104 protein-coding genes, 1 tRNA gene and 1 other RNA gene (1 of these 106 running past the window's edge) are annotated in these 115,343 nt (G+C 34.7%); 64 read left to right on the top strand and 42 right to left on the bottom strand.

Annotated elements, in window-relative coordinates:
* From GXW81_RS02820 to GXW81_RS02805, 4 genes are all read right to left on the bottom strand, one after another.
* Window positions 1–3,508, bottom strand: partial view of a translocation/assembly module TamB gene (locus GXW81_RS02820; protein ID WP_161531104.1) — the 5' portion only. The gene continues 1,472 nt to the left of window position 1, outside the view; 3,508 of the gene's 4,980 nt are visible here — the first part of the coding sequence; the start codon lies at window positions 3,506–3,508; its stop codon lies off the left edge, out of view.
* 98 nt (window positions 3,509–3,606) lie between these two features.
* Window positions 3,607–5,412 carry a DUF885 family protein gene (locus GXW81_RS02815; RefSeq protein WP_161531103.1) on the bottom strand — a complete coding sequence of 602 codons (1,806 nt, stop codon included), beginning with the start codon at window positions 5,410–5,412 and terminating at the stop codon, window positions 3,607–3,609.
* A gap of 40 nt (window positions 5,413–5,452) precedes the next feature.
* Window positions 5,453–5,983 (bottom strand): RNA methyltransferase, encoded by a 531-nt coding sequence (locus tag GXW81_RS02810; RefSeq protein WP_161531102.1) that lies wholly within the window; start codon window positions 5,981–5,983, stop codon window positions 5,453–5,455.
* An 84-nt stretch (window positions 5,984–6,067) separates the two neighbouring features.
* Window positions 6,068–7,690, bottom strand: a complete 1,623-nt coding sequence (locus GXW81_RS02805) for an ABC-F family ATP-binding cassette domain-containing protein (RefSeq protein ID WP_154137697.1) — start codon at window positions 7,688–7,690, stop codon at window positions 6,068–6,070.
* 98 nt (window positions 7,691–7,788) lie between these two features.
* Between GXW81_RS02805 and smpB the strand changes: the two genes are divergently transcribed.
* From smpB to GXW81_RS02790, 3 genes are all read left to right on the top strand, one after another.
* Window positions 7,789–8,247: an SsrA-binding protein SmpB gene (smpB, locus tag GXW81_RS02800; RefSeq protein ID WP_161531101.1), complete on the top strand. Its 459-nt coding sequence runs from the start codon at window positions 7,789–7,791 to the stop codon at window positions 8,245–8,247.
* A gap of 76 nt (window positions 8,248–8,323) precedes the next feature.
* A complete protein-coding gene (locus tag GXW81_RS02795) occupies window positions 8,324–9,796 on the top strand; it encodes an OmpA family protein (RefSeq protein WP_161531100.1) in 1,473 nt (490 codons plus the stop codon).
* 107 nt (window positions 9,797–9,903) lie between these two features.
* Window positions 9,904–10,644 (top strand): YebC/PmpR family DNA-binding transcriptional regulator, encoded by a 741-nt coding sequence (locus tag GXW81_RS02790; RefSeq protein ID WP_161531099.1) that lies wholly within the window; start codon window positions 9,904–9,906, stop codon window positions 10,642–10,644.
* 47 nt (window positions 10,645–10,691) lie between these two features.
* Here GXW81_RS02790 and GXW81_RS02785 read toward each other — a convergent pair whose 3' ends face one another.
* A complete protein-coding gene (locus GXW81_RS02785) occupies window positions 10,692–11,114 on the bottom strand; it encodes an OsmC family protein (protein WP_161531098.1) in 423 nt (140 codons plus the stop codon).
* 121 nt (window positions 11,115–11,235) lie between these two features.
* Here GXW81_RS02785 and prfA point away from each other — a divergent pair, with 121 nt between their 5' ends.
* The 5 genes from prfA to GXW81_RS02760 all read left to right on the top strand — a co-directional run bounded on the left by prfA (window position 11,236) and on the right by GXW81_RS02760 (window position 15,499).
* Window positions 11,236–12,324: a peptide chain release factor 1 gene (gene prfA, locus GXW81_RS02780; RefSeq protein ID WP_013446962.1), complete on the top strand. Its 1,089-nt coding sequence runs from the start codon at window positions 11,236–11,238 to the stop codon at window positions 12,322–12,324.
* Entirely contained in the window at window positions 12,324–12,737 is a 414-nt protein-coding gene (locus tag GXW81_RS02775; RefSeq protein WP_161531097.1) for an RNase adapter RapZ, read from the top strand. Before prfA ends, GXW81_RS02775 begins: the two co-directional genes overlap by 1 nt.
* Window positions 12,738–12,791: 54 nt before the next feature.
* A complete protein-coding gene (locus tag GXW81_RS02770; protein WP_161531096.1) occupies window positions 12,792–13,697 on the top strand; it encodes a DUF4835 family protein in 906 nt (301 codons plus the stop codon).
* A 35-nt stretch (window positions 13,698–13,732) separates the two neighbouring features.
* A complete protein-coding gene (gene lysA / locus GXW81_RS02765) occupies window positions 13,733–14,935 on the top strand; it encodes a diaminopimelate decarboxylase (RefSeq protein ID WP_161531095.1) in 1,203 nt (400 codons plus the stop codon).
* 69 nt (window positions 14,936–15,004) lie between these two features.
* Window positions 15,005–15,499: a hypothetical protein gene (locus GXW81_RS02760; protein ID WP_161531094.1), complete on the top strand. Its 495-nt coding sequence runs from the start codon at window positions 15,005–15,007 to the stop codon at window positions 15,497–15,499.
* A gap of 62 nt (window positions 15,500–15,561) precedes the next feature.
* On the opposite strand, the gene ctlX is transcribed toward GXW81_RS02760, so the two are convergent.
* Window positions 15,562–16,482: a citrulline utilization hydrolase CtlX gene (gene ctlX / locus GXW81_RS02755; RefSeq protein ID WP_154137705.1), complete on the bottom strand. Its 921-nt coding sequence runs from the start codon at window positions 16,480–16,482 to the stop codon at window positions 15,562–15,564.
* Window positions 16,483–16,613: 131 nt separating this feature from the next.
* Between ctlX and GXW81_RS02750 the strand changes: the two genes are divergently transcribed.
* The 4 genes from GXW81_RS02750 to GXW81_RS02735 all read left to right on the top strand — a co-directional run bounded on the left by GXW81_RS02750 (window position 16,614) and on the right by GXW81_RS02735 (window position 22,845).
* The gene (locus tag GXW81_RS02750; protein WP_161531093.1) at window positions 16,614–17,228 is read left to right on the top strand and encodes a TetR/AcrR family transcriptional regulator; all 615 of its coding nucleotides are present in this window, start codon (window positions 16,614–16,616) and stop codon (window positions 17,226–17,228) included.
* Window positions 17,218–18,564 carry a TolC family protein gene (locus GXW81_RS02745; protein ID WP_161531092.1) on the top strand — a complete coding sequence of 449 codons (1,347 nt, stop codon included), beginning with the start codon at window positions 17,218–17,220 and terminating at the stop codon, window positions 18,562–18,564. Before GXW81_RS02750 ends, GXW81_RS02745 begins: the two co-directional genes overlap by 11 nt.
* A gap of 6 nt (window positions 18,565–18,570) precedes the next feature.
* Window positions 18,571–19,626, top strand: a complete 1,056-nt coding sequence (locus GXW81_RS02740; protein ID WP_161531091.1) for an efflux RND transporter periplasmic adaptor subunit — start codon at window positions 18,571–18,573, stop codon at window positions 19,624–19,626.
* 63 nt (window positions 19,627–19,689) lie between these two features.
* A complete protein-coding gene (locus tag GXW81_RS02735; RefSeq protein WP_161531090.1) occupies window positions 19,690–22,845 on the top strand; it encodes an efflux RND transporter permease subunit in 3,156 nt (1,051 codons plus the stop codon).
* 61 nt (window positions 22,846–22,906) lie between these two features.
* Here the strand turns inward: GXW81_RS02735 and GXW81_RS02730 are convergent, their stop codons facing one another.
* Window positions 22,907–25,126, bottom strand: coding sequence for a TonB-dependent receptor domain-containing protein (locus GXW81_RS02730; protein ID WP_161531089.1), 2,220 nt, complete (start codon window positions 25,124–25,126; stop codon window positions 22,907–22,909).
* A gap of 232 nt (window positions 25,127–25,358) precedes the next feature.
* A complete protein-coding gene (locus GXW81_RS02725; RefSeq protein WP_185153010.1) occupies window positions 25,359–26,126 on the bottom strand; it encodes a carboxypeptidase-like regulatory domain-containing protein in 768 nt (255 codons plus the stop codon).
* Between the two features lie 176 nt (window positions 26,127–26,302).
* Between GXW81_RS02725 and ssrA the strand changes: the two genes are divergently transcribed.
* The 6 genes from ssrA (at window position 26,303) to GXW81_RS02695 (ending at window position 33,631) form a co-directional block, all read left to right on the top strand.
* Window positions 26,303–26,702: a transfer-messenger RNA gene (ssrA, locus tag GXW81_RS02720) on the top strand.
* 207 nt (window positions 26,703–26,909) lie between these two features.
* Window positions 26,910–27,614, top strand: a complete 705-nt coding sequence (locus tag GXW81_RS02715) for a hypothetical protein (RefSeq protein ID WP_161531088.1) — start codon at window positions 26,910–26,912, stop codon at window positions 27,612–27,614.
* A gap of 13 nt (window positions 27,615–27,627) precedes the next feature.
* Entirely contained in the window at window positions 27,628–31,212 is a 3,585-nt protein-coding gene (locus tag GXW81_RS02710) for a sialidase family protein (RefSeq protein ID WP_161531087.1), read from the top strand.
* Between the two features lie 41 nt (window positions 31,213–31,253).
* On the top strand, window positions 31,254–31,763 hold the full coding sequence (gene msrB / locus GXW81_RS02705) for a peptide-methionine (R)-S-oxide reductase MsrB (protein WP_161531126.1): 510 nt from the start codon (window positions 31,254–31,256) through the stop codon (window positions 31,761–31,763).
* A 168-nt stretch (window positions 31,764–31,931) separates the two neighbouring features.
* The gene (locus GXW81_RS02700; RefSeq protein ID WP_161531086.1) at window positions 31,932–32,561 is read left to right on the top strand and encodes a hypothetical protein; all 630 of its coding nucleotides are present in this window, start codon (window positions 31,932–31,934) and stop codon (window positions 32,559–32,561) included.
* A 5-nt stretch (window positions 32,562–32,566) separates the two neighbouring features.
* On the top strand, window positions 32,567–33,631 hold the full coding sequence (locus tag GXW81_RS02695; protein WP_161531085.1) for a hypothetical protein: 1,065 nt from the start codon (window positions 32,567–32,569) through the stop codon (window positions 33,629–33,631).
* 13 nt (window positions 33,632–33,644) lie between these two features.
* Here GXW81_RS02695 and GXW81_RS02690 read toward each other — a convergent pair whose 3' ends face one another.
* Both GXW81_RS02690 and GXW81_RS02685 read right to left on the bottom strand, forming a co-directional pair.
* The gene (locus GXW81_RS02690) at window positions 33,645–34,076 is read right to left on the bottom strand and encodes a nucleoside deaminase (protein ID WP_161531084.1); all 432 of its coding nucleotides are present in this window, start codon (window positions 34,074–34,076) and stop codon (window positions 33,645–33,647) included.
* Between the two features lie 67 nt (window positions 34,077–34,143).
* Window positions 34,144–34,644: a superoxide dismutase family protein gene (locus GXW81_RS02685; RefSeq protein WP_161531083.1), complete on the bottom strand. Its 501-nt coding sequence runs from the start codon at window positions 34,642–34,644 to the stop codon at window positions 34,144–34,146.
* 118 nt (window positions 34,645–34,762) lie between these two features.
* On the opposite strand from GXW81_RS02685, the gene menD reads away from it, so the two are divergent.
* Window positions 34,763–36,436, top strand: coding sequence for a 2-succinyl-5-enolpyruvyl-6-hydroxy-3-cyclohexene-1-carboxylic-acid synthase (gene menD, locus GXW81_RS02680; protein WP_161531082.1), 1,674 nt, complete (start codon window positions 34,763–34,765; stop codon window positions 36,434–36,436).
* Window positions 36,437–36,527: 91 nt separating this feature from the next.
* A complete protein-coding gene (locus GXW81_RS02675; RefSeq protein WP_161531081.1) occupies window positions 36,528–38,660 on the top strand; it encodes a S46 family peptidase in 2,133 nt (710 codons plus the stop codon).
* Window positions 38,661–38,734: 74 nt separating this feature from the next.
* Here GXW81_RS02675 and GXW81_RS02670 read toward each other — a convergent pair whose 3' ends face one another.
* Window positions 38,735–39,739: a bifunctional oligoribonuclease/PAP phosphatase NrnA gene (locus GXW81_RS02670; protein ID WP_161531080.1), complete on the bottom strand. Its 1,005-nt coding sequence runs from the start codon at window positions 39,737–39,739 to the stop codon at window positions 38,735–38,737.
* A gap of 172 nt (window positions 39,740–39,911) precedes the next feature.
* Between GXW81_RS02670 and rpmH the strand changes: the two genes are divergently transcribed.
* Together rpmH and GXW81_RS02660 are read left to right on the top strand one after the other, a co-directional pair.
* Window positions 39,912–40,067: a 50S ribosomal protein L34 gene (gene rpmH, locus GXW81_RS02665; protein WP_004917131.1), complete on the top strand. Its 156-nt coding sequence runs from the start codon at window positions 39,912–39,914 to the stop codon at window positions 40,065–40,067.
* A 171-nt stretch (window positions 40,068–40,238) separates the two neighbouring features.
* A complete protein-coding gene (locus GXW81_RS02660) occupies window positions 40,239–40,949 on the top strand; it encodes a cell division ATP-binding protein FtsE (protein WP_004917134.1) in 711 nt (236 codons plus the stop codon).
* 9 nt (window positions 40,950–40,958) lie between these two features.
* On the opposite strand, the gene GXW81_RS02655 is transcribed toward GXW81_RS02660, so the two are convergent.
* From GXW81_RS02655 to GXW81_RS02645, 3 genes are read right to left on the bottom strand one after another with little or no spacing between them, the layout of a single operon-like run.
* Window positions 40,959–41,666 carry a tRNA1(Val) (adenine(37)-N6)-methyltransferase gene (locus GXW81_RS02655; RefSeq protein ID WP_161531079.1) on the bottom strand — a complete coding sequence of 236 codons (708 nt, stop codon included), beginning with the start codon at window positions 41,664–41,666 and terminating at the stop codon, window positions 40,959–40,961.
* Window positions 41,667–41,670: 4 nt separating this feature from the next.
* Window positions 41,671–43,125 (bottom strand): PAS domain-containing sensor histidine kinase, encoded by a 1,455-nt coding sequence (locus GXW81_RS02650; RefSeq protein WP_161531078.1) that lies wholly within the window; start codon window positions 43,123–43,125, stop codon window positions 41,671–41,673.
* Window positions 43,126–43,707 (bottom strand): riboflavin synthase, encoded by a 582-nt coding sequence (locus GXW81_RS02645; RefSeq protein ID WP_154137720.1) that lies wholly within the window; start codon window positions 43,705–43,707, stop codon window positions 43,126–43,128. It abuts the gene before it with no gap.
* A 49-nt stretch (window positions 43,708–43,756) separates the two neighbouring features.
* On the opposite strand from GXW81_RS02645, the gene pdxA reads away from it, so the two are divergent.
* The 6 genes from pdxA (at window position 43,757) to rocD (ending at window position 49,115) form a co-directional block, all read left to right on the top strand.
* Window positions 43,757–44,842, top strand: a complete 1,086-nt coding sequence (gene pdxA / locus GXW81_RS02640; protein WP_154137721.1) for a 4-hydroxythreonine-4-phosphate dehydrogenase PdxA — start codon at window positions 43,757–43,759, stop codon at window positions 44,840–44,842.
* Window positions 44,843–44,931: 89 nt separating this feature from the next.
* Complete coding sequence (locus GXW81_RS02635) at window positions 44,932–45,471, top strand: DUF177 domain-containing protein (protein WP_161531077.1); 540 nt, start codon at window positions 44,932–44,934, stop codon at window positions 45,469–45,471.
* A gap of 43 nt (window positions 45,472–45,514) precedes the next feature.
* Entirely contained in the window at window positions 45,515–45,718 is a 204-nt protein-coding gene (gene rpmF / locus GXW81_RS02630; RefSeq protein ID WP_004917152.1) for a 50S ribosomal protein L32, read from the top strand.
* A gap of 94 nt (window positions 45,719–45,812) precedes the next feature.
* Entirely contained in the window at window positions 45,813–46,304 is a 492-nt protein-coding gene (gene accB, locus GXW81_RS02625; protein ID WP_161531076.1) for an acetyl-CoA carboxylase biotin carboxyl carrier protein, read from the top strand.
* An 86-nt stretch (window positions 46,305–46,390) separates the two neighbouring features.
* The gene (gene accC, locus GXW81_RS02620) at window positions 46,391–47,746 is read left to right on the top strand and encodes an acetyl-CoA carboxylase biotin carboxylase subunit (protein ID WP_161531075.1); all 1,356 of its coding nucleotides are present in this window, start codon (window positions 46,391–46,393) and stop codon (window positions 47,744–47,746) included.
* A gap of 118 nt (window positions 47,747–47,864) precedes the next feature.
* Window positions 47,865–49,115 (top strand): ornithine--oxo-acid transaminase, encoded by a 1,251-nt coding sequence (gene rocD / locus GXW81_RS02615; RefSeq protein ID WP_161531074.1) that lies wholly within the window; start codon window positions 47,865–47,867, stop codon window positions 49,113–49,115.
* A 40-nt stretch (window positions 49,116–49,155) separates the two neighbouring features.
* On the opposite strand, the gene GXW81_RS02610 is transcribed toward rocD, so the two are convergent.
* Entirely contained in the window at window positions 49,156–50,316 is a 1,161-nt protein-coding gene (locus GXW81_RS02610) for a glycosyltransferase (protein WP_161531073.1), read from the bottom strand.
* Between the two features lie 64 nt (window positions 50,317–50,380).
* Here GXW81_RS02610 and GXW81_RS02605 point away from each other — a divergent pair, with 64 nt between their 5' ends.
* The 4 genes from GXW81_RS02605 (at window position 50,381) to GXW81_RS02590 (ending at window position 54,202) form a co-directional block, all read left to right on the top strand.
* Entirely contained in the window at window positions 50,381–51,172 is a 792-nt protein-coding gene (locus GXW81_RS02605) for a glycosyltransferase family 2 protein (RefSeq protein ID WP_161531072.1), read from the top strand.
* Window positions 51,169–52,176, top strand: coding sequence for a hypothetical protein (locus tag GXW81_RS02600; RefSeq protein WP_161531071.1), 1,008 nt, complete (start codon window positions 51,169–51,171; stop codon window positions 52,174–52,176). The genes GXW81_RS02605 and GXW81_RS02600 overlap by 4 nt, the downstream gene beginning before the upstream one ends.
* A 194-nt stretch (window positions 52,177–52,370) precedes the next feature.
* A complete protein-coding gene (locus GXW81_RS02595) occupies window positions 52,371–53,372 on the top strand; it encodes a hypothetical protein (protein ID WP_161531070.1) in 1,002 nt (333 codons plus the stop codon).
* Window positions 53,369–54,202, top strand: a complete 834-nt coding sequence (locus GXW81_RS02590) for a glycosyltransferase (RefSeq protein ID WP_161531069.1) — start codon at window positions 53,369–53,371, stop codon at window positions 54,200–54,202. Before GXW81_RS02595 ends, GXW81_RS02590 begins: the two co-directional genes overlap by 4 nt.
* A 632-nt stretch (window positions 54,203–54,834) precedes the next feature.
* Here the strand turns inward: GXW81_RS02590 and GXW81_RS02585 are convergent.
* Window positions 54,835–55,176: a phosphomannose isomerase type II C-terminal cupin domain gene (locus GXW81_RS02585; protein WP_161531068.1), complete on the bottom strand. Its 342-nt coding sequence runs from the start codon at window positions 55,174–55,176 to the stop codon at window positions 54,835–54,837.
* 149 nt (window positions 55,177–55,325) lie between these two features.
* On the opposite strand from GXW81_RS02585, the gene GXW81_RS02580 reads away from it, so the two are divergent.
* The 5 genes from GXW81_RS02580 to GXW81_RS02560 all read left to right on the top strand — a co-directional run bounded on the left by GXW81_RS02580 (window position 55,326) and on the right by GXW81_RS02560 (window position 61,211).
* Window positions 55,326–57,452, top strand: coding sequence for a peptidylprolyl isomerase (locus tag GXW81_RS02580; protein WP_161531067.1), 2,127 nt, complete (start codon window positions 55,326–55,328; stop codon window positions 57,450–57,452).
* A 104-nt stretch (window positions 57,453–57,556) separates the two neighbouring features.
* Complete coding sequence (locus tag GXW81_RS02575) at window positions 57,557–58,495, top strand: MlaD family protein (protein ID WP_004917170.1); 939 nt, start codon at window positions 57,557–57,559, stop codon at window positions 58,493–58,495.
* A gap of 18 nt (window positions 58,496–58,513) precedes the next feature.
* Window positions 58,514–59,851 carry a (Fe-S)-binding protein gene (locus GXW81_RS02570; protein ID WP_161531066.1) on the top strand — a complete coding sequence of 446 codons (1,338 nt, stop codon included), beginning with the start codon at window positions 58,514–58,516 and terminating at the stop codon, window positions 59,849–59,851.
* A gap of 54 nt (window positions 59,852–59,905) precedes the next feature.
* Window positions 59,906–60,691 carry a (Fe-S)-binding protein gene (locus tag GXW81_RS02565; RefSeq protein WP_161531065.1) on the top strand — a complete coding sequence of 262 codons (786 nt, stop codon included), beginning with the start codon at window positions 59,906–59,908 and terminating at the stop codon, window positions 60,689–60,691.
* A gap of 25 nt (window positions 60,692–60,716) precedes the next feature.
* Complete coding sequence (locus tag GXW81_RS02560) at window positions 60,717–61,211, top strand: hypothetical protein (RefSeq protein WP_161531064.1); 495 nt, start codon at window positions 60,717–60,719, stop codon at window positions 61,209–61,211.
* On the opposite strand, the gene GXW81_RS02555 is transcribed toward GXW81_RS02560, so the two are convergent.
* Both GXW81_RS02555 and GXW81_RS02550 read right to left on the bottom strand, forming a co-directional pair.
* On the bottom strand, window positions 61,174–62,064 hold the full coding sequence (locus GXW81_RS02555; RefSeq protein WP_161531063.1) for a GTP cyclohydrolase: 891 nt from the start codon (window positions 62,062–62,064) through the stop codon (window positions 61,174–61,176). The two genes, GXW81_RS02560 and GXW81_RS02555, sit on opposite strands and share 38 nt — an antisense overlap.
* A complete protein-coding gene (locus tag GXW81_RS02550; protein ID WP_161531062.1) occupies window positions 62,033–62,530 on the bottom strand; it encodes a hypothetical protein in 498 nt (165 codons plus the stop codon). The genes GXW81_RS02555 and GXW81_RS02550 overlap by 32 nt, the downstream gene beginning before the upstream one ends.
* Between GXW81_RS02550 and GXW81_RS02545 the strand changes: the two genes are divergently transcribed.
* The 8 genes from GXW81_RS02545 (at window position 62,497) to pyk (ending at window position 69,769) form a co-directional block, all read left to right on the top strand.
* The gene (locus GXW81_RS02545) at window positions 62,497–63,825 is read left to right on the top strand and encodes an oligosaccharide flippase family protein (protein ID WP_161531061.1); all 1,329 of its coding nucleotides are present in this window, start codon (window positions 62,497–62,499) and stop codon (window positions 63,823–63,825) included. The two genes, GXW81_RS02550 and GXW81_RS02545, sit on opposite strands and share 34 nt — an antisense overlap.
* Window positions 63,826–64,060: 235 nt before the next feature.
* Window positions 64,061–64,564 carry a hypothetical protein gene (locus GXW81_RS02540; protein WP_052911358.1) on the top strand — a complete coding sequence of 168 codons (504 nt, stop codon included), beginning with the start codon at window positions 64,061–64,063 and terminating at the stop codon, window positions 64,562–64,564.
* A 381-nt stretch (window positions 64,565–64,945) separates the two neighbouring features.
* Window positions 64,946–65,461 (top strand): hypothetical protein, encoded by a 516-nt coding sequence (locus GXW81_RS02535; RefSeq protein ID WP_161531060.1) that lies wholly within the window; start codon window positions 64,946–64,948, stop codon window positions 65,459–65,461.
* Window positions 65,462–65,615: 154 nt separating this feature from the next.
* Window positions 65,616–65,855 carry an acyl carrier protein gene (locus tag GXW81_RS02530; RefSeq protein ID WP_004917181.1) on the top strand — a complete coding sequence of 80 codons (240 nt, stop codon included), beginning with the start codon at window positions 65,616–65,618 and terminating at the stop codon, window positions 65,853–65,855.
* 27 nt (window positions 65,856–65,882) lie between these two features.
* Window positions 65,883–67,127, top strand: coding sequence for a beta-ketoacyl-ACP synthase II (fabF, locus tag GXW81_RS02525; RefSeq protein ID WP_161531059.1), 1,245 nt, complete (start codon window positions 65,883–65,885; stop codon window positions 67,125–67,127).
* Between the two features lie 3 nt (window positions 67,128–67,130).
* A complete protein-coding gene (gene rnc, locus GXW81_RS02520) occupies window positions 67,131–67,874 on the top strand; it encodes a ribonuclease III (RefSeq protein WP_161531058.1) in 744 nt (247 codons plus the stop codon).
* Window positions 67,861–68,331 carry an IPExxxVDY family protein gene (locus tag GXW81_RS02515; protein ID WP_161531057.1) on the top strand — a complete coding sequence of 157 codons (471 nt, stop codon included), beginning with the start codon at window positions 67,861–67,863 and terminating at the stop codon, window positions 68,329–68,331. Before rnc ends, GXW81_RS02515 begins: the two co-directional genes overlap by 14 nt.
* Window positions 68,324–69,769: a pyruvate kinase gene (gene pyk / locus GXW81_RS02510; RefSeq protein WP_161531056.1), complete on the top strand. Its 1,446-nt coding sequence runs from the start codon at window positions 68,324–68,326 to the stop codon at window positions 69,767–69,769. Before GXW81_RS02515 ends, pyk begins: the two co-directional genes overlap by 8 nt.
* An 84-nt stretch (window positions 69,770–69,853) precedes the next feature.
* On the opposite strand, the gene GXW81_RS02505 is transcribed toward pyk, so the two are convergent.
* The 8 genes from GXW81_RS02505 to tilS form a co-directional block, all read right to left on the bottom strand.
* On the bottom strand, window positions 69,854–71,137 hold the full coding sequence (locus GXW81_RS02505; protein ID WP_161531055.1) for an NAD-dependent succinate-semialdehyde dehydrogenase: 1,284 nt from the start codon (window positions 71,135–71,137) through the stop codon (window positions 69,854–69,856).
* A 917-nt stretch (window positions 71,138–72,054) separates the two neighbouring features.
* Window positions 72,055–72,396: a hypothetical protein gene (locus GXW81_RS02495; protein ID WP_161531054.1), complete on the bottom strand. Its 342-nt coding sequence runs from the start codon at window positions 72,394–72,396 to the stop codon at window positions 72,055–72,057.
* A 118-nt stretch (window positions 72,397–72,514) separates the two neighbouring features.
* Window positions 72,515–72,892, bottom strand: coding sequence for an Imm40 family immunity protein (locus GXW81_RS02490; RefSeq protein ID WP_161531053.1), 378 nt, complete (start codon window positions 72,890–72,892; stop codon window positions 72,515–72,517).
* A gap of 3 nt (window positions 72,893–72,895) precedes the next feature.
* Window positions 72,896–73,222, bottom strand: a complete 327-nt coding sequence (locus tag GXW81_RS02485) for a hypothetical protein (RefSeq protein WP_161531052.1) — start codon at window positions 73,220–73,222, stop codon at window positions 72,896–72,898.
* Window positions 73,223–73,287: 65 nt separating this feature from the next.
* Complete coding sequence (locus GXW81_RS02480) at window positions 73,288–73,758, bottom strand: hypothetical protein (RefSeq protein WP_161531051.1); 471 nt, start codon at window positions 73,756–73,758, stop codon at window positions 73,288–73,290.
* A gap of 95 nt (window positions 73,759–73,853) precedes the next feature.
* Complete coding sequence (locus GXW81_RS02475; RefSeq protein WP_161531050.1) at window positions 73,854–74,612, bottom strand: alpha/beta fold hydrolase; 759 nt, start codon at window positions 74,610–74,612, stop codon at window positions 73,854–73,856.
* 223 nt (window positions 74,613–74,835) lie between these two features.
* The gene (locus GXW81_RS02470; RefSeq protein WP_161531049.1) at window positions 74,836–76,908 is read right to left on the bottom strand and encodes a thioredoxin family protein; all 2,073 of its coding nucleotides are present in this window, start codon (window positions 76,906–76,908) and stop codon (window positions 74,836–74,838) included.
* Window positions 76,909–76,918: 10 nt separating this feature from the next.
* Window positions 76,919–78,202 carry a tRNA lysidine(34) synthetase TilS gene (gene tilS, locus GXW81_RS02465; RefSeq protein ID WP_161531048.1) on the bottom strand — a complete coding sequence of 428 codons (1,284 nt, stop codon included), beginning with the start codon at window positions 78,200–78,202 and terminating at the stop codon, window positions 76,919–76,921.
* Here tilS and GXW81_RS02460 point away from each other — a divergent pair.
* Window positions 78,202–78,780, top strand: coding sequence for a hypothetical protein (locus GXW81_RS02460; RefSeq protein ID WP_161531047.1), 579 nt, complete (start codon window positions 78,202–78,204; stop codon window positions 78,778–78,780). The two genes, tilS and GXW81_RS02460, sit on opposite strands and share 1 nt — an antisense overlap.
* Window positions 78,781–78,828: 48 nt before the next feature.
* Window positions 78,829–80,097: a serine--tRNA ligase gene (serS, locus tag GXW81_RS02455; protein ID WP_161531046.1), complete on the top strand. Its 1,269-nt coding sequence runs from the start codon at window positions 78,829–78,831 to the stop codon at window positions 80,095–80,097.
* A 141-nt stretch (window positions 80,098–80,238) separates the two neighbouring features.
* On the opposite strand, the gene GXW81_RS02450 is transcribed toward serS, so the two are convergent.
* Entirely contained in the window at window positions 80,239–80,529 is a 291-nt protein-coding gene (locus tag GXW81_RS02450; RefSeq protein WP_185153009.1) for a hypothetical protein, read from the bottom strand.
* 183 nt (window positions 80,530–80,712) lie between these two features.
* Between GXW81_RS02450 and GXW81_RS02445 the strand changes: the two genes are divergently transcribed.
* Together GXW81_RS02445 and GXW81_RS02440 are read left to right on the top strand one after the other, a co-directional pair.
* Window positions 80,713–81,861 (top strand): hypothetical protein, encoded by a 1,149-nt coding sequence (locus tag GXW81_RS02445; RefSeq protein ID WP_161531044.1) that lies wholly within the window; start codon window positions 80,713–80,715, stop codon window positions 81,859–81,861.
* Between the two features lie 6 nt (window positions 81,862–81,867).
* Complete coding sequence (locus tag GXW81_RS02440; RefSeq protein WP_153928776.1) at window positions 81,868–82,440, top strand: hypothetical protein; 573 nt, start codon at window positions 81,868–81,870, stop codon at window positions 82,438–82,440.
* Here GXW81_RS02440 and GXW81_RS02435 read toward each other — a convergent pair.
* The 5 genes from GXW81_RS02435 to GXW81_RS02415 form a co-directional block, all read right to left on the bottom strand.
* A complete protein-coding gene (locus tag GXW81_RS02435) occupies window positions 82,404–82,964 on the bottom strand; it encodes a 5-formyltetrahydrofolate cyclo-ligase (protein ID WP_161531043.1) in 561 nt (186 codons plus the stop codon). The two genes, GXW81_RS02440 and GXW81_RS02435, sit on opposite strands and share 37 nt — an antisense overlap.
* Window positions 82,965–82,967: 3 nt before the next feature.
* On the bottom strand, window positions 82,968–83,198 hold the full coding sequence (locus tag GXW81_RS02430; protein ID WP_161531042.1) for a ferredoxin: 231 nt from the start codon (window positions 83,196–83,198) through the stop codon (window positions 82,968–82,970).
* 18 nt (window positions 83,199–83,216) lie between these two features.
* A complete protein-coding gene (locus tag GXW81_RS02425; protein WP_004917222.1) occupies window positions 83,217–84,461 on the bottom strand; it encodes a peptidase U32 family protein in 1,245 nt (414 codons plus the stop codon).
* 139 nt (window positions 84,462–84,600) lie between these two features.
* A complete protein-coding gene (locus GXW81_RS02420; RefSeq protein ID WP_161531041.1) occupies window positions 84,601–86,130 on the bottom strand; it encodes a Do family serine endopeptidase in 1,530 nt (509 codons plus the stop codon).
* 193 nt (window positions 86,131–86,323) lie between these two features.
* Window positions 86,324–87,076, bottom strand: coding sequence for a glycosyltransferase family 2 protein (locus tag GXW81_RS02415; RefSeq protein ID WP_161531040.1), 753 nt, complete (start codon window positions 87,074–87,076; stop codon window positions 86,324–86,326).
* A 173-nt stretch (window positions 87,077–87,249) separates the two neighbouring features.
* On the opposite strand from GXW81_RS02415, the gene leuS reads away from it, so the two are divergent.
* The 10 genes from leuS to GXW81_RS02365 all read left to right on the top strand — a co-directional run bounded on the left by leuS (window position 87,250) and on the right by GXW81_RS02365 (window position 97,146).
* A complete protein-coding gene (leuS, locus tag GXW81_RS02410) occupies window positions 87,250–90,081 on the top strand; it encodes a leucine--tRNA ligase (RefSeq protein WP_161531039.1) in 2,832 nt (943 codons plus the stop codon).
* 266 nt (window positions 90,082–90,347) lie between these two features.
* Window positions 90,348–91,214 (top strand): MotA/TolQ/ExbB proton channel family protein, encoded by an 867-nt coding sequence (locus tag GXW81_RS02405; protein WP_064970503.1) that lies wholly within the window; start codon window positions 90,348–90,350, stop codon window positions 91,212–91,214.
* 105 nt (window positions 91,215–91,319) lie between these two features.
* A complete protein-coding gene (locus GXW81_RS02400; RefSeq protein ID WP_004917229.1) occupies window positions 91,320–91,922 on the top strand; it encodes a biopolymer transporter ExbD in 603 nt (200 codons plus the stop codon).
* Window positions 91,923–91,931: 9 nt separating this feature from the next.
* The gene (locus GXW81_RS02395; RefSeq protein ID WP_161531038.1) at window positions 91,932–92,480 is read left to right on the top strand and encodes a biopolymer transporter ExbD; all 549 of its coding nucleotides are present in this window, start codon (window positions 91,932–91,934) and stop codon (window positions 92,478–92,480) included.
* A gap of 32 nt (window positions 92,481–92,512) precedes the next feature.
* Window positions 92,513–93,358, top strand: a complete 846-nt coding sequence (locus GXW81_RS02390; protein WP_161531037.1) for an energy transducer TonB — start codon at window positions 92,513–92,515, stop codon at window positions 93,356–93,358.
* A gap of 63 nt (window positions 93,359–93,421) precedes the next feature.
* Window positions 93,422–93,616 carry a C4-dicarboxylate ABC transporter gene (locus GXW81_RS02385; RefSeq protein ID WP_154137759.1) on the top strand — a complete coding sequence of 65 codons (195 nt, stop codon included), beginning with the start codon at window positions 93,422–93,424 and terminating at the stop codon, window positions 93,614–93,616.
* Window positions 93,609–94,478 (top strand): PstS family phosphate ABC transporter substrate-binding protein, encoded by an 870-nt coding sequence (locus GXW81_RS02380; RefSeq protein WP_161531036.1) that lies wholly within the window; start codon window positions 93,609–93,611, stop codon window positions 94,476–94,478. The genes GXW81_RS02385 and GXW81_RS02380 overlap by 8 nt, the downstream gene beginning before the upstream one ends.
* An 84-nt stretch (window positions 94,479–94,562) precedes the next feature.
* Window positions 94,563–96,221: a lipopolysaccharide assembly protein LapB gene (locus tag GXW81_RS02375; protein ID WP_161531035.1), complete on the top strand. Its 1,659-nt coding sequence runs from the start codon at window positions 94,563–94,565 to the stop codon at window positions 96,219–96,221.
* Between the two features lie 94 nt (window positions 96,222–96,315).
* Window positions 96,316–97,035: a bacillithiol biosynthesis deacetylase BshB1 gene (bshB1, locus tag GXW81_RS02370; RefSeq protein ID WP_064970509.1), complete on the top strand. Its 720-nt coding sequence runs from the start codon at window positions 96,316–96,318 to the stop codon at window positions 97,033–97,035.
* A gap of 37 nt (window positions 97,036–97,072) precedes the next feature.
* A tRNA-His gene (locus tag GXW81_RS02365) sits at window positions 97,073–97,146 on the top strand.
* A gap of 59 nt (window positions 97,147–97,205) precedes the next feature.
* Here the strand turns inward: GXW81_RS02365 and GXW81_RS02360 are convergent.
* Both GXW81_RS02360 and GXW81_RS02355 read right to left on the bottom strand, forming a co-directional pair.
* Window positions 97,206–97,544: a DUF3276 family protein gene (locus GXW81_RS02360; RefSeq protein WP_004917238.1), complete on the bottom strand. Its 339-nt coding sequence runs from the start codon at window positions 97,542–97,544 to the stop codon at window positions 97,206–97,208.
* A 190-nt stretch (window positions 97,545–97,734) separates the two neighbouring features.
* Window positions 97,735–99,399, bottom strand: a complete 1,665-nt coding sequence (locus GXW81_RS02355; RefSeq protein ID WP_161531034.1) for an ABC transporter ATP-binding protein — start codon at window positions 99,397–99,399, stop codon at window positions 97,735–97,737.
* Window positions 99,400–99,587: 188 nt separating this feature from the next.
* On the opposite strand from GXW81_RS02355, the gene GXW81_RS02350 reads away from it, so the two are divergent.
* Window positions 99,588–102,221, top strand: coding sequence for a S8 family serine peptidase (locus GXW81_RS02350; protein WP_161531033.1), 2,634 nt, complete (start codon window positions 99,588–99,590; stop codon window positions 102,219–102,221).
* Window positions 102,222–102,303: 82 nt separating this feature from the next.
* On the opposite strand, the gene GXW81_RS02345 is transcribed toward GXW81_RS02350, so the two are convergent.
* The gene (locus tag GXW81_RS02345) at window positions 102,304–103,626 is read right to left on the bottom strand and encodes an alginate export family protein (RefSeq protein WP_161531032.1); all 1,323 of its coding nucleotides are present in this window, start codon (window positions 103,624–103,626) and stop codon (window positions 102,304–102,306) included.
* 227 nt (window positions 103,627–103,853) lie between these two features.
* On the opposite strand from GXW81_RS02345, the gene nrfH reads away from it, so the two are divergent.
* The 4 genes from nrfH to ccsA all read left to right on the top strand — a co-directional run bounded on the left by nrfH (window position 103,854) and on the right by ccsA (window position 108,049).
* The gene (gene nrfH / locus GXW81_RS02340; RefSeq protein WP_064971004.1) at window positions 103,854–104,459 is read left to right on the top strand and encodes a cytochrome c nitrite reductase small subunit; all 606 of its coding nucleotides are present in this window, start codon (window positions 103,854–103,856) and stop codon (window positions 104,457–104,459) included.
* 22 nt (window positions 104,460–104,481) lie between these two features.
* Window positions 104,482–105,948, top strand: a complete 1,467-nt coding sequence (gene nrfA, locus GXW81_RS02335) for an ammonia-forming cytochrome c nitrite reductase (protein WP_161531031.1) — start codon at window positions 104,482–104,484, stop codon at window positions 105,946–105,948.
* Between the two features lie 77 nt (window positions 105,949–106,025).
* Window positions 106,026–107,252 (top strand): cytochrome c biogenesis protein ResB, encoded by a 1,227-nt coding sequence (locus tag GXW81_RS02330; RefSeq protein ID WP_161531030.1) that lies wholly within the window; start codon window positions 106,026–106,028, stop codon window positions 107,250–107,252.
* A 2-nt stretch (window positions 107,253–107,254) separates the two neighbouring features.
* The gene (gene ccsA / locus GXW81_RS02325; RefSeq protein WP_109475270.1) at window positions 107,255–108,049 is read left to right on the top strand and encodes a cytochrome c biogenesis protein CcsA; all 795 of its coding nucleotides are present in this window, start codon (window positions 107,255–107,257) and stop codon (window positions 108,047–108,049) included.
* Window positions 108,050–108,110: 61 nt separating this feature from the next.
* Here the strand turns inward: ccsA and GXW81_RS02320 are convergent, their stop codons facing one another.
* From GXW81_RS02320 to GXW81_RS02290, 7 genes are all read right to left on the bottom strand, one after another.
* The gene (locus GXW81_RS02320) at window positions 108,111–109,319 is read right to left on the bottom strand and encodes an NAD(P)/FAD-dependent oxidoreductase (protein WP_161531029.1); all 1,209 of its coding nucleotides are present in this window, start codon (window positions 109,317–109,319) and stop codon (window positions 108,111–108,113) included.
* Between the two features lie 41 nt (window positions 109,320–109,360).
* Window positions 109,361–110,221 (bottom strand): ferric siderophore ABC transporter substrate-binding protein, encoded by an 861-nt coding sequence (locus tag GXW81_RS02315; protein ID WP_161531028.1) that lies wholly within the window; start codon window positions 110,219–110,221, stop codon window positions 109,361–109,363.
* A gap of 4 nt (window positions 110,222–110,225) precedes the next feature.
* On the bottom strand, window positions 110,226–110,624 hold the full coding sequence (locus tag GXW81_RS02310; RefSeq protein ID WP_153938514.1) for a biopolymer transporter ExbD: 399 nt from the start codon (window positions 110,622–110,624) through the stop codon (window positions 110,226–110,228).
* Window positions 110,625–110,640: 16 nt separating this feature from the next.
* On the bottom strand, window positions 110,641–111,321 hold the full coding sequence (locus GXW81_RS02305) for a MotA/TolQ/ExbB proton channel family protein (RefSeq protein ID WP_013446946.1): 681 nt from the start codon (window positions 111,319–111,321) through the stop codon (window positions 110,641–110,643).
* 96 nt (window positions 111,322–111,417) lie between these two features.
* Window positions 111,418–111,873: a hypothetical protein gene (locus GXW81_RS02300; RefSeq protein WP_161531027.1), complete on the bottom strand. Its 456-nt coding sequence runs from the start codon at window positions 111,871–111,873 to the stop codon at window positions 111,418–111,420.
* A gap of 322 nt (window positions 111,874–112,195) precedes the next feature.
* Window positions 112,196–112,915, bottom strand: coding sequence for a DNA-binding domain-containing protein (locus GXW81_RS02295; protein WP_161531026.1), 720 nt, complete (start codon window positions 112,913–112,915; stop codon window positions 112,196–112,198).
* 59 nt (window positions 112,916–112,974) lie between these two features.
* On the bottom strand, window positions 112,975–114,873 hold the full coding sequence (locus GXW81_RS02290) for an FISUMP domain-containing protein (RefSeq protein ID WP_161531025.1): 1,899 nt from the start codon (window positions 114,871–114,873) through the stop codon (window positions 112,975–112,977).
* Window positions 114,874–115,343 lie beyond the last annotated feature (470 nt).

Genomic DNA, 115,343 nt, shown 5'->3' with positions numbered 1-115,343 from the left:
CATCTTCAATATTTTTAAAAACAGTTCCTGTTTTAGCAATCTCTAGCCCTACATTATTGAATTTTATTCCACCTCTTATTAGAGGTTTTTGAGCCGTACCATTGATGTTTAGTTCTCCACTAAAATAGCCCTCTCCATTTTTTATATTACCTAAGGCAAAAGCCTCTAAAGTTTTAGTAGGAAGATTATTAAGATTTAAAATAAACCCTAAATCTCCTTTTTTGAGGTGATAGTTACCTTCTAATTGTACATCATTGCCTTCCCCTGTAAGGGTAATTTTGGTATCAATTAAATCAACCACTTTAGTATTGGCTTGTATATCTAGATTTCCTACCTTGTTTCCTTTTAGTTTCAGATTAGATATATTTAGGTCTGCTTCCACTTTTAAATTGGGCTTAAAAGTAGAGACTAATGCATTACCATTAACAGAGCCACTAGCAATAAGACTGTCTTTTCTTACCATCTCTGTAATATCTTCTACTTTAAAATTAGAGATGGAGATATTTAATGGGCTACCTAATTTTTGTTCTTGGCTTTGTAACGAAATGGAAGAGTTTCCTTTGGTAAGATTAAAGTTATCAGCAAATATACCTTCCTTTCCAAAGCCGATAACATTTTGCTCTTCTACCTGCCATTTATCATAGTTGAGCATTAAACCTTGCGGAATAAAACTAAATTTATTGATGTTTTTTTCATTTCTAAATATACCAGCTAACGCATATTGCTCTGTCCCTTTGGAGTCTTTAGTGCTAAAGTTAATTCCGATATTATTATTGTTAATGGTTCCATTCAAATCGAGTTGATGTAAGGCTAAATTTTCATTAGTTACCTCTGTTAGACCGAGTCTATATCTTAGTTCTTCTTGACTGTTGTTTATGTTAAGTGATAGCCCACTAAGTTTATATTCTGCATATTCTACTACTGGGAAATCCGCCTGAAACTCTATCTTTTGTTGATTTGAATCAAAAGCACCTGTTATATCTCCTCCATCAAAATATTTTAAATCAGGTACAAATATTCTTAGAAGATTGTCATCTTTTACTTTAGCATTCAACGTGAAGTGCTGGTTAGGTTCTAAGTTCTTTTTGTACTTAGAGGCAGGGCTGAATTCATAGTAATTATTAAGTGTTTTTAGGAAAACATCAGAAATTTGGGTAAGTTTATATTTGCCTTGTATAGAGGCATCTATAACTTGAGATTTTAAATTTATTTTGTTCTCATTAGGGGTAGATAATGCTTCAAGTTTAATCTCTTGTAAAGGTAAAGTTTGGTCTTTGTGTGTGATTTTAAAATTCTCTAAAAGAATATAGCCGTTGAGAAAATCTGGGTTAATATTACTAAAATCACTATCTATTTTACCTGATATGGCTAGCGGTTCTTTATATAAATTTAGCTTATATGGATTTAGTAATTCAATATTTCCGTTGAGTTTTATATTCGAGGTTTTGTTGAGGTTGCCTGCTAGCTTAAGATCTAAATTAGCATTAGGGTCTTTAGACATAATATGAGCAGTTAATCTCCCTGTCATTAGACTACCTTTGAGATTAACACCTGTATAGCGATAGCCTTTAAAGTCAAATTTTTTAATATTTCCGTTGATTGATGTTTGGGCCGTTTTAGGGTTAAACCCTACTCCATTTGCTTTTATTTCTCCTGAAAATATTCCTAAATCTTTATTCCTTAATAATTTTCCTAGAACGATGTTGTCCGCATCCACTAGAATGGTGTACTTTTCTCTATTTTTGGGTTTAAGGTTAGCATAGGCATCTAGTCTAAGGTTTCCTAAACTGGTATTTATATTTAGATGGGATAGAATAGAGAAGGTATTACCTCTGGCATTACCTTTTAAAGAAATAGTTTGGGGTAGCTCAATGTTTGAGGGGATACTATTTCTAGGAGCTAAGTTTTGTATATCCTTTTTAGTTGTCTTTAACTCGTTAATGGCGATATTGTAATTTAGTAAATTAGGATTAGTTACATTTTTTATTTGTCCCGAAATATCCAATATTGTACTACCTAAACCACTAATGTGTAATGCGTTTATATTTAAATCATTTACTTTACCTCTTAAGCTGGCATCTATATTTAGTACTGATTTGGGATATTGTTTAAGTATCTCATTTTTCTTTAAATCAGGAGCAAATAAATACAAATCACTGAAGCCTATTTTAGAGTTTCTAAGGTTAATGGCTAGCCCAGCAGAGCCTATGTTACTAGACAGTTGTTGCGGAGAATTATAGGTAATTACAGCTTCGTCTCTAAGAATACTGTTGTTGGTTTCCAAAAGCAGATTTTTAAGGTATGCTATATTTTTCTTGTACGCGAAGTCGGTTTTGAAATTCTTTACTGCAAGCCCGCTCTTTTCGTAGAGTTCTACTTTTTTTACGGAACCAGTCAGCTCTTCATTCAACATTCTAAAATCTCTAATATTTACATTGAGTTTTTTGAAGTTTAAATGATTAGCATCAAATCCTTGTTGATGCTTTTTTGAATTATCATTATAGGATAACATTACATCATCTAAAGCGAACAAATTAAGTTTTACATTGGGAGTTTTACTCTTGACTTTTGCAGGGTTCTCTGGAAGCTCATCTTGTAAAGATTTGTTTTGAGAGGAACTTTTGAGGTCCACATTTATTTGGGCACCTAGAAGTTTAATTTGGTCTATATCATATTTGTTTTTAGGTAAATCTATATTATTAAAATCTCCTGATAATTCTCTGAATAAAACCTTGAAATAAGATTGAGTGGTATTATCTGCATAATCTACATCAAAATTGGTAAAACGCAGAAAATCTAGTTTTATCTGCATCGGTTTTTTGGCTGAAAGACTATCTATTGTTTTTGCAGTTTCTTTTATAGCTTCCTTTAATATCTCTTGTTTTAATTTTAGTTTGAGACCATCAGCAGTAAGCCCATTGAGGGCATAAATATTTTCTTCAAGATTAAAGTCTTTAACTTTTGTTTCGAAATTATTGAATTCTATTTTCAGATGGTTTCCTTGCTGAAAATCATTAAAATTGACATTAACGCGTTGTAATTTTATTTTATTTAGAGATAGAATGAAAGGCTTAGAATCTTGTTTTTCTTCGTCTTTGTTGCTAGCGAAAGCGTCCAGTATATAATCGAAATTAAAACGCCCTTGTTCGTCTCTTTTTACATTGGCTCTAAGTCCATCTAATTCAATAGATGTGAAGTCTGCTTTGTTTTGCAAAAGCTGAAAAATATCTAAACCAACATCTAACTTGTTGATATGTACTAGTGTATCCTTATTTTTTTCTTCTAAATAAAGTTCTTCTAGTCCTAACTTATTAGGGAAGCTAATGTAAACTCTTTTTAGACTTATAGGAGTTTTTATTTTAGTTTCAACATAACTTACAACACGGTCTTTAACGAAGTTCTGAACGACAGGAATATTAAGGCTAAGTACTAGTATACTTAATACTATAACAACGCTTCCTAAAATAATAGCTCCTATTCTAAGTGTGTTTTTTATACTATTTTTCAATGAATCAAATTTAATAAAGTTTCTAACTAAATTTTGTGTTAAAAATGATGGTTGTAAGAGTCTTTAAAAATACAAACCTCTATTTATACATTACACCTCTATTTTTGGTTTTTTGCCCAGACTTCCATTTTTCTTTCAAGAACTTGTAGAGGAAGACAACCTTGATTTAAGAGCTCATCATGGAATTTCGCTAAGTTGAATTTAGTGCCTAAATCTTTTTCATATTTAGCTCTTAGTGCTTGTATCTTTAATGCTCCAGTCTTATAGCTTAGTGCTTGTCCTGGCATAGACATATAGCGTTCTACCTCCGCTGTAGCTCCAGCTTCATCGTATGCTACATTGCTTAGGAAATATTTTATAGCTTCTTCTCTATTAAGTTTCCCTGTGTGTAGTCCAGTGTCTATAACGAGTCTAACGGCTCTCATCATTTCATCACTCAATGCTCCCATTTTTTGATATGGGTCGGTATAAAGTCCAAATTCTTTTCCTAAAGATTCACAGTATAGAGCCCAACCTTCGCCATAAGCACCTATCCAACCGAAACGCATAAATTTTGGCAAATTGAGATTTTCTTGCTGTAAAGCAATTTGATAATGATGCCCTGGAATAGCTTCGTGAAGGAAAAGAGATTCCATACCAGAAGTTACATTAAAGGCTTTAGGATTAGGAATTGGAATGTAGAAAATACCGTTTCTTTTTCCGTCTGGAGTACCAGGTTGATACTCTGCACTAGCAGATGCTTCTCTAAATTTTTCGGTTTGTCTAATTTCAAAACCTGTTTTTGGTACATTATTAAACATCGTTTTTAGCTTAGGTTCAATCTTTGATAAGATAGCATTAAACCCATCTAAAATTTCTTGAGATGTTTGGTAAGGCACTGCTTTAGGGTCGGATTTTAAATGCACCAAAAACCCCTCTAGAGTTCCGTTGAACTTTAGTTCTTCTTTTACCTTCTCCATTTCACCTCTTATTCTCGCAACTTCGCTTAATCCAATATTGTGGATTTCTTCAGGAGTTTGGTTGGTGGTTGTCCAGCGTTTTACATGATAGTTGTAGATTTCTTTACCTTTTGGTAGAGCATTGTAGCCGTCGGTAGTTCTTGCTTTTGGTAAATATTCCTTTTCAAGAAAATCTCCCATTTTTTGGTAAGCAGGAATAACTTTAGATACAATAACCTCTTGATAGTTTTTAGTAATACGATTTCTTTCGGCGTTACTAAAGCCTACAGGGAAATTTTTAAGAGGCTTATAAAATATGTTTTTGTTGGAGTCTTTAGAGATGATTTCTTCGGCTCTCATTTGAGGAATCATCTTTACCACTAGACTTTTGGGTAATACAATATCATTTTTGATGCCTAGTTTAAAGTTCTCCTGAGCTGTTTCCATCCATTTAGGAAATTCTTGCATTCTTTTTAGCCAGTTATCATAATCTTCCACTGTTTTGAATGGCTGATTTCCGCTCCCGCTTCCCAAAAGAGGAAAGTCTAACGGTAATCCCGAAAATTGTGTAAACGGGATATATTCTGGATGATAGGCATAGCCTTCTACTAAATCTTTTAATAAATAATCTAGTACATTGAAAACCGTTTTTTTATCATCAGGAAGAGATTCATAATCTACAGTTTCTAGCTTTTTAATCATATCACTGTAGAAAGCAATCTCTTCAGTAATTTTAGTTTTTTCTAAGCTAGGTAATTTATCGTTGTACCTTGGGTCGCCCTGTGCAGTAGCTTCTAATGGATGAAACTGAAGGTAACCTTCATAGTATTCCTCCGCTATGCTGTCTAAACTGGTTTTAGGTGTGGTATTTACAACAAAAGGTGTATCTCCTTTTTTACATGAAAATAAGGCTAGTACAACGGAGGATAATATGATAAACTTTGAAAAAAACTTTGTGGTATTCATATTCAATAAATTATATAGCAAGCAAAAGTAATTAAAAATTTTATACTAAGGCTTTAAAAAAAGACCATATTACGATACCACCACAAACACTTACATTAAGCGAATGTTTGGTGCCGAGCTGAGGTATTTCTATAAAGCTATCATATAAAGAAAGGGCTTCTTCGGATAGACCCTCAACCTCGTTTCCTAAAACTAAAGCGTACTTTTGGTTAGGATTGATTTCAAAATCGGATAAAGAAATACTATCTGTGGTTTGCTCTACTCCAATAATGTTGTAGCCTTGTGTTTTTAGTTCTTTTATAGCTTCTGAGATGTCTTTTTGATAAATCCAATCTACACTTTCGGTAGCACCCAATGCGGCTTTGTGTATTTCTCTGTGAGGTGGTTGTGGTGTGATGCCGCAGAGCACGATTTTCTCTATTAAGAACGCATCGGCAGTTCTAAACAAAGCACCAACATTGTGCATACTTCTAATATTGTCTAAAACAACCACGAGAGGTGTTTTAGAAGTTTTTTTAAAAGTTTCTATATCAATTCTGCCTAGTTCTTCTAGTTTTAATTTTTTTGTCATAGCCTTATTTTTAATATTGAAAAAGAGGACTGAAATCTACCAAATTACAGCCCTCTCTTCCTATTGTCATTATTCTTTTTACTCTTAAGAGTACATCTGTTGTCTTAGTTCTTTTACTTTTTTATCCTGAAGATATTCATCGTAAGTCATGTGTCTATCAATAATACCTTTAGGAGTTAATTCTATGATACGGTTACAAACAGTCTCTAGCATTTCGTGGTCATGAGACGCTAAAAGTAGAGTTCCTTTAAATGCTACCAAAGAGTTGTTAAGTGTAGTAATACTCTCTAGGTCTAGGTGGTTGGTAGGTTCATCTAATAGTAGAATGTTAGCTCTTTGAAGCATCATTCTACTGAACATACAACGCATCTTTTCTCCTCCAGAAAGAACTTTACAAGATTTAAGAGCTTCGTCTCCAGAGAAGAGCATTTTCCCTAAGAAGCCTCTCATATATTCTTCGTGTCTTTCTTCGTCGTTTTTGGTAAACTGTCTTAGCCAATCTACAAGGTTGATGTCTTCTTGGAAGAATTCAGTATTATCCAAAGGCATATAAGACTGTGAAGTGGTTACGCCCCATTGATAAGAACCTTTATCCGCTTCAGAATTTCCAGAAATAATTTGGAAAAATTCAGTAATAGCTAGAGAGTTTTTAGATAAAACAGCTACCTTATCTCCTTTCTTTAAGTTGAGGTCTATCCCTGAGAATAGTAGCTCTCCGTCTTTAGTCTTTTCTAAATCCTTAATTTCTAAGATTTGGTCCCCTGCTTCTCTTTCTTGTTCAAAAATAATGGCAGGGTATCTTCTAGAAGTAGGTTTTATATCTTCAATATTAAGTTTGTCTAGCATTTTCTTTCTAGCGGTAGCTTGTTTTGCTTTAGCCACATTAGAAGAGAATCTGGCAATAAACTCCTGAAGTTCTTTCTTCTTTTCCTCTGCTTTTTTATTAGCCTGTTGTCTTTGCTTAGTAGCTAATTGAGAGGCTTGATACCAGAATGAATAGTTACCTGTATAAAGATTAAGTTTAGAATAATCTAAATCTCCAATGTGAGTACAAACAGCATCTAAGAAGTGTCTGTCGTGAGATACTACGATTACTGTATTCTCATAATCAGCAAGGAAATCTTCTAGCCAAGATATAGTATCTATATCTAAGTCGTTGGTAGGCTCGTCTAAGATGAGTACATCGGGACTACCAAATAAAGCTTGAGCAAGTAATACCCTTACTTTATCTTTGTTTTCTAATTCACTCATCATTTGGTAGTGCATATCCTCTTTGATACCAACATTAGAAAGCATAGTTTGAGCGTCAGCCTCAGCGTTCCAACCACCCATCTCATCATAAATAACGCCTAGTTCTCCAGCTTTTATACCGTCTTCGTCAGAAAAGTCAGGTTTAGCATATAGAGCGTCCATTTCCTCTTTGATTTCAAAGAGTTTTTTATTACCTCTTAAAACGGTTTCTAGCACTGTGTATTGGTCGTATGCGAAGTGATCCTGTTCTAACACCGACATTCTCTTGCCTGGTTCTAAAGACACATTACCTGTAGTAGGGTCTTGTTTGCCACTAAGTATTTTTAGGAAAGTAGATTTTCCGGCACCATTAGCACCGATGATACCGTAGCAATTTCCTTTAGTGAATTTTATATTAACCTCGTCGAAAAGAACTCTTTTCCCGAATTGTAAAGATAGATTTGATACTGTTAACATATAGTTTTGTAAATTTGCACAAAAATAAGAAGAATTTTTAAAATACAACCTTTTGTTTTTAGTGTGTTGGTATGGTAATTGCATTTAATTAGGGCGAGATGAAGATTCAGAAGACTGTCAGTATTTCCAATAAGAGAGCTCGTTTTGAGTACGAAATTTTAGAACAAGTTGAAGCAGGAATTGTTTTAACAGGTACGGAGATTAAGGCCTTGAGGTCTTCTAAGGCATCTATCACAGAAAGTTTTTGTCAATTTATAGAAGGAGAACTTTATATTATCAATATGACAATAGATGAATACAAATTAGGGACTTTCTATAATCATAAAATAAAGCGAGAACGAAAGTTGCTCCTTCATAAAAGAGAGTTGGATAAGTGGGGTAAGAAGATGAAAGATGTAGGGAATACCATAGTGCCATTGAAGGTTTATATCAATGATAGAGGTAAAGCTAAAGTTTTGATTGCATTAGCAAGAGGTAAAAAACTTTACGATAAAAGAGAAGCGATTAAGGAGAGAGAAGCAAAAGTTAAATTGAATCGCGTATTCAAAAAAAAATAAAAAAATAGCTAAAATTTTGGCAGTAACAAAAAAATATATTTAATTTGCATTATCAATTATTTAATTATTTAATTCTATGAAAAATCTAAAATTAGGAATTTCAGCATTAGCACTTACTGTTGCTACTACTGTTTCTGCTCAGACTACTAGCAATCCTTGGTTAATAGGTGTTGGTGCTCACGGCGTGAACCATGTAGCTGCTGGAGGAGGTGCTGGAGATGTTTTAAAAACAGCATTTACAGGAGAAGGAAAGAGATTGTACAATATCAATAACTTTACAATCACTCCACCATTGTCTAAACTTACAGTTGCTAGAAACTTAAACAAGGCGTTAGTTCTTGACTGGCAAACTTCAGTAGGTAATGTTGACAACAAGAGAATTGGAATGGGTAAAGAATTTATGTTGATGACAGGTCTTGGTCTTCAGCTTAAATTTGCTGGTCTTCTTTTTGGAAACGAAGATTCTTGGTTTGACCCATATGTAAGAGTAGGTGCTAACTACTTGAGACATGACTATACAGGTGTTACTTTCCCTGTGACTGACTACTACAATGGTGTAACTTACGCAGGTTATAGCGAAAATAAGGCATACACTCAGAGAAGAGCTGATCATTTTGCTTTAGCAACTGGTTTAGGAACTAACATTTGGTTAACTAAGAACTTTGGTCTTGGTATCCAGGGAGATTATGTTTCTACTCCAACAGATAAGTCTGGATTAGCTAACTTTTGGCAAGCGTCAGCTTCATTAAACTTTAGATTTGGTAACAGAGATAGAGATAAAGATGGAGTGTTAGATAAAGATGATGCATGTCCAGATACACCAGGTTTACCTGAGTTAAAAGGATGTCCAGATACAGATGGAGATGGTATCGCTGATAAAGATGATAACTGTCCAGAAGTTGCAGGACCAGTTGAAAACAACGGTTGCCCTTGGCCAGATACAGATGGAGATGGCGTACTAGATAAGGATGATGCATGTCCAGAAGTTGCAGGACCAGCTGAAAATAACGGTTGTCCTTGGCCAGATACAGATAATGATGGTGTATTAGATAAAGATGATAAGTGTCCTACAGTTCCAGGTCTTCCACAGTACAATGGTTGTCCTAAGCCACAGTCTGAGTATGCTAAAGATGCTACTGGAGCATTGAATGGAATATTCTTTAACTTTAATAAAGCATCTATCAGAACTGAGTCTAACCCTAAGTTAGATCAAGCGGCTGAAGTAATTAAGTCTTCTAACGGAGGTACCTTCTTAGTGGTAGGTCACACAGATGTTAAAGGTAATGCTAACTATAACTTGAAACTTTCTAGAGAAAGAGCTGCATCTGTAGTAGTTGCTTTAGAGGCTAGAGGTGTTAATCCGTCTCAGTTGAAATCTAAAGGAGTTGGTTCTGCTGAAGCTACAGTACCTGCATCTGCTTCTAACGAAGAGAGAATGAAAGATAGAAAAGTGGTTGTAGAAGCTGTTGATGCAGCTGCTTGGGAAGCTCTTCAGAAGTCTGATCTTCCAGTAGTGAAGAAAAAAGTAGTAAAAAAGAAAAGAAAATAATTAGTATTTTCTAATCTTAGAAATAAAAGCGTCCTCTTCTTGTAAGAGGGCGTTTTTTTATTGTATTAAAATTAGTATTTTTGCACATCTAAATTGTTATTATAATTATGGGACGCGCATTTGAATATAGAAAAGCCTCTAAGATGGCTCGTTGGGATAAAATGGCAAAAACTTTTTCTAAAATAGGAAAAGATATTGCATTAGCTGTAAAGGCAGGAGGTCCAGATCCAGATTCTAACCCTGCGTTGAGAAGATGCATACAAAATGCTAAAGGGGCTAATATGCCTAAAGATAATGTAGAAAGAGCCATTAAAAAGGCAAGTGGTGCAGATGCTGAGAATTATGAAGAGATTACTTACGAAGGCTATGGACAAGGTGGAGTTGCATTTTTTGTAGAATGTACTACTAATAACTCAACTAGAACTGTGGCTAATGTAAGAGCTATCTTTAATAAATTTGATGGTAATCTTGGGAAGAATGGAGAGCTTTCTTTCCTATTCGATAGAAAAGGGATATTTACGCTAGAAAAATCTTTGATAAAGATGGATTGGGAAGAGTTTGAAATGGAAATGATAGATGGAGGTGCAGAAGATATAGACTCTGATGAAACGGAAGTTATGGTAACTACAGCATTTGAAGATTTTGGGTCTTTATCACATAAATTAGATGAGCTGGGGATAGAGGTTAAGAATGCAGAATTACAGAGGATACCTAATATTAGCAAATCTGTATCAGAAGAGCAATTTATTGCGAATATGAAAATGTTACAAAGGTTTGAGGAAGATGACGATGTACAGAATGTATATCATAATATGGAAATTACAGACGAGCTAATGCAGAAACTATAAAAAATAAAAAAGGCTACTTAGAATAGGTAGCCTTTTTTATTTCTTGTTTACGAAAGGATTGAGCCATTGAGATAAACTTCATAATCAATGCTGACATTGGGTTCTAAAGTTTTGGATACTGAACAATACTTTTCAAAAGAAAGCTGAGCAGCTTTCAAAGCTTTCTTTTCGTCGATTTCTCCTTCCAATAAAAATTTCACGGAGATTGCTTTAAAAGGCTTAGCATCATCAATAGGTACTCTTGTTCCTTCCACTTCAGCTTTAAAACTCGTTAAATTTTGTCTTTGTTTTTTTAGGATAGAAACCATATCTATTCCACTACAGCCTGCCACTGCCATTAACATGGTTTCCATAGGAGAAACGCCTTTGGGATTAGGTTGAGAGGTATTATCTAGAAGTATACTATTGCCCGCACTATTAGTACATTCAAATAAAAAATCGTCATTAATTCTGTTGAGAGTTATTTTCATTTTTCAAAATGATTAGTTATGCTTGTAAAGATAATTATTTTTCTTAGAAATGTAATAGTGTTTAGTATCTCTTACTACATAAAAAAATCCTTATCTTTGCTCACTAATAGTTTAGAGAACAATGTCAAAGAGTTTAATACCAAAATTAGAAGCCATAAAACAACGCTATAATGAAGTAGCGGATTTGATTATTCAGCCTGATGTAATTTCTGACCAAAAAAGATATTCCTCACTTAATAAAGAATATAGTGATTTGGGGAAAATAGTAAAGGTTTTTGATGAATATTCTACTGCACTCAATGCCATAAAAGAGGCAGATGAAATTATAGCAGACGGTTCTGATAAAGACTTGGTAGACCTTGCTAAAATGGAGAAGCAAGAGGCGATAGACCGTATTCCTTCAATAGAGGAAGAGTTAAAATATTTACTCATTCCAAAAGACCCAGCAGATGATAAAAATGTAATGGTAGAACTTCGTGCGGGAACAGGAGGAGATGAATCAGCTATCTTTGTTGAAGATGTTTACAGAATGTACACCATGTATTTTAAATCTAAGGGCTGGAAGCATGAAGTAACCGATTCTAACGAAGCATCAAAAGGATATAAAGAACTTATTATGCGAGTGGAGGGAGATGGCGTTTATGGAATTATGAAGTTTGAATCTGGTGTGCACCGTGTGCAAAGAGTTCCAGAGACAGAATCTCAAGGGCGAGTACATACTTCTGCAATTACGGTGGCGGTATTGCCTGAAGCTGAAGAGGTAGATGTGGAAATTAATCCTGCTGATATAGAAATGCAAACTTCTCGTTCTGGAGGTGCTGGAGGACAGAATGTAAACAAAGTAGAAACTAAGGTACAGCTTACGCACAAACCTACAGGTATTGTAGTGGTATGTCAGCAAGCTCGTTCTCAGTTAGCAAACAGAGAGTTAGCAATGGAAATGCTTAGAACAAAACTTTACGATATAGAGTTACAAAAAGTACAAGGAGATATTGCGGCTCAAAGAAAGACGATGGTTTCTACGGGAGACCGTTCGGCTAAAATTAGAACATACAACTATCCTCAGGGGCGAGTTACAGACCATAGGATTAACAAGTCTATTTACAACTTGGATAATTTTATGAATGGCGATATTCAAGAGATGCTAGATGCCTTAATCATGGCGGAAAATGCGGAGAAAATGAAAGGCGAGGAAGAAAATATAGGGTAATGGAACAGAACAAATTAAAGATAAAAGTATATAGCTTTTCTTATAAAAAAGGTGGCATTCCTAAAGATGATACAGATAATGGAGGCGGTTTTGTGTTTGACTGTAGAGGTATCTTAAACCCTGGTAGACAAGAAGAGTATAAGACCAAAACAGGAGCAGAACAGGAGGTGCAACTCTATCTAGAAGAAAAAACTAAAATGCCTCAGTTTTTGGATTTGGTACAAAAAATCATTTCTATAAACATAGAAGATTATTTAGCAAGAGGATTTGAAAGTTTACAAGTTTCCTTTGGTTGTACGGGAGGTCAACATCGTTCTGTGTATGCGGCAATTAAAACTGCGGATTTTATCAGAGAAAAATATCCTCAAGCGGAAGTATGTTTGAGGCATAACGAGCAACCTCACCTTAACTAAGAAAATATATTCTCTTTTTAAGCGTTAAAGATACTTGGTTTATAAGTTTTTGATATGAAAAAAATAATCGCTTTTTTTGGAATTCTTTTTGGGGCTTTGGCTTTTGGGCAAGAGCTTCAAGCTAATGTGCAGATTAATTTTGCACAGGTAGGAGGGAGCAATACACAAGTATTTAAGACGCTAGAAAAAAACTTAAGAGAGTTTATAAACAATACCAGCTGGACAGGAAAAAAACTTCAAAATTTTGAAAAAATAAAATGCAACTTTGCCATTATTATCTCGGAAAGAACGGGTAATAATTCGTTTAGAGGTAGTTTGGTGGTGCAATCTACTCGTCCCGTGTTTAATACACAATACGAAAGTCCACTTCTCAATATCAACGATACCAATTTTAGTTTTGAATATGCCGAAAACGAGAATTTAATTTTTAATGAAAGGCAATTCTCAGGCAAAAATTTAATAGATATGGTAAGCTTCTATGTTTACCTTATTTTGGGTTACGATGCAGATTCTTTCCAAAATAAAGGTGGCGAACCTTGGTTTGAAAAATCACAAAAAATTGCTCAAAACTCCCAAAATCAAAACTATAAAGGGTGGTCGCAGATGGAAGGGCAAAGGACACGTGGAGCATTGATAGATAATATTCTTAAACCAGACTTTTCAGCTTTTAGACAAGCGTTTTACCAATATCATCGCAATGGGTTAGACAATATGTACAATCTAAGTATCAATAATAATTCTAAAAAAGCTGTGGCTGACGCTTTGCTAAATCTTAGAACTTATGAAAATGGGTTTCAAATGAATTATCCTTTCAATATTTTTATTGATACAAAAAAGGACGAAATCTATAATATTTTCAATAACGGTAACAACGCTTCCGTAAATATGGCAGAGCTTAAGAGTCTTATGTCTGTATTTGCTCCCAAGGATATAGATGGTAAGTGGGACAAGTGGAAGTAAACCAAATACATTAACTTTACAATAATTATAATGTTATGATAACTAATCAGAATTTGCTAAGTGTAGCAGAAGAATTCGGTACACCTGTGTATGTGTATGATGCAGAGTCTATTAAGCAACAGTATGAAAAATTAACTTCTTCGTTTTCGGAGAAAACGAGATTTTTCTATGCAGCTAAGGCACTTACAAATATCAATATACTTAAATATGTAGAAAAGTTAGGGGCTTCTTTAGATTGTGTATCTATTAACGAAGTTAAACTAGGCTTGAGGGCAGGTTTTTCTAAAGATAGGATTTTGTTTACACCTAACTCTGTGGATATTTCGGAGGTAGAAGAAGCGGTAGAATTAGGCGTGCATATCAATATTGATAATATTTCTATCCTAGAACAGTTTGGGACTAAATTTGGCGGTTCTTATCCGATTTTTGTAAGGGTGAATCCGCATATTTTTGCAGGAGGCAATTATAAGATTTCTACGGGGCATATAGATTCCAAATTTGGAATTTCTATTCACCAGATGCGTCATATTGAGAGAGTGGCTAAGACCACAGGGCTTAATGTGGAGGGACTTCATATGCATACAGGAAGTGAGATTAAAGACCCTGATGTATTCTTACAAGGTCTGGAAATTATGTTTGAATTGGCGGAGCATTTCCCTAACCTTAAGTATATAGATATGGGGAGCGGTTTTAAAATTCCTTATCAAGAGGGAGATATGGAGACCGATGTTAAAAGTCTTGGTAAAAAAGTAGAAAAGGCTTTAGCTAAATTTAACGAAGAGCAAGGTAAAGAACTTCAACTTTGGTTTGAACCAGGTAAGTTTTTAGTAGGAAAATGTGGACATTTCTTAGTGAAATCTAATGTAATTAAGCAAACTACAGCAACTGTGTTTGTTGGTGTTAATTCTGGGTTTAACCATTTAATTCGCCCAATGTTCTATGATTCTTATCATAAAATAGAAAACTTGTCTAATCCTAACGGACCAGAAAGAATCTATACTGTGGTAGGAAATATTTGTGAAACAGATACATTTGCTTGGGATAGAAAAATAAATGAAGTGAGAGAAGGAGATGTTTTAGTATTTAGAAATGCAGGAGCTTACGGCTTTGAGATGAGTTCTAACTTTAATTCTAGACTTAAGCCTGCAGAAGTACTTTGGTTAGATGGTAAAGCTCATCTAATAAGGAAAAGAGATGAGTTCGAAGATTTGCTAAGAAACCAAATAGAAGTCATTTGATAATCAAAATGTCGTTGTAAAACGACATTTTTTTGTACCTTTACACTAAGAATATTGAAAAGGAGGGTTATGAAAAAGTTAGTTCTAGTGTTGTTTTGTTTTATTACAACCGTTGCATTTGGGCAGGATATAGAGGATATGCAAGAGGGGTATAATTTCTTTGGAGGAACCAATACACACATTCTTGTTAAAATAAGTAAGCCGATATTTGTAGCTGATAATAAATGCTTTTCAAACTATGAGCATGCTAGATTTGAAGGAGGAGATACACTTTTTTCTAAAGACTTAGCGAAGTATTTGGTAACTTATTTGGATAAAGATACTTACTATGCCAAAGGACTGTTCTCTATCAATTTGGAAATAGATGAAAAAGGAAGAGTTGGTAAAACAGAGGTTCTTCCGAGATTAAAGAATGATGACTATTTTCAGACAGATGTAAGATATGCAATAAAGCGTATTAAGAAAGCTTGGAAACCCGCAACTTGTAATGGGGTTCCTGTTAAATCTAATATAAAAATTAAGACTTTATTCAGTCCAGAATCTTACGATACTTACGGGTTATAAATAAATAAGGCGAAAATCAACTCTAGATTTTCGCCTTATTTATTTTAATAACCTTCTTGTTTTTATTTGGGTAAGAAAACTTCTGCCAACATACATCTTGCACTACCGCCACCGTTGGTTTCTATAGTATTAAGGTCAGAGTAAATAATTTCTGAGTATTTTTCTATACTTTCTATCTGATTAGGAGAAAGAGATTGATACGCACTTTGGCTCATTACCAAAAATTTCTTTCCTTCATCATTGTGTACCTGAAGCATGTTTCCAGCAAAATTTTGCATTTGCTCTTCAGATATTTCTATAATTTCTTTCCCTGATTTTTTTATTGTATCTATTACATTTTGGCGTTCCTGAAGGTCGTCAATACAATCTAGGCAGATAACTACAAAGCGGTCTGCAACACACATCATCACATTAGTGTGGTAGATAGGCAATCTCTCCGTACCAGCCGTTTGGTAAGAATGGAAAACTATAGGCGTATAACCGAACTTCTCACAAAACTCACGGAAAAGCTTTTCGTCTAACCTTAGCGAAACTGAGCCATAAGCCAATTTATTATCATGGTCAAAAATAATACTGCCGGTACCTTCTAGAAAAACATTGTCTTTTTCAGAAGAGGTTAAATCTACAACTTCATTTATTTTGAACCCTTGGTTTTTAAGGTTTTCTAAAATATCCATACGGCGTTCGTCTCTTCTGTTAGGAGCATACATAGGGTAGAGGGTTACTCTCCCATCTGCACCAAAGCTTACCCAGTTGTTTGGAAAAATAGAGTCAGGTGTGTGTGGCTCTAAAGTGTCTTGTATGCTTACAACAGTGATACCTTTAGAACGAAGTTTTTCCACAAAATTTTTAAACTCTTGTAAAGCTTTAGATTGAGTATCTGCATTTTCGGAATTAACTTGAAAATAATTATTTTCTGCGGTTTGTGCATTGTAGCCAAATGCCACAGGCTCTATCATTAAAACAGTATTGGTGGTTTGCATAAAATATTTTTCACAAAGATAATGTTTTTTCAGGACTGAAAAATCTATGTAATTAAAATGAGGCAGGTGAATAAACTTGGAAACTTTTTTTGTTTTCTAGTTTTTTATTCTATATTTGCAGCGTTAAAATTATGGAAGATAGAATTATTTTTTTGAAAAAAGTCTCAGAGCTTTTTGTTCAGAACGGAGCTAAATCCCTCACTATGGACGATATAGCTAAGGCATTTTCTATATCTAAAAAAACACTATACCAAAACTATAAGAACAAGGAAGTGTTGCTAGAAGAGGTGTTAGACTTTCTGTTGAAGCAACTTTTAGAGCAGCTTAAAGCAGAGGAAGAGAAAAGTCTAAACCCAATAGAAAAAATGCTTTTAAGAGAGACTAAGATAGAGCAGATTTCTGAGAATAACAGGACTGTTTTCGTAAGACAGCTCATCAAATATTACCCAGAAATCTACAATATACACATTGTGAATGTCTATAAAGGTATTTACGAGATACTTAAGCATAATGTTATTAAAGGCAGAGAACAAGGGCTTTATGAAAAAGACTTTGATATAGAAACCTATGCTAAGTATTTTTTAGAACTGATGTTTGCGTTTGATAGCTCTCCTCTTTTTGAAGAGGAACAAAGGATAGGTAGGAGTAACTATTGTCAGGGGGTGGTTAGGTTTTATCTCAACGCTATAGTAACTCCCAAAGGAAAAGAATTTTTAAATCAACTAACATATAACAATGAAAAATAGCATTAAAATTATAGGTCTTGTGGCTTTATTTTTTCAGGGTGCTTTTTCGGCTCAGGAGTCAAAAATGTTGTCTCTGTCCGAAGCTATAAATCACGCCATGGAGCATAAAGCAGATGCCGAAAAGGCTAGGCTAAACATAAAAAGAGGTGATGCTGAAATTGCTGAGGTTAAAGCTAATGCTTTTCCAAAAATAACTATCAATAATAATACAACCTATAACCCTTTGTTACAGGAGGTTATTATGCCTAATTTTATGAATCCTACTCAAAATATGAGGCTTACACTAGGGCAAAGATGGCAATCTACCCATATGGCTCAGCTTCAGCAGGTGCTTTTTAACCAAACGGTTTTTACGGGGTTAAAAGCGGCTAAATCTACTAAGGAGTTTTATCTCATCAATGCACAACTTACGGAGGAGCAGATTATAGAAAAGGTGGCTAATGCCTATTATCAAGTTTATCAGACGGAGCAAATGTTACAAAATCTGCAAGATAATCTAAAGATAGTAGAGCAAACAGTTAAGATTATTAAGGGATTATATGACGCTGGTTTAGCAAAGAAAATAGATTATGACCGAGCTCTAGTTTCTTTTAATAATGTAAAGGCAAATCAGCAGCAGCTTATCAATGCCGTACAGCTGAGTAAAAATGCACTTAAGTTTATGGTAGGAATGCCTATGGAGCAAGAGATAGAACTTCCAGAGCAGAGCTTTGAGCCGTCTATACTTATTTCGGAAAATTCTAACTCAGATTTTTCTGAAAGAACAGAACTTAAGGTGTTGAAGAAACAGCTAGAACTACTTAACTGGAAGAAAAAAGCTTCGGAATCTGAATATTATCCAACCGCAACTCTAATTGCCAATTATGGTTGGCTAGGGCAAGGTGCTAAAATGCCTTGGTGGCATGGGGAAAAGGATAAGGTCTATTGGTCGGATATAGCCTCAATAGGTCTCAATATTAGTATTCCTGTTTTTAATGGATTTTCTACTAAATCAAAAATAGAAAAAGACAAAATAGATATAGAAAAGGCACAAGCTGACCTAAGGGAAATTCAGTTAGGGTTAGATTTAGCTTATAAGAACGCAAAAACTCAATTAGAAAATAGTAGTATCACCATTAAAAACCAAGAGAATAATGTAAGGTTGGCAGAAGAGGTTATGGCGAATACAAGGTCTAATTATCAGTATGGTTTGGCTACGCTTAATGATATTTTGGGAGCAGAAAGAGATTTGGCTGATGCGAAAAATAACCTCACAAAATCTAAACTAGATTATAAATTAGCAGAAATAGAACTTCTAAAATCACAAGGTAAACTAAGAACTTTAACAGAAAAATAAATCATCATGAATAAAAAAACATTATTATCTATTATAGCGGTAGTAGGCGTAGCTGTAGGCTTTTTCTTTATTCTTCAAAAAAATAAAGCTAAGAACCAAGAGCAGGTAAATATCGTAGCAGAAAAAAATACCGAAATAGCGGTAAAAGCAGAAGCTGTAAAAAGAGAAGAAATCGGCGGTGCGTTTAGTGTTAATGGTACTTTTTTACCTAAAACACAGGCAAATATTTCTGCAGAGATGGGCGGACAGTTGGTGGCTCTTTATGTAAAGGAAGGTAGTTATGTGAGAGCGGGGCAAGTAATAGCTAAGCTCAAAGGAGATAAAATTAATGTGAATGTAGGTAACGCTCAAGCTAATTTAGACCAAGCTATTTCGGCACTTAATCGTTTTGAAGCCGCTTATAAAACAGGTGGAGTAACAGCATTACAACTAGACCAAGCGAGATTGCAGGTAAAAAATGCTAGAGCACAGGTACAATCGGCTCAGCTTATGTCTGGTGATACCAATGTAGTGTCCAAAGTAAGTGGTATTGTTAATCAAAAAATGGTAGAGCTGGGTAGTGTTGTGGGAGCAGGTATGCCTATTGTACAGGTGGTAGATATTTCATCACTTAAACTAAAAGTAGAGGTAGATGAGTCTCAAGTAACACAACTAGCAGTTGGTAATACGGTAAAAGTAAAACCTAGTGTGGTAGATACCGAGATAGATGGACAAGTATCCTTTATTGCACCTGCATCTAATGGAGCTCTTAAATTCCCTGTAGAGATTACAATCAATAATGCCTCTAATCTGCTTAAGGCAGGTATGTACGGAACAGCAACATTTGACAGAACTGGAGCTAAAGAAATTTTGAGTATTCCTAGAAACGCTTTCGTGGGCGGTGTGAGTGATAATTTGGTTTTTGTAGTGAGAAACGGTGTAGCTCATCTTACTAAAATCCAAAGTGGTGCTAACTATGGTGATAAAGTAGAGGTTACAGGAGGGCTTAATGCTGGAGATATGGTGGTAACTAGTGGGCAAATCAACTTAGTAGATGGTGCTAAAGTTAAAGTATTAAAATAATCATTTGGATTTAAGAAATCGATGTTTTTTTGATTTTTTAATGACTTAATAGAGAAATATAAGATGAAATTAGCAGAAGTATCCATAAAAAGACCCAGTTTAGTTATTGTAATCTTGGCGTTACTTCTCATAGGAGGGCTGTTTAGTTATAAACAACTTAATTATGAGCTAGTACCCAAGTTTGAAGTAAAGGTAGTTACTGTGGCTACCATATATCCAGGGGCATCTCCTACCGAGGTAGAGAACACCGTGTCCAAAAAAATAGAAGATGCGGTTTCTGCACTAGAAGGGGTGAAGAAAATACAAACTAAATCTTACGAAAGTCTTTCCATTGTTATCATTCAGTTTAATAATGATGTTAATACAGACTTCGCAATGAATGATACCCAAAGGAAAATCAATGCCATTAGGTCAAACCTTCCTGACGGGGTTAAAGAGCCTTCGTTATCGCAATTTTCACTTTCAGACTTACCTGTTGTAAGTATGGGGGTTACCGCCAACTTATCTGAAAATGAACTTTATGATTTGATAGACCAAAAAATTCAACCAGAATTTTCTAGAATCTCAGGTGTCGCTAAGGTAAATATTGTAGGAGGGCAAGAGCGAGAAATTCGTATCAATTTAGACCCTAGTAAATTACAAGGTTATGGGCTTAGCATTCCGCAGGTGGTTCAGATAATTACAGCATCTAACCTAGATTTTCCAACAGGAAATTTGCAGACTAGAGATAACTCTACACTTATCCGTCTTTCAGGGAAAATAGCTTCGGTAGAAGAGCTTAGAAACCTTACCATTGCCTCTATGAATGGTATTAACATTAAACTTTCTGATGTTGCCGAAGTACAAGACACTCAGAAAAAGGTAGAAAAAATTGCTCGTATCAATCAACAGAATACCTTGTTACTTCAAGTTCAGAAACAAACTGATGCCAACGCGGTTACAATGAGTGAGTTGGTTCAGAAGAAAATGAAAGTTATAGAAGAACAATATAAAGACCAAGGGCTTAAAATCAATTTAGCTAATGATACTTCCGTATTTACACTTGCGGCAGCAGATTCGGTGCTGAAGGATTTACTTATTGCGGTGGCGTTGGTGGCATTTGTGATGTTGTTTTTCTTGCACAGTTTTAGAAATGCTCTTATCGTAATGGTAGCTATTCCTACTTCTCTTATTGCAACATTTATAGGGATAGCGTTGTTTGGGTTCTCGCTCAACTTGATGAGTTTACTCGCGTTATCTTTGGTAGTAGGGATATTGGTGGATGATGCCATTGTGGTAATCGAGAATATCCACCGTCATATGGAGATGGGTAAAAATAAAGTTCGTGCGGCGTATGATGGGGCTAAAGAAATAGGCTTTACCGTTACTGCTATTACTTTGGTAATTGTGGTAGTATTTTTACCTATAGCTTTAAGTAGCGGTTTGGTATCCGATATTATTAGACAGTTTTGTGTAACGGTGGTTATAGCTACAATGTTGTCTTTATTAGTATCGTTTACCGTAGTACCTTGGCTGTTCTCTCGTTTTGGTAAACTTGAGCTGATTAGCAAAGATTCTATATTTGGTAAAGTAATTTACACTTTTGAAGATGGTTTAACTAAGTTCACTCATTTTGTAACAGATTTACTTAAATGGTGTCTAAATAATAAGATTAAAACCTTTGTTGTAACCTTCTTACTTTTTGTAAGTTCTATTGCATTGCTCGTAATGGGTTACATTGGCTCAGACTTTTTCCCTAGAACAGATAAAGGAGAGTTTTTGGTTCAAATAGAAATGCCAAAAGATGTTTCTATAGAGCAAACCAATTTTATGACCCAAAAGGCAGAAAACTATCTTGCTAAAAATTCTAATGTAGCTACAATGATTACCACGGTAGGGCAGTCTAGTGGTGGTATGGGAGCAGTACAGTCCACGCCGTATAAGTCAGAAATTAATGTTAAACTTATAGATAAATCTAAAAGAAGTGAGCCGAGTAATGTTTTTGCTGCAAAAATAAAACGAGAGCTGGAGCCTATTTTGGTTGGTGCAAAAGTAACTACCGTGCCTATGGGACTTATGGGGGCAGAACAAGCACCATTACAGATGACAGTAATGGGGACTACATTAGATGAAGCTTTAGGCTATGCTAAAGAAGCAGAAAAAGTACTAAAATCTATAGAAGGTGCTACGGAAGTAAAGCTGAGCGTAGAAGAAGGTAACCCAGAGATTTCGGTAAATGTAGACAGAGATAAAATGACGGCTTTAGGTCTTAATGTAGCAACTGTAGGACAGACATTGAGAACTGCTTTTAGTGGAAATACCGATAACAAATTCCGTACAGGAAATAGTGAATACGACATCAATATCATCTTAGACGAATCTAAAAGAGGTAGCATAGATGATGTAAAAAATATTGAGTTTACCAATGCTCAAGGGCAGAGGATAAAATTATCACAATTTGCTGTGGTTGATTTCTCTTCTGGTCCTGCAGTTTTGGAGAGGTACGACCGTTCACCAGCTGTTACTATACAAGCTCAAACCATAGGTAAAAGTATGGGAGCAGTAGCTAACGAATGGCTTGCTAAGCTGGAGAATGTAAAGAAACCTGCCAACGTAAAATGGGTATGGGGTGGTAATATGGAAAACCAAAGTGAAGGTTTTGGTTCTCTAGGATATGCATTACTAGCGGCAATATTATTAGTATATATGATTATGGTAGTGCTTTATGACGACTTTGTAAAACCGTTTATTGTACTATTTTCCATTCCTCTTTCCTTTATTGGGGCGTTGTGGGCATTGGCTCTTACCAATCAGAGTTTAAATATCTTTACCATTTTAGGGATTATTATGTTGATTGGTTTGGTGGCGAAGAATGCCATTCTCTTGGTAGATTTTGCTAACCATAGATTAGAGCAAGGTGAAATCATAGAAAATGCTTTAATACAAGCCAACCACGCTAGACTTCGTCCTATTTTGATGACTACGATAGCGATGGTGTTTGGTATGCTTCCTATCGCGATGGCTTCGGGAGCAGCAGCAGAGATGAATAACGGTTTAGCTATTGTAATTATCGGAGGGTTATTATCATCATTATTCCTTACATTAGTAATTGTTCCAGTGGTATACTTAATTGTAGTAAAACTGGAAAGAAAACTTGCTAAAGAAGACAAAAAAGATTATGATGCTTTAATGAAAGCAGACTATAAGCACCTTCATCCAGAAGATGAGATAGAGTTTTAGAATAACAAAAAAAGAGGCTTCATTTACGAAGCCTCTTTTTATTTAAGATTAAATGTAAAACTTATCTTCCAGTCCTAGTTTGGATATCGTTATTAGAGTTTTCGTTTTTCTTTACTTTTTTAACCTTTTGGTTTCCGAAATTATAAGTAACCGAAAGAGCATAAGTTTGGTTATATTGTCTTTGGGTAACATCACTAATGTATCCATTCTCTTGTTGGTTTTTTATATGAATGTATCCCATTGTATTAAAGACATCATTCGCTGTAAAACGAAAAGTCCAGTTTTCCCAATTCTTTTTTATAGAAAGGTCTAGCTTTTGTAGAGCACTGATAGTTCCTATTTCCATTTTTTGTTTAGAAATCCAAAAGTAATCTACATCTAACCAAAGATTTTTGGCTTTGTTAAGAGCAATTTGGTTGTTAGAACTTAATACTAGATATTCGGTAGTTCTATCCACAATATAAGTAGGGAAAACTTCTTGAGTTAAAGGGTCTTTGCCTACACTACCACTAAAACGGGTATAAACTCCAGTAGCGTTAAAACTTCCCATCCATCTACCATTAAAGAAGGCTTTTTGCATGCCTATACTTGCAGATAGCTGGTTTTTGTTACCATAGTTAGTTCTTATGTATCTCAGCTCCGTAATGTTGCCATTGGTCTTTTGTAAAGGTATTTGAGTGGTTGCATCTTTAGTATAGTTTTGGCTAAGGCTTAGGAAATAAGTACTCTTAAACATATACATTAGCTGTTGGTTGTAGCTGGTAGATGCTTTCATAAAGGGGTTGTTTTGTCCAAAGTTAGTTTCTGTGGTGTACATTCTTACAGGATTGAGTTCCCAAAATGAAGGTCTTCGTACTCGGCTAGAAAAAGAGTAGCTGATAGAGTGATTGTCATTAGCCTGATAAGCTAAATTGAGGAACGGAAGTAAATTACTGTAATTATTTTTGAAATGATAATAAGGGTCATTTTTTCCTTCCACATCACCTTTTGTAGAGGTCATTTCGTATCGTAAACCTACCTTTGTAGAAAGCTTTTCGCCAAAATTTCTCTCGTAGTTGGTATAGACAGTACCTATATTTTCTTGATAAATAAAGTGGTTACTCAGTGCATTATTTCTATAAAATACTAAATCCGAAGCGGCAATATCAAAAATAGTATTGTTATCTGTTTTGGTAGTACTGAAGTTTCCACCTACGGATAGAGTAGAATTATCTTTGAGTTTCCAAATATAATCTAAAAATCCAGAGGTATTATTGATGTTTTGAGGCGCCTCTTGATTCATAGCCGAATTAAGAGAAGCGGCATTATTGCCTACGCCAGAATAAAATAGTAAATTACTGTTGTTTTGTCGATTAAATTTGAGGTGAGATAGATTGATTTTTAGCACGCTCCCATTTTTATCTGTTTTTAAATCATAGTTAAGAGCGGTAGAGAAATTTTGAGTGTTTTCTTTCTCTAGTCCTTCTGATGGGCGTATTTGGAATAAGTTTCCATTGATGAAGTCTTGGTTGTTAGAAGTAGTTTTGCCTTCTTTCTGAAAAGAAAGTCCAGAATTAAAACTAAAGTTTAAGTTACTCTTTTCAGTGAGTTCATAATCTGCGGTAATATTGAAATTAGTTCTTTGAGAAGGCATATCAATATCCACAAGGCTAAGAGTTTTGGTTGTAGAGGTTCCGTTCTCTATTGTAAACTTTTGTTTATAGTTGTCTTCGCTATATCCTAAACTTGTGCTTATGCCAAGTTTATTTTTTCTGTAGTTTAAGCTGAGGTTAGACGAAGTATTATTATAAAATGCTTGCTCATTTTCCATTCTTAGGACACCATTAAAACCATCGGTATTCTTCTTTTTCATAACGATGTTAATGATGCCTGTGTCGCCTTCCACATTGTACTCACTACCAGGAACACTAATAACTTCTATCTTAGAAATGTTTTCAGAAGGAGTGCTTTTTAGTAGAGCTAACAAAGCATCAGCATTCATATTCGCTTTTCTTCCATTGATGAAAATGGTGGTATTAGACTTTCCTAAAATTTTAAACTCTTTCCCATCAGTAGTAGTAACGGTTGGCGTTTTTTGTAGAAGCTCTAAAACAGTATTCCCTTTGGCTGCGGGAGATGCTGCTACATTATACACCATTCTATCCGATTTTTGCTGAATGAATTTCTTGGTGATTGTAACTTCTTCTAACTTTTTAGTTTTAGTAGAATCGGTTTTAGAATTGGTTTGTGAAAATGCGGCTGTAGAAACCAAAATTCCGAGTAAAAAATAAGTCTTTCTCATAGCTTTTGTTTTTAAAAAAGAGCCGAGCGGTGGTTATTAGTTTAAATGAATGTGAAACCCGACTCTTTTGTTAAGATTATTAGTTTTATTTTCTGATACAAAGATATGTAAATAAATCACTATTATGCAATACAAAGTAGTAAATATTTTATGTAATTTATTTTAACTAATTGATTATCTGTGTTAAAAAATTAAATCTATTTAGGTTTTCTATAGAGTAAGACGCAAGAAATTATAAAAGGTTGCCTAAGTAATACTTATTTTTTTGAAAAAGAGGTCGTTTTTGTTCTGCTAAAATCATAAACTGAACAATATGGTTAGGAGTTAATCTTCCGTATTTTAAAATATCTTTCGTGTCAAAATCTTTAAGTACAAAATAAATGAAGGCATCTTTTTCGTCATAATTTATATTGAGTTCCTTGAAATAGTCTTCTCCTAATTCTTTATCTAAAATTTGGAGTAAATCTAGTAGCGTCCATTTATTATTTACTTTTCCTAAAGAGAACCCTTCTCCTTTTGGTTGAGTAAAAAGCATAGGGTTTTCTAGTTTTGACTTTTGGTAATAGCTATAAGGCGTTTTCTTATAATCAAGAAATAAATCCAATTTTAGTTGCTCCAAATTTTTATTGGGTTTAAATTGTTTTAGGTCTTCTTTTATGCTGCCTGTAGTCTTTATGCTTAGTTTCACTTCTTCGATTTCTTTGTAAGAGGGGAGTAGCATTATGTTTAATTCATTGCTGAAACTTTTGGAAGCTACTTTATGAGCCACCCTTTCATAACCGTATTTTACAAATCTTAGTTCTTCGTTTTCAGAAGCAGGTATATTAAAGGCACCATTGTTATCCGTAGTGGTTTGTTGATTGGTGGTTATATTGATAACAAGGGTATTCCCTAAAGGGATATGATTTTCACTAACGACTTTCCCTGTGATTATTTTTTGAGAAAACAAAGATTGATTTAGTAATAAAGGAAGGATAATAATATATAGAGCTTTCATCATAGTTTTTAAGGTAAGGTTATGCAGGTTTCAAATGTAATCCAAAAAGTAATATAGAGTTATTGGTTTAACAGTAGGTTAATAGTCTTTAAGACTATTTAACGCTTATCATTTAAACTTGGGTTAAAGATTTATTCCCTAAACAGAAAAATTACTATCTTTGCGGACTAAAGTTTACGGGGGCTGACTGGTTTCGACAGCAAGGTCAGTAGGTAAGTAAGCATGCAGAGAACCGTAGCGCGATCTCTTTAATCCCTTGCTACAAAGTTTAACTGGCAACGAAGAGTTTGCTCTTGCTGCTTAATCCGAAGCATTAGTAGGATAAGCCTTTTCCCGAAGTATAGTAAGGAAACAAGATGTCTCACGGAAGCTCTGTTCTGCGGCGTCCGAGTATGAGGCATAGGAAATGCGGAAATAAGCCTTTAGAAGCTTTGGCTAAAGGACGAAAATCTTAAAAGATAAGCGTAAAGTTGGCGGTCTGTTGTCTGCTTTATGACGAAAACTAAAAACAGACTAAGCATGTAGAAAGCTTGCGTATTGCTTGTTTGGACGAGGGTTCGAATCCCTCCAGCTCCACTAATTAAACTAAAGGGAACTTTCTAAAGTTCTCTTTTTTTATTTCCTATTTCTAGCAGAAATTTTTAGGGTATTTGGATGCGTAAGTTAATTATTTTACAAGAGGTGTCATGCATTAAATCTTTTCAAGCAGATAAATGAAAGAAGCTCGGTTTAGCCTATTTAAACTATTTGTCATAAATTTGCACCCCTTTTTTAAAAAAACAATCTATGAAAAAATATGCATTTTCTTTATTCTTAATCTCAATATCTACAGTTGCCTATTCTCAAGTAGGGATTAACACACCTTATCCTAAAGCTACCTTAGATATTGTAACCAAAAATCCTGATGCGCCAGATTCTTCCGCTGGTATTCTAGTACCTAGAGTATCCCAAAATCCAACTTCTGGAAATGAGAAAGGGCAACTGATATTTAATACTCAAGAAAACGCATTCTTTTTTTGGAATGGAGCTTCTTGGGTGTCTATCAGTCAGGGAAATCCTGCCGCTCAAAATTATGCCTATTTTAAGGATACTAGGAGTTCAAGCAGTATTTCTGTAACTCAAGGCTCTGTAGAGACTACTATACCTAATACTATCGTGCAATTTACTCTAAATGAAAGTAGGCAAGTACAGTTTAACGGTACTATAAACTTCAAAGGAAGAAGTTCAGCTTTTGCTCCGTTGTTCAAGTTGAAACTTACTAAGACTGCAGATAATACTTCGGAAATTATAGATAAAGCATCTAACACCTTCTTATCTGATGGTATTACAGACTACTATGGCAATATGCAGCTATTAACCATAAAAGAGCTTCCTGCAGGTAGCTACACTGCAGAAATTGTGGCAACTTATAATGACTGTTGCAATTTCAACTTCACTTATGAGGTGGGAGGTAGTGACACTCCTGTAAGCCTATTAGTTCAATACAAATAAAAGATAAAGAAGCATGTTTAGATATTTATTTTCTATCTTTCTATGTTTGGTAGGAATCTTAAAAGCACAAAATGATGAAATTCCTGCATTTTACAAAGAAATGCAGAAAAACAAACCTAATGTATTCGTTGTAGATTCCTTATATGATATTCATAGAGCAAATACCTCTTTAGATTTTGATGCTGAGACCTTGGAAGAAATCAAAAAAATGAAAGCTTCCAATCCAAATAAAGTACAAAAATCACCTTGGTTATCTAACGCTAGACAAGAGAATAGTCCTATCAAAAAAGAATTCCGTAGTGAATATGAAAAAGAATACCTTGAGTGGCGTAGAGAGATACAACCTTACCTAAACGAAAAGGGTTATATAGACTATCCTTCCACACAAGAGCTCAATCAAACTTTTTCGCAAAGACCTAAAACACCTTTACTAAGAAGAGTTTTAAGGAGTTTAGGTATAGCAACTAGCAGTACCTCATCTAATATCTATGACAGTTCTGAAATACCTTATCACGCTACTTTTTCGGGGTGGCATTATTATGGTCCTGTTCAGTTGCTCTCTAATATGGGACAGAATAATGTTACTAGCCAAGCTAATGTGAGAGCCTTTGCTCAATCTCCTACTAACCCTAATCATACCGTGTGTGCGGTGGAGAATGGAACCATTTATATCTCACACAACAAAGGCAAAATGTGGCATTTAGCAACAAAAGATTATGATATTAAAAATATTACTGCACTAAGTTTTTCGGCTTCAGATGAAAATATAATTTATGCTGGAGCAGGAACGGGACTCTATGTCTCTAGAGATGGCGGCATCACTTGGCAACTTCTGTCTGACTTTAACAACCTAAAAGAATATGCTAAAATAGGTAATAATATTACCACTATCATAAGTGTTTCTACTGATAGAAATGCAATGAATGACAATGTCTTAATGGCGACTAACCGAGGTATTGTTAAACTAAAACAAGTTGGAAGCGGGTCGTCTGTAAGCTATCAATATGAAGTTAAACTTCCTCTTTGTATTACAGATATTATTAAACGTCCTAACTCTAATAATGAATTTTATGCCGTAGCCTACGATGCAACTACCAATTTTATGTACTTTTATAAGTCCACCGATGGAGGTGAAACTTGGGTAAAAAAAGGAGTCAATGGTAAAGGTTGGTACGAACCTGCAACAAGTATGTTGCGTACTTGGGGAGCAAGACTTGCAGTAACATCTGCTAATGATAAAGTGGTTTATGCTTATATTATTGCCAACGAAACCTCCAGAGATAATGGGCATTGGGGAGTGTATAGAAGTGATGATGCTGGAGAAACATGGCTGTTACCTAACTCTAATGGTCCTGGAGCGGGAGCTAACGGATATAATAGTTCAACTAATATCAATATAGCTACTTTTCCCTTTCAGCCAACGGGAAGTTATACACAAGGGTTTTATAATTGTGCTATCATCGCTTCGCCTACCGATGCTAATACTTTCATAGTGGGGGGGCTTAACGCCTATATTTCGAGAGATGGCGGTCAAACTTTTAAATACTTTGGAGGTTATTGGGGACCTAATCAACTGCATCCTGATATGCAAACCTTTTATCAACAGACCAATACAGATGGTAGTGTAGACACATGGTTAAGTACCGATGGAGGAGTTAACTACTCTACTGACTTTTTTGAAACCATGAATGAAGTAAGAACTTTTGGACTGGGTAGCGATTACTGGGGCTTTGACCTTGGGGAATATAACACCAATATGGGTGGTGGTATGTATCATAATGGAGACAACTACCACGTTTCTACTTATGGTAAAGGTGTTTTCAAAGCCTTAGGTGGAGGTGAGAGTTCTACAGGCTATATTCTTCCAGGGAATGATGAAAGACATTTTGTATTCTCAGATTTTCAAGGTGTTATTGTTTCTCCTGACGTTAATACCACTTATACGCCTGCGTATAAATTAGACCCAATTCCTCTAGAACCCTATGCAGGAAGAGGGATACCTTATTACACCCAAAGGGATCATAATGGAAATATGTACTATTTTACTCAGACCAATGAAGAAAAAGCTCTAGGTAAATTTAATCTACAAGTTTATAACTATAAGGATAATAAAGTTTACTTATTGAAGGAAATGACTACCGTACCTACTGCGGCTCCACAACAGTATACAGTATCTTTCTCTAACCCTTTGTATCAGTATCTAATTGTAAATAACACCCTGTATGCTTCTACAGACGGAGGAAAAAATTGGGAAGAAAAAACAACACCTTTCGCTAATAATATGAATTTAGCGGTTTCGGATAGTGATCCTAAAATCATTTATGTATTAAGAACCTATACTACAGGAAACGATATTTTAAAAATCAGTAGAGATGGTGGAAATACCTTTCAAAATATTAGTAATCCAAACACTAGCCGAAACTACAGACATATCCTTAATGTGAGAGGGACTGATGTGATTTTCATTTTTGGAAATAACCAATCCAAAGTGTATTATTATATTGATGGGGCTTGGAAAGAATACAGTGAAGATTTACCTTTTAATCTCAATATTCTAGAGCCTAAAATACAATATCGTACGGGCGAGTTTTTTATGGCAACTAGCGGAAGTGGGATTTGGACGAGAAGACTTCCTGATGAGGTTTTGGCTAAAATGAATGTAGTTAAAATCAATATTGAAGCACCTAAGAAAACAACCATTATTAAAGACTTTGTATTCCAACCCACTAATATTTCACTCTATTATGGCAAGAATATTGTGAAGAAGCAATGGGAGTTTCCTGGAGCCGAACAAGTAAGCAATGCCGATACGGATAAGCCTTCTGTAGTGTATAATAAATACGGAAAATTCGGTGTAAAACTAACTCTGACCGATAGTGATGGTAAAACTTACAGCCAAACCTTCCCTGATTTTTTCACGGTGTATCCTTACTGTGCGTGTGATGCTCCGAATATCATGAAAAACTTGATAGGAAATACCTTAGTTTGGGTAGATGCAGGAAAGACAAATGAACAAAATCAAACCGTAGTTGATAGAGTTACTAACGAATCTTATAGTTTAGTTAACGCTTCTAATAATATAACATTAGAACAAAACCCTAGTCTTTATAATGGACAAAAAGTATTAAGCTTTAAATCTGGTGATAGCTATATAGACTTGGGTAAAACTTATGAAGGTAAAACCTTCTTTGTGGCTTCTAAAGTAAATCCTAATGCTAATAATAACTTTAATTTCTTATTAGGAGATAATAATTATGCAGATTTTCATAGCGGAGGCAGATTGGGTAGTATCTTTAGTGCAAGATATATGTCAGACAACAAAAGGTTTGATACTTTACAAAGTGGTAAAACGATGATTAACGGTGTGGATAAAAACTATTTTATAACTAATTTTACTACTGATAATCTAGCTGTTTATGCTCTCCGTGTTGCTAATGACAACACCGTTGCACGAGTGCGTTATATCTCTAAAGATAGGGGGCAAACCAATCGCTCTTGGCGTGGTGAGATAGCAGAAGTTATTGTTTTTGATAAGCTATTAACTAATGAGGAAATGAAAGAAGTAAATACTTACCTCATGCAAAAATTTGGTTTGTAAAAACAGAATATATCATTAAAAAAATCTCTACTTTTGTGATGATGAAATCAATAATTATCTCATTAGTAGGGATTTTTTCTTTACTACAATGTTTACCCAAAAACTCTAATATGGAAAAGCCTCAGTCTATCAAAAAGAATCCTTATTATTCTCGTACAGACTCTACCTTAGTTAAATTATCCAATGAAGAATGGCATAAAGTACTTTCACCAGAGCTTTATTCTATTGCTAGAGAAGCTGCAACGGAAAGACCTTTCACAGGTATATATAACGATTTTGATAAAAAGGGAAATTACTATTGTGCAGCTTGTGGCAACCATTTGTTTAAGTCAGACTATAAGTTTGCGTCTTCCTGCGGTTGGCCAAGTTTTTTTGAAGTGAATAAAGAAGGTGTTATCTATAAGAGAGATTCTTCTCACGGTATGGAGCGTACCGAAGTTTTATGCAAAAGATGCGAAGCCCATTTAGGGCATGTATTTAATGATGGTCCTCCACCCACAGGCATACGCTATTGTATGAATTCTATAAGTTTAGATTTTGTCCCTAATTGAATGGTTAAGTTAGATATATACTTATTACAGCCAAAACTCTTATAAACCTATTTTTTTAACTTTTTCATATATTACATATCTATTATATAATTTATTTTTCAACCATAAATAAAGCAATATGAAAAAATATTTTATTTTTGCTACCTAAAAATATTTTATTTCTTTCATATGAAAAGATTATATGTCCTAACAATATTTCTTATTGTTTTGTCTTGCCATAAAGAAAAAAGTGGTGATATTGTTTCTAAAAGTATTAAAAATATAAAACAAGGAAGTGAATTGGTTAAAAATGTAGTGGTTGAATCTGATTCAATAAAAAATATAAAAAAACAGATTTATGAGAATCATATGAAAACTAAATTTCCTGAATATTTGAGTATTATAAATTTCTTTGAGAGAAAATCACCTTTCATATTAGAAGATGATGGTAATATATTTAGAATTATAGACCTAAAAATAACAGATAACGGTTCCGTAACTTATAGGTTTAACGATAATCCTTCTGAAATAAAATATTTTTATGATGCCAAAAATAACTATTACATTTATACTTTTGATGCAACAAATAGATCCAAGCCAGTTCTTAAGGAAATAAGGAGATATAAAAAAGGTTATTTTTCTCAGCCTGTTCATGACTTAATTTTTGAGAACAATAAATTGGTAAGAGAAGTTTTTGTAGCAAATGTTTCAAGAGATTTTTTTGAAAAAAAAGGTAACCAGTATTTTGAAGTAAAAAAGAAGTTTAATAGTGGGCATGTTACTAATCTTTTTAACCTTGGTAAAGTAAAAAAATTTTAACACACATGGAGATAAGATTTATTTTATATGTCTTTTTATACACAATTATACTTATTTCCTGTAAAGAAGATGTAAGTGAGGATAAATCAGTTTTTGGACTTTCTTCGAATCCTTCTCGTCCTCTTATTACAATTGATAAGTATACATCTAATTCTATTAATCTTATTGATTATTACAGAAAAGATTTGCAATACATTTTAAATACTAGTATTAAAGATATATTAGACACTTATAAGATAACATTGGAAGAAATTGAAAAAAATAAGATATATTCTTCTACCTCAGAAAAAGAATATCAACAATATTTACAAACAACTAGAATAAAAGCATTAGATTCTTTAGTTTCAAAAGATTTACATGTAAATTATGAATATTCAAAGCTTTTAAATGACTTGGAAAGAATGAATTTAGAATATTCAAACAAGTATAAAATTCCTATTGATTCATTTAAATCTTATTATACTTTGGATAAAATTATTTTGAGTGATGAGGTTCTTCTAAAGGTTCAAGAACTAATTAAAGATAACCAAAAACATGCTTTACAAAAAGAAAAAGAGTTACAAACAGATATGTTTTTTTCTGCCCTCCACTTTGTACCTCTTGGTACAGCTTCTGTTTCTAAAATCGCTATTAACCAAATACATTTAGGCATAAAACTAGCACTTCATAACAAGCCGTTACAGGAAAACTCAGGTAAGATTACTAAAATAGTTTTTGATTATGCAAAAAAATCAGGTACTTACAAAATAAATAATATGATTAATAAAAAAATAATAGAAAAAACATCTAATGAAGCAAAACGAATTGTTTTATCTACTAAAATTGAAAGTGGTTTAAAAAGAAAGGTCGTTCAAGAATCAACCAATATTATCAAAATGTCAGATACTCTAAGTCACAATAAAAAATCACAATTAAATACTTTTGAAGATTTTAAAGTAATTGAAAATAAAATTGAAGGTCGTATAGGAGACTTTTCAGATGGTATACTTGCTGTTCATTTACAGAATATTAGAGAAACCATTAAATATAATCAAAATTTAATCAGAAAGGAAGAGAGTATGATAAGATAATTTAAGCAACTTATTACCTTTTAGATTTAAAAAACTCTTTTACTAGATTGCGGCAATCGTCTTCCATAATACCGATGGTAATTTGGGTTTTGGGATGAAGGCTGATGTTTTGATTTAGAAAACCTCTATGCTCATCTCTAGCACCTATAACCACTCTAGAAATCTGAGACCAAAACAAAGCTCCTGCACACATAGTACAAGGTTCTAATGTAACATACATAGTACAGTCTTTAAGGTATTTGCCTCCTAGAGCGTTAGCCGCAGAAGTTATAGACTGCATTTCTGCATGGGCAGTAACATCGTTTAGAGTTTCTGTAAGATTGTAACCTCTAGCAATTACTCTCTCATTGTGTACAATTACGCAGCCCACAGGCACTTCGTCTTTTTCAAACGCATTTAAAGCCTCCTGAAAGGCCATTCGCATAAAGTATTCGTCTGTAAACATATCTGTTATAAACAAAAGGCGAAGTAATCCTTTTGTTATCACTTCGCCTAAAAATATTGTATTCTAATTATTCCTTTATCTCTACACAGCCCACTCTTCCACCTGCATTACCTGTGGGTTGAGTACGGTAATCGTCTTCTCCAGCGTGGATGATGATAGATTTATTGTAAAGATTTTTGGTTTCGTCTTTACAGCCCAAACACCATTTGTCTGTGCTGAATGTAAGTGTTGCGTGACCGTTTTTATCGGCATTAAGATTTCCTATATCCCCCATATGGAAATGCTCGGTATCCCATTTCCCATGATGATGTCCTGTAGGATTCCAGTGTCCACCAGCAGAAGAACCATCTTTAGCCGAACAATCTCCAAACTCGTGAATATGAATGGCGTGTTTACCAGGCGTTAGGTTGTGAACATCTATATTCAAAGTAACCGTTTTAGCTTTTTGGGTAAAAGTAGCTGTACCCTTTGTATCGGTATTACTTTTAGATTGTATGGTGTAGGTTTTGCTTGTAACACAAGAGGTTAGAGCTAAAACACTTCCTAATAACCAGCTTAGTTTTTTCATTTGATTAAATTTTTTGATAAAGTTAAAAAAAATATTATAAATATAATATTTACACGGCACTACATTCTTCCTTACCTCAAAAATACCTTACCTTTGCATTAAGATTTTAAGATTTTCTATGAAACAATATACCTCTAAACGCAGTATACAAATTTTAGCACATTTGCTATCTCAATATGGCATCAGTAACATTGTAATTTCTCCTGGCTCTAGAAATGCTCCAATGGCAATACATTTTACGGAGTTTGAAGAGTTTAATGCTTATAGTATAGTGGACGAAAGAAGTGCAGGATTTGTAGCATTAGGTATGGCAAAGAGTCAGAAGAAGCCTGTGGCTTTGTCTTGTACCAGTGGTTCTGCGGTAGCTAATTATTACCCTGCAGTGGTAGAAGCTTTTTATCAAAATGTTCCTTTGTTGTTACTAACTGCCGATAGACCTTCTGATTATACTGATATTTTTGATGGACAAACCATCAGGCAAAATCAGATTTTTCAACAGCATTCTTATGGTGATTTTCAACTTTTGGAAGACAGCCACGAAGAAGCCGATGAGCATAATTTTAAAACCATTAAAACAGCCATAGAACTTTGCTTAGAGAAGCAAGGTCCTGTGCATATTAACATTCCTTTAGAGGAACCTTTATACAATTTGGTATCCGAAATTCCCGTAATGCCTACCATAGAAAAAGAGAGCAAAAATAATAGTTTTGAGTTAGATAGTACTTTAGTAGCAGAATGGAATACTTCCAAAAAGATAATGATTCTTACGGGGACTTTGGATAAAAATCCAGAGTTGGAAGCTTATCTTTCTCAGTTAGTTAAAAATCATACGGCTGTGGTTTTAACGGAGGTTAATTCTAACCTTCATAACGAGAAGTTTTTTGGGCATATAGACCGTTATATTTTCAATTTAGAGGATAAAGATTTTCCAAATTATGCTCCAGATTTACTTATTACTATAGGGCAAAATGTAGTTTCTAAAAAGATAAAACATTTTCTACGAAAATCTCAAATCAAAAACCATTGGCATATAGATGAGCATTGGCACCCAGATACCTATTTTGTACTTAATAGAAAAATTAAAACCAAAGCTGAAGAATTCTTCAAAAAACTTATACAAGGTATTAATTTAGAGCCAAGAACCTATTTTAACCTTTGGGATAGTCTTAAAAATAAACTAGATGCTAAGCATGAGGAATATGTTTCTCTAGCACCGTTTTCCGATTTTAAATGCTTTGAAATTATTACCCAAAACACACCAAAAGAATACAATATCCACATTTCTAATAGTTCAGCTATAAGGTATGCTCAGTTATTTGATTTTCAGTATCAAAATACAATCTACTGTAACAGAGGAACTAGCGGTATAGATGGTTGTACTTCTACGGCTATGGGTTTTGCTATTGCTAACGAAAAACCTACACTCCTCATCACGGGAGATATTAGCTTTTTCTATGACATCAATGGACTTTGGAATCCTTATATTCCGCCTTACACTAGGATTATCATTCTCAATAATGGAGAAGGCAATATTTTCCGTATCATACCAGGACCTGATACCACTAATGCAATGGATGAGTTTATCGCTACTAAACACTCTAAAAATGCTGAAACTATTGCGAAGCATTTTGGGTTTTCGTATTTCAGAGCAGAAGATTTGGTAACCGTGGAACGGAGTTTGCCTCATTTTTTCTCTCCTGATGCTAAACCTAAAATATTGGAAATTTATACCAAAAATGCTTCTTCGGAAGAGGTGCTTAAAGCATATTTTAAAAGTTTAAAACTAGATTGATGAGTGTATTTCTCCCAATTTGTTGTTTTATTTTGAAATGCTTAATTTTAGCCCATCGAACTTTTTAAATATTTAAAATTATAAATCTAACATGAAAAGATTGTTTCTTGGACTCACATTTTTGTTGAGTTTCCTACAAGCGAAAGCAGATGAAGGTATGTGGCTTCTAATGCTAGTTAAAAGATTAAATGGTGTGGATATGCAGAAGCAAGGGCTTCATCTAACACCTGAAGAAATTTACTCTGTTAATAACTCCAGCCTTAAAGATGCTATTGTAAGTTTTGGTGGTTTCTGTACAGGTGAAATTGTATCTCCAGAAGGTATGATTTTTACTAATCACCACTGTGGTTACGGTGCTATAGCGGCACTTTCTACACCTAAAAAAGACCACTTAACTAATGGTTTTTGGGCAATGAAAAAGTCTGAAGAACTTAATGCTAAAGGGCTTTATGTAAGATTTTTGGAAAGAATGGGAGATGCTACAGAACGCATTAACTCTAAACTTAATAATAATATGACTGCTTCTGAAAGAGAAGCTATTATAAAAGCTGAATATGAGGCTATCAAAAAAGAAAACTCCGAAAATGGTAAATATACCGTTGTTATTAAGGATTTCTTTAATGGTAACGAGTTCTATTACTTCGTGTACAGAGATTATACCGATGTTCGTTTGGTGGGCACGCCGCCTGCATCTTTGGGTAAATATGGCGGAGATACAGACAACTGGGAGTGGCCTAGACATACAGCAGATTTTAGTATCTTCCGTGTGTATGCAGACAAAAACGGAAATCCATCTGAATACAATGTTAATAATGTTCCTCTTAAGCCAAAACATTTCCTTCCTATCTCTTTAAAAGGAGTGAAGCCAGGAGATTTTGCAATGATAATGGGCTACCCAGGGAGAACTAATAGATATTTAACTTCTTATGGTATTTCTCAACTTGTTAATAAAGATTATCCTGCATGGGTAGAGGCTTCTAAAACAGCTATGGATGTGATGAAGAAGTATATGGATAAAGATGATGCTACAAGATTAGGTTATGCTTCACAATATGCTTCTGTGGCTAACTATTGGAAGAACAGAGCTGGTACTATAGAGGCTGTTAATAAAAATGGTACTATTGGAGAAAAGCAAGATTTGGAAAATAGATACTTACAGTGGGCTGTTCAACCAGCTAATGATGCTACTTATGGTAATGTGCTTAATGAAATAAAGGCTTACTATAACCAAGTATCTGATAGAAATGTGGAGAAAAACTATAGCCTTATCTTACAAAGAAATGCTAAGTATATAGGTGTAGCTTACCGTTTAGGAAGCTTATTTAAAACTTATGCAGACCAAGATAAAGCTGGGCAAGATAAAATGAAGCCAGAACTTGAGAAGGCAATAAATGACTACTACGAACACTTTGATGTTCAGCTAGAAGGAGAAATGTTAAGCAAGCTAGTAAGTTTGTACCAATTAAGAGTAAAAAAAGAGGCTCAATCTAAAACACTAGCTAGTGCTAATGCATCAGAACTTGCTAATTTAGCTTACGCTTCTATATTTGCTAATAAGCAGTCTGCAATTCAATTCCTTAATAACCCTGATAGGCTTAAAATTGATGGAGATAAACTTTATCAATGGGCTAACGCTTACATTACAGACCAAAGACTCCAAGCGGAAACTTATGTGAAAGTAGAGGAAGCTTTTGATAAGAATACTAGATTATTCTTAGACGGTCTTAGAAAAGCGGTTCCTGAGAAGAAATATTATCCAGATGCTAACTCTACAATGCGTTTAACTTACGGTAAAGTAGATACACTTCCATTCCGTTCAGATAGACTTTATCATGGTGTTACTAATAATTACTACACTAATATGGAAGGTCTTATCGCTAAGTACAAAAAAGGAGATGAGGAATTTGATTTACCACAAAGAGTATTAAAACTATACAAAAATAAAGACTATGGTATCTATGCAGATAAGGCGGGATATATGCCTGTAAACTTCTTATCTGATAATGATATTACAGGAGGGAACTCGGGTTCACCAGTGATAGATGCTAATGGACATTTAATAGGTATTGCCTTTGATGGAAATAGCGAAGCACTAAGTGGGGACATCGTATTCGAGCCTAAATTACAGAAAACTATAAATGTAGATGTAAGATTTGTACTTTGGGTAATAGACAAATATGCAGGGGCTAAAAACCTAATACAAGAAATGAAATTAGTAAAATAAGTTATTTACTAAAGTCGGATTAAATTTAATAAAAGCAGTACAAATATTTATATTTGTACTGCTTTTTATATGTGCTAAATATCCCATTGCAAGACTATTTCTTTAAAGTCTTGTATGGTGTCTTCTATACTTTTGTGGTATTTTCCTCCCGCCGCATTGATGTGTCCACCTCCGTTAAAATATTGTCTAGCAAACTGGTTAACATCAGCAGTATCTTTACTTCTAAATGAAATTTTTATAAAATCCTCATAAAGGTCTTCCATAAAGAAAGCGGAAACTTTTACACCAAGTAAACTAAGTCCATAGTTTACAAAACCTTCGGTATCTCCCTTTTGGAAACCATACGCTTGTAATTCAGAGCGTTTGAGCCAAAGAATGGCGATTTCTCCATTTTTTATCAATTCTATTCTACCTAATATTAAAGATAATAGGTTGAGTCTTGAAATAGTATTGGTATCCCAAGTGTTTGAAGTAATATTGGCAGGGTCTGCACCGTGTTCTATCAGTTGAGCGATAATCCTATGAGTGGTAGCACTGGTAGATCTAAACCTAAATCCACCTGTGTCAGTCATAATTCCTGTGTAGAGGCATTCTGCAATGGATTGGTTGAGTTTTTGAGTGCTTTCTAGTGCCTCTATAAAATGAAATACCATTTGAGAAGTTGCGGGGATATTCGTGTCGGAGTAGACGAAGTCAAAAGCGTCTGGTTGTTGGTGGTGGTCTATTAAAATTTTAGTAGCAGAAGATTTACTCACCCATTCTCCTACAATACCAATACGAGAAAGTGTATTGAAATCTAGACAAAAAATAACATCCGCATCTTTTATCAGTTCAAAAGCTTTTTTCTTTTTATACTCTGCGATGGTAATTTTTTTAGCTTCGGGCATCCATTTAAGAAATTTTGGAAAGTCATTAGGGACAATAACTTCCGCTTCCACATTTAGAGTTGCTAAAAAATGTTTTAGTCCCAAACTAGAGCCTATAGCATCTCCGTCTGGGTTATAATGGGTGATGATAACAATTTTATTATCAGGTGTTATCAGGTTTTGTATATCTTTAATTTCTTGTGAACTAAACATTTTTTTTGTTCTTTTTTGATGAGACTGCAAAGATAGATAAGCCAAATTAAAATGAGATGTAAATACAGAATAAAAAAATATTTTTGTGTTGAGGTTTGTATATTTTAAAAAAATATTTATCTTTGCAGTCTCAAAAAAGAAAGAATATTACTGACCTATAATAAAGACTGTAATGAAAAGAACATTTCAACCATCAGAGAGAAAAAAGAGAAATAAGCACGGATTCCGTGAGAGAATGTCAACGCCTAACGGAAGACGCGTATTAGCTGCTAGAAGAGCTAAAGGCAGAAAAAGATTAACAGTGAGTGTATCTCGTGCTAAAAGATAGTATGTAAATATTGTCTGTACTGTACAGGCATTATGCTATTTTACTTTACTGTATAAAATCGTGCTTGAAAGATAATTTTTTCAAGCATTTTTTGTTGTTAAAATTTCCTAAAATTGATTTGAACCTCAAAAGTTTTATTTATTTTTGAAGTTCATATTAAAAATATCCAAAATGCCACATAGAAACGAAGAAGGAAGTAGTATCATAAGCCTTAAGAATGCTAAAATAGTTCAGAAAAACTTTACGGTTTTAGATGGTGTTGACCTTGAAATTAAAAAGGGTGGTTTTTGCTATCTTATTGGTAAAACAGGCTCTGGTAAGAGTTCCTTACTTAAGGTTCTTTATGGGCATTTGCCCTTAAAAGAGGGGAAAGGTACGGTAGCGGGTTTTGATTTAGCAAGTCTTAAAACTTCGGATATTCCTAATCTTAGAAGAAAATTGGGGATTGTATTTCAGGATTTCCAACTTCTTACAGATAGAAGTGTGGAGAAAAACCTTCGTTTTGTACTTCAGGCAACAGGTTGGAGCGATAAAGCAAAGATGGACGCTAGAATAGACGAGGTGTTGGCAAGTGTTGGTATGAAAACCAAGAAGCATAAAATGCCACATGAACTATCTGGAGGAGAACAGCAGAGGGTGGCCATAGCAAGAGCATTGCTTAATCATCCGCAACTTATTTTGGCTGATGAGCCAACGGGAAATTTAGATCCAGAAACTTCTAATGATATTATGACTTTGCTAAAGAGGGTGGCACAGGAGAACGAAGCGGCCGTACTCATGGCGACGCATGATTATCATATGATACAAAACTTTCCTGGAGAGGCTATTAAGTGTAATGCAGGCAAGGTTTCAGTAATGGCTACAGAGGAGTTGTTTGAGTAATATATATATTTAAGAATTGAAAATATGAAAGTCCTTTGTGGTTTCTAAATATTGGTCCGAGTATTGTCTCGGACTTTTTTCTATAATAAAATCCTCATCTTTTGTTTCATTTTTAGAGAAAGAAAACTCTAATATAACTCGTTTTTTAGGATTGTATTCAATTCCTTTTATGTTGACTCTTCTTTGTAGGAAAAGCGAATGTATTTTACAAGTTTCAATAAAAAGGTTCTCATATTCGCTAGGAATAATGACCGCGAAAAGTCCGTCTTTTGAAAGAAGTTGAGAGCTTTTTCTAATTAAATCTTCAAAATCTAGAGTGAGCCTTTGCCTCGCTATTTTGTCTTTATCAGAAGTGTTAGTTTCAAAATATGGAGGATTAGAAAAAATAAGGTCAAACTTTTGGTTGGGTTGATACTCCTTAAAATTAATATTGATGGATTTAAGTCGTTCTTGATAGATAGAGTTATCAAAGTTTTCTTGTGCTAGATTAGAGGTGCTTTCGTCAATATCAATGGCTATGATGGAGCAGTTAGGATTTCGTTGAGCTATCATTAGACTGATGATACCTGTGCCACAGCCTACTTCAAGTGCGGTTTTAATATTGTCTACTGTTGTTAATGCTCCTAATAGAACAGCGTCTGTACCAACTCTAAAAACGCTAGTATTTTGTTTTATAGAGAAATTCTTAAAAAGAAAAGGTTTTAAATCTTTTGACATCAGGCTAAATGTTTTTAGGAATGGTAATGGTAAATTTAGTTCCTTTATCTAGTGTAGACTCTACCTTAATATTTCCTTTGTACTCTTCAATCATTTTTTTTACCATGGTAAGTCCTAGTCCCATTCCGCTAGATTTAGAGGTAAAGTTAGGTTCAAAAATTTTACCCATTTTTTCCTCGCTCATTCCTTCCCCATTGTCTTCTACAGTGAATTTTATGTAATTGTATCGCTCCTCTAAATCTATATTGATGATTAGCTTTCTTTTTTCAGATTCCGCTTGTATAGCATTGGTAATAAGGTTGTTTAATATTCTGGTGAAGTAGCTCTTGTCTAAAGAGAAAATAATATTAGGTCTATTAGAATGGAAGAAAATGTTCTTGCTATCAAAGATGGTGATAATATTTTTGATTTCTTCGTTTAAATTAAGAAGTTGGTCTTCTTTTTCAGGTAATTTCGCAAACTCAGAGAAAGCCGTAGCTACTTTGGAAATAATATCTATTTGAGTGATCATAGAGTTGCTGAGTTCTTTTACCTTTTGCTCTATATCAGGAGCGTTGGCATCAAATCTTCTTTCGAAGCTTTGCATAAGTAGTTTCATAGGGGTTAGTGGGTTTTTAACCTCATGGGCAACTTGTTTTGCCATTTCTCTCCATGCACTTTCTTTTTCGATATGTGTCAAGCGTTCTTTTTGAGCATCTATCTGAAAAATCATACTGTTGTAGGATTTTACTAAGATGCTTAACTCGTCATTTCTGTTGTATCTTATGGGTTTTAGTTCTTTATTAAATAGATTGATTTTAGATAGAAACTCAGAGATTTTAGTAAGACTTCTGGTAACTCTTCTAGAGATAAACCAGCTAAGAATAATACTGGTTAGAACTAGTAATATGTTGATGATAAATATATTATATATGTATTTGTCTATTAAATCATAGTAGGAAATATTACTGTGATAGGAAGGGTAGTACACAATTCCAATAGGTTCAAAAATATTATTCTTTAAGACCAAATAAGATGAGGTTACTTGATTATTGAGAGTGTCATCGTAGGTTTGTATATCTATTCTTGCATCAGAGGAAATTATTTTTTTTAGGAGCTGGTTTGGTATTCTTTTATCCTTTACTAGGGAACTGTTTTTATTTGACAAAAGAAAGTTACCTTCTAAATCATAAATAATGATATCGTGTTTGTTGATGTCGGCAATCTCTTTGACTTTGTTGTCTAAAACGGTTTTAATGTTTTGTGGAGTTACAGTTTCTCTACTCACAGCATAATCTAAAGAGGCGGTAAGTACTTCTGCTGTTTGTTGTATTTCTATTTTATTTTGAGTTAGAGCACTTTGTCTCAGTATCATATAAGATATAAAGGTAGAGCCTACTATACTTAAAATACATATAAGTAGAAAACCGAAGAAAATTCTATTTCTTATACTGAAACCACTATAGCTTTTTTGTGACATCTATTTTAAATTCATTAGTTTAGCAACATATTTTCCGATAATATCAAACTCAAGATTAACGAGTTCTCCTGTTTTAATATGTTTTAGATTGGTGTGTTCCCAAGTGTAAGGAATAATAGCGACAGAGAATTTTTTATCCATACTTTTGGCGACTGTTAGGCTAATGCCGTTAATGGTAATAGAACCTTGTGGAACAGTTACAAAATCGGAAATATAAGATATTGTAATGATGTGGCTCCCGTTAGTTTCTTCTATGGACTCTACGGTTCCTACTCCATCTACATGTCCTTGCACAATGTGTCCATCTAGTCTTCCGTTCATCATAGTACATCGTTCTAGATTGATTATGCTGCCTTCTTGCCACTGGGAAAGATTGGTTTTTTCCAAAGTTTCATTGATGGCTGTTACGGTATAGAGGTTTTCATTGATGTCCACCACGGTTAGGCAACAACCATTATGAGCAAGGCTTTGGTCTATTTTGAGTTCTTGCGTAAAGGGACAAGATAGGGTAAAGTGTATATTATTCCCTTCTTTACGTATTTTTTCAACAATTCCCGTAGCCTCTATAATTCCTGTGAACATATTAAATAATTTATTAAATTTGTAACTTTAGAAAACAAAGATAAGTAAAATGAGTGTAAAACATCACAAACCTAGAGTAGGGATTTCCATAGGAGATTTTAACGGTATAGGTCCTGAAATTATTCTAAAAACATTAAAGGATAAATCTATTACCGATTTTTTTACTCCTGTGATATTTGGTTCAGGGAAACTTTTTTCTTATCAAAAAAATATATTTAAAATTCAGACTAACTTTAATTATATCAATAAAGCCACAGAAGCGTCTGCTGGTAAAATTAATATTGTTAATCTTTGGAAAGATAATGTTAATGTAAATTTAGGAGAACCTACGGAGGAATCCACAAGAATGGCGATAGATTCTTTGGAAGCGGCTACAGAGGCTTTGAGGGAAGGAGAGGTAGATGTTTTAGTAACAGCACCTATCAATAAAGACGAAATGCTAAAACATGGATTCAAGCATGCAGGGCATACAGGTTTTCTAGAAGATAAATTTGGGAAGAAAGGATTGATGTTTTTAGTAACCGAAGATTTAAAAGTAGCCGTGGTAACGCATCATATCCCAATTTCGGAAGTGGCTCAAAACATTAGCAAAGAAAAGATAAAAAACTACCTAAATATATTAAATGCCACATTGGTGGAAGATTTTTGTATTGCTAAACCCAAAATAGCAGTTTTAGGGCTTAATCCACATGCTGGAGACGGTGGAGCGATAGGCAAAGAGGAGCAAGAAATTATCATTCCAGCAATAAAAGAGGCTTTTGATAATGGTGTTTTGGCGTTCGGACCTTATCCTGCAGATAGTTTCTTTCAGCCACAAAAATATAAAGCTTTTGATGCTGTTTTAGCGATGTATCATGACCAAGGTTTAGCACCATTTAAAACTTTGGCGTACGAGGAGGGAGTAAATTATACGGCGGGTTTACCTTTTATAAGAACTTCTCCAGACCATGGGACAGCTTATGATATAGCAGGAAAAAATATGGCTGATCATAGCTCTTTTGAGGAAGCTGTATTTACAGGGATAAAAATTTTCCAAAATAGGAGCGAATATCAATCTCTTATGGAGAATAAGCTGAAAGTTAAAAGAAGCGGAAATAATGGAGTAGATGAAGATTTGCCAGATGAAGATGTTTAAAAAATAGAGGAAAAAACATCGGTTCTGTTTAATTTGTAATGTAGATTTTGTTATATAAAAAAAAACACTTATTTTTGCAGACCATTTTTATGGATAAATTTAGAAAATATGATATTGTTTTCTCAGGCTTAAAAAATGGTAAACACCAGTTTGAGTTTGAGATAGATAAAGAGTTCTTTAGCTTATTTAATGCAGATGTAGATTTTAGTGAACCTAAGATTTTGGTAGATGTTTTATTAGAGAAACATACCACTTTCTTAGAGTTTTGGGTGAAAGTATCGGGAGAAGTAACTTTGATTTGCGATATAAGTGGAAATGATTTTCCTTATGAAATAGAACACGAACCCAAAGTTTTAGTGAAGTTTGGAGAAGAGTATGATGATAGTAACGAGGAAGTTATTACAATTCCTTCAAGTGATTATCATTTTAATGTGGCTCAATTAATTTACGAGGCAGTGATTTTATCTATTCCAATGAAGAAAGTTTCGCCAGAGGTAGAGGGGAATGAAGAGTATGAGGCTTTGTTAGAGAGATATAGTCCTAAGGTCTTAGATGAATTGGAAGAAGAAAAATCTGATGAAGATATAGACCCTAGATGGCAGGCATTAAGCAAGTTAAAAAATAAATAAAGAAGAGTATTAACATAATATAGAAAAATAAAAAATAGTAATAATGGCACATCCTAAGAGAAGACAGTCGTCAACCAGAAGAGATAAAAGAAGAACTCACTACAAAGCAGTAGTTCCTCAGTTAGCTAAAGATGCTACTACAGGAGAGTTACATCTTTATCACAGAGCTCACTGGCACGAAGGAAAACTTTACTACAGAGGAAAGGTAGTAATGGAGAAAAATGTAGAAACTACAGAAGAAAACTAGACTACTGTAGTAGAAATTATTTTATGCATAAAACCGCTCTTTTTTTTGGATTGAGTGGTTTTTGTTATTATATTTGGGTGCTAAAAATTATCTTATGGATTTAAAAGATTTACAAAACCTCATTAAGTTTGTTTCTAAGTCGGAAGTAGCTGAGGTTAAATACAAAACGAAGGATTACGAAATAAATATTAAAAATCCTGGCTCTAATGAGAATATAACTTACGTTCAGCAATCTTTATCACAATCTCCTGCAGTTTCGCCTGTGGCATCGCCAGTAGCTCCTGCAGTAGTATCTTCACCATCTGCTCCTGTAGCTCAGGAGGGTAAAGCAGATGACGATAGTAAATATATCGCTATTAAATCACCAATGATAGGTACTTTTTATAGAAAGCCATCGCCAGATAAGGATGTTTTTGTAAATGTAGGAGATTCTGTATCTGAAGGGAAGGTAGTTTGCGTTATAGAAGCTATGAAACTATTTAACCAAATAGAGAGTGAGGTAAGTGGTAAGATAGTTAAAATATTGGTAGATGATGCAACTCCTGTGGAGTATGATCAGCCACTATTCCTTGTTGATCCGTCTTAAGTAGAGAAATTTTAAGTCAAAAAAGTGTTATAGTTTGCTCTGTTGATATGGGGTAATTTATTTTTAATTTAAAGTTTCTTAATAAAATGTTTAAAAAAATATTAATAGCCAATCGTGGAGAGATTGCAATGAGGATTCTCCGTACTTGTAGAGAGATGGGGATTAAAACCGTTGCGGTTTATTCTACGGCAGATAAAGATAGTCTACATGTAAGATTTGCAGATGAAGCGGTTTGTATAGGACCTCCTACTAGTAAAGACTCTTATTTGAGTATACCTAATATACTTGCTGCAGCCGAGATTACCAATGCTGATGCTATCCACCCAGGATATGGTTTTTTGTCAGAAAACGCTAATTTTTCTAGAATTTGTCAGAAAAACAATATCAAGTTCATAGGGGCAAGCCCAGAGCAGATAGAAAAAATGGGAGACAAAGCTACTGCTAAAGCAACTATGAAGGCAGCGGGGATACCTTGTGTGCCAGGTTCTGATGGTTTGATAGGTTCTTATGAAGAGGCTGCGAAAATTGCAGAGAAAATTGGTTATCCAGTAATGATAAAGGCAACAGCTGGAGGAGGTGGTAAAGGTATGCGTGCCGTTTGGAAAGCAGAAGAACTTAGAAATCATTGGGATTCTGCTGTGCAAGAGGCTGTCGCTGCTTTCGGTAACGGTGGTATGTACATGGAAAAACTCATAGAAGAGCCTAGACATATTGAAATACAGGTAGCTGGTGACCAGTATGGTAAGGCTTGCCATCTTTCTGAAAGAGACTGTTCTATTCAAAGAAGAAATCAAAAATTAACAGAGGAAACTCCATCTCCTTTTATGACTGATGAGCTTCGTGAGAAAATGGGAGAAGCAGCTGTAAAGGCAGCAGAATATATTGGTTATGAAGGGGTAGGTACTATAGAGTTTTTGGTAGACAAGCATAGGAACTTCTATTTTATGGAGATGAATACTCGTATCCAAGTAGAACATCCTATTACAGAACAGGTTATTGATTATGACCTTATTAGAGAGCAAATTCTTCTAGCAGCAGGAACGCCTATATCTGGTGTAAATCATTATCCTAAACTACACTCAATAGAATGTAGGATTAACGCGGAAGATCCTTATCAAGACTTTAGACCATCTCCAGGAAAAATTACTAGTCTTAATATTCCAGGAGGACATGGGATAAGGGTAGATACTCATGTTTACTCTGGTTATACCATACCATCTAATTATGACTCTATGATAGCTAAACTCATTACTACGGCTCAAACTAGAGAAGAAGCTATTGCTAAAATGAAGAGAGCTTTAGAAGAGTTTTATATAGAGGGAGTTAAAACTACGGTAGCCTTCCATAGGCAGTTGATGGATGATCCGGACTTTGTAGCTGGTAATTATACTACCAAGTTTATGGAGACCTTTAAAATGAATAAAGATTACGAAAATATGTAATGTATTTAGCCCCTAGAAATAATTTTTAGGGGTTTTTCATAAAGAGTGGCAAAAGGGTGGTTTAAATAAAAAATCATTAAATTTGCCGATATACTTGTATTTATTTAAAAATAGTAATATGTCAAATAATAAAAATTTGAAAACAGCTCAGTATTTTATAGATTTGGAGGATCGTCATGGTGCTCACAACTATCATCCGCTACCAGTGGTTTTGGACAGAGGAGAAGGTGTTTTGGTATGGGATGTAGAAGGAAAACAGTATTATGATTTCCTTTCTGCTTATTCGGCAGTTAATCAAGGGCATTCTCATCCTAAAATTGTAAATGCTTTGGTAGAGCAGGCTAAGGTATTGTCATTAACCTCTCGTGCATTCTATAATTCTAAACTAGGGATTTATGAAGAGAAGATAACTAAACTTTTAGGTTTTGATAAAGTATTGCCTATGAACTCTGGTGCAGAAGCTGTAGAAACAGCCATAAAACTTGCGAGAAAATGGGCTTATGAAGTAAAAGGAGTTCAAGGTAATAATGCTAAAATTATTGTTTGTGAGAATAATTTCCACGGAAGAACTACAACTATAGTTTCTTTTTCTAACGACCCTGATGCACATAGTAATTATGGACCATTTACACCAGGGTTTATAAGAATACCTTATGATGACTTAGATGCTTTACAAAAAGTATTAGAAGAAGAAGCTGAAAATATAGCTGGATTTTTGGTAGAGCCTATACAGGGAGAAGCAGGGGTATATGTACCTACAAAAGGTTTCTTGAAGAAAGCACAAGAACTTTGTAAAAAGTATAATGTATTGTTTATTGCAGACGAAGTGCAGACAGGTATTGCTAGAACGGGTAAGCTAATAGCGTGTCATCACGAAGAGGTGCAGCCAGATATTCTAATCTTAGGTAAAGCATTGTCTGGAGGAATGTATCCTGTATCTGCTGTTTTAGCAAATGATAATATTATGAGGGTAATCCACCCAGGACAGCATGGTTCTACTTTTGGAGGTAACCCTTTGGCATGTGCTGTGGCAATAGCAGCTTTAGATGTAGTTCAGGAGGAGAAATTATCTGAAAGAGCAGAAAGGTTGGGTAAAATATTCCGAGCAGAAATAGAGAAAATTATAGCAAAAACAGATTTAATCTATAAGGTAAGAGGAAAAGGATTATTAAATGCTATTCTTATCAATGATAGCCAAGATGGTCCAACAGCATGGAATCTTTGTTTAGATTTAGCTAAAAATGGATTACTAGCGAAACCTACACATGGTAATATTATCCGTTTAGCTCCACCTTTGGTAATTACAGAGGAGCAGCTAATGGAGTGTGTTGCTATTATAGAAAAAACAGTATTAGAGTTTAAGAGATAATTTATTTTTTCATACAAAAAAGAATGCTCTGGTCTTTAGACTAGAGCATTTTTGTTAAAAGCGTTTTCCATTGTTCTATTGGATTCAGAGACGTTATTTGGGATAAATGTATTTTGGCATTATCAGATAAATTTTGAGATAGAGCTTCGTTTTTTATTAGTAAATCCAGGTTTTCGCATAATTTGTTGGCATCATTTTTAGGAGAAATTAGAGCTGTTTTTTTGTGTATAAGCATATCTTTGATACCTCCATCGCTATCTGTGGAAACAATAGCGTTTTGATTTAATATTGCTTCAGCAATTGCCATAGAAAAGCCTTCGCAGTTAGAGGTGGAGAGGCTTATTTTTGACTTTGATAATTCTTCTTGGATATTTTTAACAAAACCTTTAATGCTTACGTTTTTAATATTTCTTTCTGTAAAATAGGTGCTTAGTTTATCTTTTAAGGAGCCTTCTCCATAGATATTAAGATGCCAATTTGGGTGTTTTGGAGAGAGTAATTCCCAAGTTTTAGCAATAAGAAAAGCGTTTTTGTGTTTAGATTCTAGTCTAGAAATAAAACTGATGGTATTGGTTTTAGTATTTGATTTATAGTTAGGTATATCTAATGGGTTGTATATAGTAATAATTTTTTTTGTTGCTTTTGTGCCGAGAAGAGCTCTTATTTCTTTCTTAGAGCCATTGCTTACACAGACGATTCCGTTTTTTGCTAGATTAACAAAAGTTTTTAGTTTTCGTTTCTTAAAAGAGAGAACTAAAGGTGCCCAAATTCTTTTGAGCAAAAGACTTTTTTCTGCGGTAGGATATTTTCTAAGATAAGCATAAGGGGAACCGTGATATTGTGGTATAGCTATGGTGTTGGTTTTTTTTGCTGCATTTAAAATGGCTAGAGAAATCGTCATATTATCTCCTTGGAATATAAAAAAATCAGGGCGATGAGTTTTAAAATAATTGATGAAAATAGATTTTAATTCTTTTTTAGATTTTGGGTTTAGTATGTTTATTTTTAAATCTTTAGGGTAATCTATAGAAGGGTTCTCATTGGCAGAGTACAATGATACTAATTCTGAAACGGGAAGGTTGCTTTTGTTAAATAGTGATATTAAATCAGAGGTTACTCTTTCTACACCACCACCGAATGAATAATCAATGATGAAAAAAGAAATTTTTTTGGTGCTTAGCTGAGAAAAATAATCGGACATTTTTATTTTTTAAATAATTTTTGAAAAAGATACTACAAATTTATAAATTTGTGGAAAAATAATTTTGAAAACCTCTCTTATTATTTCTACATATAATTGGCCCGAGGCTTTGGCTTTGGTTTTAGAAAGTGTTCAGCAACAATCCGAACTTCCTGATGAGGTACTTGTTGCAGATGATGGTTCTGGGAGAGATACCTTGGCGTTAGTTGAAAAATGGCAAGCCAAACTCAAGGTTCCTCTTATTCATATATGGCATGAAGATAAAGGTTTTAGGCTTTCTGAGATAAGAAATAGAGCCATAGCAGAGGCTAAGTATGAGTACATTATACAAATAGATGGAGATGTAATTTTGCATCCAGATTTCGTGAAAGACCATAAAAAATTTGCAGAGAAAAATTGTTTTATTACAGGTTCTAGGGCTTTGTTGCTGGAAGAGAAAACGCAAGAAGTGTTTAAAACTAAAAGTATAGATTTAGGTTTTTTTACAAAAGGTATTAAAAATAGATTTAACGCTCTTAGATTTCCTCTTTTTAATAAGTTGTCCAAATCCCAAAACTCGCCTATGGAAAAAATGACCACCAGAATCCGCGGTTGCAACATGAGTTTTTGGAAAGAAGACCTACTGGCAATAAACGGCTACGACGAAGATTTCGTAGGCTGGGGACGCGAAGATTCGGATATAGTCATCCGGTTAATCAAAAAAGGCTGCTTTCGAAAGAAAATAAAACTTGCCGCAATCCAATACCACCTCTACCACAAAGAAAATTCCAAAAATAACTTGGAAGCTAATCATAAACTAATGGAAAGAGCCTTGTCGGATGCTTCTTTTTGGGCAAAAAATGGAATAAAAAAATGAAAGGACGCATTTTGTTGCTAATGACTCCGCATTACTCTATTTATCAGAATATTATCAAAAATTTAGAGTTGATGGGGTATGAAGTTCTTTATTTTGAATCTGTTTACACAGGGTTTAAGTATAAGAATTGGTTTCAAAAGCTTACTAATTTTATAAGAAAAACATTCTTAAACGATAAGAACTACAAAAAACAACTCAAAGAATCTCATTTAGAAAAATCTTTAGTTACTTTATTAGATTGTCCTGAAAATTATTTTGATTATACATTGGTTATACGACCAGATGCTTATACACCCAAGATGATGGAGTATATCAATAAAATATCAAAAAAAACTATAGCCTATCAGTGGGATGGGATGAAACGGTTTCAGCATTCAGAGGCATTAATTGACTCGTTTGATGTTTTTGGTGTTTTTGATAGTAATGATTTTGAAGTGTACTCTATAAAACATAAAAATTTATTTTTAACCCATAATTTTTACTTTGATTTTGTTTCTGTACCCCAAGCCAAAACGATTGATTTATGTTATATAGGTGCGGAACAGAATGATAGAGTACAAATTATAAATTATATAAGTTCGCTCACAAATGCTACAGATTTTGTAAGCTATTTTAGAATTTATACAGAGCGACGTAGTTTTAACCAAGAGTCCCCTATCATAATAAACAATAAACTATTATCTTATCAAGAAGTTGAACGTATTTCTTCTCAAAGCCGTTGTATTTTGGATATTAAGTTTCATGCTCACGATGGCTTATCCTTTCGTTTCTTTGAGGCATTGCATTTTTCCCAAAAAACAATAACCGATAATCCTACGGTTAAGAACTACGACTTTTATCATCCTAATAATATTCTTGTGGTAGAAGATTGGTTTAAGTTGACAAAAGAACAGTTGGCATCATTTTTAGAAAAACCATATACTGAGATACCTGAGTGTGTTAAGTCTAAATATTCCTTTGAAGAATGGTTTAAAACTATAATTTCAATAGAAACTGATTACTAACAATAAATTAGTTAAAAATTATGATTTTTATAATGAAAACAATATCTTTGTTGTAGATGACAACTGTAAAGTTTCTGATTTATTGCGTTTTATTAAAATGCCTTATGTTGTTTGCTCTGATATAGTGGAAGTTTATAGTTTTACAAATTGGATAGGAGATATATTAGATTGATAGGTTTTATTATATTCTAAAAGTGAGAAAAGAACATATTTTATTATTAATTCCAAGAGATTATAATCTTTATGAACTGATTGAACGTGCCCTAGAAAGTATGGGATACAGAGTTACGGTTGTTCATAATGAGTATCAATTTAGATACAAGAGTTTGAGGCAGAGATTATATAATGCTTTTAGAAAAACAGTTTATAAAGATAAAATATTTAAGAGAACATTGGTTGAAATCCATAACTTATCCAGACAGGAAGAATTGATTAACATTGGTAGTGAATTTTATGATTTTTGTTTGGTTTTTCGTGCAGATTTTTTTTTACCTAATGTGTTATTGCAAGCAAAAACGAAAAGTAGAAATATGGTAGCTTACCAATATGATGGATTGAAAAGAAGTCCGAGTGTCTTTGATTTAATTCAGTATTTTGATGCGTTTTATGTGTTTGATTCCTCAGATGTTGAAACTTATTCACAGTATGGTCTAAGAAAAGCAACCAATTTTTATTTTAAAGATGATAATATCAATAGTGATGTAGAGACGTTTGATAATGATTTTTATTTTTTAGGTTCTTTTCATAAATCAAGATTAGAAATTCTCAATAAACTGTCTTCTTTTTTTAGGCTTAATGGGATAAAGTTTGATTTTAATATCGTTTTTCAAAAGGAAAAAAGAAGGTACATTAAGAGACATGAGAATATTAATGTTTTATACGAGATGCTCCCTTTTAGTGAGTATTTGAATAAGGTAGCTAAAAGTAAATTTATACTTGATATATTGATAGAAGAGCATCAAGGATTATCGTTTAGGATTTTTGAAGCTTTGTACCTTAGAAAAAAAGTAGTTACCACTAATCAAACTGTTAAAGATTATGATTTTTATCACCCAGATAATTTTTTTATAATTGGTGATAGAAATTTGGAAGAACTAATTCCTTTTCTCAAAGGAGAATATGTGGATTTAGATGAAACTATTATAGAGAAATATAGTTTTGAGAGTTGGTTTAATAATATAAAAAGTAACATATGATTCCAAAAGTAAGTATAATAATCCCTTGCTTTAATGCGGAAGCAACTATTAAAGAGACAATAGAATCTGTATTAAAGCAAAGTTATAAAAGTATAGAGATTGTTATTGTAGATGATGGTTCAACAGATAACACTTTTGAGCTTATTCGTGCTTATCAGAATGATTTCATAAAAATTTTTAGCCAGCAAAATGCAGGTCCTTCTGCGTCTCGAAATTATGGGGCTAGTCAGGCTAGGGGAAAATATCTTTGCTTCATTGATTCCGACGATAAAATCTACCCTGAATTTATTGAGACTTGTATGGATGCGTATTCTGAAAATCCCAAGTTAGAAATTGTATATACTGATGCTGAATTTTTTGAAGGAAAGAGTGGAAAGTGGAATTTAAGTGAGTTTTCATTGAAACAGTTTTTAGTAGATAATTGTATTCCAATTTATCCTATAATTAAAAAAGATACCTTTTTGAGCTTAGGAGGGTTTGATAGTCATTTAAAGTATACTGAAGACTGGGAACTTTGGATTCGGATTGTTAAACAGGGTGGAGGAGTAAAGAAAATTAACAAAATTTTATACCAATATAGGAAACATACTGGTAAAAATAAATCTTTAACTGATTTGAATGAAATTGAAAATGTGTCTGATAAGTCCCGACTTTATATTTATAATAAACATTATGATTTTTATAAGCTTAATGGTTTGGATATTTCTACACTTATAACTTCTGTGAATGATAATACAAAGTACAAAAAAAAATATTACAATACTTGGTATAGAAAGCTAATATACACAATATTCAAACCTAAAAAATATAAGCAACTTATGGGTGAATAAATTCAAAATACTTTTCAAGTACCCATAGGCTACACAAGTCTTCTGTATTGAAATTCCAAAATTGGAGACAGTGTTGATAAGTATTATGAAGGATTTCTAAGCAAATTTCGGTGTTTTTAGGTATAAAGACTTGGTTGTTCTTCCAGATTCGAATGTCTGGGTTCAATGTAATGTTTCCCACCAACTAGAGTTCCTTCCATAGACTAAGACTCTATGGTAGTCTTAGGCATTACAGCAATAGAGTTGAAAGATATAATCCGTTTGAGGTTCGTAGCCACACCATTCCCTGCAACTTCAAAATGAATTTATAATTTGGATGTTCTTTTAAGGGAATTTTTGGTTTTATCCATTCAATATTTCCGTCCTGTTGTTTGTCTTAAATTATACATAAAGGATGTTTAAAATATTTTCGGTAAAAATCTATCTGATGGTTTTGCATCGCAACATCTCTCTATCATGAGAGCTTTCTTTCACTCAAAAAATGACATACTTCATCTGGTATTTTATCAGAGAGTGATTGGGACTAAATTGTGATATGTTTTCATCAAAATCAAATGTTAGACGAGAACATAAGGTAATCATTAAGGGAAACCAATAAGGCGTTTTGGTCTATTTTCATTGAGAGATTTAGTTTATTCTCTTGCATAATCATCTTGTAGTCTTACAATATCATCCTCTCCAAAGTAAGTCCCAGTCTGCACCTCTATAAAAACGAGCAAGTCATCACCTATATTTTCTATCCTATGTTTTGCGCCTAGAGGTATAAGTACAGTTTCACCATACTTATAGGTGGTTTCTACGCCGTCTAAAGTTACCTTAGCTGTTCCTTGTATAATAGTCCAAGCTTCTTGTCTCTTGTTGTGGTATTGGTAAGAGAGGCGCTGTCCAGATAATACTTCCACACGCTTTAGTTTGTAATGTGGCATATCAGCCAATACAAAATACTTTCCCCAAGGTCTTTCTCCTATTTCCATACAGTTCTCTTTAAGATTTTGAAGACACAAAAGTAAATAAATTTGTTTATTTCCTAAAGTTTTGGGAGAAAAATAAAAGAAAATAATGTTTTATATTATTCTAAAAATGTGTATTTTCGCAAATTGATTTTAAAAACTAAATATTAGAAATGGCAGTTTTAGGAGAAATTAGAAAAAGACCTTGGATATTGATAGGTTTTATTGCTATTGCACTACTAGCATTTTTGGTAAATCCAGATAGTTTAGATAAGGTTTTTGGTAAAGATCCTAACATTCTTGGTAAAGTAAATGGTGAGGAAATTACTAGGGACGAGTATAATGAGCAACTTATGCTAATGCGTAATCAAGCGGAAAGCCAAGGTCAACCTTTGGTAGGATTGGAGGAGCAGGCTTGGCAGACTTTGGTACAGTCTAAACTTATCAAGCAACAGTTTGAGAAAATGGGATTAGAACTTACTGAAGATTTCTTTTGGAATCAGCTACAGTACGATCCTATGTTTTCACAAAATCCTCAAAATTTTGATGCTAAAGGAAACTTTAAGCTAACCGAAATTAAAAAGGAAATAGAAGGGCTTAGAGAAAGTGGTAGAGTACAGGAGTATAATCAGTGGCTTAATATCAGAAAAACAATAGAGTACAGAATGATGGCTCGTCAGCTTTTTGCTAACGTAACTAATGGTATTACGGTAGGCAAAAAAGAAGCTGAGCTTATCATGAAAAATAGAGATCAGGTGGCGGATATAGATTTTGTGAAGATAGATTACAATACATTTGCACAAAAGAATCCTGTAAAAGTAACTTCTGAAGATTTAGCTAATTTTATCAAGAAGCACCCTGTTGCTTTTAAAGCAGAAGCAAGCAGAAATTTAGGAGTAGTTTTGTTTCCTGCCAAACCTAGTGCGATGGATGATAGCTTGACACTAAAAGAGTTAAAAAAACTTTATAACGGCGAGGGAGAGAACTTCTTGAACTCTCCTAGTGATTCTATGTTTGTAGAGATAAATTCAGAAGCTCCTGTTAAATATGGCTTTGTGTCAGAGCAAGAAGTTCCACAAGAAGCACAGGCTTTTGTGAAGACAGCTACTGTAGGTCAAGTTTACGGTCCATATAAATCAGGAGGTAAATACTATGTGACTAAATTAGCAGGTAAAAGTGAGGCAACTTTACCTAAGCATATTCTGATTGCTTTTGCAGGTACAGATGTGGCTAAGCAAGATCCTTCAATAAAAAGAACTAAAGAGGAAGCTAAAAAATTAGCGGATAGCATAGCTGCTCAAGTGAAGGCTGATCCTGCTAAATTTGCTCAGTTTGTGTCATTGTCAGCTGATAAAGGGTCTGCACAACAAGGGGGAATGTTACAATGGGTTCTTCCTGGTAAGAGTGGTTTTGTAAAGCCTTTTGCAGATTGGGTAGAGTCTAATCCTAAAGGTGCAGTAGGTGTTGTGGAGACTCAATTTGGATACCATGTTATGGTAAATGAAAATAAGATGCCTGTTTATAAAATAGCTAACTTAGCTAAAGATATAAGAGCTTCTAAAGAAACACAGAATAAAGTTTACGCACAGGCAAATACTTTTATACAGCAGATTCAGGGTAAATCGTTTAATGAGTTTGCTAATTTAGCTAAGAAAAGCAACTATCAGTTTGCTAATCCTAAAATGGTAGGTCGTTTTCAGGGGCAAATACAAGGTTTAGGAACAGATAAAGACGAAGAAGTTTTAGCTTGGGCATTCAATAAAGATACGGGTAAGGGAGATACAAACATATTTACTACAAGTAACGGGGATTATGTTGTAGCTTATCTTAATGGAAAACAAGAGGCAGGCTTGGCTGACCCAGAGTCTGTGAGAGAGCAGATAGAGCCAATAGTAAGAAATCAGTTATTGGCTAAGAAAATCGTTGAAAAATTAAATGCTTCTAAGTCTTCATCATTAGATCAAATAGCTAAACAGTTTGGAGCGGTTAAAGAGAGCGGACAGATAAATATGCTAACTCCTAGTTTAGGTATGGCAATGGAACCTAAGGTAGCGGGTGCGGCTTTTGGTGTAGCTCCTAATAAAGTTTCTAAACCAATAGAAGGAAATACTGGTGTTTATGTTGTGGTTAAGAAAAAGGTGTCAGAGAACAAACAGCCAGGAGATGCTAAGCAGTTTGTACAAATGTTAGAGCAACAGAATGCACAAATGTTTACACAAAGCTTACTGAAGAGTCTTCAGGATAATGCAGATATAAAAGATTATAGAATTGAAGTTTATAATAAAACTCAAGAGCAATAATTTAGATTTAATATAAATATGATTAAAAAGCGACTTTATAGTCGCTTTTTTGATGTTGAAAATTAAAAATCTTATCTTTGCTTAGTTGAACCTAATGTAATAAAATGAAGTTTTCTAAAGAATTAAAAGCGGGGCTTATTGCAATATTGGCTATTGTAGGGTTTGTACTTCTTTATCAATTTATGAAAGGGAGAAATATATTCTCTATGGACAATGTCTATTATGTAAAGTATGATAATGTGCAAGGACTTTCGGCGTCTAATGCAGTTTCTATAAACGGGCTAAAAGTAGGTCAAGTAGAGGAAATTAAGCCAGTAAAAGCAGCCAATGGTCATATTTATTTTGTAGTTAAGATTACTGTAGATAATAAGTTTGGATTTGCTAAAAAATCTACGGTTGAGATATTTGAACCAGGATTGATGTCTGGTAAAGAAGTTAAAATTAATCTTATTTATGACGGTGAGCAAGCCAAAAATGGAGATACTTTAATGGGGGCACTCCAGCAATCAGTGTTTAATAGTCTTTCTTCTGAAGTTAAGCCTGTTAAAGACCAGTTATCTCATGTTTTAACTAACTTAGACTCTACTCTCGCAAGTACTAATAAAATAATGGACGAGCAAAACCGAAGAGAAATCAAGCAACTTTTACAAAGTCTTAATCATACGGTAGAGTCGTTCAGACAGACTTCTCTTCAGACTAACCAAATGCTTTCTAACACAGACCCTAAAATACAAAAGATGCTAGATAATGCTAACTTGGCAACCGTGAGTGCAAAGACAACATTAGACAAGTATGGTAATGTGGCAGAGAAGCTAGACATCAATAAACTAAATGATGCTGTTGCTAAACTAAGTTTGACGTCTGATAAATTAAATACACTAATCTCTGGAATTCAAAACGGAGAGGGCTCTTTAGGAAAGATAGCTAAAGATGAGCAGCTTTACAATAATCTTAATCAGACCTCAAAAAATCTTAATGGGTTAATAGAGGATATTAAAAATAATCCTAAACGCTACATTAACATCTCTGTGTTTGGGAAGTAGAATATAAAAACAGTTACAATGCAGTACATAGATAACATATTGTTCCTTATTTGTTTGGTGGTAGGCTTTGGTCTATTTATTAAGAGTTTAAAAGAGATTTATCGCAATATCAAACTCGGTAAGGCTATTGATAGAACTGATAATAAGCCTGAAAGGTGGCGTACTATGGCGAATATAGCCTTAGGGCAAAGTAAGATGGGAGCGAGACCTGTGGCTGGGTTTTTACATGTTTTGGTATATGTTGGCTTTTTAGTCATCAATATGGAAATGTTAGAAATTATAGTTGATGGACTTTTCGGTACACACAGGTTTCTAGCTAGTGTGATGGGAGAAACGCTATATGCTCTGTTTACTGGCACTTTAGAAATTATGGCATTGCTAGTTCTTGTTGCAGTGGTTATATTTTTTATAAGAAGGAATGTGCTGTCTGTAAAGCGTTTCAATATGAAAGAAATGTTTGGCTGGCCTAAGAATGATGCTAACTGGATTTTGGTAATTGAGTTTGTACTTATGATGGCATTTCTTAAAATGAATGCAGCAGACTCTATCTTACAGGCTCGAGGCGTAGAAGGTTATCATCATTTAGGAGCGTTCCCAGTGAGCGGAACATTTTTAGTACCTATTATGGAGGTGTTTCGTTTTGATAGTTCTTTTCTTATTTTCGTTGAAAGAAGTGCTTGGTGGGTACATATATTAGGGATTTTATTCTTTATGAATTACCTTTACTATTCCAAGCATTTGCACATTATTTTTGCATTTCCTAATACTTGGTTTGCCAATCTTAAACCTAAGGGAGCATTTAATAATTTGGATTCTGTTACGAAAGAAATTAAGCTAATGATGGATCCTAATGCAGACCCTTATGCAGCTTCGCCAGATGGGGCTGAACCACCAGCGAAGTTTGGAGCAGAGGATATTTTTGATTTAAACCAAGTACAGTTGCTAAATGCTTATACCTGTACCGAGTGTGGAAGGTGTACTGCGGTTTGTCCTGCTAATTTAACAGGAAAAAAATTATCTCCTAGAAAAATAATGATGTCTACAAGAGATCGTTTGGAAGAAGTAGGACAAAACATCAACAAGAATGGAAAGTTTGTAGATGATGGCAAAAAACTACTAGACGACTATATTACTCGTGAAGAACTTTGGGCGTGTACCTCTTGTAATGCTTGTGTGGAGGCTTGTCCTGTACTCATAGACCCATTGTCTATTATTTTTGAGATGAGAAGATTTTTGGTAATGGAGCAGTCAGCGGCACCACAAGAGCTTAACTTGATGATGACCAATGTGGAGAACAACGCCGCACCTTGGCAGTACAATCAGGCAGATAGACTTAATTGGGCTAATGAGGACTAATAGTTCTATCGTCAAGAAACAAAGTAAAATAGTTTTAATTTAGATTACAAATAAATGGAATTCAAAATAAAAACAATGGCAGAATACGCTGCCGAAGGTAAAGCTCCCGAAGTTTTGTTTTGGGTAGGTTGTGCAGGAAGTTTTGATGATAGAGCTAAAAAAATTACCAAAGCCTTTTGTAAAATCCTCCACAAAATAGGGGTAGAGTTTGCGGTGTTAGGGCAAGAGGAAAGTTGTACGGGAGACCCAGCTAAGAGAGCGGGGAACGAGTTTGTTTTTCAAATGATGGCTCTTACCAATATAGAAATCCTTAATGCTTATGAAGTAAAGAAAATAGTAACGGCTTGTCCGCATTGTTTTAATACATTAAAGAATGAGTATCCTAGCCTTGGCGGGAGCTATCAAGTGTTGCATCATACACAGTTCTTAAAGCAACTTATGGAGGAGGGAAGACTGAAGATAGAAGGCGGTAAGTTTGAAGGTAAGAAAATCACTTTCCACGACCCTTGTTACCTCGGTAGAGCCAATAACGAGTATGAAGCACCTAGAGAACTACTCAAAAAATTAGATGCAGAGCTGGTTGAAATGAAGCGTTGCAAACAAAACGGATTGTGTTGCGGAGCAGGAGGAGCACAGATGTTTAAAGAACCAGAAAAAGGAAACAAAGACATAAACATAGAAAGAACAGAAGAGGCTTTAGCAAAAACACCTAATGTTATTGCAACAGGTTGTCCTTTCTGTAATACGATGATGACGGACGGTGTGAAGCATTTTAATAAAAACACAGAAGTAGAAGTTAAAGATATTGTAGAGCTTTTGGCAGAAGCAGAGGATTTATAGTTGAGTTATCTTATAAACTTGTTATATGAAAATAGAAGAGTCTAATATAGTAGAAACCAACGATTATAGAGTGCTTATTTATCCAGCCTCTAGACCTTTTTTACCTAAAGAAAGTAAAGAAATTACAGAAAAACTTTTTGACTTTCTTTCCGTTTGGGCAGCACATGGTAAGCCTCTTTCATCATCTTTTAAGATTGAAAAAAATCAATTTATCATCATTAGTATAGATGAGGAACAAGAGGTGGCTTCGGGGTGTTCAATAGATGCTCTTAATGGTGTGATGAGAGAGATAGATACTACTTATCAACTAGGACTATTTGACCGAATGAAGGCCTGTTTCGTGGAAAATGGCGAAGTGAAAACCATGAAATTACAAGAGTTCCGCTCGGCGTTAAAAGAGGGCAAACTCTCTCAAGAGATAGAAGTATTTGATTTTTCTAAATCTACCTACGTGGCTTTTTTATCGGATTTTCTTTTGCCGCTTAAGAGAAGTTGGGCAGGTATTTATGTAGAGTCTTAGTGAATTGAGAAAAGCTACTCCACTGCGATTTTGAAATAAAGAGTAACCCTAAAACCCATATTTCCACAAAAAGCGTATCGCTGAAAAAGTACAAAAATAAATGAAGTCCTACGATGCCCCAACCTAAAAAGGCATCGTATTTTTTTGTAAAAAATCCAATAAAATAAAGACCCTCAAATAAGAATACAAGTTTATCCCCAATGTTGAGAATCCAAGAGTGTTCAATACAGAAAAGATAGAATTTACTTAAAATACTATCAGGATTGGTAAAGATATACCAAGAGAAGTTGTCTTTGAAAGACATTTCTCCAAATCGAGGCATAAACATAGCTCTATGTATAAACTTCCAGAGGAAAGCAGAAAAGTAAATCCAACAAGCATAATATCTTAATCCTTCCCACATAAGATTAAAATTGATGGGAGAAATAACAAAAAATATAAAGCCTATAATGATAAACCCTTTAAGATAGCTAGAGAGAAACCCCATATTTGAATTAAAGCCAATGGCATAAATCAAGAAAAAGATATAGAATAAAATAGGGATAGCTTTTTTATTTGGGAATATGAAACTTAGTATCCAAAATATAAATAGTAGAACAGTAAATACAATGCTATAAATAGGGTGTGTAAAGACAAAATAATTGATGCCGAAATAATTATATAAACTCGTCAAAAAATCGCCTCCTGAAATTTGGAACGAAGGGTTTTCCATCTGAAAATTCAATGCAGAAGAGTAACTTCTGAATAAGAACGACAAACCAAAGCATAAAAGTACACTTCTTTTAATTAAAGACTGATAATTGGCTAAATCTCTAATGGAACTATTGTCTTTGCGTAAATATTTTTTCAACATTTTTTACAGAGTATTTATTGTGTTCGTCGTAGTTTACAGTTACTTTATACAGAGTGATGTGGCCTAACTTCCTGCCTTCCACTTGTTGTACGTATCTAAAGAGCCATTTGGGATAATGTGTATTTAAGTAATTTTTATCAGCGGAAGGATAGACTTTTTTGTGGAATACAGTTTCTGGGTTGTCTTGACCTAAAAGTTGCTCCCAAGTTCTTGACGAATAGTAAAACACGATTCGCTTATGATGATTCCACAATTCAGGATGATTGAAAATTTTGCCGTCGCTTTTCTTTATCACAAAAAACGAAAAGTCATTCTGTATGGGGACGGGAGCGGAGTACATTGCATAGATGAAAAAAGGGGTGCTACTCGTCCTAAAGATGTGGCTTATCAAAGTGAGTACGATGAATCCTACAAAGAAATAATACATCTTTTTTGATTTTTGGTAGGCTATATTTAGGAAAGTCATCTGTAAGTTATTATTTTTACCGAAACAAAATTACAGCTATTTTGTCAGTATTAAAAGTCTTAAAATCAAATATATTTTTTCTAAAATCTTTTTTCAAGAACGACGGTTTTTGGACGGCTTCGGCAATGCTGATTTCCAAATTAGCCTTGCTCCTCGTTAATATTTATGTCGCTAGAGTATTACTAAAAGAAGATTTGGGAATGGTGTTTAAGGCTCAAAATTTTATTTCTTTTTTTATTCCTTTTATGGGGTTGGGGACTTATCAAGGATTGCTAAAATACGGCAGTCAGCTGGACCACTCAACCGATTTTAAAAACCTAGAGGCTTATTCATTGTACTACGGTTTGTTGGGGCAGTTGGTTATAAATGCGTTGGTCTTCATACTTGCGTTGGTAATGTTTGGGCAACAATTAGAAGTCTTTTTTTTGGTGTTGTGGTTCTTGGTAAGGCTTGTGGGATTATTCTTTTTGGAAGTGTATAAAGCCTCTTGTAGAGCCTCTTTCCGTAATAGAAAATTTGCTCTTTTGGAGATTGTCAGTAGTGTTGCCTTGTTGGCGTTGGCATTGGGGCTTACCCCATTGTTAGGGCTTAGGGGTTATGTCTTAGCCTTGTGTTTGTCGCCTTACTTTATCTTCTTTTTGGGGTTTAGGAAGTTCAGAAAAGTAGAACTGAAACCACTCTCGGTAAAATCACTTTGGCGATTTAACCTTTCTACCGCCGCTGCGAGCCTTATGCAAGAGTTGTTTTTGCTTACGGATATATTTATGATTGGGGTGTTGTTTAATGAGGGGGTCTTGGCGGAATACAAAACGGCTTCGCTCATACCGTTAAATTTAATTTTCTTATCACGAGTGTTCATTCATAACGATTACCCTAAACTGTGCAAACACCATCAAGATAAAGCATTTATCAAAAGGTACATTACTCAATATTTAGTCTTATTCTCGGTACTATCGGTATTGATTTTGGGACTGGGGACGACTTATGCCAATGAGATTATGAGTCTTTTTGGAACTCAATATTTAGGGCAAACTCACTTATTTAATATTTTCTTAGGAGCGGCGGTGATAGGTATGATGCTTAGGACGCCGTTTAGCAATTTGGTCTTTGCGATTGAAAAGACGAGGTTGCATCTTATCATTTCCACGCTGTCGGTAGTATTGCTCGTCCTCCTCATCTTTGCCTTACAACCCTATTTTGGGATTTTAGGGGTAGGGTACGCCCACCTATTAGCCGTCTTTTTTTCAGGAGTTCTTTATAGTGGTGTGGTTGTAAAATATCTAATGAAACGCTAAAAAGTCTTAGTTTTTGTTCAATTTATCGCTTTTTTTTATCGTTTAGTTTAATGTATAAGCGGTTTGGAGTGCTTAATATTAAAAAAAATACGGCGAGGTATTGCGTATATAAATGCAAGTATGTAAATTTGGCTCACACTCAACGATAGAAATGCAATGATTTTGACTTATTGTTGTTTTTATATTTGAGAAATAGTGTAATTCGTATATTTTTAACACCAAAAAAACAAAAGAAATGGCAATTGACAATTTAATTTCAGTAGAATTTTCGGCACAAGAACTCAAAACGATAGATGATGCCATCGGAGCGATACTCGGCGTTATCCAATCCAAGGCAATCAACCTCTCTCCAGAAGAAAGAAGACAATACGGGCGTATAGCAGACAAAAACAAGGTGCTGGTAGACAAATGCAAACTCTATATGGAGCAAGACCCTAGCACAGTGCCGCCTACCATAGACAAGGCAGAATTTGATAAAGACTATCTCGCAAGAACCCAGCTAGAAGCTCCTCTGAAGAAACTAGACCGAGTGATAGAAATGATGACAGACACCAAAACACTTTTGGATTACGACAACTACACCGCTGCAGTATCTTACTACCGTTATGTAAAATTCTTAGCCACCCAAAACCAAGCAGGGACTACCAGTATTTACAAAGATCTTAGCACCCATTATCAGACCAGAGCAGCCGCCACTAGCGGTACTACCAATACCAAAGACGAAGAAAATAAAGCCTAGATAATAGTATAATGAAGGCTAAAGGGGCAAACGAAGACCTTACAAGGCTAAAAATAGAGTTGGGAGGCTTTAATTTAGACCTTACCACCACTAGATTTACCTCTGTAAGGTCTTAACTGAACCCCGTAGGCTCTATTTTAGACCCTGCAACCTCTAAAACAGACCCTATAGGGTGTAAATTAGACCCTAAAAGGTGTAAAATAAAACCAGTGCCCTCTATCCGAAGAGCCTATGCTAGAAAGGGAAAGCTGAAAACCTAAATAGGGTAAGCGAAGACTCTTTCTAAGATAAGGACAATCATTTGTAAAGGACAAAATATCATAGTTAAAGAAAATAGGAGGGTAGGGTTTTAAAATAGATAACACGAGAAAATAGTAAACAATGAAAAAATTAACACTTTTAATAGGATTAGCCTCCACTCTTTGCTTTGGGCAAGAAGGAGGGAAAGTAGAATCCACCGCCTACAATGTGCAGATAGGATTTGTGGGAGCGTGGGTGAATACCGAAGTAGGTCTGGCAGACCAACTTGCACTACGCACCGAATTAGGAACAATGCCCAAATGGTATGTAGGCACAGGCACGGCTTGGTTTCTAGATGCATCTGTAGAACCGAGATACTACTACAATATTAAAAAAAGAGCAGAGAAAGGGCGAGATACATCGTCTAATGCAGCCAATTTCTTAACCGTAGGCATATCTTACAGACCCGAAAAGTCTTTTAGTTCAAATTATACCGATTACAGCAGTATTTCCATTGTTCCCAAATGGGGGATTAGACGTAATTTGGGCAACAACTTGCATTATGAGGTAGGAGCAGGGCTAGGCTTCCGACACGAGTTTAATAATCGTAACTATGGCGAGATAGACCTCCATCTAAGGTTGGGCTACAGTTTCTAAATCACAGCCTCTATATTCTCCATCAAGGGTATAGAGGCTTTCTATCCACCCACCTACTCTACCTAAACTACCTTAAATTTTTTCAAAAAGAATATAATTTGATATGAAATTTCATATATTTGCACCGAATAATAATTTTTAAAAACGTAATATTATGTCAGACATTGCATCAAGAGTAAAAGCGATTATCGCAGATAAGTTAGATGTGGAGGAAACAGAAGTAACTCCAGAAGCTAGTTTCACTAACGATTTAGGAGCAGATTCGCTAGATACTGTGGAGCTTATTATGGAATTTGAAAAAGAATTCAACATCCAAATCCCTGATGATCAAGCGGAGAAAATCACTACAGTAGGGCACGCTATTGCTTATGTAGAAGAAGTGGTAAATAAATAATTAGTATTTTTATCAAAAATTAAATTTATGGAATTGAAAAGAGTAGTTGTTACCGGGTTTGGTGCTATTACGCCTATTGGAAATAATGCTAAAGAATATTGGGAAAACCTTGTAAAAGGTGAGAGCGGTGCTGCTCCAATTACTCTTTTCGATGCCACTAATTTTAAAACTAAATTTGCTTGCGAGGTTAAAAACTTCAATCCATTAGACTTTTTTGATAGAAAAGAGTCAAAGAAAATGGATAGAAATACTCAGTTGGGAATTGTAGCTGCTAGAGAAGCTATAGAACACTCTGGTATAACTAGTACAGAGGTTGATAAAAACAGAGTAGGGGTTGTATGGGGATCAGGTATTGGTGGACTAGAAACTTTTGAAAAAGAGGTTTTAGACTGGGCTAAATCTGATATTCCTAGATTTAATCCGTTTTTTATTCCTAAAATGATTGCGGATATTACACCAGGGCATATTTCTATCGAATATGGTTTCCACGGACCCAACTACACTACCGTATCGGCTTGTGCGTCTTCGGCAAATGCAATCATAGACTCTAAAATGTTAATCCAACTTGGAAAGGCAGATGTTATTGTTTGTGGAGGCTCTGAAGCTGCAGTAACGGCAAGTGGCGTGGGTGGATTTAACGCTATGATGGCTCTTTCTACAAGAAATGATGACCCTAAAACAGCCTCTAGACCTTTTGATAAAGATAGAGATGGTTTCGTTCTAGGTGAAGGAGCAGGGTGTATTATTTTGGAAGAATATGAGCACGCAAGGAGAAGAGGGGCAACTATTTATGCAGAGCTTAAAGGTGGAGGTATGAGTGCAGATGCACATCATATGACAGCACCACACCCAGAAGGTTTGGGAGCTTATTTGGTAATGAAGAACTGTTTAGAAGATGCAGGAATTACTGCTGATGAGGTAGATCACATCAATATGCATGGGACATCTACGCCATTAGGAGATATTGCAGAATCTAACGCAATTTCTAGATTACTTGGTGACCACGCTTTTGATATACAAATCAATTCTACAAAGTCTATGACAGGACATTTGCTGGGAGCGGCAGGTGTTGTAGAGGCTATTGCTGCCATAGGAACTATTATTCATGATGTTGTTCCACCTACAATTAACCATTTTACAGACGATGAAAAAATAGATAGTCGTCTTGACTTTACTTTCAATAAAGCGGTAGAAAAAAAGGTTAATGTTGCAATGAGCAACACTTTTGGCTTCGGTGGACACAATGCGTGTGTGCTATTCAAGAAAGTCTAAAGAATGAAAATCGGACGCTATTTCAATAGAATTTTATCTAGACGAAAGAAGCCAAGATATACACAAAGAGAGGCTTTTATAGTAAAAGGATTAGAAAAAATATTGGGTATACAGCCTAAAGAAGTCTCTTGGTATCAGGAGGCTTTTTCTCTCAAAAGTACTTCCAGTCAGCTCAATTATGATAGGCTAGAGTTCTTAGGAGATGCTGTTCTAGGGAGTATAGTTTCCTATTATCTTTACAGGCAGTATCCACAGGAGAGCGAGGGGTTTTTAACCCAAATGAAATCTAAAATTGTTAATAGAAAGAACCTTAATCAGATAGGGGAAAAACTGAATCTGACTTCTCTAGTTTTGAAAAATGGTTCTAAGTTTGGAGCGGACTTGTCAGGTAACCTATTAGAAGCTTTGGTTGGAGCTATTTATATGGATTTTGGCTACGACAAATGTCAAAAAGTAGTGCTGTCTAAGATTCTTACCCACTCAGAAATGCTAAAACTCGAAAACAAAATTATAAGTTATAAGAGTCTGTTGTTAGAGTGGAGTCAAAAGAATAAAATTAAAATAGACTACAAAACCGAAGAGGAGCTTTTACCGAGTAAAGCAAAGATGTTTAAAACCTACATCTTCGTAGGTGGTGATAAAGTGGCTAGTGCTACGGAAACTTCTAAGAAAAAATCGGAAGAAAAAGCCGCACAAAGAGCATTTTATACATTAAACAAAAAAGAAAAAATAATTGAAAGACAATAAAATATTTCTTGATATAGAAGAAGAGGAAATCTCGATAGGATTATTAAGACTTTCTCGGAAAATACAAGATTGTGAGTTGTTTTTCAATATCAACCTCCTGAATAGCTTTAATTTTAGCAGAGAAAAAGATTTTATTTTAAAAAAAGGAGGACGCTTGTATCTGTTTGTACAGTATCAAACTTATGATGAAGTTACTAAATGTACATACAGCTTTATAGCGAATAAATTTTATGATACCAAATTAGAGGACGGAACTCATTATGATTTGTTTTCAAATCTAGTGGAAGAGACTTATTTGTTGCCAGAATATAGAGATGTAGATTATATTCTGTTAACAAAGGAGTTTTTATCCGATTTTTCTGTAATTTTGTTGCCTGATAACTTGGTGTTTCCTATACAGGAAATGTTATTAAGTCCAGAGCAAGAACTCTATCAAACCATTCAGTACTATGAATAAGAAATTAAAGAAAACAAAAATAATAGCAACATTAGGACCTGCATCATCTTCTAAAGAAACGATGTTAGAGCTAGTTAAGGCAGGTGTAGATGTTTTTAGAATAAATTTTTCTCACGCAGATTATGATTTGGTGAGAAGAAATGTGGAGCTGATAAGAGAGATTAATCAAGAATATGGTTATTCGGTTTCGATATTAGGAGATTTACAAGGTCCTAAACTAAGAGTAGGAGTTGTAAAAGAAGGCTCATATCTTAATCCTGGGGATATTCTTACTTTTACTAACGAAAATGTAGAAGGAGATTCAACTAGGGTATATATGACCTACCAGCAGTTTCCACAAGATGTAAAAGTAGGGGAAAGAATTTTAATAGATGATGGTAAACTGGTGTTAGAGGTTATCGAGACTAACTTAAAAGACACCGTTCGTGCTAAAACGATTCAAGGAGGACCATTAAGTTCTAAAAAAGGAGTTAACCTTCCTAATACCAATGTATCGCTTCCAGCCCTTACAGAGAAGGATATTAAAGATGCTAATTTTATTTTAGACTTAGAACTAGATTGGATTGCATTGTCGTTTGTTCGTCATGCACAGGACATAAAAGATTTAAAGGAGCTTATTAAGAATCACCCAACAAATAACTTTAAGACACCTATTATTGCTAAAATAGAGAAGCCTGAAGGGGTAAAAAATATAGATGAAATTCTCATGGAGTGTGATGGGATTATGGTGGCTCGTGGAGATTTAGGAGTAGAGGTGCCTATGGAGGAAGTTCCTGTAATTCAAAAGACTCTAGTTAAAAAAGCCAGAGCCTACGCTAAGCCTGTAATTATTGCTACTCAAATGATGGAGACTATGATTACGAGTCTTACGCCTACTAGAGCGGAGGTAAATGATGTTGCAAACTCGGTGTTAGACGGTGCTGATGCGGTGATGTTGTCTGGAGAAACTTCCGTAGGGCGTTATCCAGTGGATGTAGTGAAGAATATGTCTAAAATAATAAAGAGTATAGAAACGACTAACTACTACTACGACAGAAATAGTATTTTAGATAATCAGATAAGTTGTTTAGATGAAAGATTTATCACAGATAAGATTTGTTTATCAGCAGTTAATATAGCTAAGAGTTCAGGGGCAGAGGCTATTATTACGCTTACCCATTCTGGTTATACAGCGTTCCAAATTTCTGCACATAGACCAAACTCGCATATTATCGTTTATAGTGCCAATAGGAGGGTGCTTACGATGCTTAACCTGCTTTGGGGCGTTAGAGCATTCTACTATGATATGGAGAAAACTACGGACGAAACCGTGATACAAGTTAATATGCTTACTTGCAACTACGGCTTTGTAGAAAAAGGAGATTTTGTAGTTAATCTTAATGCAATGCCTGTACACAACGGTGGAAAAACCAATACACTAAGGCTTTCTACAATATAGAAAATTATACTTTTAAAGATAAAAAAGAAACCATCAGACATAGAATCTGATGGTTTTTTATTTAGTAGATGATGAAATTTGATTTTAATTTCCTACGATGGTTTTAGGATAAGTAAACTCTTTAAGGGCTAAGGCAGATAATTCTGTTCCGTAACCTGATTTTTTAGCTCCACCGAACGGAAGTCTTGGGTCGGATTTGGTCATAGAGTTGATAGTCACAGTGCCAGAATTTAGCTTTAGAGCAAAATCAAGAGCTTTGTTTTGGTCTTTAGTCCATACGGAGTTTCCTAATCCAAATGGAATATCATTGGCTAAGTCTAGAGCTTCATCATCGGTTTGAGCTATCATTACCATACCGAGAGGTCCAAATAATTCTTCGGCTAGAATAGGATTTCCTTTTTTTACTAAGATAAGCCCTGGTTTAAATTCTTTATCAGACAATCGTTCTAAGGGAATGATAATTTCTGCACCGTTAGCAATGGCTTTTTGATATTGTTGTTCTAGTTCATCAGCGAGGTCTTTTCTTGCCATACCTGATAATATGGTGTTGGGATTTAGAGGGTCTGCAGGTTGATACTTTTGATAGGCTTTCGTAAATAATTCTAGGAAAGCATTGGCTACATTATGGTGAATGATAAACCTTTTGGCAGCGACACAAGTTTGTCCACAGTTTTGTAATCTTGCTAAAACACCTACTTCTGCTGCTTGTTCTAAATCAGCATCTTCTAGAACAATAAACGCATCGCTGCCTCCAAGTTCTAAAACTGATTTTTTGATTTCTCTTCCAGCTATGGAAGCCACACTACTTCCAGCCAAATCACTTCCTGTAAGGCTTACACCTTGTACAGCAGGGTGTTTTAGTATGGTTTCGATGTCTTGATGCTCTACTTTTAAATGTTGGAATACACCTTCAGGAAAACCTGCTTTTAGAAAAGCCTCTTCTATGGCATCTCCACTTTTAGTACAAATGGAAGCGTGTTTTACGATAACGGTATTTCCTGCTAAAATAGTAGGTACTGTAAAACGAAGTACCTGCCAAAAAGGGAAATTCCAAGGCATTACTCCTAAAATTACCCCTAGAGGTGTATGGTAAACTTGGCTAATATTAAAGTCTGTTTGGATATGTTCTGGAGCTAGTACATCAGCGTCTATATTGGCGTAGAAACGCGTCATCATTGCTGATTTTTCTACCTCCGATAAGGCTTGAGAAATGGGTTTATTCATTTCTGTGGTAATGATATTAGCATAAGTGTTTTTTTGCTCTTCTAATATATCTGCTAAGTTTTTGAATAATAGTTGTCGCTCTTGTAAAGAGCGGTTTTTCCATTGGTTAAATACAGTGTTTGCAAGGTCAATTTTATCAATCATTCTTGTTTATTTTTTTAATTGAAGCCTCCCTATTTAAGGGGAGAAAGCCACAAATTTAAGTATAAAAAGTTAGATTTATAGTTTATCCAGTTGACCTGTATAATTATTTACCTGTATGATTTAATTATTAGTAGAGAAATAAAAGAAGAAGGGTTTTTGTCTATTTTAATATTTTTAAAGTTTTCTGTAATTATTTTATCTATTTTATAATCTATTAAGGAAGACAGATTTATTTTTTCTCCATTTTTTAAATCCACCCTAATATAGTAGTAATAATCATTATATGGCAAGGCAGATACTCCAACGGAATCGCTAAAATGTTGCGATGTAGCATAAATCTTAATCTTATCAATCTCGTTTTCTGTATAAATAGTGTTATTGATGGTTAGTTTATTTTGTTCAATTCTAAGATTGCTTATAGGTGTTGTTTAGATAATTAATATGCAATACAATTACAGGCAAAAGAAAAACAATAGAATAAAAAGCAAACGTTGATAGGAACAATATTTTGAACAAATCAAATTCTGTATTTGAATACAACAAGTACAGAAGTCCAAAATAAACAATACTTATTATAATAAGCTCTCTTAATGCATAGAGTTGACTTTTTAATGTTATTTTTAAATCCATACTATATTATTTTTATTTCTGCGAATATGATTGTTGATAAAATGGTTTCATATTTAGTGATAAAAATTATAATACTTGGTTATAGGAAATCCGCTTTCTTTTAGGAGTTCCGAATAGATTAGATTATTTATCATAAATTACTTTATCAGTAGTTAAATTATTAGCTTTTATTTTGGGTTCGGTAATAAAGAGAATGCATCTATTTTCCTTTCTATTTTAATATTTGGGAAGTGTTTGTGAAAATTTTTTTCAATATCATAGTCCTTTAAACTCGTGATAATAGAGTATTATTCTCTTTGTGCCTTCCATTTTTCTTCAAACTCCTTTTTTTCTATTTTTACGGAAGCAAAATCACTAATAAAATCCTGATACACCAAGTTATTATCTGTCCAGTACCCATAGTTTTTTTTATAGGGCATTTTTAAAATGACTTTTGAGTTATTATCTAAACCAATTTCTCTAATGGGTATATCTTCTTCATCAAACTCTACTAGCCAGAATTCAACATTATATATTTTGTTATCATAATCAGGATTGGCTGATAGACCCAAATATAAAATAATTTTTTCTACAAAACTTTTCTTCTTATCATTATAATCCCAAGGGGATTTAAATTTTAAATATTTCATGCTGTAATATATTGTATTATTTGGTTTTCTTCCAATTAAAATGTCTTGGTTCTTTTGTTCTCGTTAGATAATTACCTGTAATAGCATCTCCAGTATAGGTTGACATTATACTAAAATTTTAACCTTCTGTAACAAGCACAATATATATTTTTTTGTTATGTTGATTTTCAATTTTCAACAAATTTTCAATTTCTTTTCGTGCTTTAGAAAGGCTTCTTTTGAGGTAGGTTTCATAAGTCTCGTTTTTCAATCTATCACAGTACCAATTTAGATAGATATATTCATCACCTAAAAGTTGATAGATATAGATTAGTGTTCCGTTGTTTTCTACAAGAACATCTCCTCCCAAAATGGCTTTTTTCTCTTTATCTAATAATTTTAGACTTTCTAAAGTCTCAATTATAGGTAATGCAAATTCATTGCTACCAGGATTGATATTTGACATAGGAAATCCGTTTTCTTGTAGGAGTTCCCAATAGGTTAGATTATCTTTCATAAATTACTCTATCAGTGAAAGGTCTTTTAATTTAAGGTAAATAGTCTCTTCTATTTTATCAACCTCTATTAAGTCACCATTGCTGAACTCTATTACTAATTTTAATAGTACCCATTCTCTATCTATTCCATTATCATCCTCTAGAAATAGGAAATTATATAATTCTGTAGAAAAAATTTCAGCCTTATAGGGCTTGAAAAAAAAATCTTTGTTATCATCTATATAAATATAATTAAGAACTTCTTTAAAATGAAGTGTTATTTTTTGTTTTTTTACTCTGCTTTCAATTTTTTTACACAGTTCTTCTAGTTGATCGTATTCTATGTTCATTATAAATCTATTTAGAAAATATTGATGTTATTCTATAAAATTTTAAATACAGACTTCATCAACTCTTATTTTGGTAATAAAGGGAATGCATCTATTTTCCTTTCTATTTTAATATTTGGGAAGTGTTCGTGAAATTTTTTTTCTATATTATAATCATCTACACTGGTAATTATAATGGGGGTCGAGCTATTTTTCAAATGGATTTTAAGGTAAAAAAAGTTCATACAATAAGGTAATGTATAAGCATTCTGAGAGTTTTTTATTTTATGTCCTGTTCCTACTAGTTGTACTTTTTCTATATCTGCACTATTAATTTCCTTTAAGTTAAAAGTCTTGTAGGAGCTGTGTTGTTTATAGTTGAAAAATAAAACTATTACAGGTAAAGCATATACTATAAAGCATAAAAGGAATATTCCCAAAGTAGAATAAGGATTATAACCTATATACCACCACATAAACATCAGAAATAGTATATAAAATATGGTAGCTAACCCCAGTTCTCTTAGAGAACGAATTTTTTTTAAAAAAGCAATCATTATTAAAGTATATTATTTATATATCATCCAATTTGAAACCACGGTGCTTTCAAAGCCATTAACGCTCTTTTGCATATCAGAAAACATTTTACTTTTTAGCAAATCAATTCTTTATTGATAATTTCCGCACAATCTTTAGGGAGTTCCCAATGTCCGTTGTGTCCACAATCTAGGAGATAGTGCTTTATAGAGGCTCTTTGTGGCAAAAGATTAAGCAATGCTTCGTGGTTTACAGCGGCATCGTGTCGCCCTGCCAATACCAGTACTTTGGTTTCTATCTGTTCAAGTAGATTTCGTTTATCTGTTCGTTCAATCATACCTTTTACGGCGGCTAGAGCCCCTTGTGTAGGCGTACTTAGTGCGATTTTCTTGGCTTGTTCTATTTTAGAACCTAGTTGTTCTCTCTCGTTTGGATTGAACAAAAGCGGAACGCCAGCTCCTACATAAGTAGAAAAACTTTCTTGTATAATTCTAAAACTTTTTCTTCTCAGTTCCTTTTTAGCGTCATCATCAGCTTGGAAGGTAGAGAAAAAAAGCGTGAGGCTTTTAAGTTGTGTATGCCATTTTTCCGCAAAAGCAAGACTTACATAACCGCCCATAGAATGCCCCAAAATATGAAATCTAGACAGATTGAGGTGGTCAGTTACCTTTTTCACTTCTTTCGCCATTAGTTCCATCGTATGGATATCGCTCATCACCTCCGATTTTCCGTGTCCTGGTAAATCTATTTTGATTAGGCTAAAATGCTCGGATAAATACGGCTCCAAATCGTTCCAAATACTATTGTTTTCCAAAAAACCGTGTAACAAGACCAAAGGCTCTTGTCCCTTACCAGAAATTTCGTAATTAAGCATATTCAGTAGAAAGTTATTTTTTTATAATACTAAGATAAGGGCGTATCCCTTTGCCTAGGCTATTCCCACGGCTAGGGTCGGGCTATCGCTTCTACTCCTCGGTCATTGCCGCTCCGCGGCTTCTTCCCTGCGGGGTATCCGCTCTATCCCTTACGCAATGTGGGTGTTTATATAAACAAAATCCCTTCGTTGGACTTTAAGGAAGGGATTTTGTGTTTTTTAATTACTTTTTATTTTTCTTGAACCAATTTACGCCACACTCTAAGAATTGTTTAAAATCTTCTTTTGGCATATATCCAGAGACAGGCTTATTGATGACCTTTCCGTCAGGCGTTACCAAAACATAATGCGGTTGAGAATTATTATTGAAATTCACTTGTTGGAAAAGGCTCCAGCGGTCTCCTATTGTTTTTACTTTTTTCTTCTGACCGCCACCCATATCTATTTTTATTTGTTCGTTTTCAGGAAGTTCTTCTTTATCATCTACATATAAAGACGCTAGAACAACTTCATTTTGTAAGATAGGTAAGATGTCAGGTTCAGACCACACGAACTCTTCCATTTTTCTACAGTTTTCACAACCATAGCCCGTAAAGTCTATTAGTACCGGTTTATTTACCTTTTTAGCTTGTTCCAGAGCTACGAAAAAGTCGTGTTCTGGGTGCATACCTAAGATGCCTTCTTGCTCGTTGTGTAAGTAGCTTACGTTGATAGGAGGTAAAATGCCACTTAGTAGTTGTAATTTGGGTCTGTCCGAAGGAACTAGCCCTTGAATTAGATAAATAACAAACCCAATCCCAAGTACTCCGAAAACCTTACGAGTAGTGGATATTTTGGCGTTTTTATCATCGTGCGGAAATCTTATTTTTCCAAATAGATATAATACAAGTCCTATGGTGATGATAATCCACAATACAATGAAAAGCTCTCGTTTTAATAAAAAAGTTTTAGATACAAGGTCGGCTTTAGAAAGGAATTTAAGAGCCAAAGCTAACTCTATAAAACCGAGTATTACTTTTACGGTATTCATCCAGCCACCAGATTTTGGTAAAGATTGTAACGCTTGAGGGAACAGCGCCAACGCACCGAATACAATCGCCCAAGACAGTCCAAACCCAGCTAAAGCAAAGGTAAGGAGCATTGGTACATCACTAGAGCCAGTAACGGCACTACCGAGTAAGCTGCCAAGTATAGGTCCTGTACAAGAGAATGATACAATTACTAAAGTAAGAGCCATAAAGAAAATACCAATTAGACCTCCAGCTTCTTCTGCTTTAGACGATTTGTTGGCAATCCAGCTTGGGAGTGTAATATCATAATATCCAAAGAAGCTTAACGCAAAGAATAAGAATATCCCAAAGAAGAACAAATTAAGCCAAACATTGGTAGAAATATCATTAAAGATGTTCCCAGAAATGCCGTCTATAATATGGAATGGTATGCTCAGTAAAATAAAAATTACCAAGATAAATATTCCATAAATAATAGCATCTCGTTTACCTTTAGCCTTATTGGCAGTCCCTTTGGTAAAGAATGAAACCGTGAGCGGAATCATAGGGAAAACGCAAGGCGTTAATAACGCAATAAGCCCTCCAATAAAGCCTAAAATAAGAATCCACCAGTTGCTAGAACTTTCTTCTTCTGTTGCTACGCCGCAGTCAGTAAGTGGTGTTTTAGGATTTAAAGATTCTACCTTTAGAGAATTTTCTCCTTGTAGCACTTGTGCGGACGGTGTTGTATTTTCTGCTGAGGTTAGATTTGTATTTTGGTTTACTGTATCTTTAATAGCCTCTTGTAATGGTGTTTGTTCGCTTTCTTTAGAGTTGGTTTCTGTAAGGTTGGTTTTAATTTTTTCCTCAAATTCTAAAGTGTTAGGAGCCAGGCACACACGGTCGTTACAAGTTTGATAAGTAATTTCTACACTTACATCTGCAGGTTTGGACGCATCTTTTAGTTTAAATTTCTGTTTGAATGTGGCTGTATTAGAGAAGTAAACAATCCTAGCACCAAAGGCTTCTGAAAATTCATCGTGTTTTTTACCAATCTCTACAATTTTACCCACAGGAATTATATTCGCTCCTGAAACTTTCATTTCCGTAGGGATACCACTGTCTTCAGGTAAATCTTTGGAGTAGATATGCCAGCCATTTTCTAAGGTAGCAGTAAGGACTGCCTCATACTCTTGGTTACCAAGTTCATTAACTTTTAGTTTGAATTTTACAGGGTCTTTTATCTGAGCCGAGAAGCTTACGGCTAGCATAGTCCACCATAAAAGTAATAAGTATCTTAGTTTCATAACTTTTTAATTATAAAATAATTTTGATGTTTTTTTCTGTTTTGTCATTAGAGGCAAATCTGCCGTCTTGTCTCAAAGGTATAACGCCTAAAACACGATTTTCGTTATCGCAAAGCAACCAAATTTTTGATTTTGCTAAAATAGACAATTTTTCGTCTTTAAAAAACTTAGAAACCTTTTTTCTACCCACCATTCCTTTTGGATAAAAGAAGTCGCCAGCCTCCTTATGCCTTAATTTTAGAGGTAAAGAAATTTGTTCTGCATCAAAGCTCCATTCTAAATTTTTTCTTTTATTATAAGTTATCCATTGGTTTAAGTTTATTTCCTTGTTGTTAGGAAGCGTGATTTCTTCATCATTATTTGATAGAGTTTCCTTTTTACTAATAATAAGTTGTTCCCTATTGATGAGGCATTGGTACTCGTTAGAATAAAACGATTTCCCAGTTTCAGCGGTAAACATCTTACTAATTTCCGCTTTATTGCTAAATCCAAATTTATTGAGTATCTCAAATTGAATAAAGCTAGATTCCTTTTCTAAAGCGTATCGGTTTATAATGATTTCGTTTTCAGTATTTATTGAAATGTCTTTTATTTTGTCTTCAATTTGTTGATTTATAAAGTGTTTAGCTTCAGATAAAAAATCAATACTCTTTCTAAAATTATCCAAAAAATCAGGATTGATTTCTCCTAGCTTTGGAACAACAGAATGTCTTATCTTGTTTCTAAGATAATCTTGTTTTTGGTTAGATTTATCTTCTCTAAACGCTACGGAATGTGTTTCTGCAAAATGATAAATTTCCTCTTTGCTAAAATCTAGCAAAGGGCGTAAAATATGGTTTTCGTTATTAGGAATACCCACTAATCCTTTGATGCCACTACCTCTAGAAAGATTGATGATAAAGGTTTCTAGCTGGTCGTTTAAGTGGTGAGCAGTTACGAGGTAGCTTAGATTTCGGGTTTTCATAATGTTTCTAAAGAACTGATACCTAAGCTCTCTTGCCCATAGCTGAATAGACCCTGACGGTTTTTTATCTTTTTCCGAAACAGTATAACAATGAAACGGAATATGATGCTTCTCGCAGAATTCTTGTACTAATGCAGTGTCTTTATCCGAATCTTCGCCTCGTAATTTATAGTTGATGTGAGCTATCTCTATTTTAGTATCTATTTTAGTCATCAGATGAGCCAATACCATAGAATCTGCTCCACCACTTACCGCTAATAGAAATTGATGTTCGTTGTAGTTAGGTAGTAGCTCCTTTAGTTTAGTTTTAAATAAATCCACGGAAATCATTGTCCAAAGATACAAGAAAATTAGGTAGTGAAGAAGCAAGGCTAAATCCGCTAAAACTTAGTATATTTGTGATAATGAAAAGATACACTGTTTTTATAATTTTACTGTTGGTATTTTCTTGTAGGAAGGAAGATGCTGAGGTACAGTATATAGACCAAACGATAGATATTTTTGTAAAAGATACTTCGGGTAGAGATTTACTAAATACCAATACTTCTCAAAATAGAGCTAGTTTCACTTTGAGTGATTTGGGAGGAGCTTATAGTTCGGTTAATCTATCCTCGGGTTTTTCTAGGAAGATGGGAGTAGATTCCATCTATTATATTCAATATATTTCTGGAGCAACTAGAAATTTGAAGGATTCGGTTTCTCCTAGTTTAAAATATTACCAATCGGATATTGCATTTAATTGGAAGAAAAAACTAACGGATTCTACCTCCGTCACAGAAATAGATACAATGAGAGTTATTTACTCTTGGCAGCCAAGTCTTTTTCAAGTCAAAGAAATTTTTTGGAATAATAATCAAGTTTTTTCTAAGCAAAGTCAGGCGAGTAATGTTATTACAATCGTAAAATAATGCTTACTTTTGTGGAATATATAAACTCCTTATTTTAAATAAATATCAATGTTACAAGTTCAATTTTTAAGAGAGCAAAAAAGCCGTGTTTTAGAAGGGCTTAAAAAGAGAAATTTTAAGGAGCTAAACCTTGTAGATGAGGCAATAGCGACTGATGACGAAAGAAAGAAAATACAGTATGAGTTAGATGAAAATTTAGCTCAAATGAATAAAATATCCAAAGAGATAGGTCTTCTAATGAAGGAAGGGAAGAAGCAAGAAGCAGAGGAGGCTAAAACTAAAACAGGAGAGTTTAAGCAGAAATCGCAGGATTTACAACAATTATTGAAAGAAAAAGAGGAGTCTCTACTGAATATTCTTTATCAAATCCCAAACATACCAGCAGACATTGTAAAAGCAGGTAGTTCGGCAGATGATAACGAGGTGGTGTATCAGTCTTGTGATACTTTTGAAATGGGAACAGAGGCTTTGCCACACTGGGAACTCGCTAAAAAACACAATCTAATTGATTTTGAGCTGGGGGTGAAAATAGCAGGAGCAGGTTTTCCTGTTTATTTAGGGAAAGGAGCTAGGTTACAAAGGGCTTTAGTACAGTTTTTTCTTGATAAAAATACTGATGCAGGTTACCTAGAGGTAAATCCGCCACATGTAGTAAATGAAGCCTCTGGTTATGGTACGGGGCAACTTCCTGATAAAGAGGGACAAATGTATTTTGTGAATGAGGATAATTTATACCTTATTCCTACAGCAGAAGTGCCTGTAACCAATATTTATAGAGATGTAATCTTGGAGGAAAAAAAACTTCCTGTAAAGAATACGGCTTTTTCTCAATGTTACAGAAGAGAAGCGGGAAGCTACGGTGCTGATGTGAGAGGACTTAACCGACTTCATCAATTTGAAAAGGTAGAGATAGTAAGATTAGAAAAGCCAGAAAACTCTTATGCTGCACTAGATGAGATGGTGGCTCATGTAAAGTCTATTCTAGAAGATTTGGAATTGCCATTTAGAATTTTGCGTTTATGTGGTGGCGATATGAGCTTTACTTCTGCACTTACTTACGATTTTGAGGTTTGGAGTGCGGCTCAGCAGAGATGGTTAGAGGTATCTTCGGTGTCTAATTTTGAGAATTTTCAAGCTAATAGGTTAAAATGTAGATATAAATCAGGAGATGATAAACCTCAGTTAGTACATACATTAAATGGTTCTGCGATGGCTTTACCTAGAGTAATGGCAGCACTTTTAGAGAACAACCAAACGCAAGAAGGTATTAACATTCCAGAAAAGCTAAGAGCATATACAAGATTTGATAGTATATAAAATTCCTCGTTTTTGAATATAAAAAAATAAATAGGCTATCTCATTAAAGAAATAGCCTATTATTTTATCACATCATATATTAAAATAAAAAAGACACTCTAAATTTAGAGTGTCTTAGTTTGTCTGTATATCGCTTAAAGACTACTTAGTAGCTTCTTTTACTTTATCAGCAGCGTTGTCAACAGCACCTTTAGCAGCATCAGCAGCACCTTTAGCAGCGTCAGCAGCAGCATCAGCAGTAGCACCAACACCTTCAGCAGCTACAGTAGCAGCAGAATCTACAACAGTAGCAGCAGAATCTACAACAGCAGCAGCAGAATCAACAGCCTCCACAGCAGTAGAATCTACAGCAGCAGTTTCAACGTTTTCAGTTTTTTTACAAGCTACAACAGCTAAAGCAGCAACAGCCGCTACGAATAATGACTTTTTCATAATTTTAAATAATTTTTTAAATTTGTTTCTTTTTTTGTTTGTTACTCTGTTCACTCATTTGAACAAGGCAAAGATATGGTGAGAAATAAATTTGTGCTAGAAAAATTATTGTAATATCTTTGTAAAATAGTTTTGCAAATAAACATTTTTGTAAATCAGTGGTTTAAGTTAAATTTTTGAAATTTGTCAGATTTAGATTTATTACACTTTGAACAGCTTAAAGCGGAAGTTCAGGAGGTTTTTTTAGAGTCTCATACACCTTCAGAGGAAGATATATCCTTATGGAAGGGTATTGATATTGTTTATTTTCAAGAAGATTTAAGAAAGAAGGTGAAAGGAAATATTAGTGAACGCTCTTTTTATACTTATTTTAAGAGTTCTCCTACACAGAAATTACCAAGAATAGATATGCTTAATCTTCTTTCTAGCTATGCGGGTTATGCTAATTGGTATGATTTTAAGAAAAATCATTTATTTGCTAATGAAATTCTTAGTGAGATAGACGAAAGTAATGAGGAAGTATTCCAAAATGGTATTGATGAGTCAGTTTTAGATAATCAACAGGAACAAGAAAAAACAATAAATTCTAAGGAAATTGTTGATAATGTTAATGAGGTTAAAAATGTTGTTTTGCAAAAAAGTAATTATGATTTAGAGGTAGTTGCTGAAAATGATGAGGTGTTGAAAAATAATAGTAGAGCTTTAAAATTTACTAAATCTTCTTATGTTTGGATTTCGGCAACACTTATACTTTTATTAGTTCTTGTGGGAATTATTTTTTCAGACTTAATCTTGACCAAAAAGTATTCGTTTAAGTTTATTGATGCGGATAGAAATACAAGTATTAACGACTATCTTGATGTTAAAATCATAAAAGAAGGTGAGTCTCCTATTTTGCATAAGGTAAAGCCGAATGACATTTTAACATATACTACAAAATCAAAATCTCTCATGATGATAATATCTTCTCCTTATTATAAGACGGATACTATTGTGAGAAACTTGGAGAATGCTCTTACTTATCCGGAATATGAAACTATAGAGCTAAAGCCTGATGACTATGCTATTATGCTAAACTATTACTCTAAAAAGGCAGATGAAGATGTTAATAAGAAGAGAGAAAGATTGAGTAGGTTGATTAGTAATGATGCTTTAATTTATCAAGTGTTTGATAATGAAACTTATGGGGTGGAGATATTAGAAAAAGATCGCTATATAACCTTGATGACAACGCCTACAACTTCTCTTAAAAATTTAGAAATTATAGGGACACAAATGAAGAATGGTAAAATAGTGATGATAAAATTTAGAATTACAAATAACGAAAAGTAAACACTTATGAAAATACTTAAAAACTTATTATTCATTCTAATAGCATTGATGATTTTATCCTGTGAAAAAAAGGAGGAAATCAGTGATTTAGATAAAGTGAGAAATACAACTAATGCTACTTCTTATCCTGTTGCTAAGATGGATAGTGCACAAGCTATAAATGCTATTACTAAGCAAAAAGTTCAGGAGGTTATGGACTTGTCTATTCTCTATTTGTCGGGTAATAGGAATACGGATATAGACTCTACAATCCATACGCAGTTGCTTAAATATTTTGCAACTCCCGACACTCTTAAACTAAAGCCTCTGTTTAAAGAATTAGAGAGCTTAAGGGTTAAGACTGTTAAGGTACAAAATTTAGAAATCAAGAAAAAGAATAGTGAAAAGGATACATTAAATCAAGCTGTGGTTAAGGTGGAATATTTTGATAATAAAAAATCCTCAATAGGAGTTTATGAAAGAAATGTGCAATATATTCTAAAGCCTTTCCCTGAGAAGTTTAAGAAAGAATTTAAGTTTTATTTCCTTAATTTTTATACTCCTCAGAAAGATAGTATCTCCGAAGGTGTAATAAGGTAATCCAACGAAATATCCTCACTTCTTAAATCGTCTATGTTTTCTAAAGGTGAAAAAAAGTTGACTCCTATTTTTTTTGTAGTGGAAGGCATAGTCCTGAAAAGTTCGTCATAGAACCCTTTTCCGTAGCCTACTCGGTTACCTTTCTTGTCGCAATAGAGTAGAGGTGTGATGATATAATCGAAGTGAGTTACATTCGCGTGAGTATTTTCAGAAGGTTCTAATATTCCCCATTTGTTTTCATATAGCGGAGTGTTTTCTTTCAGCTCAATGGCTATCATTTCTGTATTGATAACTTTTGGGACAAATACATTTATTTTTTTTGAAAAACAAGACTCTATAAGTGGTAAAGTATTAACTTCCTTAAATTTTTTTATAGGAATAAAACAGTGAATGTTTTGGTTTTCAGTGGGATTGAATTGTAAAAAGAATAAATGAGCTATTTTTTTTGATAGCTCATTTATGGTATTTTCAGAAAGCTGCTTTCTTTTCTCTAGATAAATTTTTCTAAGTTCCGCTTTGGTCATAAGTTAGATTTCTTTTACAGAAATTATTTTTACAGGACACGCCTTAGCGGCCTTATCACAAGGTTCAAAAGCTTCTGGTAGAGGTACTTTTACTGTGTGAAACCCTTTTTTATCGGTAGATTTCAGCAGAACAGACTTACCATCTTTTTTTGACATTCTAAAGTACTCTGGAGCAAACTCTGCACAGTAGTTGCACCCAATACATTTATCTCGTTGTAGCGTAACAATAACCATTAGACAACCACTCTATTATTAGGCTTTAACAATTTTATATAGCTTGTCGCTAGGTCTTACACGGAAGTCAGTTTTGAATGTGATGACCTCACTTTTAGTAGCTTTTTCGCTAATGCCTTTTCCGTCCACCATCATTTCTGTGATTTCTAATTCTTGAGAACCTGTGGTAGGCCCTTGGATTAAAACTTTATCGCCTACATTCAAGTCGTATGCTTCTATTAAAAACTCGGCAATGTTGGATTTTGGATAATAATGTCTGCCTTTACCTATGTAAAGTTTCTTTTGTGTGGCATTAGAGCCTGGGTTAGGAGACCATTCTCCAAGTTCTTGCCCTAAATAGTAACCACTCCAAAAGCCTCTATTATAAACGGTTTCTAATTGTTTCATCCATTCTGCTACTTTTTCTTGAGAAAACGAGCCGTCTTCTATACTGTCTATGGCTTCTCTATAGCACTTGGTTACGGTGGCTACATACTCTGGAGCACGCCCTCTGCCCTCTATTTTTAGAACTTTAACCCCAGCATCTACAATTTGGTCTAAGAAGTTGATGGTGCATAAGTCTTTAGGAGACATCATATACTCGTTGTCAAGCTCTATTTCAAAACCGCTTTCTTGGTCTATTACGGTATATTTTTTTCGACAGTTTTGTTTACAAGCCCCACGGTTAGCAGAAGAATTATGTGAATGTAGACTTAGATAACATTTCCCAGAAACTGCCATACATAAAGCTCCGTGTCCAAATATTTCTATTTCTACTAAATTTCCAGAAGGACCTTTAATTTGCTCTTTTTCTATTTGAGTACAAATCTTTTTTACTTGGCTGATACTAAGCTCTCTACTCATTACCATAGTATCTGCAAACATTGCATAGAATTTTACAGTTTCTATATTGGTAATATTGATTTGAGTAGAAATATGCACCTCCATACCAATTTGTCTTGCGTAAGCAATCACAGCCTGATCCATAGCAATAACGGCGGTAAGGTTGGCTTCTTTTGCCTTGTCTAAAAGGGTTTTTATGATTGATAAATCGTGGTCATAAATAATAGTGTTGAGGGTAAGGTATGTTCTTACACCTTTTTCTTGGCATCTTCTGCTGATTTCGGGTAAGTCATCTATGGTAAAATTCATAGAAGCTCTAGCTCTCATATTAAGCTGTTCTACACCGAAATAGACAGAGTCTGCACCATTATCTAAAGCCGCCTGAAGAGAAGTGAAATCTCCTGCAGGGCACATTAGTTCTATTTTTCCGCTTTTAGTCATTGGGTCAAAAAAATTTTTGCAAAGATAGAAATTTTTATAATAGGCTATTAAGTTCTATTGTTGTGGCATAAATATTAAAAATCCCTCCTTTCTATTAGGAAAAGAGGGAGAATAAGGATTAGTTAAATGGTTTTTCTATCTAAGGCATATTAAATCCTCTACTAGTTAAACGTCCATAAACATCTAAATATTTTATAGAGACAATACCCTTGTAGTTTTCTAAAATATTTTCTATATCTTTTTGAGAATTAACAGGTTTTCCATTAACCTCTGTAATGATATAGTTGTTATCAATACCTGTTTTGCTAGCAAGAAGACTGTTTTCGTCTACATCTGTAACTACTACACCGCTTCTAAGACCATAATAGACTTTGTTTTCATCACTTAAAGGTTGGAATTTAGCTCCTAGTTTTTCAACGACAGTAAGGTCGGCTTTAGTTCTAGTTTTTGTATTTCCGCTTTGGTCTTTTAGTGTGGCTCTTACAGTCTTAGTTTTTCCGTCTCTTAGGTAAGTTACCATTACGGTATCACCGGGTCTCTTACTACCAATCGCTAGAGAAAGGTCAGCAAAATCAGTAATTTTACTATCATCTATTTGAACGATGATATCTCCTTTTTTAAGACCAGCATCCTCTGCCCCACTGTTATTGGAGATCTCTGTAATGTAGATTCCGCTTCCTGATTTTAAGTTACTTTTAGTCTGTTGGTTGTATATTTTTACTTGTGCTTCATCAGATAAATCTAATGAACTAACTCCTAGGAAGCCTCTTTGTACTATTCCGAACTTCTTAATGTCTTCTACAACTTTTCTTGCTAAGTTGGACGGAACAGCGAAGCCATATCCTTCATAATATCCAGATGATGAGGAAATAGCAGAGTTAATACCTACTAAATCTCCATTAAGATTTACTAAAGCTCCGCCACTGTTACCTCTGTTAATTACAGCATCTGTTTGTATAAAGCTTTCAATTGGAGTTTTAGACTGTTGTCTTAAAAGGTCGATGCTTCTTCCTTTTGCAGAAACGATACCAGCAGTTACGGTAGAGTTAAGTCCTAGAGGATTTCCTACGGCTACTACCCATTGTCCCACTTCTAGCAAATCTGAGTTTGCGAAGTTAAGGTAAGGTAGTCCGCTATCTTCTATTTTTAATAGTGCAATGTCGGTAGAAGGGTCGCTTCCTATAAGCTTAGCTACATAAGTTTTTTTATTGCTTAGGGTTACTTCTAGTTTACTAGCTCCTGCTACTACGTGATTATTAGAAATGATGTATCCGTCAGGAGAGATAATTACCCCAGAACCTAGACCAGTAGGCATATCTTGTGGTGCTTGCTGTTGTTGTCTTTGTCTCTGGTTTTGACTTCTGTTGAATGGGTCGCCAAAGAAGAAATCAAAAATATCCTGTTCAGAACTTCTAGAGGTTCTAGTATTATTTTGATAATTTTTTATAGTTACCACGGCAGGTACTGTGGTTTTAGCTGCTTTTACAAAATCATCTCCTAAAGCGGCTGCATTAAGTCCCGCAAACTGACTGTCATTTTTAGCAGTATGGAAATACGAAGAGTCAACAATGTTATCGTTTTTAAAATATTCAATAGCTCCAAAAGTAGTTGCAGCAGAAACTACGCCTACAGCAGCTAGAGGTATGAGTTTTTTTAGATTATTTTTCATTTTATTTATTTTTATAATTTTTGATGTACTAAACAAATACTATGCAAAAATAGTCTAAACCGTTCTTAATTTATAGGTCTTATGCTTGTATTTAACTAATTTTTAACGATAATTATGTATTTTTAATGAAAATAATGAAATTGCTTATTTCTTAATGTTAAATTTTTATGACAAAATTTCCGTTTTGATTGTTTTAGTTAAACCATTTAGAGTATTTTAAAAATCCATTAAAAGCCCAATGTGCTGTATAATAGAGAGATTTTAAAGTGGAAAAATTCATAAAGTCTTTATAAACTAGATATTGGTCTTTAATGATATTACTCTTTTTTCTAGAAACACTACTGCTATGCATACGATATTTTGCCATCGTTTTAGGGAGTGGCTTTCCTTGCGGAATTTTCTTTAACAGGTTAAGCCACATCACATGGTCTTCTCTTTTAGAGCCTTCGGGGAAGAATTCTTTCCCCACTCTTTGGCTATCGTACATAGAGGATAGTAGAGAAAGCCTGCAGGTTTTTAGTAGATTATTGAATGTTACTATTTTGTCAGCCTTAAAGTCTTCTATGGTGGGTGTCATATTTTCATCACATCTAGCATAGTTGGAGTAAGCAAGTTCTGCATTTTCTCTTTTCATAAAAGACACCATTTCTTCAAGAAAGCTAGTTTCCCATAAATCGTCAGCATCTAGGAAGGTAATGTATCTACCTGTTGCTAGTTCTAGTGCTAGGTTTCTGGCCTTTCCTGCCCCACCGTTTTGTTTAGATTCTATCAGTTTTATTCTTGGATCGTTAGTCTGTTTTATAATCTCTATGGAATTATCCTTGGAATTATCGTCAGAAATAATCCACTCCCAATCTGTAAAAGTTTGATTGAGTACGGAGTTTATAGTTTCTTTTAAAAACTTAGAAGCATTATAACAAGGAGTGATGATAGATACTTCAGGCATAGTCAATTATTTGTACAAAGATAAGTAAAGAAAGGGTAGATTTTAAATTGTTTTTAAAATTACTGCTATGGAAACAATTAAAAAATTTTATTTAAAAAATCGTTATTTCTGCTTCAAACTATTAAATTTGTGGTTTGTTTAACTAATTTGTAACCTTTAATTCTCCTAGAAGAATGTTTTATAATCATCAAGAAATAGAAAAGAAATGGCAAAAATATTGGGAAGATAGCCAAGTTTTTAAAAGCCAAGAACCGACGTCAGGTGTTGAAAAAAATAAGCTGAAATTTTATGTGCTAGATATGTTTCCTTATCCTTCTGGAGCGGGTCTTCATGTGGGGCATCCACTAGGATATATAGCGTCGGATATTTACGCAAGATATAAAAGGCATCAGGGGTATAATGTACTTCACCCAATAGGGTATGACTCTTTTGGACTTCCTGCGGAACAATACGCTATACAGACAGGACAGCACCCAGCAGTAACTACAGAAAATAATATCACTAAATATGAAGAACAATTGAGAAAAATTGGATTTTCATTTGATTGGAGTAGAGAGCTGAGAACATCAGACGCTTCTTACTACAAGTGGACTCAATGGATTTTCATTCAGTTGTTTCATTCGTGGTATAATAAAGATAGGGATAGAGCAGAGTCTATTGATACCCTTATAGCTCAATTTGAAGCGAAGGGTACCGAAGGGCTTAATGCGGTGCAAACCGACGAGCTGTCATTTACATCAGAAGAGTGGAATTCAGCATCGGAGCAAGATAAACAAGATATACTTTTAAATTATAGATTAGCCTACCGTGCAGAAACTACGGTTAATTGGTGTCCTGCATTGGGAACGGTTTTAGCTAATGATGAAGTAAAAGATGGTAAGTCTGAAAGAGGCGGTTATCCTGTTTTTCAGAAAAAAATGATGCAATGGAGTATGAGGATTACGGCATATTCCGAAAGATTATTACAAGGATTGAATACTTTGGATTGGCCACAACCTCTTAAAGATTCCCAAGAGTATTGGATTGGGAAATCTCAAGGAGCATTAGTTCAGTTTTCTGTAGATGGTTTAGAAGGAGAGAGCGTAGAAGTATTTACTACTCGTCCAGATACTATTTTTGGCGTGAGTTTTATGGTGTTAGCGCCAGAACATCATTTGGTGGAAAAATTAACAACCGAAGAACAAAAAAGTGCTATAAATCAGTATATAGAAGATACCTCTAAAAAGACAGAAAGAGATAGAATGGCAGATGTAAAGTCTGTATCAGGAGCTTTCACAGGTAGTTATGTAACCCACCCATTTACTAAAGAACTTATACCTATATATATATCAGACTATGTGCTTATGGGTTACGGTACGGGGGCGGTAATGGCAGTGCCAGCACATGATGATAGAGACCACAGGTTTGCAAAGCATTTTGGTTTACCAATTAAGAAAGTTGTAGACACAGATGTAGATGTTCAGGAAGAGTCTTTTGATTCTAAAGAAAGCACTTGTGTTAATTCAGACTTTTTAGATGGATTAAATTACAAAGATGCAAAACAGAGGGTTATACAAGAAATAGAAAATTTAGGTATAGGTAAAGGTACTACAAACTATAGACAGAGAGATGCTATTTTCTCTAGACAAAGATATTGGGGAGAGCCAGTGCCTATTTATTATAAAGAGGAGATGCCATATACTTTGCCTTTGTCTGCTTTGCCACTTGAGTTGCCAGAGGTAGAGAAATATTTACCTACCGAAGATGGAGACCCTCCGTTAGGAAATGCAAAGAATTTCGCTTGGGACGAGGTTAATCAGAAAGTAACCTCTGTAGATTTAATTGATAATAAAACGGTATTTCCAATGGAGCTATCTACGATGCCAGGTTGGGCAGGTAGTTCGTGGTATTTCTTAAGGTATATGGATTCTACTAATGATGAAGTTTTTTGTGCTAAAGAAAAATCTGACTATTGGGGACAGGTAGATTTATATATAGGTGGAAGCGAACATGCTACAGGACATTTATTATATGCGCGTTTTTGGAATATGTTTTTAAAAGATAGAGGTTTTATCAGTCACGAAGAACCTTTCCAAAAGCTAATCAACCAAGGAATGATTTTGGGAATGAGTGCTTTTGTCTTCCGAGTAGATGGGACGAATCAGTTTGTTTCTAAAAACTTGGCGAAAGATTATCAAACTCAAAAAATCCATGTAGATGTTTCTTTATTAAAAGGAACGAGCGATGAATTAGATACCGAAGCCTTCAAACAATGGCGACCAGAGTTCAAAGAAGCAGAGTTTATCTTGGAAGAGGGTAAATACATCACAGAGCGAGAGGTGGAAAAAATGTCCAAGTCTAAATATAATGTGGTAAATCCAGACGACATCTGCGAAGAATACGGTGCGGACTGCTTAAGACTATACGAAATGTTCCTTGGTCCTTTAGAACAAAGTAAACCATGGAATACACAAGGGCTTTCAGGGGTTTATGGCTTTTTAAAGAAGTTTTACAATCTTTACTTTGATGGCGATGAGGTCAATATATCAGACGAAGAGCCAACTAAAGAAGAGTACAAAGTGCTACATACTTTAATAAAGAAAGTAAAATTTGATATAGATAACTTCTCATTTAATACTTCTGTATCTTCGTTTATGATAGCGGTGAACGAATTACAAAAGCTGAAAACCAATAAAAGAAAGATTTTAGAGCCATTGGCAGTGATTATATCTCCTTATGCTCCTCATATTTGTGAAGAGCTGTGGCAATTATTAGGATACAACGAGTCTATTGAGTTTGTAGAGTTTCCTGCTCTTAATGAAGAGTATCTAAAAGAAGACGAAATAGAGTATCCAGTGAGCTTTAATGGTAAAATGAGATTTAAATTACCTCTTTCTGCAGATTTATCTAAGGAGGAAATTGAGAAAATAGCAATAGAAAATGATAAAGTATTGCAGTATTTAGACGGTAATAGTATCAAAAAAATCATTGTAGTACCTAAAAAAATCATCAATATTGTATTCTAAATAGAGTAAAAATAAGTTTTTTAATAAAAATTTAACACTTGCTAAATCGAAAAAAATAAGGTCTGTTTTTTCTTATGAGTTAATCAAAAGTGGGTGTATAAATGAAATAATGATAAAAATCAGGAAAAAAAGTAAATCTAATTTAAGAAAGCAGAAGGTCTAGAATGTCAAAAAAACACCATGTTTAAAGATAATATTTGGATTTTTCAATATTTTAACTTTACTTTACAGCCTGAAAAAAATAACAATTATAATTTTAGTTTAATATGGAAATGAATGTTTCAAACACAGAGGAGCAAGTAATTGCTAGACAGAAGAGCGGGCTTAACCCAGCTGTAGTACTACCTATTTTGTATGTAATTGCGTTAAGTATTTACATCTTTATATTAGGTAACCCAGGTAACTTTAAAGAAGATGCGAGGATTGCAGGACAAGCGTCTGTAGCTTTTGCAGATATACCATCTAAGGAGTTGCATCCAGAGTCTTTCATGGGGATTATCTACATGGGAGGTCCAGTGGTACATATCCTAATTTTATTTATGATTACAGTAATCGTTTTCTCTTTTGAGCGTTTCTTCGTTATTAAAAAAGCTCAAGGAAAAGGAAATCTTGACAAATTTGTACTTGAGATAAGAGGTCTTCTTAATCAGAATAAAATTGATGAAGCTATTGAGAAGTGTGATGCTCAGCAAGGCTCTGTAGGTAATGTAGTAAAAGAGGGGCTAGTTACATACAAGGCGTTGGCTAACGATAGCTCTATGGATAAAGAGAAGAAAATGGTTGCTTTAACTAAAGCTTTAGAAGAAGCTACAACATTAGAGATGCCTATGTTAGAGAAAAATATGATGATTCTTTCTACATTAGGTACAGTAGCAACATTAGTAGCACTTTTAGGTACGGTAATCGGGATGATTAAGGCGTTCTTCGCTTTAGGTTCTGGTGGTGGTACTCCAGATGCTGCGGCTCTATCTATCGGTATCTCAGAAGCCTTGATTAACACGGCTTTAGGTATCGGTACATCAGCTATTGCAATTATCCTTTACAACTTCTTTACATCTAAGATAGACGGATTAACTTATAAGATAGACGAGATTGGTATGTCTATTCAGCAGTCTTTCGCTGAGTTCAACTAATAAGTTAGATTCTGAAAAAAAAGAAATTTAGAGCTTCTGCTAGATAATAATTTTAGCGAAGCTCTAATAAAAAAGAAGTTTAATAAATAAAAAAGAGTTAATAATATGGCGAGAGTCAAACCAAAAAGACATGGTGTAGTAACGGATATGACAGCGATGTGTGATGTTGCATTCTTACTACTTACCTTCTTTATCTTGACTACACAGTTTAAAAAGCCTGATGTAGAGCAGATAAAACCGCCATCTTCTATATCTGAAAAGTTGTTACCAGATGCTAGTCTAATGACGGTAAATGTAACACCAGATGGAAAATTTTACTTCCAACCTGTAGAGAACGGAACTGAAAGAATTCAGCTTCTAGACAACATGGGACAGAAGTACGGACTTTCTTTTACCGATAAGGAAAAAGTAGCGTTCACAAAAGTGCAAGCGATAGGTGTACCTATGACACAGTTGAAAAGTTACTTAAACTTATCAGAAGATGAGCAGAAAGCGTTTAAGAGTCCTACGGGAATACCTATGGACAGTACAAATAAACAAGTTATTGATTGGGTAGAGCAGAGTTTAAAAATAAACCCTGACTATAAGTTAGCCATCAAAGGAGATGGCAACACTAACTATCCAAAAGTAAAAGATTTATTTGAAGGATTGAGAGACATTGAGTTTTACAAGTTTTGGTTAATCACTACCCAAGAGGGAGGCAAATAGAGAATAGAAATGGCAGAAGTACAAGTACAGGATAAGGGCGAAAAGGGCGGCAAAGTACGTTCCAAGAAGCAGTCCACTAGGGTGGATATGACTCCGATGGTAGACTTAGGTTTTCTACTCATTACATTCTTTATGTTTACCACTACTTTTAGTAAACCAAATGTGATGGATTTAGGTCTTCCTGCGAAACCTAAGGATGAGGCGAAAAAACCTAAAGATATCGTAATTGATTTGAGTAATTCTATTTCTCTCATTATAGGAAAAGATAATAGGATTTTTTATCATCAGTTAGATAAGGAGGGGCTTAATGAGAGTACACTCCAAGAGACTACTTACGATAAAGATGGGATTACGAAAGTCATAGAAGATGCTAAGAAGAGGGCTAAAGATGTAAATAAATTTACAGTTATTATCAAGCCAACGGATGATGCAGTGTATAAGAATTTTGTAGATGTTCTTGACGAAATGGCTGTCACCAAAAGTGAACAATATGGGGTAACCGATATTAAAGATTGGGAAAAAGCTGTTTATGAAAAGAAGGTTGGTATCACAAAATAGTATTTTTTAACCCTTAAAAATTCATATTATATATGTCAGATGAAAATTTAGGGTACAATCCAAGTTTGGATGAGATTGTATTTGAAAACAGAAATAAAGCCTATGGTGCTTATGACCTAAGACAGAGCTATAAGAGTATTCTTACAAGGTCTATGATTATAGGTACTACTTTATTCTGTTTAGCTGCGGCTACACCGTTCGTCGTTATGAAAATTAAACAGCTAACGGCTCCGCCTAAACAAGAAGTAGAGGCTAATCTTATGGAGATTCTTCCAGAGGAAGAACCTATTTTAGAACAGCCTAAAGAGGAAACACCACCGCCTCCACCACCTCCAAAAGTGGAAGAGGAAAAGATTGAAATCATTCAGAATGTGGTTCCTGAGCCCGTTAAAAATCCTAAAATAGAGACTCCACCACCGCCAATATCTAAGCAGTTGGAGACCACCACAGGTTTGGTAAACCAAGAAGGTGTTAAAAAACCTTCTTATGCACCACCTCCACCACCTCCTTCTACAGGAAAAGGAACAACGGTAGAGGTAAAGCCTCAAGTGAGTACTACTGAAGTATATACAATGGTAGACCAAGAGGCGGAGTTCTCAGGCGGAGGTCTTAACGGATTTAGAAGTGCTTTCCAAGAGTCTTTTGATACTTCGGTAATGGAAGGTGATGAAGGTACTTTAAAAGCTGAGGTTACTTTCGTAGTAGAGAGAGATGGTTCACTTTCTCAGGTAAAAGTTACGGGTTCTAACTCTACATTTAACAGAGAGGCAGAAAGAGCTGTGAAATCTATCAGAAAGAAATGGACTCCTGGTAAAGTAAATGGGGAGCCAGTTCGTTCAAGATTTAGAATGCCAGTAGCAATGAATTTTGAGTATTAAAATTCTGTTAAAATTATTATAAGAGAAGCTTTAGGGCTTCTCTTTTTTGTTATATTTGTTGCTATGTTTAATTATTTATCTATTTTGGCAGGTGTTATGTACCTTACTTTAGGAGTTGTGGTACTAGTGTATAAATTTTTTGTAATTCAGTTAGATGATTATGTTGCCTATCCGTTAGGTATTTTGATGGTAATTTATGGAGTTTTCAGGGTCTTTAGGGCAATCTATAATATAAAACAGAGTAAGAAAGATGTATAAAAAAATAGTTTATTTATTATTTCTATTGGTGGTTGTGCTTTCCTGTAAAAAGGGTAAAGAAGCGGAAAACCCTCAAAAAGGAGAAATTCAGGTGGTAGCAGACCCTTCGTTTAAAAATGTAACGGAGGCTTTGGCAGAAAGATATATGGCTTTTTATCCAGAGGCTAAACTAGATGTTGTTTATAAGAAAGAAGATTCGGCTTTTATAGATTTGCTAGAGGGTAATGCTAGAGTGATAGTGATGTCTAGAGAGCTTACAAAAAAAGAAAAGGAAGTCTATAAGAGTAAAGTGGATTTGGAGTATAATCCTGCTAAATTTGCGGGAGATGCTGTGGTCTTTATTGTTCCTAAAAATTCAAATAGAGAGCATATCAAAGTTTCTGAAATTAAAGAAATGCTCAATTCTGAGTCTAAAAATTTAATATTTGATGGTACTAATGCTAGTAATCTCAATTTTATAGCGCAAAAATTTAATGCTAAACCATCAACTCTTAAATATTCTATTATTAAAGGGAATGAAAATATTGTAAACAGTATAGATAAATTTAGTGATAAAATAGGAGTGATAAGCCTTAATACAATAAGCAGGGAATTTTCTCCAGAAGCTATAGCGTTAAGAGAGAAAGTAAAAGTATTACCAGTAATGGATGAAAAAGGGAAAATATATAAGCCTGAACTCTCAAATATAAGAAATATGAAGTATCCGTTCTCAAGGATTCTTTACTTCTTGACAAATGAAGGTTTTTTTGGAGTAGGAAATGGGTTTATAAGGTTTTCTTGCACTCAAATAGGTCAAATAGTGGTTTCTAAGCAGGGGTTACAGCCTTATAATATCTATAAAAGAGAAGTTCAAATGAGATAAAACTCTTATATTAGCAACTCTTTACTTTAAAAATGGCTTGATAGTTGTTTATAATAAAGTAAGCCAAATTAAATAACCTTAAAAATGAAAAATATAAAAATGACAAAGAAAATGGTATTAGGTGCTGCTGCCGCTTTTATGTTCGGTTTTGCAGGTGCACAGACAGTAGAAGAAGGTCTCCAGAATATGGATGCTCATAAATATGCAAAAGCTAAAGAGGTGTTCAATCAGTTACTTCAGAAATCTCCTTCTGCGGAAAATTATTTTTATTTAGGAAACATTTACTTAACTCAATACGAACCTAATTTTGATAAAGCTAAAGAATACTTTGATAAAGGTTTGGCTTTAGATAAAAAAGCATATTTAGATAGAATAGGCTTGGCTTCTATTAAGTTAGGAAAGGGAAATAAATCTGCAATTAACGAAATACAGGAAATTGTAAATGATTCTAAAGGAAAAGATCCTGAGGTATTATTTAGAGCAGGTGAGGCTCTTACAATGTTTGAGAATAATAATGCTCCAGATTTAGCTGTAGAATTTATTAGTCAGGCTATAGAAAAAGCAGGAAAGAAAGGTAATGTGCCTGCTAATTATTATTATTCTTTAGGAGACGCTTATCGTCTTAAAAAAGATGCTGGTAAAGCGATGTCTGCTTATGATAAAGCAGCGGTAGTAGCTAGAAATAAAGCATCCGTATTTACTAGAATGGCGACTTTGTGGATGGCTGCTAATCAGTGGCAATTAGCAACAGATAACCTTAACAAAGCTATAGCGGTAGACCCTACCTATGCTCCAGCATATAAGGCTCTTGCTAATTATAACATCAGATATCAAAAGCATGATGCGGCGGCAAGTAATTTGTTGAATTATCTTAAATATGCTGATGAAGACCCTGTAACGATGTTAGAGGTATCCAAGCTTTATTTCGCAAATGGAAACTATACAGAATCTAGAGAAGTTTTAGATAAGGTTTTTAATAAAGTTGAAGATGTTATTAAGTACAAGCTCAATGCCTATCTCTTATATGGAGAGCAAAAGTATGATGAGGCTAAACAAAATCTAGATACATTTATTTCTAAGGCAGATGCATCTAGAGTACTGCCTGCAGACCAAGGTTTATTAGGGTTAATCTACGCAGGGCAATCTCAAAAAGCACAGGATGAGTCAACAAAGGCTAATCTTATGAAAATGTCTAGCGAAAAAATAGCAATCGCGAAGGCAGCAAAAGATGAAACTATGCAATGGGATGCAGAGTTGGCTAAAATTATGGCAGGAGGAGTTGATCTTAAAAAAGCAGCAGAAGCAGGCCCTACTAATCCAGAGATAGAAGCGTTGAAGAAGTCTATTGCTGCAGACCCTAAAAATACAGACAATATTTATAAGTTAGCGATGGCTTATCAAGATGCTAAAAACTGGAATGGAGCAGCTTATACTTGGCAGAACATGATAGACTTAATTCCTGATTGGGCTCCAGCTTATTATAGCCAAGGGTATGCGTATCAACAAGCAGGTAATAACGAGTTGGCTAAAATTTCTTATCAGACTTATATAGATAATATGAATAAGAAACCCGCAGAGGAGCAAATGCAAGGTAAAGAAACACTTTCTTATGCTTATTTTGCAGTAGCTTACTTAGAAAAAGATAAAAATAAAGAGAAGGCTAAAGAATACGCATTGAAATCTGTTCAGTTAAACCCTGAGTATAAAGATGCTCAAAATTTATTGAAATTACTTAGCCAATAATTAGTGTTTTTTAATATTTAATTGATTATAAATAAGAGTTTCTTAGTTTCTTAAGAAGCTCTTATTTTTTTAGAATAAACCTTATATTTGTACTATGAAAGTAGATATTTTAGCCATTGGAGCACATCCTGATGATGTTGAGCTAGGGTGTGGTGGAACTTTAGCCAAGTTTATTTCTCAAGGTAAAAAAGTAGCGATAGTAGATTTAACGGAAGGAGAATTAGGCACGAGAGGGACAAATGAAACTAGAGCAAAAGAAGCTAAAAGAGCATCAAATATTTTAGGGGTTGTGGCACGAGAAAACTTGGGCATGAAAGATGGTTTTCTTAGTAATACAGAGGAGTATCAAATGCGTATTGTAAAGATGGTAAGGAAATATCAGCCTGAAATTATTTTTGCAAATGCAATAGATGATCGCCACCCAGATCATGCAAAAGCGGCTAAGTTGGTTTCAGATGCTTGTTTTTTATCAGGTCTTATTAAAATTGAAACGGTTGATGCTGGTGAAACTCAGCCAGTGTGGAGACCTAAGCATATCTTTAACTATATACAATGGAAGTCTATAAAGCCTGATTTTGTGGTGGATATATCTGATTTTATGGATAAAAAGATTGAGGCTTGTTTAGCTTACGAAACGCAATTTTATAATCCTAATTCGGAAGAACCGATGACTCCAATCTCTACTAAAGATTTTCTGGAAAGTCTTACTTATAGAGCTCAGGATTTAGGGAGGTTGTCTGGAGTGTCTTACGCGGAAGGATTTACTTCTGAAAAACTGATTGCTTTTAAAAATTTTGATTCAATAATTTTGTAAATAGATAAAATATTTCTATATTTGCACCCACAAAATGGTGATTGTAGCTCAGTTGGTTAGAGCGTCAGATTGTGGTCCTGAAGGTCGCCGGTTCGATCCCGGTCAGTCACCCTAACAAAAAAACATCTACTTTATGTAGATGTTTTTTTGTTTTTATGAAGTTTATGTTTTTAAATCTCCTCGTGGGTATCTAAGGTGTAGTTTCTTCCTTTGAAATCTTTATCGTGTTTTTCAGAGATTACATCCTCTCCTTTTTCACTAATAATAAACTCTGACGCTTCATTAAACATTTCAGAAAAGTTTTTGAAATCTTCTTTATAAAGGTAAATCTTATGCTTTTCGAATGTGGCCTCGCCTCCGTCTTGGAAGTGTTTCTTACTTTCGGTAATGGTAAGATAATAGTCTCCTGCTTTCGTCTCACGAACATCAAAGAAATAGGTTCTTCTTCCTGCTTTTAACACTCTAGTGAAAATTTCATTTTCATTTCGTTTTTCCTTGTAATCACTCATTTCATCTATTTTTTAGAAATCTTAGGTAACAAATATAAAATAAATCTGCTAATCATCAAAGGATTATTTAAAAACTTTAATTTTATGCTTTACTTTTTGTTAATCAGTATTTTATATGTTTTTATATTTGCTTTTATAAAGTTTTTTCTCTTTTTTGAGAGTGCCAAAAAGTAACATAAGATATTGAAAATTAGTTGCTCGGGGAAAGATGTAATGTATGATGTGCATTTTTAGCACTAGATGTACGATGGGTGATAATGATTCTGGTACACTCCGTTTCTAGGTTTTCTAGATTTTTTAGAATGTTTTCTTCTGTTTCTGTGTCTAGTGCAGAAAGGCTATCATCAAATATAAGTATGGTAGGCTTCTTTATAAGGGCTCTAGCGATGCAAATTCTTTGTTTTTGTCCTCCAGATAGCATTACACCTCTTTCTCCTACCATAGTTTGATATTGGTCTTTAAATTCAATGATATTTTTATGAATATCAGCTTTTTTAGCGTGTTCTTCAATGGTTTCTATGCTGGGATTATCTATGGCAAAGCCTATATTATTCTCGATGGTGTCAGAAAACAAGTAACTTTCTTGTGGAATATAGCCCAAAGCATTTCTGTAAACCTCTAGATTGTGCTCTTTTAAATTGATGCCATCTATGAAAATATCTCCTTCATCTGGGTCTATCAATCGGCAAAGAAGAAGAGCTATGGTGGATTTTCCTGTGCCTGTTTTCCCCATAATAGCAAGAGATTCTCCTGCTTTTATTTTAAAGCTAATATTATTTAGTGCTTTAATGCCTGTATTAGGGTATGTGTAACTCACATTACGAAATTCTATATCTCCTTTTATGCTATAATGATTTTTATTTTTGTTAGTAATTTCGGATTTTTTGTCAAGAAACTCATTAAGCCTTTGCATGGAGGCGGCAGCTCTTTGGTTTACTGAGGTTACCCAGCCTACCATGGAAAAAGGCCAAATAAGGATATTGATATACATAAAGAAATCTGCAATGGCGCCTATGCTCATTTCTCCTTTTATGTATTTTTGTCCTCCAATATATAGTATAATAATATTGAGTAAACCAATGACTAGTAATATTATCGTGAAAAAATAGGCCTCTGTTTTGGCAAGGTCTAGAGCTTTTTCTTGATAGTGTTTTACCTTAGAGTTGTAATTCTGTTGAATGTACTTTTCCTTATTGAAAAACTTTATTACTCTAATACCAGAAAAACTGTCCTGTACAAATGTAGAAATAGCAGATTGGCTTTTCTGCATGATTTTGGACTTTTTATTGATAATAGAACTTACTTTATAAATAGTGAACGAAAGTATAGGCAAGGGAAGAAGAGTCCAAAGAGTCATTTGTAGGTTAGTTTGGAACATATATACACTCGTGATAATGAGTAGTATCACCAAGTTGATGACATACATAATCCCAGGACCTAGATACATTCTTACGGCAACGACATCTTCACTTAGTCGATTAAGCAAATCTCCTATAGTGGTAGATTTGTATTGAGTTAAGGATAATTTTTCGTACTGTCGGTAGATATTATTTTTTAGTTCATATTCTATTTTTCTAGATGCCACAATAATGGTTTGTCTCATCATAAATCTAAATATGCCAGACAGTACAGAGGCTCCTATGATGATACTTCCGTTAATTAAAAGTGTGCGAAAAAGAATCTCTTGAGTGGTGTCTTTTTGGGATATAACCTCTTGAATAATATCTACAGTTTTGCCTATAAACTGAATTTGGTAGATGGCAAAAAAGTTACTTGCTATAATGAAAAAAATCCCCCAAGAAAGAAGTTTCTTGTGTTTCCAAAAATAAGGGTTGAGTGTTTTTAGTGAGTTCATTTATATGGCAAAAATAGACAAAAATGATGATAAAAACGATTTTTTATATATTTTAATTTGATGGTAAATGGTGTTTTTTTTGTAAATATTATGCATTGTATATTTTTTTATTTTAATTTATTTGTTATAATATTTTGTTTTTGTTGTAAAAAATATATATTTGAATTGTTTAATAAAACTTATAAAAAATGAAAAAGAAAGTATTATTTACGGGGGCTTTTACATTAGGGGTATCTGTCTTCTTCTTTGCTCAAACGGAGCAACAGCGATTAAAAATCGCTAGAGAGTACAATCAGCAAAAATTAGACAAAATTGTTGATGAGAGTAAACTTAAAGAACAAAAACAAAAAGCTGAATTAGCGGAGTTTTTGAAGACAAATAATCTACCATTGAAGATTCAACATAAGGAAGGTGGGACATCAGAGCTTATTAGAGTAGAGAATGGAGTTCCTATTTATTTTACCAATAATAATGTTGCTGCGGCAAGATCTACCAGAGCTAATCACCTAAATACGGGAGGTAGTTTAGGATTGCAATTAGATGGGCAGGGTATGACGGCTTATGTATGGGATGCAGGTAGTGTAAGACCTTCTCATACAGAGTTTGGTAATAGAGTTACAGTAGGAGATGGTGCTAGTTATAATGGGGATAACCACGCAACCCATGTGGGAGGAACTATTGCTGCGGCAGGTGTAACTGCGGCAGCTAAAGGTATGGCAAGCAAAGCTTTAATTCGTTCTTACGATTGGTCATCAGACTACTCTGAAGCAAGTACAGCGGCGAGAGCAGGTATGTTGTTGAGTAATCATTCATACGGATATAATTCGTTATCTCTTCCAGATTGGTATTTTGGAGCTTATATAGGAGAGTCTGCAGACTGGGATAGATTGATGTATAGTGCACCATATTATTTAATGTGTGTAGCTGCTGGTAATGATGGGTCTAACTATGGCTATAATGAGACCACGGGTAGATACGAATTGCTTAATGCAAGTCCACTAGGAGGTACTACTAATGATTATGATAAATTAACAGGGCATTCTACATCTAAAAACGCATTAGTTGTAGCTAATGCTAATGATGCTAATGTGGATGCTCAGGGTAATCTATTATCTGTAACTATCGCTTCTTCTAGTAGTCAAGGTCCTACTGATGATTTAAGGGTAAAGCCAGATATAGCAGGTAATGGGGTTCAAGTATATTCTCCAGTTGCATATACATCTACTAGTACTGGTAAAACTTATGGAAATGCTTACTATGATAGTTATACAGGTACATCTATGGCGAGTCCTAATGTTACAGGTTCTCTACTTTTGGTTCAACAGCATTATAATAATAAAGAAGGACAATTTATGCTAGGAGCTCAGCTGAAAGGTTTAGCTTTGCATACGGCTGATGATGCAGGTATGGAAGGTCCTGATGCTAATTTTGGTTGGGGGCTTCTTAATGTAAAGAAAATGGTAGAGGCAATTGATGCTAGAGGAACTTCTTCTTCAATAGAAAATTTAAATTTAGCTAATGGAGCATCTTATACTAAAAAGATAGTTTCTGACGGAGTTACGCCTATTAGAGTGTCAATTTCTTGGTATGATCCAGCAGGACCTCTTCAGACATCGTCTCAGTTAAATAGCTCTATTAGAAGATTGGTTAACGATTTAGACCTAAGAGTAACTTCTTCTAATGGTACTACTTATTTCCCTTGGGCTCTTACTTCTAGAAGTACTAACGCTAAAAGAGATAACAATAGCGATAACTTTGAGAGAGTTGATTTAGGAGTGGTTCCTGCGGGGGAATATACGGTAAGAGTTTCTCATAAAGGAACATTGACTAACTCTAGTCAAAACTATACTCTAATAGTTACTGGAGCTAATGAAGGGGGAACAACAACGCCGACACCAACACCTACAGTGTGTGGCGACCCATCTAATATGACGGTAAGTGATGTTACTACATCTACGGCTAGAGTTTCTTGGACGGCAAGCTCTTCGGCTAATGTAAACTATACATTGCAGTATAAATTAGCATCTAGCTCTTCTTGGGTAGATTTAACTACTACAACATCTACTACTGTTTCTCTTACAAGTCTTTTAGCAGATACAGCTTATGATTTGAGAGTGAGAACTAATTGTTCTTCAACTTCTATGAGTAATTATGCAGCTGCTTCGTTTAGAACATCAAGTGCTGCGGTAACTACTTGTAATGGTGCTTATGAGCCTAATAATACATTCTCTGCTGCAACTAGAATTACGGCGTTGAATAGAGATTATAATGCTGCAATAGAGACAACTACAGATAGAGATTATTATGTGTTAACTACAAGTACTGCAGGTTATGTTACAGTAAAGTTAAGTGGATTAACTCATGATATAGATTTAAGATTGTACAATAGTGCAGGAACTCAAATTAGGTCATCTCTTAACTCTGGAACAAAATCTGAGTTGATACAAACTTATTTGGCGGCAGGTACTTATTATATGTTAGTGAGTCCATATTCAGGTTCTAGTCCTAACTCTTGCTATACATTAAGGTTAGAGCCAGGTTATACTAGTTTCGCTGAGGGTGCTTCTGATATGGTGTCTAGCAATAATGACTTTAAAGTTTATCCTAATCCAGTAACAGATGTGGCTTATGTAGATGTTCCTGAAAAATTGTCTAAAAATGCGATTATAAAAGTATATGATATGGCAGGACGTATGGTTGTGGAAACTAAAGCTGAAGCGGGAGTAAATAAACTTAATGTTTCAAATCTTGCTACAGGTGCTTATGTGGTAAATGTAGAGAATGATTTAGAAACTGTTTCTTCTAAATTTATTAAGAAATAAGATGTAAATCATATTAAGTAAATAAAAGGAGACCTAATGTTAGGTCTCCTTTTTTATGGATTGTATTAAGTTTTATTTTGACTTAAAATTTAGCTTTTAAAATCTGAGGGTTTACATTTAAACTTACCCAAAACCAATCTTGATAAGGGTTGGCTGTGCTTTTATTTTTAAGATATCTCAATGATTCTGTGTTTAGGAAGAAAGAATAACCACCTACAATACTTACATTAGGCATCACATTATATCCAAAAGTGAAATCCCATTCATTACCAAGGTAAGAGGATAGCTTTTTATCATTGCTGTAAATGTTAGCTCCAGAATAGAATAAATGGGTATTTAATCCTAGATTTAGTGACGGGCTAACCTTTGCAGATAGCTTAACATGGGTGTCTAATAATCCTACATTTTTATGAGCGTTCCCTACATAAAAATAATCCATGAAACCATAGAATTTATGGTGAGTTCCATAAAGTGGGTCGAATGAGTTAGAAATGTTATCGGTTCTGTTGGCATCGTCGCCAGAGAGATAATCTGCTCCGATGCTGATATTGAGAGGTTTTGCAACTTGATAACCTAATGAACCAGAAAGTAAATAGGCAGATTTTTTAGTACCCAGAGCGTTTTTTCCCATTTGATAATAAGATGAGAAATGTCCGTTCCAAGCGTTTTTCTTACCAAAATAATTCATACCAAAAGTTTGTAAGTTATGTGTTTTGGTATCAGGTAATAAATCGTTTCGGTAGCCTAGGTTATTCAATAATATTGAAAAATAAGAAGTTTTGGATAGTTGATGTTTAAAATGAATCAACTGAAGGTGCTGGTACGGCTGCGCATCTGTAGGAGTAAAAAATTGACCTATTGGATTATTTACATTAAGGTTGTTGTTTTTATAATTTTGGTTAAAAGCGGCATAAGTAATTACGCTAGTATTGTTTTTATTCCATTCTAGGGCTAAAGCGTCGTGGCTTCTTCCTGCAGGATGCCAGTCAAGGCTTCCGAAAATTCTATCATCATCTAGAGCTATCATTTGGCGTCCTACTCTAGTTCTTAGATTTTCGGATAACTTTAAGTCTGCATATGCTTCGTAGATAGACATTCCTCCTGTTGGGTCAACGGTTTGTACTTGGTTAGCTTGCCCCCAAATATTGATGTTTTGTACTGAGAATTTTACCTTTAATAAGTCTTTGTTAGAGTAATTCATGCTCAGTCTTGTTCTGTTGTGTGTGAGAAAAGCATTCTGCTCGCCTTGGTTTAATGGAGTGTAGGCTCCGTTTCTGTACTCAGTTCTTGGACGAATTTGCAAGGACATGTCGAAAGTATTGTCTTTGTTTGAAGAATCCTGAGCTAATATTTGAGAATGAGATAATAGAAAAATACTCAATAAAGGTAAATAATAAGTTTTCATAATATTTATTATTAAGTTAATAATTCAAATGCTAGACAAAATTAGTATCAAATCAGTTTCTAATAAGTGTATTTTGTTGTGATATTTGTCATAATGATATTTATCAGTTAATATTTATCATTTAATCAAGGTTAATTTTTAAAAATATGATAATTATTAGGTGGTTTTATTAGGAAGAAATATTTAATACTATTTACCTTTGTCTAGTAATTTAAAAATAGACCCCTATGATGAAGAGAGAAAACTATGAAGGTAAGTCTAAAACAAATAGACGGAAGGAAAGATGGTTATTTCCTGTACTATTAGGAGTAGCACTTGGGTTATTTATGTATGTGTTTTACATTTCTAAAGCGTACTCTTACCTTTCAGATGATCCTAAAGCCTGTGTAAACTGCCATATTATGGCTCCGGAGTACTCTACATGGTTTCACTCTTCTCATGGTAGGGTAACTAATTGTAACGATTGTCATGTACCTCACGACAATGTCTTCAGAAAGTACTATTTTAAAGCAATGGACGGTATGAGACACGCCAGTATGTATTCTCTAAGAATGGAGCCTCAGGTAATTAAAATTAGAAAACCAGGGGAAACAGTAGTTCAGGAGAATTGTATCCGTTGTCATAATGATTTGAATAGTGTGGTGGGTACAGCCTCTGTAACAGCAAGTATGGCTCATAAGGACGAAGGTAAACTATGTTGGGAGTGCCATAGAGATGTGCCACATGGTAATGTAAGAGGGCTTAATTCTGCACCTCATGCTAGAGTGCCTTTGGCGGAAACTCCAGTGCCTGAATGGCTTAATAAAATGACAAAAGAAAAAGCAAACAAGTAGAAAAATAATAATACATAAAGTTATGAAACGCAAGAGTTGGTTAATTGTAGGAATTTTAGGAGTGGTTATTTTTGGTTTGGGGATGCTTGCTAATTCTATTATGCAGAGAAAGGCAGAGTCTATGCATCTTTCTAAAGCTAATAATAATATTAAAGATTTTGAGTCTAGAAATGAAATTTGGGGAGATTCTTACCCTCGTGAGTATGAATCTTGGGCAAAAACAGCAGACACTACTTTTAGATCTAAACATATGAGTAGTAACGATGACGACTTGCTAGAAGAAAGACCAGAAATGGTAATCCTTTGGGCGGGATATGCTTTTGCAAAAGATTATAAAGCACCTAGAGGGCATTTCTATTCAGTGAAAGATGTGGTGGGTACTCTAAGAACAGGTGCTCCTGATGCTAATCATCCAGATGTGCAACCAGGGACTTGTTGGACTTGTAAAAGCCCAGATGTGCCTAGAATGATGAACCAAATGGGAGTAGAAAACTTCTATAAAGCTAAGTGGTCTCAACTTGGAAGCGATGTGGTAAACCCTATTGGTTGTGCAGATTGCCACGACCCTAAGACTATGAATTTAACCATTACTCGCCCTGCATTGGTAGAGGCTTATCAAAGAATGGGTAAAGATATTAAGAAAGCAACACACCAAGAGATGCGTTCTTTAGTCTGTGCACAGTGCCATGTGGAGTATTACTTTAAAGGGGATAATAAATACCTTACTTTCCCTTGGGATAAAGGTATGTCTCTAGAAAATATGGAAGAATATTATGATAATGCAAAACATGTAGACTTTGTACATAAGTTGAGTAAAGCACCTATTCTAAAAGCTCAGCACCCAGATTTTGAAGTTTATAATTTAGGTATCCATGCTCAGAGAGGAGTGTCTTGTGCAGATTGCCACATGCCATATAAGTCAGAAGGAGGGGTTAAATATACAGACCACCACATTTCTAGCCCATTGGCTAATATCAATAATACTTGTCAGGTTTGTCATAGAGAGTCAGAAACTACTCTTGCTCAGAATGTGTACGAAAGACAAGATATGGTATATCAACTTAGAAATAGATTAGAAAAGCAGTTAGCAAAAGTTCATTTAATGGCTAAATTCCTTTGGGATAATAATGCTACTGAGCAAGAAATGAAACCTGTTTTAGACCTTATCAGAAAATCACAATGGAGATGGGATTTCATTACTGCATCACACGGAGCTGCGTTCCACGCACCACTAGAATCTCAGCGTATTTTGGGTGATGGTCTTTACTTAGCAGTACAAGCTGAAGCGAAGATGAATGATATTTCTAACAAGAAAAATATTAGTGGTAAGTTTGTAATGCCAGATGTAAGTACTAAAGCTAAAGCACAAAAATTCATTGGTTTAGATATACCTAAAGAATCAGCTGCTAAAGCACAGTTTATGAAAACCGTAGTTCCAGAATGGTTGAAGAAAGCAAAAGCTAAGGGAGTTCTGATAAAAGATAAATAAGACTAATAATATTAAGCTCCTACATTTCTAGTCGAAGTTGTGGGAGTTTTTATGTTTATGAAATAGATAGAATTGATATGAAATTTGAAAATACATTAACTAGTAGAACTCAGTTTAGAGATGCCTTAATTATCAATTTAGGGTTGTTGGCGTTGGGAGTTCTTCTTCAGTATTTTTTAGGAAATATTCCTAAACAGTATGTTTCGTTTCCATATAATATAGGGGCTGGTGTAGGCTTTGTATTGGTATGGACGCTTATTTTTAATTTCTTCAAGCAGAAGAAAATCATTAGTTTGCTAGATAGCTCACCGTTTGCTATTGTAACTACCATTGTTTTAGGCTTTTTGAGTATAGGTTTGGGCGTATTTAATGTGGCTCCAGAATCTACTTATTATAATACACTTAACAAGTTGGGGGTTAATCAGATTACGACTACATGGTATTTTGCCTTGATTTTCTTTATTCTATTGATCAATTTGTGGTTGAGTATTCTCAAGAGAGCCTTGGTTTTTCAAGCGAAAAACATTACTTTTTTACTCAATCATTTTGGGTTATGGTTAGCTTTATTTGCTGGAGTTTTAGGTCAGGGAGACCTTACGAAACTTAAAATGACTCTGCAAGATGGTCGTCCCGAATGGAGAGCAGTAGATGAGAATGGACATGTGGTAGAGCTACCACTAGCACTTGAACTCAAGAAGTTTGAGATGGAGATTTATCCTAACAAGCTATTCCTTATAGATGAAAAAGGGGAAACTTTACCAAAGTCTAAACCAGACGGCTTTATGTTGGAAAAGGTAGGGGCGACACATACTTTTGAAGATTGGGAGGTGAAACTGGTAGAATATGTACAAAATGCAGTTATTGTTAGAGAGAACACTTACGCTAAAAACCCAATGTGGGGAGCAACTAATGCGGCTAAGGTTATTGTAAAAAATAAAAAAACACAAGAGCAAAAAGAAGAGTGGATTTCTTGCGGAAACTTTATGTTTCCACCTAAAGCTATCAAGCTAAGCGAAAATAGAACTTTGGTAATGTCGCCACCAGAGGCTAAAAAATATCAGTCCGATGTTTTAATTTACCAAAAAGAAAGCTCAAAAGTGGAGGAAGGTAAAATATTGGTTAATCAGCCACTAGAAGTTAATGGTTGGAAAATCTATCAAGTCAGCTATAACGAAAACTTAGGGCGATGGTCAGATATTAGTGTGTTAGAATTGGTGCTAGACCCGTGGTTACCGTTGGTGTATATAGGTATTTTTATACTTATGTTGGGTACTATTAGTTTTTTATTTCAAAATCGTAAGTAGTTATGTGGAGTGTATTTAGTTATATCGTATTTTCTTTATTGATATTGTGGGTAACCTCAGGAGTTCTGTTATTATTCAAAAAGAAACCATTGGTTAATTTAGCATTAGGACTTCACTTGGTGGGGATTGTCGTTTTAGGATATTTTATTTCCAATTTATGGATAACCCTAGAGAGACCACCTTTGCGTACTTTGGCAGAAACTAGAATTTGGTATGCCTTTTTTATCTCGGTAATAGGCTGGGTATTGTATTTTTTATACAAACAAAAATGGATTTTGCACTATGCTATCGTAATGGCAGGTGTTTTTACTCTGATTACCTATTTCAACCCAGATACCATCAATAAAACTTTGATGCCTGCCTTACATAGCGTTTGGTTTATTCCGCATGTGGTGGTGTATATATTTGCTTATGCGATGTTTGGTATGGCGACATTAGTGGCTGTTTTTGGGCTTTACCGTTATTACAAAAAAGAACAAGTAGGGGAGACAGTACAGCTGATGAACCAGTTGGTAAATGTAGGTTATAGCTTTTTAACATTAGGACTTCTGTTTGGAGCATTATGGGCAAAGGAAGCATGGGGACATTATTGGACTTGGGACCCTAAAGAAACTTGGGCATTTATAAGTTGGTTAGGATATTTGGTGTATATTCACTACAGATTTAAGTTTAAAAATGAAGAAAGTACGATGCCGTTTTATATCATCATAGTGGCATTCTTGTTATTGTTGGTATGTTGGTTTGGAGTTAATTACCTGCCAACCGCACAGAATAGTGTGCATACTTATACAGGATAAAACTTTTGAACAGAATGATAATAAAAGAACCGAGAAAATATACATCTCGGTTCTTTTAGTTTTATATTGAATTAAGGTCTTGTGCGATGAGCCACGCTTCGCTCCAACAGGCCTGAAAGTTGAATCCTCCAGTAACGGCATCTATATCCAAAACTTCTCCTGCGATGTAGAAATTAGGAAGTATTTTAGATTTCATGTTTTTAAAATCAATTTCTTTTAGATAGACGCCTCCAGCAGTTACAAATTCTTCTTTAAATGTAGATTTGCCTGTTACGGAAAGCTTCTTTTTACAGAGGTTTTCTATGATAGTTTGTGTTTCTTTTGCGGAGAGGTGAGCCCATTGTTTTTCGGAGTTGATACGAGAAACTGCTAAAATGCTTTGCCAAAAACGATTGGTAACATCAAAAGGTTTTCCTTGGCTTAATGTTTTCTTTGGGTGGCTTTGCTTAAAATCTTGGATAAGAGTTTCGGCATCATTAGGTGAAATTCCAACAAAATTAACCTCAATACTAAAGTGGTAGTTTAAATCATTTAGCCTTCTAGCTTCCCAAGCCGATAGTTTTAAAATGGTAGGTCCGCTAAGTCCCCAGTGAGTGATGAGTAAAGCTCCTGCTTCTTCAGACTTTAGTTCTGGTATTCTCACTTCTGCCGACGGAAAACTAGTGCCTGAAAGTCCTTCTAGTAAGTTGTCTTTGATGTTAAAGGTAAATAAAGAAGGGACGGGCTTTACAATAGTATGTCCTAAGCTTTCCATTAGCCTTAATGCCTTAGGAGAGCTGCCTGTGCAGAAAATTACAATATCCGCTAAGAAAGACTCTCCATTAGTAATAATGAGATATTGATGGTCTTGCTTAGAGATAGATTTTACTGTGGTTTTAGTATGGATTTCAATGTTTTTCTCTTTGACAGAAGAAAGTAGGCAATCGATAATAGTTTGGGAACGGTTAGACTCTGGGAAGATTCTATTGTCGTCTTCAATCTTCAACGAAACACCTCGTTCTGAAAACCAAGCCATAGTATCATCAGGTTGAAATTTACTAAAGACACTTCTAAGTTCCTTATGACCTCGTGGGTAAAACTGAACCAAATCTCTAGCATCAAAACAAGCGTGGGTAACATTACAGCGTCCGCCTCCTGATATTTTTACTTTCTGTAAAACCTCTGCATTTTGTTCTAGTATGCAGACATCGTATTTTGAGGTATCTATATTAGCTGCGGAAAAAAATCCCGAAGCTCCACCTCCTATAATAACTATATTGGGTTTATTCATCTTGAATTTCCTTATATCCTAAAATCCCTTTTGATTAGGCTTTAGAAAGTGATTTTGTAAGTGCCAGTAGAAGAAGTGTTAGCTCTTTCTGCTTTTACATATTTCTTTACCCACTCTATGGTTGTATTTACGGCACAAGGGTCTGTAATACCACCACTTCGTCTAGCCGAAATTACATTACCCGCTTTATCTACCACATAAGAAATGCTAATGGTGCCTGACGCTGAACACTGGTGAGACGGCTGTGAACCACCACGCCCCATAGTTCCAGGTATAAATCCGATTAACTTTCGGTCTATGCCGATTTTACTATCGCCATTGCTATCACCACCTAGTGGGTCTCCTGTATTTCCAGAAGTGTTTTGGGAACTCCCTTGAGCTCCTTTGTTGGTGCCTCGTCCTCTGATGAGGTTGCCAATAGCTTCGTTACCTCTGCCATCACCTTGGTTGGTTGTGGTTTTATTTTGTGCAATGGTACTACTTTTTTTAGGTGTCGTGGTTTCTTTCTTTTGGGTGTTTGTTGTGCTTTCTTTTGTAGGTTTAGAGGCTACTTTTTCCACCTTTTCAGCACTTGTTTTGGTATTTTGCCCTGTGATAATTTTCTCTTTAACCACTTCTTTTTTGGGTTGAGGTTCTACAGGTGTAGGTTGTATTTCTTGTATTGGTGTTGGAGTCTCGGTGGCGGATAGACTACTCTCTTGGTTTTGGGGTTCTTCAGGAAGGTTACCCTCGTTTTGGTCTCCAAAATTGATGAGCATTGTGCTTACGACTTCCTCCTTTGGAAGTTCTCTAGTAAACGAATAAAAATACAAAGCTAAGAATACCAAAAGGCTAATCAAAAATGTGATAATGGCACTTTTGACTTGGTCTTTTCTTTCCGATGTATTTATGGTTTGGCTCATAAGTTTACTTTTCTTGTACGGTTGCGATAGCAATATTGTAGCGGTTTCTTTCGGCGATTTCCATTACGAAAACGACATCTTTGTGTCTCGTATTTTCATCGGCTCTTATTGTAAAGGAAGGTTTGGTTTCGTTTTTCAATAAGGCATTAAGGGTAGCTTCCAGAGTTTCCTTATTTACAGCCTTATCGTTTACGAAATAGTCGCCTTCTGGAGAAATGGTAACCGAAATAGGGTCTTGAGTTGCAGGAGAGCCTTCTGCTGCTTGTGGCAACTTTACTTCTATGGCACTTTGGCTAATAGCAGAGGAGGTTATCATAAAAAATATCAGCAAGAGGAAAATAATATCCGTCATAGAAGCCATACTAAACTCCGCACTTGCTCTATTTCTGCGTTTTAATTCCATAAATTAATTTTTTAGTTTATAATGGCTTATTGATAGCATCTAGGAATTCCCCTGCATGAATTTGTATTTTAAGCACTAAACGGTCTACTTTAGTTACGAGGATATTATAGAAGAAATAAGCTGGAATACCCACAAAAAGCCCTGCGGCAGTGGTTGCCATAGCGGTATAAATACCTGATGCTAAAAGTTTAGGGCTTACGGCTCCTGTTACATTAGAGATTTCAAAAAACGCCATAATCATACCGATTACCGTACCTAAAAAGCCCAACATAGGAGCGGCACCAGAAGCAGAAGCTAATAAGTTGAGGTTTTTCTCAAGTTTAGACACTTCTAGGTTACCTTGGCTTTGCATCGCATTGCTAATATCACTTATGGGGCGACCTATTCTGCTAAGCCCTTTCTCTATCATTCTGGCTTCAGGGGTATTAGAGGTCTTGCATAAATCTATAGCGGTGTCTATTTTACCTTCATAGACGAAATCTTTAATATTATTAAGGAAGTTAGGGTCGGTCTTAGCCGCTCTACGAATAAAAAAGTAGCGTTCTAGAAAAATATACAGAGCGAGTATCCCTAGTAAGAATATAGCTATCATAATCACATTAGAGATGATGCCACCTCCGAATAATATTTCCCATAGAGAAAAGACTTGCTTTTCTGTATTTGTGGTTTGAGATACCATTTGTATGCTGTCGTTCATTTTTAAAATAAATTTATGTTATACTAACGAAAAAAGCCCTGAGATATTACTTAGGCTAATTTCTCAACTTGTTTGGATGTTATGAATTATCTTTTGTTAATCCTCTATCTCTATAGAATCTTCCTTAAAATGGCATTTTAGTTTAAAGGAAAGAGGCTCGTCAGAATTAGTGTAAAAATCTGAAACTTCGCCTTCCCATATAAGTTGTAAAACCCCTTCGTCATTAAGGCTAAACGAAAGTTGATTGTCTAAAAGCTCTGTTTCATCATCGTCGTATAAATTGATTTCGGCGTAGAGTTCTTCTTCATTATTGATGTTGAATGTTTGTCCTTCTAAAGCCTTTGATGCGATGGGGAAGTCCGAAATATTAAGTGCCAGTTGAGGAAAACGGTACTGTAAAGAGTCGTCTTCTACATGATCCATGTCCTCGCTGGTGATGAGCTCTACCTCTAATAAGATTTTATCGTTACTAAGAACCGATTTGCAATAGGTTTTACTGAAGTGATATTTCAGTGTTTCTTCTGGGTGATAGATTTTTAAAATCCCTTTCATTTTGATATGAAAATTAAATCTGTTTTTTGTTTTAGCAAAGATAATTTTTTTTAGAGAAAATAAAGCTAAAGCAACTAAAAAACTGATTGATAAGTATCATGCCTTATATCTAGGTTGGTTATTGATATGTATTACGATGTTTTATATAAGGATAGACTACTTTATCATGTCGTATGGTACGACTTGCTAATATCGGAATGATAGACATTACCGTGTCGGAGGTTTCGACATTGGGCAGACTGTTTGTGATTATGCTATCAGAATAAAAATGCCCACCACTACAATTTAAGAGTGGTGGGCTTTATAGATGTTATTAAGACCATTACCCTATCACTACGGGCGTAGATAAAGTTTCGGTTCTAGGGTCTTTGAGTAGGGCGTTGCCACTACTTCTTTGCGTGGTGATGCTGAGTTCATAGTTACCCGCCTCCAAATCCGAAGGCACGAGGATAAGCACCCTCGACGGCTCATTAAGTACAATATGCTCTGCTGAGAGTTTCACTTCTTGCTGAGTGTCTAGGTTTTTGAAGACGATGCCGTTTTTAGGATTGTCGCCATCTATTTTAATGTAAGTACCTTTGATTTCGGCATTCTTACCTTTGGTAAGGGTGCCGTCTGCTTTGCCTGTGGCTTTATCGGTGATGCTGAACACGCTCATTGGGCTGGATTGTTCGCCGAGGATTTCTACCTTGGTATCGTTAGCGGCTTTTCTTAGGTCGGTGCCTTGGTTCACATTTACATACACCGAATGTTTCTCCTTATCCCAAGTCTTATCGTAAAATATGCCTTTAATGGCAGGACGCATATACACTAGTCCAGTATTCACACTGTATCCGTTAAGTACCAACTCCGAAGCCTTACGGTTAAAACGGGTGATAATATCCACCGCCGTTTCGGTTTGTATCTCCATACCCTCTTTTTTTAGAGCATCTATAATTTCTGTAATGCCAAGGCTACCGCCTAGAAGTGGCATGGCTACAAAATCGCTCGGGTCGTCTTTTGTCAATAGGTTGGGACGCAACCACGCTTTTAAAGTGTTCATAACATATATTATTTAAAGGATGAATATTTTTATAATAGAGTTTTAATTTATGGAAAGGGTTAATCCTTGATGCAGCGGACACTGAAGCCGTTTGTACGGTTGCTGCTGTCGCTTACACTACTACTACCAATGCCAAACCATAGGTTCCACGAGTAGCCGCTATTGCTCTGATCGCTGCTCCACAAACGACCATAGTTGCTCTGACTATTGAGCTCTGCATTGTAGGCGTAGCGGTGACCACTCGCAGGTAGGTGGAGGCTCCGTTCATTCCACATTTTGTTGGAATTAGTGTTACTAGTACCTGTACTATAACCTAAAATCGCATTATGTAAAGCCTCTTGCTCGGCATTCGTAGGCACATGATAACCCACAGGACAAGGATTGTTAGAACCGTTAGCCTGCCATAAATCTTTATTAGTAGATGCATTATTTAAGGCACTATCTACCCAACTGTAATTATTTAAGCCATTACCTATGATAAACAAGCTATGATTAGGGGTTGTCCAAGAGTTAGATAAAGAATTTGTGTTCGTATATTTTGGAGTACCATTAGTATCACTGGTCCAAGTGATAAGTTCATGTCCGTCTGGTTTCCTTTGCCATTGGAAGAGCGAACCATAGGCGCGCCAATCTTTTTTGATATGATCGGCAGTAAGTGTACTAGGAGCTTCTGCTGTAGTTGTTTTTGTATAATCAAGAGCCCCTGCCTGATGGGTTGGGTTAAACCAAGGCGAATCTACACGAGCGTATTCCGCTCCAAGGTTGTTATTAAGCCAAGTTCTGCCATCTGGTCCCTCTACTGGGATATAAATGAATTGGTGCTCTTTTTCTGTAGCTGAACCATAACCTACACAATCAAAAGTAGTCTTACTATAACAACGATCAGGGATACCACCTATACCTTTGAGTACTATATTATACGGCTTATCATTAAGTGTGTAAGGAATCGTAGCAATAATGTACTCTTCCCCTGGAGCTAACATTTTTACTAAATATTCTTGGTCACCTCCGCCTACGGTAATAGTAGCGTCTAAAGAGCCTGTTACTCCGAAATTACCCGCTGAAATATTAAGTGTAAGAGTATTGGTATCATTACCTTGTCCAGAGGCGGTGGTTACTGGTGCGGAGGTAACTGCATTATAAGAACCACTACCATTGGTATAAGGGATTTTTACTACCAATTTATTAGTAACATTGTCTATTTTACCTTGATAAGTAAAACCATTATACTCTAAAGACGCCACATACTCGGCTTTAGGTGAAGTAATAGTTGCTGAACCTAAGCCCACTTGTGTTTGTTGGTCGGCTTGAGCTCCAAGTTTACTAAAGCTAGCTTGTAAAGTTCCTGCTTCAGGTGTGCCACTTATTGTATACGACAGCACTGCTGACTCTCCAGAATTTAAAGCAATAGGATTTCCTGAGGTGCATGATGCCACGCTACCTATAAGTGTAGAGCCGTTGAGTTTTTGCCACTGACAGTTAGAAATGGTAAGACTACTTGTACCATTCTTAATACTTACAGCATCGGCAAAAGAGGAGCTAATATTAGAAAACGAATTGTTCTCCAAACGGAATTTTACACGGTTAGCTGTTGTAAATGAAACTCCCCCTACATAAGCCCCCTCAAACCCTACTGCCGTTACTGTGACGCTTTGAGATTTAGCTGATGCAACATCAGGTAAACATGCCCATTGGTGAACTCCCGAAATAACACCTAAGTACATTTCTAAACACCTTTTTTCTGTGTTGTAAATAATAGTGCCTTCTTCGGTTGTTTCCGAAAAAGCTAAACGCTCTGCTGTCGTAAATTTAGGGAATAGCACTCCTTGTGCCTGTGTGACAGGAATAAGGGAGTTTTTCTTCACCTCTAAGGTGGCTTTTGGGTTGTTGGTATTGATACCAACTTGTGCTTGTAATGCTATTGGAAAAAACATTACACAGAATAGAATCTTTTTCATAAGGTTTAATATTTTAAGATTATAGATATTAGACTTAAGAGTTGAGGTGATACTAAATTCTAATCTTTCATATCTCACCTCTAACCTAAAAAAACGCCTTCCCCCTCTAAACACACACAAAACGAGAGGAAAGGCTAAAACAGAAAGAACATAACGCTCCCTCTGAACACTAAAAGCACCCAACAAGAACGACCATGTTATGAGACAAAACAATGGTGCTTTTAGCATGTATTTATGAAGGCTAAAATTAGAATGGTGTAAACGCAAAAAACCTCCAACGAAAGTTGGTGGAATTATATTTATAATTAACGATAAAAGTTGAAGTAATTTTCTAGATAATACGACGCATACCCACGAAACTATTTGTGTGTGTGTGTGTGTGTGTGTGTGTGTGTGTGTGTGTGTGTGTTTACGAAATTATTTGGAACAGCCAAATAATTCGGGTACTTTTTTACATTTGTTTGTATGTA

The organism is Riemerella anatipestifer (assembly GCF_009932355.1).
GTDB lineage: Bacteria > Bacteroidota > Bacteroidia > Flavobacteriales > Weeksellaceae > Riemerella > Riemerella anatipestifer_E.
The sequence above is the reverse complement of the archived record's forward strand: the minus strand, read 5'-3'. Positions and strand labels throughout refer to the sequence as shown.

What these genes read in the sequence shown, in the direction of transcription:
- GXW81_RS02815 (WP_161531103.1), bottom strand. Translation starts at nt 5,412, where the DNA reads ATGAATACCACAAAGTTTTTTTCAAAGTTTATCATATTATCCTCCGTT.
- GXW81_RS02810 (WP_161531102.1), bottom strand. Translation starts at nt 5,983, where the DNA reads ATGACAAAAAAATTAAAACTAGAAGAACTAGGCAGAATTGATATAGAA.
- GXW81_RS02805 (WP_154137697.1), bottom strand. Translation starts at nt 7,690, where the DNA reads ATGTTAACAGTATCAAATCTATCTTTACAATTCGGGAAAAGAGTTCTT.
- smpB (WP_161531101.1), top strand. Translation starts at nt 7,789, where the DNA reads ATGAAGATTCAGAAGACTGTCAGTATTTCCAATAAGAGAGCTCGTTTT.
- GXW81_RS02795 (WP_161531100.1), top strand. Translation starts at nt 8,324, where the DNA reads ATGAAAAATCTAAAATTAGGAATTTCAGCATTAGCACTTACTGTTGCT.
- GXW81_RS02790 (WP_161531099.1), top strand. Translation starts at nt 9,904, where the DNA reads ATGGGACGCGCATTTGAATATAGAAAAGCCTCTAAGATGGCTCGTTGG.
- GXW81_RS02785 (WP_161531098.1), bottom strand. Translation starts at nt 11,114, where the DNA reads ATGAAAATAACTCTCAACAGAATTAATGACGATTTTTTATTTGAATGT.
- prfA (WP_013446962.1), top strand. Translation starts at nt 11,236, where the DNA reads ATGTCAAAGAGTTTAATACCAAAATTAGAAGCCATAAAACAACGCTAT.
- GXW81_RS02775 (WP_161531097.1), top strand. Translation starts at nt 12,324, where the DNA reads ATGGAACAGAACAAATTAAAGATAAAAGTATATAGCTTTTCTTATAAA.
- GXW81_RS02770 (WP_161531096.1), top strand. Translation starts at nt 12,792, where the DNA reads ATGAAAAAAATAATCGCTTTTTTTGGAATTCTTTTTGGGGCTTTGGCT.
- lysA (WP_161531095.1), top strand. Translation starts at nt 13,733, where the DNA reads ATGATAACTAATCAGAATTTGCTAAGTGTAGCAGAAGAATTCGGTACA.
- GXW81_RS02760 (WP_161531094.1), top strand. Translation starts at nt 15,005, where the DNA reads ATGAAAAAGTTAGTTCTAGTGTTGTTTTGTTTTATTACAACCGTTGCA.
- ctlX (WP_154137705.1), bottom strand. Translation starts at nt 16,482, where the DNA reads ATGCAAACCACCAATACTGTTTTAATGATAGAGCCTGTGGCATTTGGC.
- GXW81_RS02750 (WP_161531093.1), top strand. Translation starts at nt 16,614, where the DNA reads ATGGAAGATAGAATTATTTTTTTGAAAAAAGTCTCAGAGCTTTTTGTT.
- GXW81_RS02745 (WP_161531092.1), top strand. Translation starts at nt 17,218, where the DNA reads ATGAAAAATAGCATTAAAATTATAGGTCTTGTGGCTTTATTTTTTCAG.
- GXW81_RS02740 (WP_161531091.1), top strand. Translation starts at nt 18,571, where the DNA reads ATGAATAAAAAAACATTATTATCTATTATAGCGGTAGTAGGCGTAGCT.
- GXW81_RS02735 (WP_161531090.1), top strand. Translation starts at nt 19,690, where the DNA reads ATGAAATTAGCAGAAGTATCCATAAAAAGACCCAGTTTAGTTATTGTA.
- GXW81_RS02730 (WP_161531089.1), bottom strand. Translation starts at nt 25,126, where the DNA reads ATGAGAAAGACTTATTTTTTACTCGGAATTTTGGTTTCTACAGCCGCA.
- GXW81_RS02725 (WP_185153010.1), bottom strand. Translation starts at nt 26,126, where the DNA reads ATGATGAAAGCTCTATATATTATTATCCTTCCTTTATTACTAAATCAA.
- GXW81_RS02715 (WP_161531088.1), top strand. Translation starts at nt 26,910, where the DNA reads ATGAAAAAATATGCATTTTCTTTATTCTTAATCTCAATATCTACAGTT.
- GXW81_RS02710 (WP_161531087.1), top strand. Translation starts at nt 27,628, where the DNA reads ATGTTTAGATATTTATTTTCTATCTTTCTATGTTTGGTAGGAATCTTA.
- msrB (WP_161531126.1), top strand. Translation starts at nt 31,254, where the DNA reads ATGAAATCAATAATTATCTCATTAGTAGGGATTTTTTCTTTACTACAA.
- GXW81_RS02700 (WP_161531086.1), top strand. Translation starts at nt 31,932, where the DNA reads ATGAAAAGATTATATGTCCTAACAATATTTCTTATTGTTTTGTCTTGC.
- GXW81_RS02695 (WP_161531085.1), top strand. Translation starts at nt 32,567, where the DNA reads ATGGAGATAAGATTTATTTTATATGTCTTTTTATACACAATTATACTT.
- GXW81_RS02690 (WP_161531084.1), bottom strand. Translation starts at nt 34,076, where the DNA reads ATGTTTACAGACGAATACTTTATGCGAATGGCCTTTCAGGAGGCTTTA.
- GXW81_RS02685 (WP_161531083.1), bottom strand. Translation starts at nt 34,644, where the DNA reads ATGAAAAAACTAAGCTGGTTATTAGGAAGTGTTTTAGCTCTAACCTCT.
- menD (WP_161531082.1), top strand. Translation starts at nt 34,763, where the DNA reads ATGAAACAATATACCTCTAAACGCAGTATACAAATTTTAGCACATTTG.
- GXW81_RS02675 (WP_161531081.1), top strand. Translation starts at nt 36,528, where the DNA reads ATGAAAAGATTGTTTCTTGGACTCACATTTTTGTTGAGTTTCCTACAA.
- GXW81_RS02670 (WP_161531080.1), bottom strand. Translation starts at nt 39,739, where the DNA reads ATGTTTAGTTCACAAGAAATTAAAGATATACAAAACCTGATAACACCT.
- rpmH (WP_004917131.1), top strand. Translation starts at nt 39,912, where the DNA reads ATGAAAAGAACATTTCAACCATCAGAGAGAAAAAAGAGAAATAAGCAC.
- GXW81_RS02660 (WP_004917134.1), top strand. Translation starts at nt 40,239, where the DNA reads ATGCCACATAGAAACGAAGAAGGAAGTAGTATCATAAGCCTTAAGAAT.
- GXW81_RS02655 (WP_161531079.1), bottom strand. Translation starts at nt 41,666, where the DNA reads ATGTCAAAAGATTTAAAACCTTTTCTTTTTAAGAATTTCTCTATAAAA.
- GXW81_RS02650 (WP_161531078.1), bottom strand. Translation starts at nt 43,125, where the DNA reads ATGTCACAAAAAAGCTATAGTGGTTTCAGTATAAGAAATAGAATTTTC.
- GXW81_RS02645 (WP_154137720.1), bottom strand. Translation starts at nt 43,707, where the DNA reads ATGTTCACAGGAATTATAGAGGCTACGGGAATTGTTGAAAAAATACGT.
- pdxA (WP_154137721.1), top strand. Translation starts at nt 43,757, where the DNA reads ATGAGTGTAAAACATCACAAACCTAGAGTAGGGATTTCCATAGGAGAT.
- GXW81_RS02635 (WP_161531077.1), top strand. Translation starts at nt 44,932, where the DNA reads ATGGATAAATTTAGAAAATATGATATTGTTTTCTCAGGCTTAAAAAAT.
- rpmF (WP_004917152.1), top strand. Translation starts at nt 45,515, where the DNA reads ATGGCACATCCTAAGAGAAGACAGTCGTCAACCAGAAGAGATAAAAGA.
- accB (WP_161531076.1), top strand. Translation starts at nt 45,813, where the DNA reads ATGGATTTAAAAGATTTACAAAACCTCATTAAGTTTGTTTCTAAGTCG.
- accC (WP_161531075.1), top strand. Translation starts at nt 46,391, where the DNA reads ATGTTTAAAAAAATATTAATAGCCAATCGTGGAGAGATTGCAATGAGG.
- rocD (WP_161531074.1), top strand. Translation starts at nt 47,865, where the DNA reads ATGTCAAATAATAAAAATTTGAAAACAGCTCAGTATTTTATAGATTTG.
- GXW81_RS02610 (WP_161531073.1), bottom strand. Translation starts at nt 50,316, where the DNA reads ATGTCCGATTATTTTTCTCAGCTAAGCACCAAAAAAATTTCTTTTTTC.
- GXW81_RS02600 (WP_161531071.1), top strand. Translation starts at nt 51,169, where the DNA reads ATGAAAGGACGCATTTTGTTGCTAATGACTCCGCATTACTCTATTTAT.
- GXW81_RS02590 (WP_161531069.1), top strand. Translation starts at nt 53,369, where the DNA reads ATGATTCCAAAAGTAAGTATAATAATCCCTTGCTTTAATGCGGAAGCA.
- GXW81_RS02585 (WP_161531068.1), bottom strand. Translation starts at nt 55,176, where the DNA reads ATGGAAATAGGAGAAAGACCTTGGGGAAAGTATTTTGTATTGGCTGAT.
- GXW81_RS02580 (WP_161531067.1), top strand. Translation starts at nt 55,326, where the DNA reads ATGGCAGTTTTAGGAGAAATTAGAAAAAGACCTTGGATATTGATAGGT.
- GXW81_RS02575 (WP_004917170.1), top strand. Translation starts at nt 57,557, where the DNA reads ATGAAGTTTTCTAAAGAATTAAAAGCGGGGCTTATTGCAATATTGGCT.
- GXW81_RS02570 (WP_161531066.1), top strand. Translation starts at nt 58,514, where the DNA reads ATGCAGTACATAGATAACATATTGTTCCTTATTTGTTTGGTGGTAGGC.
- GXW81_RS02565 (WP_161531065.1), top strand. Translation starts at nt 59,906, where the DNA reads ATGGAATTCAAAATAAAAACAATGGCAGAATACGCTGCCGAAGGTAAA.
- GXW81_RS02560 (WP_161531064.1), top strand. Translation starts at nt 60,717, where the DNA reads ATGAAAATAGAAGAGTCTAATATAGTAGAAACCAACGATTATAGAGTG.
- GXW81_RS02555 (WP_161531063.1), bottom strand. Translation starts at nt 62,064, where the DNA reads ATGTTGAAAAAATATTTACGCAAAGACAATAGTTCCATTAGAGATTTA.
- GXW81_RS02550 (WP_161531062.1), bottom strand. Translation starts at nt 62,530, where the DNA reads ATGACTTTCCTAAATATAGCCTACCAAAAATCAAAAAAGATGTATTAT.
- GXW81_RS02540 (WP_052911358.1), top strand. Translation starts at nt 64,061, where the DNA reads ATGGCAATTGACAATTTAATTTCAGTAGAATTTTCGGCACAAGAACTC.
- GXW81_RS02535 (WP_161531060.1), top strand. Translation starts at nt 64,946, where the DNA reads ATGAAAAAATTAACACTTTTAATAGGATTAGCCTCCACTCTTTGCTTT.
- GXW81_RS02530 (WP_004917181.1), top strand. Translation starts at nt 65,616, where the DNA reads ATGTCAGACATTGCATCAAGAGTAAAAGCGATTATCGCAGATAAGTTA.
- fabF (WP_161531059.1), top strand. Translation starts at nt 65,883, where the DNA reads ATGGAATTGAAAAGAGTAGTTGTTACCGGGTTTGGTGCTATTACGCCT.
- rnc (WP_161531058.1), top strand. Translation starts at nt 67,131, where the DNA reads ATGAAAATCGGACGCTATTTCAATAGAATTTTATCTAGACGAAAGAAG.
- pyk (WP_161531056.1), top strand. Translation starts at nt 68,324, where the DNA reads ATGAATAAGAAATTAAAGAAAACAAAAATAATAGCAACATTAGGACCT.
- GXW81_RS02505 (WP_161531055.1), bottom strand. Translation starts at nt 71,137, where the DNA reads ATGATTGATAAAATTGACCTTGCAAACACTGTATTTAACCAATGGAAA.
- GXW81_RS02495 (WP_161531054.1), bottom strand. Translation starts at nt 72,396, where the DNA reads ATGAAATATTTAAAATTTAAATCCCCTTGGGATTATAATGATAAGAAG.
- GXW81_RS02490 (WP_161531053.1), bottom strand. Translation starts at nt 72,892, where the DNA reads ATGAAAGATAATCTAACCTATTGGGAACTCCTACAAGAAAACGGATTT.
- GXW81_RS02485 (WP_161531052.1), bottom strand. Translation starts at nt 73,222, where the DNA reads ATGAACATAGAATACGATCAACTAGAAGAACTGTGTAAAAAAATTGAA.
- GXW81_RS02480 (WP_161531051.1), bottom strand. Translation starts at nt 73,758, where the DNA reads ATGATTGCTTTTTTAAAAAAAATTCGTTCTCTAAGAGAACTGGGGTTA.
- GXW81_RS02475 (WP_161531050.1), bottom strand. Translation starts at nt 74,612, where the DNA reads ATGCTTAATTACGAAATTTCTGGTAAGGGACAAGAGCCTTTGGTCTTG.
- GXW81_RS02470 (WP_161531049.1), bottom strand. Translation starts at nt 76,908, where the DNA reads ATGAAACTAAGATACTTATTACTTTTATGGTGGACTATGCTAGCCGTA.
- tilS (WP_161531048.1), bottom strand. Translation starts at nt 78,202, where the DNA reads ATGATTTCCGTGGATTTATTTAAAACTAAACTAAAGGAGCTACTACCT.
- serS (WP_161531046.1), top strand. Translation starts at nt 78,829, where the DNA reads ATGTTACAAGTTCAATTTTTAAGAGAGCAAAAAAGCCGTGTTTTAGAA.
- GXW81_RS02450 (WP_185153009.1), bottom strand. Translation starts at nt 80,529, where the DNA reads ATGAAAAAGTCATTATTCGTAGCGGCTGTTGCTGCTTTAGCTGTTGTA.
- GXW81_RS02440 (WP_153928776.1), top strand. Translation starts at nt 81,868, where the DNA reads ATGAAAATACTTAAAAACTTATTATTCATTCTAATAGCATTGATGATT.
- GXW81_RS02435 (WP_161531043.1), bottom strand. Translation starts at nt 82,964, where the DNA reads ATGACCAAAGCGGAACTTAGAAAAATTTATCTAGAGAAAAGAAAGCAG.
- GXW81_RS02430 (WP_161531042.1), bottom strand. Translation starts at nt 83,198, where the DNA reads ATGGTTATTGTTACGCTACAACGAGATAAATGTATTGGGTGCAACTAC.
- GXW81_RS02425 (WP_004917222.1), bottom strand. Translation starts at nt 84,461, where the DNA reads ATGACTAAAAGCGGAAAAATAGAACTAATGTGCCCTGCAGGAGATTTC.
- GXW81_RS02420 (WP_161531041.1), bottom strand. Translation starts at nt 86,130, where the DNA reads ATGAAAAATAATCTAAAAAAACTCATACCTCTAGCTGCTGTAGGCGTA.
- GXW81_RS02415 (WP_161531040.1), bottom strand. Translation starts at nt 87,076, where the DNA reads ATGCCTGAAGTATCTATCATCACTCCTTGTTATAATGCTTCTAAGTTT.
- leuS (WP_161531039.1), top strand. Translation starts at nt 87,250, where the DNA reads ATGTTTTATAATCATCAAGAAATAGAAAAGAAATGGCAAAAATATTGG.
- GXW81_RS02405 (WP_064970503.1), top strand. Translation starts at nt 90,348, where the DNA reads ATGGAAATGAATGTTTCAAACACAGAGGAGCAAGTAATTGCTAGACAG.
- GXW81_RS02400 (WP_004917229.1), top strand. Translation starts at nt 91,320, where the DNA reads ATGGCGAGAGTCAAACCAAAAAGACATGGTGTAGTAACGGATATGACA.
- GXW81_RS02395 (WP_161531038.1), top strand. Translation starts at nt 91,932, where the DNA reads ATGGCAGAAGTACAAGTACAGGATAAGGGCGAAAAGGGCGGCAAAGTA.
- GXW81_RS02390 (WP_161531037.1), top strand. Translation starts at nt 92,513, where the DNA reads ATGTCAGATGAAAATTTAGGGTACAATCCAAGTTTGGATGAGATTGTA.
- GXW81_RS02385 (WP_154137759.1), top strand. Translation starts at nt 93,422, where the DNA reads ATGTTTAATTATTTATCTATTTTGGCAGGTGTTATGTACCTTACTTTA.
- GXW81_RS02380 (WP_161531036.1), top strand. Translation starts at nt 93,609, where the DNA reads ATGTATAAAAAAATAGTTTATTTATTATTTCTATTGGTGGTTGTGCTT.
- GXW81_RS02375 (WP_161531035.1), top strand. Translation starts at nt 94,563, where the DNA reads ATGAAAAATATAAAAATGACAAAGAAAATGGTATTAGGTGCTGCTGCC.
- bshB1 (WP_064970509.1), top strand. Translation starts at nt 96,316, where the DNA reads ATGAAAGTAGATATTTTAGCCATTGGAGCACATCCTGATGATGTTGAG.
- GXW81_RS02360 (WP_004917238.1), bottom strand. Translation starts at nt 97,544, where the DNA reads ATGAGTGATTACAAGGAAAAACGAAATGAAAATGAAATTTTCACTAGA.
- GXW81_RS02355 (WP_161531034.1), bottom strand. Translation starts at nt 99,399, where the DNA reads ATGAACTCACTAAAAACACTCAACCCTTATTTTTGGAAACACAAGAAA.
- GXW81_RS02350 (WP_161531033.1), top strand. Translation starts at nt 99,588, where the DNA reads ATGAAAAAGAAAGTATTATTTACGGGGGCTTTTACATTAGGGGTATCT.
- GXW81_RS02345 (WP_161531032.1), bottom strand. Translation starts at nt 103,626, where the DNA reads ATGAAAACTTATTATTTACCTTTATTGAGTATTTTTCTATTATCTCAT.
- nrfH (WP_064971004.1), top strand. Translation starts at nt 103,854, where the DNA reads ATGATGAAGAGAGAAAACTATGAAGGTAAGTCTAAAACAAATAGACGG.
- nrfA (WP_161531031.1), top strand. Translation starts at nt 104,482, where the DNA reads ATGAAACGCAAGAGTTGGTTAATTGTAGGAATTTTAGGAGTGGTTATT.
- GXW81_RS02330 (WP_161531030.1), top strand. Translation starts at nt 106,026, where the DNA reads ATGAAATTTGAAAATACATTAACTAGTAGAACTCAGTTTAGAGATGCC.
- ccsA (WP_109475270.1), top strand. Translation starts at nt 107,255, where the DNA reads ATGTGGAGTGTATTTAGTTATATCGTATTTTCTTTATTGATATTGTGG.
- GXW81_RS02320 (WP_161531029.1), bottom strand. Translation starts at nt 109,319, where the DNA reads ATGAATAAACCCAATATAGTTATTATAGGAGGTGGAGCTTCGGGATTT.
- GXW81_RS02315 (WP_161531028.1), bottom strand. Translation starts at nt 110,221, where the DNA reads ATGAGCCAAACCATAAATACATCGGAAAGAAAAGACCAAGTCAAAAGT.
- GXW81_RS02310 (WP_153938514.1), bottom strand. Translation starts at nt 110,624, where the DNA reads ATGGAATTAAAACGCAGAAATAGAGCAAGTGCGGAGTTTAGTATGGCT.
- GXW81_RS02305 (WP_013446946.1), bottom strand. Translation starts at nt 111,321, where the DNA reads ATGAACGACAGCATACAAATGGTATCTCAAACCACAAATACAGAAAAG.
- GXW81_RS02300 (WP_161531027.1), bottom strand. Translation starts at nt 111,873, where the DNA reads ATGAAAGGGATTTTAAAAATCTATCACCCAGAAGAAACACTGAAATAT.
- GXW81_RS02295 (WP_161531026.1), bottom strand. Translation starts at nt 112,915, where the DNA reads ATGAACACTTTAAAAGCGTGGTTGCGTCCCAACCTATTGACAAAAGAC.
- GXW81_RS02290 (WP_161531025.1), bottom strand. Translation starts at nt 114,873, where the DNA reads ATGAAAAAGATTCTATTCTGTGTAATGTTTTTTCCAATAGCATTACAA.